The sequence below is a fragment of the Buchnera aphidicola (Mindarus japonicus) genome (assembly GCF_039393905.1).
GTDB lineage: Bacteria > Pseudomonadota > Gammaproteobacteria > Enterobacterales > Enterobacteriaceae > Buchnera_A > Buchnera_A aphidicola_B.
Window position 1 is genome coordinate 403,701 of sequence record NZ_CP135030.1, and the last position, 115,343, is coordinate 519,043.

112 protein-coding genes, 7 tRNA genes, 2 rRNA genes, 1 other RNA gene and 4 pseudogenes (2 of these 126 cut by a window edge) are annotated in these 115,343 nt (G+C 23.4%); 47 read left to right on the top strand and 79 right to left on the bottom strand.

Going from position 1 to position 115,343, the window contains the following annotated elements; genetic code table 11:
• Positions 1-818 carry the 3' portion of a hypothetical protein gene (locus RJT65_RS01845; protein ID WP_343152533.1) on the top strand. The gene continues 178 nt to the left of window position 1, outside the view, so the window shows 818 of its 996 coding nt (coding positions 179-996); its start codon lies beyond the left edge, outside the window; its stop codon occupies positions 816-818.
• A gap of 176 nt (positions 819-994) precedes the next feature.
• Complete coding sequence (gene tusA / locus RJT65_RS01850; protein ID WP_343152535.1) at positions 995-1,222, top strand: sulfurtransferase TusA; 228 nt, start codon at positions 995-997, stop codon at positions 1,220-1,222.
• A 19-nt stretch (positions 1,223-1,241) separates the two neighbouring features.
• Here the strand turns inward: tusA and asd are convergent, their stop codons facing one another.
• Positions 1,242-2,351, bottom strand: coding sequence for an aspartate-semialdehyde dehydrogenase (gene asd / locus RJT65_RS01855; RefSeq protein ID WP_343152536.1), 1,110 nt, complete (start codon positions 2,349-2,351; stop codon positions 1,242-1,244).
• Between the two features lie 451 nt (positions 2,352-2,802).
• Between asd and RJT65_RS01860 the strand changes: the two genes are divergently transcribed.
• The 7 genes from RJT65_RS01860 to recD all read left to right on the top strand — a co-directional run bounded on the left by RJT65_RS01860 (position 2,803) and on the right by recD (position 15,740).
• Positions 2,803-3,399, top strand: a complete 597-nt coding sequence (locus RJT65_RS01860) for a YhgN family NAAT transporter (RefSeq protein WP_343152537.1) — start codon at positions 2,803-2,805, stop codon at positions 3,397-3,399.
• A 169-nt stretch (positions 3,400-3,568) separates the two neighbouring features.
• Complete coding sequence (locus tag RJT65_RS01865; RefSeq protein ID WP_343152539.1) at positions 3,569-4,738, top strand: phosphoglycerate kinase; 1,170 nt, start codon at positions 3,569-3,571, stop codon at positions 4,736-4,738.
• 62 nt (positions 4,739-4,800) lie between these two features.
• Complete coding sequence (fbaA, locus tag RJT65_RS01870; RefSeq protein WP_343152540.1) at positions 4,801-5,883, top strand: class II fructose-bisphosphate aldolase; 1,083 nt, start codon at positions 4,801-4,803, stop codon at positions 5,881-5,883.
• 213 nt (positions 5,884-6,096) lie between these two features.
• Positions 6,097-6,942 carry a small-conductance mechanosensitive channel MscS gene (gene mscS, locus RJT65_RS01875; protein ID WP_343152541.1) on the top strand — a complete coding sequence of 282 codons (846 nt, stop codon included), beginning with the start codon at positions 6,097-6,099 and terminating at the stop codon, positions 6,940-6,942.
• Between the two features lie 16 nt (positions 6,943-6,958).
• Complete coding sequence (recC, locus tag RJT65_RS01880) at positions 6,959-10,189, top strand: exodeoxyribonuclease V subunit gamma (RefSeq protein ID WP_343152543.1); 3,231 nt, start codon at positions 6,959-6,961, stop codon at positions 10,187-10,189.
• A 16-nt stretch (positions 10,190-10,205) separates the two neighbouring features.
• Positions 10,206-13,712 carry an exodeoxyribonuclease V subunit beta gene (gene recB / locus RJT65_RS01885; protein ID WP_343152545.1) on the top strand — a complete coding sequence of 1,169 codons (3,507 nt, stop codon included), beginning with the start codon at positions 10,206-10,208 and terminating at the stop codon, positions 13,710-13,712.
• Positions 13,713-13,892: 180 nt separating this feature from the next.
• Positions 13,893-15,740, top strand: coding sequence for an exodeoxyribonuclease V subunit alpha (gene recD, locus RJT65_RS01890; RefSeq protein ID WP_343152546.1), 1,848 nt, complete (start codon positions 13,893-13,895; stop codon positions 15,738-15,740).
• Positions 15,741-15,775: 35 nt separating this feature from the next.
• Here recD and argA read toward each other — a convergent pair whose 3' ends face one another.
• Entirely contained in the window at positions 15,776-17,104 is a 1,329-nt protein-coding gene (argA, locus tag RJT65_RS01895) for an amino-acid N-acetyltransferase (protein WP_343152547.1), read from the bottom strand.
• 198 nt (positions 17,105-17,302) lie between these two features.
• Positions 17,303-17,379: transfer RNA gene (locus RJT65_RS01900), tRNA-Met, on the bottom strand.
• Positions 17,380-17,784: 405 nt separating this feature from the next.
• Between RJT65_RS01900 and ribH the strand changes: the two genes are divergently transcribed.
• From ribH to nusB, 4 genes are all read left to right on the top strand, one after another.
• Entirely contained in the window at positions 17,785-18,252 is a 468-nt protein-coding gene (ribH, locus tag RJT65_RS01905) for a 6,7-dimethyl-8-ribityllumazine synthase (RefSeq protein WP_343152548.1), read from the top strand.
• A 67-nt stretch (positions 18,253-18,319) separates the two neighbouring features.
• The gene (gene thiL / locus RJT65_RS01910; RefSeq protein WP_343152550.1) at positions 18,320-19,288 is read left to right on the top strand and encodes a thiamine-phosphate kinase; all 969 of its coding nucleotides are present in this window, start codon (positions 18,320-18,322) and stop codon (positions 19,286-19,288) included.
• Between the two features lie 35 nt (positions 19,289-19,323).
• Positions 19,324-20,442, top strand: coding sequence for a bifunctional diaminohydroxyphosphoribosylaminopyrimidine deaminase/5-amino-6-(5-phosphoribosylamino)uracil reductase RibD (gene ribD / locus RJT65_RS01915; protein ID WP_343152551.1), 1,119 nt, complete (start codon positions 19,324-19,326; stop codon positions 20,440-20,442).
• Positions 20,443-20,493: 51 nt separating this feature from the next.
• The gene (gene nusB, locus RJT65_RS01920) at positions 20,494-20,916 is read left to right on the top strand and encodes a transcription antitermination factor NusB (RefSeq protein WP_343152552.1); all 423 of its coding nucleotides are present in this window, start codon (positions 20,494-20,496) and stop codon (positions 20,914-20,916) included.
• Between the two features lie 111 nt (positions 20,917-21,027).
• Here the strand turns inward: nusB and dxs are convergent, their stop codons facing one another.
• Positions 21,028-22,803, bottom strand: a complete 1,776-nt coding sequence (gene dxs, locus RJT65_RS01925) for a 1-deoxy-D-xylulose-5-phosphate synthase (RefSeq protein ID WP_343152553.1) — start codon at positions 22,801-22,803, stop codon at positions 21,028-21,030.
• A 222-nt stretch (positions 22,804-23,025) separates the two neighbouring features.
• Here dxs and thiI point away from each other — a divergent pair, with 222 nt between their 5' ends.
• Positions 23,026-23,289: a thiazole biosynthesis protein gene (gene thiI / locus RJT65_RS01930; RefSeq protein WP_343152554.1), complete on the top strand. Its 264-nt coding sequence runs from the start codon at positions 23,026-23,028 to the stop codon at positions 23,287-23,289.
• Here the strand turns inward: thiI and RJT65_RS01935 are convergent.
• Positions 23,286-24,464 carry an MFS transporter gene (locus RJT65_RS01935; RefSeq protein ID WP_343152555.1) on the bottom strand — a complete coding sequence of 393 codons (1,179 nt, stop codon included), beginning with the start codon at positions 24,462-24,464 and terminating at the stop codon, positions 23,286-23,288. The two genes, thiI and RJT65_RS01935, sit on opposite strands and share 4 nt — an antisense overlap.
• A 190-nt stretch (positions 24,465-24,654) precedes the next feature.
• Between RJT65_RS01935 and RJT65_RS01940 the strand changes: the two genes are divergently transcribed.
• On the top strand, positions 24,655-24,978 hold the full coding sequence (locus RJT65_RS01940) for a TusE/DsrC/DsvC family sulfur relay protein (RefSeq protein ID WP_428994323.1): 324 nt from the start codon (positions 24,655-24,657) through the stop codon (positions 24,976-24,978).
• Between the two features lie 19 nt (positions 24,979-24,997).
• Here the strand turns inward: RJT65_RS01940 and cyoE are convergent, their stop codons facing one another.
• The 5 genes from cyoE to cyoA are packed head-to-tail and all read right to left on the bottom strand — an operon-like array spanning position 24,998 to position 29,704.
• Complete coding sequence (gene cyoE, locus RJT65_RS01945) at positions 24,998-25,864, bottom strand: heme o synthase (RefSeq protein ID WP_343152557.1); 867 nt, start codon at positions 25,862-25,864, stop codon at positions 24,998-25,000.
• 3 nt (positions 25,865-25,867) lie between these two features.
• Positions 25,868-26,200: a cytochrome o ubiquinol oxidase subunit IV gene (locus RJT65_RS01950; RefSeq protein WP_343152558.1), complete on the bottom strand. Its 333-nt coding sequence runs from the start codon at positions 26,198-26,200 to the stop codon at positions 25,868-25,870.
• The gene (locus RJT65_RS01955; RefSeq protein ID WP_343152559.1) at positions 26,197-26,814 is read right to left on the bottom strand and encodes a cytochrome c oxidase subunit 3; all 618 of its coding nucleotides are present in this window, start codon (positions 26,812-26,814) and stop codon (positions 26,197-26,199) included. The genes RJT65_RS01950 and RJT65_RS01955 overlap by 4 nt, the downstream gene beginning before the upstream one ends.
• A gap of 38 nt (positions 26,815-26,852) precedes the next feature.
• A complete protein-coding gene (gene cyoB, locus RJT65_RS01960; protein WP_343152560.1) occupies positions 26,853-28,784 on the bottom strand; it encodes a cytochrome o ubiquinol oxidase subunit I in 1,932 nt (643 codons plus the stop codon).
• 26 nt (positions 28,785-28,810) lie between these two features.
• Positions 28,811-29,704 (bottom strand): ubiquinol oxidase subunit II, encoded by an 894-nt coding sequence (gene cyoA / locus RJT65_RS01965; RefSeq protein WP_343152561.1) that lies wholly within the window; start codon positions 29,702-29,704, stop codon positions 28,811-28,813.
• A 655-nt stretch (positions 29,705-30,359) separates the two neighbouring features.
• Here cyoA and tig point away from each other — a divergent pair.
• The 4 genes from tig to lon all read left to right on the top strand — a co-directional run bounded on the left by tig (position 30,360) and on the right by lon (position 36,173).
• Positions 30,360-31,631, top strand: coding sequence for a trigger factor (tig, locus tag RJT65_RS01970; RefSeq protein ID WP_343152563.1), 1,272 nt, complete (start codon positions 30,360-30,362; stop codon positions 31,629-31,631).
• Positions 31,632-31,687: 56 nt separating this feature from the next.
• Entirely contained in the window at positions 31,688-32,323 is a 636-nt protein-coding gene (clpP, locus tag RJT65_RS01975) for an ATP-dependent Clp endopeptidase proteolytic subunit ClpP (RefSeq protein WP_343152564.1), read from the top strand.
• A gap of 69 nt (positions 32,324-32,392) precedes the next feature.
• Positions 32,393-33,649 carry an ATP-dependent Clp protease ATP-binding subunit ClpX gene (gene clpX / locus RJT65_RS01980; protein WP_343152565.1) on the top strand — a complete coding sequence of 419 codons (1,257 nt, stop codon included), beginning with the start codon at positions 32,393-32,395 and terminating at the stop codon, positions 33,647-33,649.
• Positions 33,650-33,827: 178 nt separating this feature from the next.
• Positions 33,828-36,173 carry an endopeptidase La gene (lon, locus tag RJT65_RS01985; protein ID WP_343152566.1) on the top strand — a complete coding sequence of 782 codons (2,346 nt, stop codon included), beginning with the start codon at positions 33,828-33,830 and terminating at the stop codon, positions 36,171-36,173.
• Positions 36,174-36,362: 189 nt separating this feature from the next.
• On the opposite strand, the pseudogene queC reads toward lon, so the two are convergent.
• Positions 36,363-37,066 (bottom strand): annotated as a pseudogene (queC, locus tag RJT65_RS01990) (7-cyano-7-deazaguanine synthase QueC).
• Between the two features lie 259 nt (positions 37,067-37,325).
• Between queC and RJT65_RS01995 the strand changes: the two are divergent.
• Together RJT65_RS01995 and RJT65_RS02000 are read left to right on the top strand one after the other, a co-directional pair.
• Positions 37,326-39,077, top strand: coding sequence for a SmdA family multidrug ABC transporter permease/ATP-binding protein (locus RJT65_RS01995; RefSeq protein WP_343152567.1), 1,752 nt, complete (start codon positions 37,326-37,328; stop codon positions 39,075-39,077).
• 12 nt (positions 39,078-39,089) lie between these two features.
• On the top strand, positions 39,090-40,826 hold the full coding sequence (locus RJT65_RS02000; RefSeq protein WP_343152568.1) for a SmdB family multidrug efflux ABC transporter permease/ATP-binding protein: 1,737 nt from the start codon (positions 39,090-39,092) through the stop codon (positions 40,824-40,826).
• A 13-nt stretch (positions 40,827-40,839) separates the two neighbouring features.
• On the opposite strand, the gene ffs is transcribed toward RJT65_RS02000, so the two are convergent.
• Positions 40,840-40,934: signal recognition particle sRNA small type (gene ffs / locus RJT65_RS02005), an RNA gene on the bottom strand.
• A 140-nt stretch (positions 40,935-41,074) separates the two neighbouring features.
• Here ffs and dnaX point away from each other — a divergent pair.
• The 5 genes and pseudogenes from dnaX to adk form a co-directional block, all read left to right on the top strand.
• Positions 41,075-42,151: pseudogene (gene dnaX / locus RJT65_RS02010) on the top strand (DNA polymerase III subunit gamma/tau); the annotation flags it as partial.
• A gap of 344 nt (positions 42,152-42,495) precedes the next feature.
• Positions 42,496-42,657 carry a hypothetical protein gene (locus RJT65_RS02015; RefSeq protein WP_343152569.1) on the top strand — a complete coding sequence of 54 codons (162 nt, stop codon included), beginning with the start codon at positions 42,496-42,498 and terminating at the stop codon, positions 42,655-42,657.
• A gap of 48 nt (positions 42,658-42,705) precedes the next feature.
• Positions 42,706-43,035: a YbaB/EbfC family nucleoid-associated protein gene (locus RJT65_RS02020; protein ID WP_343152572.1), complete on the top strand. Its 330-nt coding sequence runs from the start codon at positions 42,706-42,708 to the stop codon at positions 43,033-43,035.
• 111 nt (positions 43,036-43,146) lie between these two features.
• Positions 43,147-45,030, top strand: a complete 1,884-nt coding sequence (htpG, locus tag RJT65_RS02025; protein ID WP_428994324.1) for a molecular chaperone HtpG — start codon at positions 43,147-43,149, stop codon at positions 45,028-45,030.
• 22 nt (positions 45,031-45,052) lie between these two features.
• A complete protein-coding gene (gene adk / locus RJT65_RS02030) occupies positions 45,053-45,712 on the top strand; it encodes an adenylate kinase (RefSeq protein WP_343152575.1) in 660 nt (219 codons plus the stop codon).
• Positions 45,713-45,735: 23 nt separating this feature from the next.
• Here the strand turns inward: adk and RJT65_RS02035 are convergent.
• Positions 45,736-45,812: transfer RNA gene (locus tag RJT65_RS02035), tRNA-Arg, on the bottom strand.
• Between the two features lie 190 nt (positions 45,813-46,002).
• Here RJT65_RS02035 and folD point away from each other — a divergent pair.
• Complete coding sequence (folD, locus tag RJT65_RS02040) at positions 46,003-46,884, top strand: bifunctional methylenetetrahydrofolate dehydrogenase/methenyltetrahydrofolate cyclohydrolase FolD (RefSeq protein WP_343152577.1); 882 nt, start codon at positions 46,003-46,005, stop codon at positions 46,882-46,884.
• Here the strand turns inward: folD and cysS are convergent.
• On the bottom strand, positions 46,858-48,246 hold the full coding sequence (cysS, locus tag RJT65_RS02045) for a cysteine--tRNA ligase (protein ID WP_343152580.1): 1,389 nt from the start codon (positions 48,244-48,246) through the stop codon (positions 46,858-46,860). The two genes, folD and cysS, sit on opposite strands and share 27 nt — an antisense overlap.
• A gap of 199 nt (positions 48,247-48,445) precedes the next feature.
• Here cysS and ybeD point away from each other — a divergent pair, with 199 nt between their 5' ends.
• Positions 48,446-48,709, top strand: coding sequence for a DUF493 family protein YbeD (gene ybeD / locus RJT65_RS02050; RefSeq protein ID WP_343152582.1), 264 nt, complete (start codon positions 48,446-48,448; stop codon positions 48,707-48,709).
• A gap of 88 nt (positions 48,710-48,797) precedes the next feature.
• Here ybeD and cspE read toward each other — a convergent pair whose 3' ends face one another.
• From cspE to aroE, 5 genes are all read right to left on the bottom strand, one after another.
• Positions 48,798-49,007, bottom strand: a complete 210-nt coding sequence (gene cspE, locus RJT65_RS02055; protein ID WP_009874442.1) for a transcription antiterminator/RNA stability regulator CspE — start codon at positions 49,005-49,007, stop codon at positions 48,798-48,800.
• 137 nt (positions 49,008-49,144) lie between these two features.
• Positions 49,145-49,260: ribosomal RNA gene (gene rrf, locus RJT65_RS02060) — 5S ribosomal RNA — on the bottom strand.
• A gap of 99 nt (positions 49,261-49,359) precedes the next feature.
• Positions 49,360-52,282 (bottom strand): 23S ribosomal RNA (locus tag RJT65_RS02065).
• Between the two features lie 135 nt (positions 52,283-52,417).
• Positions 52,418-52,489 (bottom strand) — tRNA-Glu (locus RJT65_RS02070).
• A 147-nt stretch (positions 52,490-52,636) separates the two neighbouring features.
• A complete protein-coding gene (gene aroE / locus RJT65_RS02075) occupies positions 52,637-53,455 on the bottom strand; it encodes a shikimate dehydrogenase (protein WP_343152583.1) in 819 nt (272 codons plus the stop codon).
• 183 nt (positions 53,456-53,638) lie between these two features.
• Here aroE and def point away from each other — a divergent pair, with 183 nt between their 5' ends.
• Both def and fmt read left to right on the top strand, forming a co-directional pair.
• On the top strand, positions 53,639-54,073 hold the full coding sequence (gene def, locus RJT65_RS02080; RefSeq protein ID WP_343152586.1) for a peptide deformylase: 435 nt from the start codon (positions 53,639-53,641) through the stop codon (positions 54,071-54,073).
• Between the two features lie 31 nt (positions 54,074-54,104).
• Positions 54,105-55,061 (top strand): methionyl-tRNA formyltransferase, encoded by a 957-nt coding sequence (gene fmt / locus RJT65_RS02085; RefSeq protein WP_343152589.1) that lies wholly within the window; start codon positions 54,105-54,107, stop codon positions 55,059-55,061.
• 116 nt (positions 55,062-55,177) lie between these two features.
• Here the strand turns inward: fmt and rplQ are convergent, their stop codons facing one another.
• The 35 genes from rplQ to tusD form a co-directional block, all read right to left on the bottom strand.
• The gene (gene rplQ, locus RJT65_RS02090; RefSeq protein WP_343152592.1) at positions 55,178-55,576 is read right to left on the bottom strand and encodes a 50S ribosomal protein L17; all 399 of its coding nucleotides are present in this window, start codon (positions 55,574-55,576) and stop codon (positions 55,178-55,180) included.
• Between the two features lie 40 nt (positions 55,577-55,616).
• Complete coding sequence (locus RJT65_RS02095; protein WP_343152594.1) at positions 55,617-56,606, bottom strand: DNA-directed RNA polymerase subunit alpha; 990 nt, start codon at positions 56,604-56,606, stop codon at positions 55,617-55,619.
• A 25-nt stretch (positions 56,607-56,631) separates the two neighbouring features.
• A complete protein-coding gene (gene rpsD, locus RJT65_RS02100) occupies positions 56,632-57,252 on the bottom strand; it encodes a 30S ribosomal protein S4 (protein WP_343152596.1) in 621 nt (206 codons plus the stop codon).
• 20 nt (positions 57,253-57,272) lie between these two features.
• A complete protein-coding gene (gene rpsK / locus RJT65_RS02105) occupies positions 57,273-57,662 on the bottom strand; it encodes a 30S ribosomal protein S11 (RefSeq protein ID WP_343152599.1) in 390 nt (129 codons plus the stop codon).
• Between the two features lie 17 nt (positions 57,663-57,679).
• Complete coding sequence (gene rpsM, locus RJT65_RS02110) at positions 57,680-58,036, bottom strand: 30S ribosomal protein S13 (protein ID WP_343152601.1); 357 nt, start codon at positions 58,034-58,036, stop codon at positions 57,680-57,682.
• Positions 58,037-58,159: 123 nt separating this feature from the next.
• Positions 58,160-58,276 carry a 50S ribosomal protein L36 gene (gene rpmJ, locus RJT65_RS02115; protein WP_343152603.1) on the bottom strand — a complete coding sequence of 39 codons (117 nt, stop codon included), beginning with the start codon at positions 58,274-58,276 and terminating at the stop codon, positions 58,160-58,162.
• A gap of 33 nt (positions 58,277-58,309) precedes the next feature.
• A complete protein-coding gene (gene secY / locus RJT65_RS02120; RefSeq protein WP_343152605.1) occupies positions 58,310-59,641 on the bottom strand; it encodes a preprotein translocase subunit SecY in 1,332 nt (443 codons plus the stop codon).
• 10 nt (positions 59,642-59,651) lie between these two features.
• The gene (gene rplO, locus RJT65_RS02125) at positions 59,652-60,086 is read right to left on the bottom strand and encodes a 50S ribosomal protein L15 (protein WP_343152606.1); all 435 of its coding nucleotides are present in this window, start codon (positions 60,084-60,086) and stop codon (positions 59,652-59,654) included.
• A 3-nt stretch (positions 60,087-60,089) separates the two neighbouring features.
• Entirely contained in the window at positions 60,090-60,269 is a 180-nt protein-coding gene (gene rpmD, locus RJT65_RS02130) for a 50S ribosomal protein L30 (protein WP_343152608.1), read from the bottom strand.
• 5 nt (positions 60,270-60,274) lie between these two features.
• Positions 60,275-60,775: a 30S ribosomal protein S5 gene (gene rpsE / locus RJT65_RS02135; RefSeq protein WP_343152610.1), complete on the bottom strand. Its 501-nt coding sequence runs from the start codon at positions 60,773-60,775 to the stop codon at positions 60,275-60,277.
• A 14-nt stretch (positions 60,776-60,789) separates the two neighbouring features.
• Entirely contained in the window at positions 60,790-61,158 is a 369-nt protein-coding gene (rplR, locus tag RJT65_RS02140; RefSeq protein ID WP_343152613.1) for a 50S ribosomal protein L18, read from the bottom strand.
• A 1-nt stretch (position 61,159) separates the two neighbouring features.
• Entirely contained in the window at positions 61,160-61,705 is a 546-nt protein-coding gene (gene rplF, locus RJT65_RS02145) for a 50S ribosomal protein L6 (RefSeq protein ID WP_343152615.1), read from the bottom strand.
• 33 nt (positions 61,706-61,738) lie between these two features.
• The gene (gene rpsH / locus RJT65_RS02150; RefSeq protein WP_343152617.1) at positions 61,739-62,131 is read right to left on the bottom strand and encodes a 30S ribosomal protein S8; all 393 of its coding nucleotides are present in this window, start codon (positions 62,129-62,131) and stop codon (positions 61,739-61,741) included.
• A gap of 32 nt (positions 62,132-62,163) precedes the next feature.
• Positions 62,164-62,469 (bottom strand): 30S ribosomal protein S14, encoded by a 306-nt coding sequence (rpsN, locus tag RJT65_RS02155; protein ID WP_343152620.1) that lies wholly within the window; start codon positions 62,467-62,469, stop codon positions 62,164-62,166.
• Positions 62,470-62,486: 17 nt separating this feature from the next.
• Positions 62,487-63,026 carry a 50S ribosomal protein L5 gene (gene rplE, locus RJT65_RS02160; RefSeq protein WP_343152622.1) on the bottom strand — a complete coding sequence of 180 codons (540 nt, stop codon included), beginning with the start codon at positions 63,024-63,026 and terminating at the stop codon, positions 62,487-62,489.
• Positions 63,027-63,050: 24 nt separating this feature from the next.
• Positions 63,051-63,362, bottom strand: a complete 312-nt coding sequence (gene rplX, locus RJT65_RS02165; RefSeq protein ID WP_343152625.1) for a 50S ribosomal protein L24 — start codon at positions 63,360-63,362, stop codon at positions 63,051-63,053.
• Positions 63,363-63,375: 13 nt separating this feature from the next.
• On the bottom strand, positions 63,376-63,744 hold the full coding sequence (gene rplN / locus RJT65_RS02170) for a 50S ribosomal protein L14 (protein ID WP_343152627.1): 369 nt from the start codon (positions 63,742-63,744) through the stop codon (positions 63,376-63,378).
• A gap of 113 nt (positions 63,745-63,857) precedes the next feature.
• Positions 63,858-64,112: a 30S ribosomal protein S17 gene (gene rpsQ, locus RJT65_RS02175; protein WP_343152630.1), complete on the bottom strand. Its 255-nt coding sequence runs from the start codon at positions 64,110-64,112 to the stop codon at positions 63,858-63,860.
• Positions 64,109-64,306 (bottom strand): 50S ribosomal protein L29, encoded by a 198-nt coding sequence (gene rpmC / locus RJT65_RS02180; protein ID WP_343152631.1) that lies wholly within the window; start codon positions 64,304-64,306, stop codon positions 64,109-64,111. Before rpmC ends, rpsQ begins: the two co-directional genes overlap by 4 nt.
• Positions 64,306-64,716 carry a 50S ribosomal protein L16 gene (gene rplP, locus RJT65_RS02185; protein ID WP_343152632.1) on the bottom strand — a complete coding sequence of 137 codons (411 nt, stop codon included), beginning with the start codon at positions 64,714-64,716 and terminating at the stop codon, positions 64,306-64,308. Before rplP ends, rpmC begins: the two co-directional genes overlap by 1 nt.
• Positions 64,717-64,728: 12 nt before the next feature.
• Positions 64,729-65,439 carry a 30S ribosomal protein S3 gene (rpsC, locus tag RJT65_RS02190; protein ID WP_343152634.1) on the bottom strand — a complete coding sequence of 237 codons (711 nt, stop codon included), beginning with the start codon at positions 65,437-65,439 and terminating at the stop codon, positions 64,729-64,731.
• Positions 65,440-65,459: 20 nt separating this feature from the next.
• Positions 65,460-65,792: a 50S ribosomal protein L22 gene (rplV, locus tag RJT65_RS02195; RefSeq protein WP_343152636.1), complete on the bottom strand. Its 333-nt coding sequence runs from the start codon at positions 65,790-65,792 to the stop codon at positions 65,460-65,462.
• Between the two features lie 18 nt (positions 65,793-65,810).
• Positions 65,811-66,089: a 30S ribosomal protein S19 gene (rpsS, locus tag RJT65_RS02200; RefSeq protein WP_343152638.1), complete on the bottom strand. Its 279-nt coding sequence runs from the start codon at positions 66,087-66,089 to the stop codon at positions 65,811-65,813.
• 19 nt (positions 66,090-66,108) lie between these two features.
• Complete coding sequence (gene rplB / locus RJT65_RS02205; RefSeq protein ID WP_343152641.1) at positions 66,109-66,930, bottom strand: 50S ribosomal protein L2; 822 nt, start codon at positions 66,928-66,930, stop codon at positions 66,109-66,111.
• A 33-nt stretch (positions 66,931-66,963) separates the two neighbouring features.
• Positions 66,964-67,266 carry a 50S ribosomal protein L23 gene (gene rplW, locus RJT65_RS02210; protein ID WP_343152644.1) on the bottom strand — a complete coding sequence of 101 codons (303 nt, stop codon included), beginning with the start codon at positions 67,264-67,266 and terminating at the stop codon, positions 66,964-66,966.
• Positions 67,266-67,868 carry a 50S ribosomal protein L4 gene (gene rplD, locus RJT65_RS02215; protein ID WP_343152647.1) on the bottom strand — a complete coding sequence of 201 codons (603 nt, stop codon included), beginning with the start codon at positions 67,866-67,868 and terminating at the stop codon, positions 67,266-67,268. Before rplD ends, rplW begins: the two co-directional genes overlap by 1 nt.
• Before the next feature lie 3 nt (positions 67,869-67,871).
• Positions 67,872-68,513, bottom strand: a complete 642-nt coding sequence (rplC, locus tag RJT65_RS02220; protein WP_343152649.1) for a 50S ribosomal protein L3 — start codon at positions 68,511-68,513, stop codon at positions 67,872-67,874.
• Positions 68,514-68,548: 35 nt separating this feature from the next.
• Positions 68,549-68,860: a 30S ribosomal protein S10 gene (rpsJ, locus tag RJT65_RS02225; protein ID WP_343152651.1), complete on the bottom strand. Its 312-nt coding sequence runs from the start codon at positions 68,858-68,860 to the stop codon at positions 68,549-68,551.
• A gap of 420 nt (positions 68,861-69,280) precedes the next feature.
• A complete protein-coding gene (gene tuf / locus RJT65_RS02230) occupies positions 69,281-70,465 on the bottom strand; it encodes an elongation factor Tu (protein WP_343152654.1) in 1,185 nt (394 codons plus the stop codon).
• 55 nt (positions 70,466-70,520) lie between these two features.
• A complete protein-coding gene (gene fusA, locus RJT65_RS02235) occupies positions 70,521-72,626 on the bottom strand; it encodes an elongation factor G (RefSeq protein WP_343152656.1) in 2,106 nt (701 codons plus the stop codon).
• Positions 72,627-72,715: 89 nt separating this feature from the next.
• Complete coding sequence (gene rpsG, locus RJT65_RS02240; protein WP_343152659.1) at positions 72,716-73,186, bottom strand: 30S ribosomal protein S7; 471 nt, start codon at positions 73,184-73,186, stop codon at positions 72,716-72,718.
• 76 nt (positions 73,187-73,262) lie between these two features.
• The gene (rpsL, locus tag RJT65_RS02245; RefSeq protein WP_343152661.1) at positions 73,263-73,637 is read right to left on the bottom strand and encodes a 30S ribosomal protein S12; all 375 of its coding nucleotides are present in this window, start codon (positions 73,635-73,637) and stop codon (positions 73,263-73,265) included.
• Between the two features lie 128 nt (positions 73,638-73,765).
• A complete protein-coding gene (gene tusB / locus RJT65_RS02250) occupies positions 73,766-74,053 on the bottom strand; it encodes a sulfurtransferase complex subunit TusB (protein ID WP_343152664.1) in 288 nt (95 codons plus the stop codon).
• Positions 74,054-74,067: 14 nt separating this feature from the next.
• Positions 74,068-74,463: a sulfurtransferase complex subunit TusC gene (tusC, locus tag RJT65_RS02255; RefSeq protein ID WP_343152667.1), complete on the bottom strand. Its 396-nt coding sequence runs from the start codon at positions 74,461-74,463 to the stop codon at positions 74,068-74,070.
• A complete protein-coding gene (tusD, locus tag RJT65_RS02260) occupies positions 74,441-74,812 on the bottom strand; it encodes a sulfurtransferase complex subunit TusD (protein WP_343152668.1) in 372 nt (123 codons plus the stop codon). The genes tusC and tusD overlap by 23 nt, the downstream gene beginning before the upstream one ends.
• A gap of 622 nt (positions 74,813-75,434) precedes the next feature.
• On the opposite strand from tusD, the gene tsgA reads away from it, so the two are divergent.
• Positions 75,435-76,607, top strand: coding sequence for an MFS transporter TsgA (tsgA, locus tag RJT65_RS02265; RefSeq protein ID WP_343152669.1), 1,173 nt, complete (start codon positions 75,435-75,437; stop codon positions 76,605-76,607).
• A 30-nt stretch (positions 76,608-76,637) separates the two neighbouring features.
• On the opposite strand, the gene trpS is transcribed toward tsgA, so the two are convergent.
• The 4 genes from trpS to aroK all read right to left on the bottom strand — a co-directional run bounded on the left by trpS (position 76,638) and on the right by aroK (position 80,465).
• Positions 76,638-77,645 carry a tryptophan--tRNA ligase gene (gene trpS / locus RJT65_RS02270; RefSeq protein ID WP_343152670.1) on the bottom strand — a complete coding sequence of 336 codons (1,008 nt, stop codon included), beginning with the start codon at positions 77,643-77,645 and terminating at the stop codon, positions 76,638-76,640.
• A gap of 102 nt (positions 77,646-77,747) precedes the next feature.
• On the bottom strand, positions 77,748-78,434 hold the full coding sequence (rpe, locus tag RJT65_RS02275) for a ribulose-phosphate 3-epimerase (protein ID WP_343152671.1): 687 nt from the start codon (positions 78,432-78,434) through the stop codon (positions 77,748-77,750).
• 373 nt (positions 78,435-78,807) lie between these two features.
• Positions 78,808-79,890: a 3-dehydroquinate synthase gene (gene aroB, locus RJT65_RS02280; protein WP_343152672.1), complete on the bottom strand. Its 1,083-nt coding sequence runs from the start codon at positions 79,888-79,890 to the stop codon at positions 78,808-78,810.
• 50 nt (positions 79,891-79,940) lie between these two features.
• Positions 79,941-80,465, bottom strand: coding sequence for a shikimate kinase AroK (gene aroK, locus RJT65_RS02285; protein WP_343152673.1), 525 nt, complete (start codon positions 80,463-80,465; stop codon positions 79,941-79,943).
• Positions 80,466-80,839: 374 nt separating this feature from the next.
• On the opposite strand from aroK, the gene RJT65_RS02290 reads away from it, so the two are divergent.
• Positions 80,840-80,924: transfer RNA gene (locus RJT65_RS02290), tRNA-Ser, on the top strand.
• Positions 80,925-80,981: 57 nt separating this feature from the next.
• Here RJT65_RS02290 and deoD read toward each other — a convergent pair.
• Together deoD and RJT65_RS02300 are read right to left on the bottom strand one after the other, a co-directional pair.
• On the bottom strand, positions 80,982-81,707 hold the full coding sequence (gene deoD / locus RJT65_RS02295; RefSeq protein ID WP_343152674.1) for a purine-nucleoside phosphorylase: 726 nt from the start codon (positions 81,705-81,707) through the stop codon (positions 80,982-80,984).
• Between the two features lie 57 nt (positions 81,708-81,764).
• A complete protein-coding gene (locus RJT65_RS02300) occupies positions 81,765-82,988 on the bottom strand; it encodes a phosphopentomutase (RefSeq protein ID WP_343152676.1) in 1,224 nt (407 codons plus the stop codon).
• Between the two features lie 343 nt (positions 82,989-83,331).
• On the opposite strand from RJT65_RS02300, the gene ansA reads away from it, so the two are divergent.
• Complete coding sequence (gene ansA / locus RJT65_RS02305) at positions 83,332-84,351, top strand: asparaginase (RefSeq protein ID WP_343152677.1); 1,020 nt, start codon at positions 83,332-83,334, stop codon at positions 84,349-84,351.
• A 22-nt stretch (positions 84,352-84,373) separates the two neighbouring features.
• Here ansA and RJT65_RS02620 read toward each other — a convergent pair.
• Together RJT65_RS02620 and RJT65_RS02625 are read right to left on the bottom strand one after the other, a co-directional pair.
• A pseudogene (locus RJT65_RS02620) lies at positions 84,374-84,601 on the bottom strand (NifU family protein); the annotation flags it as partial.
• Positions 84,602-84,667: 66 nt separating this feature from the next.
• Positions 84,668-84,949, bottom strand: a pseudogene (locus RJT65_RS02625) (iron-sulfur cluster biosynthesis family protein); the annotation flags it as partial.
• A gap of 123 nt (positions 84,950-85,072) precedes the next feature.
• On the opposite strand from RJT65_RS02625, the gene bioH reads away from it, so the two are divergent.
• Positions 85,073-85,852 carry a pimeloyl-ACP methyl ester esterase BioH gene (gene bioH / locus RJT65_RS02315; protein WP_343152680.1) on the top strand — a complete coding sequence of 260 codons (780 nt, stop codon included), beginning with the start codon at positions 85,073-85,075 and terminating at the stop codon, positions 85,850-85,852.
• 105 nt (positions 85,853-85,957) lie between these two features.
• Here bioH and RJT65_RS02320 read toward each other — a convergent pair whose 3' ends face one another.
• The gene (locus RJT65_RS02320) at positions 85,958-86,473 is read right to left on the bottom strand and encodes a single-stranded DNA-binding protein (RefSeq protein WP_343152682.1); all 516 of its coding nucleotides are present in this window, start codon (positions 86,471-86,473) and stop codon (positions 85,958-85,960) included.
• Between the two features lie 257 nt (positions 86,474-86,730).
• Here RJT65_RS02320 and dusA point away from each other — a divergent pair, with 257 nt between their 5' ends.
• The 5 genes from dusA to hemW all read left to right on the top strand — a co-directional run bounded on the left by dusA (position 86,731) and on the right by hemW (position 92,343).
• Positions 86,731-87,714 (top strand): tRNA dihydrouridine(20/20a) synthase DusA, encoded by a 984-nt coding sequence (dusA, locus tag RJT65_RS02325; protein WP_343152683.1) that lies wholly within the window; start codon positions 86,731-86,733, stop codon positions 87,712-87,714.
• 303 nt (positions 87,715-88,017) lie between these two features.
• On the top strand, positions 88,018-89,406 hold the full coding sequence (gene dnaB, locus RJT65_RS02330; RefSeq protein WP_343152684.1) for a replicative DNA helicase: 1,389 nt from the start codon (positions 88,018-88,020) through the stop codon (positions 89,404-89,406).
• Between the two features lie 143 nt (positions 89,407-89,549).
• Positions 89,550-90,506 carry a glutathione synthase gene (gene gshB, locus RJT65_RS02335; protein WP_343152686.1) on the top strand — a complete coding sequence of 319 codons (957 nt, stop codon included), beginning with the start codon at positions 89,550-89,552 and terminating at the stop codon, positions 90,504-90,506.
• Between the two features lie 114 nt (positions 90,507-90,620).
• A complete protein-coding gene (gene ruvX / locus RJT65_RS02340; RefSeq protein WP_343152687.1) occupies positions 90,621-91,046 on the top strand; it encodes a Holliday junction resolvase RuvX in 426 nt (141 codons plus the stop codon).
• A gap of 166 nt (positions 91,047-91,212) precedes the next feature.
• A complete protein-coding gene (gene hemW, locus RJT65_RS02345) occupies positions 91,213-92,343 on the top strand; it encodes a radical SAM family heme chaperone HemW (protein ID WP_343152688.1) in 1,131 nt (376 codons plus the stop codon).
• Between the two features lie 45 nt (positions 92,344-92,388).
• Here the strand turns inward: hemW and trmB are convergent, their stop codons facing one another.
• Positions 92,389-93,108 carry a tRNA (guanosine(46)-N7)-methyltransferase TrmB gene (gene trmB / locus RJT65_RS02350; protein WP_343152690.1) on the bottom strand — a complete coding sequence of 240 codons (720 nt, stop codon included), beginning with the start codon at positions 93,106-93,108 and terminating at the stop codon, positions 92,389-92,391.
• A 97-nt stretch (positions 93,109-93,205) separates the two neighbouring features.
• Here trmB and mutY point away from each other — a divergent pair, with 97 nt between their 5' ends.
• Positions 93,206-94,237: an A/G-specific adenine glycosylase gene (gene mutY / locus RJT65_RS02355; protein ID WP_343152692.1), complete on the top strand. Its 1,032-nt coding sequence runs from the start codon at positions 93,206-93,208 to the stop codon at positions 94,235-94,237.
• Between the two features lie 25 nt (positions 94,238-94,262).
• Positions 94,263-94,502, top strand: a complete 240-nt coding sequence (locus tag RJT65_RS02360; RefSeq protein WP_343152693.1) for an oxidative damage protection protein — start codon at positions 94,263-94,265, stop codon at positions 94,500-94,502.
• A 20-nt stretch (positions 94,503-94,522) separates the two neighbouring features.
• On the opposite strand, the gene sbcB is transcribed toward RJT65_RS02360, so the two are convergent.
• Together sbcB and RJT65_RS02370 are read right to left on the bottom strand one after the other, a co-directional pair.
• On the bottom strand, positions 94,523-95,950 hold the full coding sequence (gene sbcB, locus RJT65_RS02365; protein ID WP_343152694.1) for an exodeoxyribonuclease I: 1,428 nt from the start codon (positions 95,948-95,950) through the stop codon (positions 94,523-94,525).
• Between the two features lie 70 nt (positions 95,951-96,020).
• Positions 96,021-96,093, bottom strand: a tRNA-Asn gene (locus tag RJT65_RS02370).
• A 146-nt stretch (positions 96,094-96,239) separates the two neighbouring features.
• On the opposite strand from RJT65_RS02370, the gene RJT65_RS02375 reads away from it, so the two are divergent.
• A tRNA-Ile gene (locus RJT65_RS02375) sits at positions 96,240-96,311 on the top strand.
• A 253-nt stretch (positions 96,312-96,564) separates the two neighbouring features.
• Here RJT65_RS02375 and dut read toward each other — a convergent pair.
• The 12 genes from dut to pgi all read right to left on the bottom strand — a co-directional run bounded on the left by dut (position 96,565) and on the right by pgi (position 110,637).
• A complete protein-coding gene (gene dut, locus RJT65_RS02380; RefSeq protein ID WP_343152696.1) occupies positions 96,565-97,023 on the bottom strand; it encodes a dUTP diphosphatase in 459 nt (152 codons plus the stop codon).
• A gap of 192 nt (positions 97,024-97,215) precedes the next feature.
• The gene (gene cysQ, locus RJT65_RS02385; RefSeq protein WP_343152697.1) at positions 97,216-97,977 is read right to left on the bottom strand and encodes a 3'(2'),5'-bisphosphate nucleotidase CysQ; all 762 of its coding nucleotides are present in this window, start codon (positions 97,975-97,977) and stop codon (positions 97,216-97,218) included.
• A gap of 63 nt (positions 97,978-98,040) precedes the next feature.
• Positions 98,041-98,511 (bottom strand): 50S ribosomal protein L9, encoded by a 471-nt coding sequence (rplI, locus tag RJT65_RS02390; RefSeq protein WP_343152699.1) that lies wholly within the window; start codon positions 98,509-98,511, stop codon positions 98,041-98,043.
• Positions 98,512-98,542: 31 nt separating this feature from the next.
• Positions 98,543-98,770, bottom strand: a complete 228-nt coding sequence (gene rpsR / locus RJT65_RS02395; protein ID WP_343152701.1) for a 30S ribosomal protein S18 — start codon at positions 98,768-98,770, stop codon at positions 98,543-98,545.
• Between the two features lie 102 nt (positions 98,771-98,872).
• Positions 98,873-99,274, bottom strand: a complete 402-nt coding sequence (gene rpsF / locus RJT65_RS02400; RefSeq protein ID WP_343152703.1) for a 30S ribosomal protein S6 — start codon at positions 99,272-99,274, stop codon at positions 98,873-98,875.
• 115 nt (positions 99,275-99,389) lie between these two features.
• The gene (rnr, locus tag RJT65_RS02405) at positions 99,390-101,570 is read right to left on the bottom strand and encodes a ribonuclease R (RefSeq protein WP_343152705.1); all 2,181 of its coding nucleotides are present in this window, start codon (positions 101,568-101,570) and stop codon (positions 99,390-99,392) included.
• Between the two features lie 150 nt (positions 101,571-101,720).
• A complete protein-coding gene (locus tag RJT65_RS02410; RefSeq protein WP_343152706.1) occupies positions 101,721-103,031 on the bottom strand; it encodes an adenylosuccinate synthase in 1,311 nt (436 codons plus the stop codon).
• 81 nt (positions 103,032-103,112) lie between these two features.
• Complete coding sequence (gene hflC / locus RJT65_RS02415; RefSeq protein ID WP_343152707.1) at positions 103,113-104,093, bottom strand: protease modulator HflC; 981 nt, start codon at positions 104,091-104,093, stop codon at positions 103,113-103,115.
• Positions 104,093-105,328, bottom strand: coding sequence for an FtsH protease activity modulator HflK (gene hflK, locus RJT65_RS02420; RefSeq protein ID WP_343152708.1), 1,236 nt, complete (start codon positions 105,326-105,328; stop codon positions 104,093-104,095). The genes hflC and hflK overlap by 1 nt, the downstream gene beginning before the upstream one ends.
• Before the next feature lie 106 nt (positions 105,329-105,434).
• Positions 105,435-106,391 carry a tRNA (adenosine(37)-N6)-dimethylallyltransferase MiaA gene (miaA, locus tag RJT65_RS02425; protein WP_343152709.1) on the bottom strand — a complete coding sequence of 319 codons (957 nt, stop codon included), beginning with the start codon at positions 106,389-106,391 and terminating at the stop codon, positions 105,435-105,437.
• Complete coding sequence (gene mutL / locus RJT65_RS02430) at positions 106,375-108,120, bottom strand: DNA mismatch repair endonuclease MutL (RefSeq protein ID WP_343152711.1); 1,746 nt, start codon at positions 108,118-108,120, stop codon at positions 106,375-106,377. Before mutL ends, miaA begins: the two co-directional genes overlap by 17 nt.
• Positions 108,121-108,996: 876 nt before the next feature.
• The gene (pgi, locus tag RJT65_RS02435) at positions 108,997-110,637 is read right to left on the bottom strand and encodes a glucose-6-phosphate isomerase (RefSeq protein WP_343152713.1); all 1,641 of its coding nucleotides are present in this window, start codon (positions 110,635-110,637) and stop codon (positions 108,997-108,999) included.
• A 209-nt stretch (positions 110,638-110,846) separates the two neighbouring features.
• Here pgi and orn point away from each other — a divergent pair, with 209 nt between their 5' ends.
• Both orn and RJT65_RS02445 read left to right on the top strand, forming a co-directional pair.
• Positions 110,847-111,395 carry an oligoribonuclease gene (gene orn, locus RJT65_RS02440; protein WP_343152715.1) on the top strand — a complete coding sequence of 183 codons (549 nt, stop codon included), beginning with the start codon at positions 110,847-110,849 and terminating at the stop codon, positions 111,393-111,395.
• Between the two features lie 102 nt (positions 111,396-111,497).
• Positions 111,498-111,572: transfer RNA gene (locus tag RJT65_RS02445), tRNA-Gly, on the top strand.
• A gap of 764 nt (positions 111,573-112,336) precedes the next feature.
• Here the strand turns inward: RJT65_RS02445 and rpmE are convergent.
• Entirely contained in the window at positions 112,337-112,546 is a 210-nt protein-coding gene (gene rpmE / locus RJT65_RS02450) for a 50S ribosomal protein L31 (protein WP_343152717.1), read from the bottom strand.
• A gap of 276 nt (positions 112,547-112,822) precedes the next feature.
• Here rpmE and hslV point away from each other — a divergent pair, with 276 nt between their 5' ends.
• The 3 genes from hslV to RJT65_RS02465 form a co-directional block, all read left to right on the top strand.
• Positions 112,823-113,377 carry an ATP-dependent protease subunit HslV gene (gene hslV, locus RJT65_RS02455; RefSeq protein ID WP_343152718.1) on the top strand — a complete coding sequence of 185 codons (555 nt, stop codon included), beginning with the start codon at positions 112,823-112,825 and terminating at the stop codon, positions 113,375-113,377.
• Positions 113,365-114,696, top strand: coding sequence for an HslU--HslV peptidase ATPase subunit (gene hslU / locus RJT65_RS02460; RefSeq protein ID WP_343152719.1), 1,332 nt, complete (start codon positions 113,365-113,367; stop codon positions 114,694-114,696). The genes hslV and hslU overlap by 13 nt, the downstream gene beginning before the upstream one ends.
• A gap of 267 nt (positions 114,697-114,963) precedes the next feature.
• Positions 114,964-115,343: the 5' portion of an FAD-binding oxidoreductase gene (locus tag RJT65_RS02465; protein WP_343152720.1), read on the top strand. Its footprint extends 364 nt past the window's final position; only the first 380 of its 744 coding nucleotides appear in the window; it begins with the start codon at positions 114,964-114,966; its stop codon lies off the right edge, out of view.

Genomic DNA, 115,343 nt, shown 5'->3' on the forward strand with positions numbered 1-115,343 from the left:
CAAATTTTAATTGGGATGAAATATTTCTTTTATTAAAAAATGAAAATGTCTTTAATATAAAAACTATTATTTTGATAATCATAAAAAATGAAAAAAAAATGTTTACATTAGAAAAAAATATTAAAAAAATGTTTGATTTATTAACTAAAAAAAATATTCTTATTATTCAATGTAAAAATTTTCCTATTAATAAAATTAATGAAATTTTAAAAAATAAAAAAAAATTAATTGGAATTTTAATATTCTGTTATTTTTTAAATGAATTAAATAAAAAATTATGGATTAAAGAAAAATTAAAAAATATTGATTTAAAATTTTCTAAAAATATAAACAAAAATTATCAAGATAACTTGCATTTATCAAAAAAAAAAATGGAAATCCTAAATTTTTTTAACTTAAAAAATAAGAAAATTTCACTTGAAAATATTGATAATTTACTAATTAATCAAAAAGAAATAAATCCTATACTTTGGAGTGATGCTATTCTTAATGGGGATCAAAAAAAATCTATAAAAATAATAAATATATTTTTATTCAAAGAATACAATCCCATCCCATTAATAAGATCTTTTCAAAAAGATTTACTAATTTTAATTAAATATTTTTTTCAAAATAAAAAACTTACTTTTTTTTTAAAAGAAGAAAAAATAAATAATAATCGTTTTATATATTTTTCTAATTTTTTAAAAAGAAATAATATTAAAAAATTATATTTTTCGATAAAATTACTTACAGAAATAGAAATAACTATTAAAAGCAATCAAAAATTTTTTTTTGTATGGAGTAAATTACAATATTTATCGATTTATTTATCTTAATTTTTTTTTTTAAAATTTATCTTTCATTAAAAATTAATCATTTTATTAATGAAAACATACTTTAAAAAAAAGTACGTTTTCATTAAATGATTTTTTTTAATTATTAAAAATTAATCTTTTTAACATTAAATTAATATTTTTTTAATTTTTTAATTACAATTAAATTAAGGATATTTATGAACATAACTAAAAAAAAACTAGATCTAAGAAATTTACGATGTCCAGAAACTGTTATGCTATTAAGAAAAAAAGCTAGAAATATGAATTTTGGAGAATATTTATTAGTAATTTCTAATGATTTTTCTTCTAAAAGAGACATTCCAAAATTTTGTCAATTTATGAAATATAAATTAATAAAAATAGAACATAAAAATTGTGTAGATTATCATCTTTTAAAAAAATAAAAAGTTGTAGATTATAAATTTACTTAATTAAAAAACTTAACATTCTTCTTATAGGTTCCGCTGCACCCCACAAAAGCTGATCTCCTACTGTAAAAGCTGATAAATATTTAGAACCGATTATTGATTTGCGTAATCTTCCTATTGGAATATTTAATGTGCCTGTAACAGCAATTGGATTCAAATACGACAACGTATCTTTTATAGTATTAGGTATAACTTTAACCCAAGGATTATGAGATGATAAAATGTTTTCTACTTCAGGAATTGAAATATCTTTTTTTAATTTAATTAAAAAAGATTGACTATGACAACGTAAAGAACTTACGCGAACACAAGTTGCATCTAAACGTATAGGATTGTTACACCTATATAAAATTTTATTAGTTTCAGCTTGAACTTTCCATTCTTCTTTACTTTGTCCATTTTTCATTTTTTTATCTATCCAAGGGATTAAACTGTATGCTAATGGAGCTTTAAAATTTTCAATAGGAAAATCATTGGACTGAATAATTGCATTAACTTTTTTTTCTATTTCTAAAACATGTGAATTCATAATTAAATTAGAAATTTTATTAAAAACTATTCCTGTTTGTTGCAACAGTTCTAACATACTTTTTGCTCCACTTCCAGAAGCAGCTTGATATGTATGAATTGATATCCATTCAATTAAATCTTTTACAAATAACCCACCTAATGCTAATAACATTAAACTAACTGTACAGTTGGAACCTACAAATGTTTTAAATCCTTTTTTTATAGATTTTTCTATAAGAGAATTATTTACTGGGTCTAGTATGATAATACTATCTTTATTCATTCTAAGACTAGATGCTGCATCAATCCAATATCCTTTCCAATTTTGTTTTCTTAATTCAAAATAAACTTTTTCAGTATATTCTGTTCCTTGACAAGTAATTATAATATCCATTTTTTTTAAATCAAAAATGTTGTAAGCATCTTTGATATAATCAGGATATATATCTTGGATTAATGAATTTTTTCTCCCAATCAGAGAGGTAGAAAAAAAAACAGGATTAATATTTTTAAAATCTTTTTCTTCTAACATTCTTTTTATTAATACAGTTCCTACTGTTCCTCTCCAACCAACGAATCCAACAGATTTTTTCATAATTTTATTTTCAGTAATTTTACTTTTCTAAAAAATATAAAAATATTTTTACTTTTTTTTTAAAATAAAATTTTTCCGAACTCCTAATAAAAGAAATTAAAAATTTTTTTATATTATATAAAATATAAAAATGTAAAAATATTTAATGGTTTAATTATACAAAATTTTTTAATAATTTTTTTTTATTAAAAATCTTAATCAAATATTTTTTTTAAAAAAAATTATCAAAAATTAATTTTTTTGATAGTTTATATTTTAATTTTTTATTAATTTATTAACGTCAATTAATAAAAATTAAGCTCTATTATAGTATCATGTATAAATAATAATATTAAAAATTATTACTAATAATTAATTATTAGTAGCAGATTACATTTTATTTAATTTTCAAAAAAGTTACAATAAACAATATACTATTCTAAATAAACTAAATTAAAAACAGGAAATAAATATGAAAGAAATTTTTTCGACTATAATATTACTAATTTTAATTATGGATCCTTTAGGAAACCTTCCTATTTTTATGTCCGTACTAAAAGATTTAGATCCTAATAGACGTCGAATCGTTTTATTAAGAGAGATGATAATTGCTTTATTAGTTATGTTATTATTTTTATTTTTAGGAGAAAAAATTCTTACTTTTCTTAATTTAAGAACAGAAGTTGTTTCAATATCAGGAGGAATTATTTTATTTTTAATAGCAATAAAAATGATTTTTCCAGAACAGCAAAATATAACGAATGCTAAACCCATTACTCAAGAAGAACCATTTATAGTTCCTTTAGCTATCCCTTTAGTTGCAGGACCATCTTTACTAGCGACTCTTATGTTAATGTCTCATCAATACCCTGAAAAAATTTTTTTATTAACAACATCTTTACTTTTTTCTTGGTGTTTTACCTTAATAATTTTATTACTTTCAGGATTTTTTTTACGAATATTAGGTTTAAAAGGGGTAAACGCTTTAGAACGCCTAATGGGTTTAATTTTAATTATGTTATCTGCTCAAATGTTTCTTGATGGAATAAGTATTTGGTTTAAAATATAAAATATTTTTTAAAAAAATTACTAAAAAAATAATGTTTAATTATAAAATTAGTGATTTTTTTATTTTTTTAAAAAAATTTGTCTTTTTTATGAAAAAATTAATTTTTTTAAAAAATTTATTTAACCAATAACTTTTTTAATTATTTTTATAATCTTAAGGAAATATTTAGATGCAAATTGTTAAAATGAATGAATTAAATTTATATAATAAAAAAGTATTGATTAGATTAGATTTAAACGTACCTATTAACGAATATGGAGAAATTACTTCGTATGCTAGAATTATTGCAGCCATCCCAACAATAGAATTAGCCATTAAAAAAGAAGCGAAAGTAATTATTTTTTCTCACTTAGGAAGACCCATAGAAGGTGTTTATAATAAAAAATTTTCTTTATTTCCAATATTTCAATATTTAAAAAAATATTTTAATACGGTAAATGTTACTTTTAGTAAAACTCTTATATTTGAAAAAATAAAAAAAAGAGAAATTGTAATATTAGAAAATACTCGATTCAATATAGGAGAAAAAAAAAACGATCCTAATTTAGCAAAAAAATATGCTTCTTTATGCGATATATTTGTTATGGATGCTTTTGGAACAGCACATAGATCTGAAGCTTCAACATGTGGCGTAGGATATTTTTCTAAAATAGCTTGTGCAGGACCATTATTTTTATCTGAACTTGAATCACTCAAAAAAGCATTAAAAAATCCTGCTCAACCTGTAGTTTCTATTATAGGTGGTTCTAAAGTATCCACTAAATTTAGAATTTTAAAATCTTTAGGAAAAATATCAAACACTGTAATTGTAGGTGGAGGAATTGCTAACACATTCATAGCAATTGATAATGAAGTCGGAAAATCTCTTTTTGAACGCGAATATTTGATGCATGCTAAAGAACTAAAAGAAAAGTACAATATACTTATTCCAAAAGACTCAAGAGTCGGAAAAGAATTTTCTAAACATACTGATGCTATTGTAAAAAAAACTTCTGATATTCAAGAAAATGAAGAAATTATGGATCTTGGAGATGAAACATTATCAAAAGTTTTAAAAATAATTCGATTAGCGAAAACAATTATTTGGAATGGCCCTGTAGGTGTATATGAATTTAAAAATTTTCAAAAAGGAACAAAATTAATAGCTCGTGAAATTGCAAAAAGTAATGCATTTTCTCTTGCAGGTGGTGGAGATACTTTGGCAGTTATAGATATGTTCAAAATAAGAGAAAAAATTTCTTATATATCAACTGGAGGAGGTTCATTTTTATCATTTATAGAAGGTGACAAACTTCCAACTATTAAAATGTTGGAAGAAACTTTTCTAACGAATAAATAAAAAATAAGATTTTTAATCATATTAGTAGAAAATTTTATTTTTTTATAAATAGAGAATTTTAAATGAAAAAAAAATTAAATTTTAAAAAAATTGGTGTTTTATCTGGAAAAGAAGCAAAAGATTTATTTTTTTTTGCTAAAAATAATAATTTTGCAATTCCAGCAATTAACTGTATAGGAATAGATTCTATAAATACTGTTTTAAACACAGCAGAAAAAATAAATTCTCCAGTTATTATACAACTTTCACATGGAGGATCTGAATTTATTGCAGATATTCAATCAAAAAAAATTAATAATGAAGCTAACAGAGCTGTTTTAGGTTCTATTTCTGCTGCAAAACATGTACATTTGATAGCTCCTTACTATAACATTCCTATTATTTTACATACTGATCATTGTCATAAATCATGGTTATATTGGATTGATCAATTATTAGATGAAGGAAAAAATTTTTTTAAAAAAAACAGTCGTCCGTTATTTACATCTCATATGATTGACTTATCTAAAGAAAGAATTGAAGAAAATATAAGAATTTGTTCTAAATATTTAAAATATATACATGATTTAAACATGTTATTAGAAATAGAATTAGGTTGTACTGGAGGAGAAGAAGATGGAGTAGACAATTCTTCTATAAATAAAGAATTACTTTATACACAACCTAATGATGTTTTATATGCTTATGAAAAATTATCAACTATTAGCCCGAATTTTACAATTGCTGCATCCTTTGGAAACGTTCATGGTGTTTATAAACCAGGAAATGTTTCCTTGAAACCAAAAATTCTTAAAAAATCTCAAGAGAAAATTAAAGAAAAATATAGTCTATCTGGAAATCCATTAAATTTTGTATTTCATGGAGGGTCTGGGTCTTCTGAAAAAGAAATAAAACAAGCTATTAAATATGGAGTTGTAAAAATTAATATAGATACAGATATTCAATGGGCAAATTGGAATGGTATTTTAAATTTTTATAAAAAAAATAAAAAATATTTACAATCTCAATTAGGTAACCCAAAGGGAAAAGACATTCCTAATAAAAAATACTATGATCCTCGTATCTGGCTTAATTTTGGGAAATGTTCAATGCAAAAATATTTAGAAGAAATTTTTAAAAAATTAAATGCATATAATGTATTATAACTTTTTTTAAATATTTTACTTATTTTTTATCGAAAAAACATTCAAGATACACGAAGAATAAACATTAATTTATTCTTCGTGATAAATATATCGGATTACTTACAATTTTATTTATAAATTGTTTATAAAATATAATTAAATATTTAAAAACTATTTTATTAGATAACAAGTAAAATATTTAACTTATTTAAACCTCTCTATATGGAAATAAAAATGGAAGAATTAAATGTCGTAAATGATATTAATCATGCAGGAAATTGGCTAATACGAAATCAAGAACTTCTATTCGATTATATAATAAATCTAATGTTATCCATTACAGTTTTAGTAATAGGTTTATTTGTAGGTAGAATTATTTCCAATGGAGTAAATAAAATTTTAATCAACAGACATATTGATGCTACTATAGCTGGATTTTTATCTACTTTAGTAAGATATGTCATCATTACCTTTACAATAATAGCTGCTTTAGGATGCATTGGAGTTCAAACAACTTCAGTAATTGCTATATTAGGAGCTGCTGGGATGGCCATAGGGCTAGCTCTTCAAGGATCTTTATCCAATTTTGCTGCTGGAGTATTGTTAGTAACTTTAAGACCACTTAGAACTAGTGAATACGTAGATTTAGGAAACGTTGCAGGAACTGTATTAAACGTTCATATATTTTATACTACATTAAGAACATTAGATGGAAAAATAGTAGTGGTTCCAAATGGAAAAATTATTGCTGGAAATATTATTAATTATTCTAGAGAACCTGCTCGAAGAAATGAATTTATTATTAGTGTTGCCTATGATTCTGATATTGATAAAGTTATAAAAATTTTAAGAGGAGTTGCAAAAAATGAAAAAAGGGTTCTGCAAGAAAGAGGAATCATTGTAGGTTTAAGTGAGCTAGCTCCTTCTTCTTTAAATTTTATTGTTAGATGTTGGAGTAAAATTGATGATTTAAACTTAGTTTATTGGGATTTAATGGCTAAATTTAAAAAAGCTTTAGATGCTAATAAAATTAATATTCCTTATCCAAAAATAGACATACATATCTGTAAAAAAAAATAAATAAAAAAAGGTTAATATGATTTATTTATATACATCTAATAATCTAACTTCAATTATTGAAACGTGTTTAAAATTAATTAAAAAAAACCCTTTAAAAAATCCATTTGAGAAAGAATATTTTTTAATAGAAAATAAAAATATGGAACAATGGATAAATATTTTTATTGCCGAAAAAGAAAAAATTAGTGCGAATATTAAATTTGAAACTATATATAACTTTATATGGAAAACATTCGAAAAAAACTTAAATATTAGAATAAAAAAAAATGAGTTTGAAAAAGACTCCTTAACTTGGAAAATAATGAATATTATATCAAAAAAAAATATTTATTCTGGTATAAATAAAACTGACACCGAAACAAAAAAAATTTATTTTTGTACTTTCATGGCTAATTTATTTATAAATTATTCATTACACAGATGTGAAATAATTAATAGTTGGGAAAGAGATATAAATTTTTATAAAAATGATTCTTCTGAAAAATGGCAAAAAAATTTATGGAAAATATTAACTAAAAAAGAAAAAAACTGGAACTTTTCTAAATTATTAAATATTTACGTTAAGAAAATAAAATTTGAAAAATCTAATTATATCTTTTTTACTAAAAGAATTTTTGTGATAGGAATACATCATTTATGCAGTAGTTACTTAAATTTTTTTAATCAAATTAGTCCTTTTTTAGATATTTATATTTTTATAATTTCTCCTTACCAAACAAAAAAATTACATTTTTTAAAAAAAAATAAATCTTTCGATTTAAATATAAAAAATAAAATTGAAAAAAATATTTTATTGAATCCTTTATTTCAATTTTTTAAATATGCATATGAACGTTTTTTTTTGTTAAAAAATATAAAAATAAAAAAACATTTATTTATATATAAAAAAGTAAACAATCCTAAAAAAAAATTATTACCCTACTTACAAAATAAATTATTTTTTTTTAATAAAAAGAAAATATTTGATCAAAAATTAAAAAAAAAAATATTACAAACAGATTTTTCTTTATCCATCCATTGTTGTCATAATATTAGAAGAGAAATAGAAATTTTACATGATAACTTATTAAGAATTTTAAACGAAAACAAAAAAATTTTTCCGAAAGATATTTTAATTCTTTGTTCTAATACAGAAGACTACTCAACAACAATAAAATCTGTTTTTAACAGAGAAGAAAAAGAAAAATTTATTCCTTTTACCATTTTAAATGAAATATCTAAGAAAAATAAAATTATTATCTACCTGCTAGAAAAATTACTTAAATTTCATTATTGTAAATTTTACAATACAGATATAATCGAATTGTTACAATATGAATTAATATCAAGAAAATTTAATTTTTCAAAAAAAGAAGTAGAAATCTTAAAAATTTGGATAAAAAATTCTAATATTAGATGGGGACTAGATAATCTACATATCAAAAAATTAAACTTACCTCCAACTAATAAAAATACTTGGGAATTTGGAATTAAAAGATTTCTGCTGGGATACGCAATGAACAATAGTGAAAAATCATGGATGAATACCATTTCTTTCTCTATAACAGAAGAAAATGAAATAAATATTCTAGAAAAATTAATTCAATTTATAACTATTTTAAAAAAATGGAGGAAGATAATTTCAAAATCAAAACTATTTAATGATTGGATACCCATTTTTAAAAAAATGATATTTTATTTTTTTTTAGAAAAAGACTTTTTTTTAAAAAAAAAATATGATTTATATAAAAAAATATGGAAAAAAACTATTTTTTTTTCTATTAAAGAAAATTATCAAGAAAAAATATCTATTGATATTTTTAGTAAAAAATTTTTAATTAATATAAAAAAATTTTTTAGAAAAAAAAATTTTTCAAAAAATAAAGTAAACTTCTCAAACTTATATAATTTTAGTATTATTCCATTTAAAGTAATATACTTAATTGGTTTTAATGAAGATATTTATCCCCGTGTTGAAAATATTAAATACTTTGATTTAATTAAAAAAAACAAAAATATTGGAGATCCTGATTTAAAAGAAAAAGATTATTATACTTTTTTAGAAATTTTGATATCCGCTAAAGATTATTTAATCTTAAGCTATATTAATTATAGATTAGAAAACGATCTGAAAGTTAATCCTTCTATTTTAATAAATAAATTATTAAATTATATTAAAACAAGTTATTTTATTAATGATGAACAATCAGAAAAAGAAATATTACAACATATTCATTTATTTCATTCAGAAAATTCATTTGATGCTATAAATTTTAATAATGTTTATAATTACCAAAGCTTCGATGATAATTGGTTTAATATATTATTAAATAATAACAATAATAATCGTGAATTTAAATTTTTTAAAAAAATAGATTTCTATTTTGAAAAAGAGATTAAATTAAAAAAATTTATTTTATTTTGGAAAAATCCTATCCGATTTTTTTTAAAAAAAAGAATTGGAATAACATTTCCAGAAAAAAACGAAAATCTTATAAAAATGGAACCTTTTTCATTAAACTCATTAGAAAATTATAAACTTAATGAAAAAATATTAAATGAAATGATTAATAAAAAAAATGAAAGAAAAATTTTAAAAAAACTTGAATCTTCTGGAGAACTTCCTTACAATTTTAACTATTTTTATATAAATAAAAATACTTATAAAGAATTATTATGCTTAACAAAAAAAATTTTAATTAATAAAACAACCCTTAAAACTAAAGAAATATATATTCGCTTATCTAAAAATATAATATATGGAAAACTAGAAAATATTCAAAAAACAGGTATTTTAAAGTGGAAACCTACTTTGTTAAACTATAATGATATGATTTCTCTATGGTTAGAACACCTTATTTATTGTATTTCCGAAAAAAAAGGGAATTCTGTAATATACGGATTAAAAAATAAAAAATATTTTTTTTCACCTATAAAAAAAAAAGAAGCTTTATTTTATTTAGAAAATTATATTAAAGGATATTTAGAAGGATTAAATCATCCTTTGTTATTAATAAAATCTAGTTTTTCTTGGATAGAAAAAATATATGATAAAATTAAAAAAGATATAATTTCTGAAAAAAAAATTGCAATAAAAGCTAGAAAAAGTTTTCTAGATACTTGGAATGGAAATACAATTATTCCAGGAGAAAAAGAAGACTTATACATTAAAAAAATTATACCTGAAATAACAGAAGAATTGCTTGAGGAAATATATAAAACATGTAAAAAATGGATTATTCCTATTTTAAATCACATTAATGATTAATTTTTTTATAAAAAATATGAAAAAAAATGTAAAAAAAATAAAAGAAATATTTAATTTTTTGTTAGAAGGAAAACATGTAATCGAAGCATCAGCTGGAACAGGGAAAACTTTTTTTATAGTTTTAACTTATATAAGATTAATATTAGGTATTAATATAAAAAAAGAAAAAAATCCTTTATCAGTTAAAAAAATTCTTGTTCTAACTTTTAATAAGTCAGCAAAAGAAGAAATCTTTAAACGAATAAAAAAAACTATTCAAGAATTAAAACTCGCTATTTTAAAAAAGAAAATTAATAATAATAATATAATTGTTTTTATAAATAAAATTAAAAATTTTGAATTAGCAAAAGCCCTGCTTTTAAAAGCAGAGTTTGATTTAGATCAAGCTAAAATTTTTACTATAGATAGTTTTTTTTTTAAAACATTAAACTATTATACTTTTCATTTAAGTTCACAAAATAATATTAAAAATGAAAGAAATATGTACTTAGAAACTACTATAGATTTTTGGAGGAAACAATGTTTTTTGCTTCCAAAAAATTTACTAAACATTATTTATAAAAAATGGAAAAATCCTTTAAATTTATTTAAAGAAATCGAACCTTGGATAAATTATCAGAAAAACAATCCTTATTTAAAAATAAAAAAAAAATATTGTGTAATTAATTTGCATAAAAAAAATATTAAAAAAATTAATTTCTTTAAAAAATCTTGGTTAGGAGTTAGTAAAAAAATATTTAATTCGATAGATGAATTCATTATAAATAAAAGAATTTTTAATAAAAGAAACAAAAAAAGATGGATAAATATAATAAATAAATGGGCAATAGAAAAAACAGTTGATTATTTTATTCCAAAAGAGTTATCTTACTTTAAAAAAAAAATAAATAAAACAAAAAATAAAAAAAATAAAACACTATATAATTTTTTTATTTTTACAGAGTTTTTCTTAAAAGAAAATTTTTCAATAAAAAAAGAGTTTATTCTTTTATCTATTAAAAATGTTATACATTATACCAACTTAAGAAAAAAAAATATTGGGTATTTAGAATATTCTGATGTTTCAAACTTACTGTTTAAGGAATTAAAAAAGAAAAAAAATAATTTTTTAAGAAAAATAAGTAAAGATTTTAGTGCTGTACTAATAGATGAATTTCAGGATATTAATTTTCAACAACATAAAATTATAAAAAAAATATTTTATGAAAGAAAAAATATATTTTTATTGTTAATCGGAGATCCAAAACAATCTATTTATAATTTTAGGGGGGCTAACATATTTTCTTACTTTCAATCAAAATCCGAAATTAAATCACATTTTTTTCTTGAAAAAAATTGGAGATCCACACCCAGCATAATAAATAACATAAATTTATTGTTTTCTAGAATTAAAAATCCATTTTTAAATTCCAAAATAAAATTTATTCCTTCTACTTTCTTTAAAAAAAACAAATACAATTATTTTAAAATTAATAATATTATTCAACCTTCTTTCTCTATATTTATTAACTCAAATGAAATTATTTCTAAAAGAAATTACGAAGAATGGATTTCTAAAGAATGTGCAAAAAGTATTTCTTATTGGTTAGAAAGAGGAAGGTCTGGAAATGCTACTATTTCTATTAAAAATAAAATTAAGTCTATTTCAGAAAAAGATATTGTTGTAATAGTTAAAAATAAAATAGAAGCTATTTGTATACAGGATGCTTTAAAAAAAAATAATGTTCCATCTATTTATTTATCGAACAAAAAAAACATATTTGATACTTTAGAAGCAAAGGAATTATTTTGGATACTTACCGCCATTTTAGACTCAAAAAATGAAAAGAAACTTAAAAGAGCACTATGCACAAATTTACTGGAAAATGATTCTAATCAAATAAATAAAATATTTTTAAATTTAGAATACTGGTCTTCTACGATAAATAAATTTTATCATTTTTATAAAATTTGGGAAAAATTAGGAATTTTCTCCCTAATAAAACACTTGATAAAAATTAAGAAAAAAAAAATTAACTTAAATGAAAAAAAAGAAAATATATTTAACGTAAACAATTTTTTACATTTAGGAAAAATAATAGATGAAAAATATTTTTTATTAAATGAAAAAAAAATATTAGTTTATTGGTTAGAAGGAAAAATTAATAATATAGATTATTTACCAAAAAATAATTTCGTCCAGAATCCAGATTCTAATAATTCCGTAAAAATTATTTCTATACATAAATCGAAAGGATTAGAATTTCCACTAGTTTGGATTCCTTTTATTATGAATTATAAAAAAAGAAAAATAGGATTATACCCTAATAAAAAAAATCAATTTAGAATAAATTTAGAGGAAAATTCAAAAAAATCTAAATTAGTAGATAAAGAAAGACTTTCAGAAGATATGCGATTATTATATGTTGCTTTAACAAGAACCATTATACATTGCAGCTTAGGAATAGCCAGAGTTCAAACTATACGAAAAAAAAAATACAATATTTTTTCTAACGTACATCATAGTGCTTTTGGATATCTTCTTCAACGTGGAAAAAAATGCAATCTTTCTATTTTTAAAAAAAATTTAAAAGAAATACAAAAATATGAAGATATTAAATTTTTTTCAAATTTCAAAGAAAAAATTTTTCAAAAAAAAATTAATGTCAATATTCCAATAAATGTTAAAAAATTTAATAGAAAGATTCTGAATTATTGGGATATAACAAGTTTTTCTAAATTACAAAAGGAAAATTTAGTTTTAACTAATAAAAAAAAGAAAAATTCAAATGCAAAAATTATTAATGTTTCCAACGATACTTTAAGTCCTTACTATTTTCCAAGAGGAGTTGAATTTGGTTCCTTGCTTCATAATATATTAAAAAAATGTAAATTTAATGATAAAATTAACGATTACCATATTCTAAAAGAAATTAGCAAAGTAAAACTAAATAAAGAATGGATACCTATAATAAAAAATTGGATGTATCAAATTTTTCAAAAAAAAATTAATAATTATGGTCTAAAATTATCAAATTTAAAAGAAAATGAATATCTAAAAGAATTAAAATTCTTTTATCCTATTAAAAAAATAATAAATGATTATAAATTTAATAAAATAATTAAATTATTTAGGTTAAAAAATCAAGAAATTCCTTTATTTAACTTTGAGAAAAAAAAAGGAATGTTAACAGGATTTATTGATCTTATTTTTTTTTCAAATAAAAAATACTATATTTTAGAATATAAATCTAATTGGCTCGGTTACGATAATAGTTTTTATTCAAAAAAAAACATAAAATCGGAAATAATTAAACATAGATATGATATACAATCTTTACTGTATATAATCGCTCTTAATAGATATCTAAAAAACAAAATTAAAAAATATAATTTTAATCAAAATTTTGGAGGTTTTTATTTTTTATTTATTAGAGGAATGTATTTAGAAAAAAACAAAACTAATGAAAATAATGGAATTTATCATTTTCTCCCTAAAGAAAATTGTATAAATAAACTAGATAATTTTTTTAAAGGAAAATAATTTCTTAATTCTATATTTTATAAATAAAAATAATTTTAAAAATTAAATCTAATATTTAATTTTTTTAATTTAAAGATCAAAAAAATAATATTTAATTTTTTTTAAAATCTTTAAATTGATATGATTTATATTGCAAAAATCAAAAATTAATATACCAATTTGTCAGAATAGTAAATTAAAATGAAAAAATTATTACAAGAAGCAGTAAAAAAAAAATTAATTCGATCTATAGATTTCGAATTTTCTAATTTTATTTCTAGAAAAAATGAACCTGCTATTATGTTAGCAGTAGCTTGCATAAGCAATTTTTATGGAAAAGGAAATATTTGCTTACCTATTGCGTTTTTATTAAAAAAATATTTCAATAATCCTCAAAAAAAAATTGTAAAAAAAATGTGGAAAGTTATTAAAAAAATAAATTCTCTTCAAGATTGGATTCAAGTTTTCAAAAAAAGTGAAGTTATTGGATCAGAAAATAGTAAAAAACCAATAATTTTTTCAAAAAATAATTTATATCTTTATCAAGCGTGGTTTACAGAAAAAAAAATTTTTAATTTTATTAAGAAAGAAAATAACTTTATAGAAATAAATAAATCAATTTTTGAAAGATTAAATAAAAAAATTAAATTTAATAAAGAAGACTCTTTCCAAAAAATAGCAATTCTTATGTCAATATTTAATAAAATTACCTTTATTATTGGAGGCCCGGGAACAGGAAAAACTACTCTAATATCCAAATTAATTATTTCAATTATTCGATTTTCATACTCTACTCCCATCATTAAATTAACTGCAACGACTGGAAAAGCTGCTGCTAATTTACTGTTTTCTATTAAAAAAATTATTCCTACATTAAATTTAACAAAGTTAGAAAAACAATATTTTCCAAAATATTCTTCTACTTTGCATCATTTATTAAAAATAAAACCAAGTATCAATCATTCATTCAACGAAAAAAAAAATAATATTAATGCTGATATATTAATCATAGACGAATCTTCAATGATTGATTTTTTTATGATGTATAAATTAATAAATTCTTTATCCTCTCATACAAGATTAATATTTATAGGAGATTATAATCAGTTATCTCCTATTGGAAAAGGTTATTTATTAAAAGAAATTTCTTTTTTTTATGAATATGGATATACAAAAAGGTTTACAAAATTATTAAAAAAAATAAATTTTTTAGATGTTAACTCTAATTCAAAAACATCAAACTTAATTATTAATAATAATATTTGTATGTTAAAAAAAAATTATAGATTTTTACCGACATCAGGAATTCAACAATTCTCTTCAATGTTAAAACTAGGAAAAACAAAAATAATTAAAAAAATTATTAATAATAGTTTTACAGATATTAAATACATCCCTGTAACTAATAATAAAGAATATAAAAAAATGATACTTTTAGTTGTTTTAGAATATAAAGAATATTTTGAAAGTATTAAAAAACAACACTCTCCTAATAAAATTATTACTTTATTTAATAAATATCGCTTAATTTGTGCATTAAAAGAAGGATTGTTTGGAACAAAACGTGTTGGTAACAATATAGAAGAAAAAATGAAAGATCTTGGTTATATTCAACCGAAGATGATTAAAAAAGAAATTTGGTATGTAGGAAAACCTATATTAATAAAAAAAAACAATAAAAATTTAAAAATTTTTAATGGAGATATTGGAATAACTTTTCTAAATTCAAAGAAAAATTTTCTAGTATTTTTTTTATCATTAGACAACTCAATTAAAACTATTCCAATTAATTTATTACCTGAATATGAAACAGCATGGACAATCACGGTTCATAAATCACAGGGTTCAGAATTTTCTCATACAGGATTATTATTACCTTTAATCGATGTGAAAACTTTAAGTAAAGAATTACTATATACAGCTATTACAAGATCAAAAAAAAAATTAACTTTATATGCTAATAAAAAAATTCTTTATTTAACAGCAAATAAGAAAATTGTTAACTATAGCGGGATTAAAGAAAAATTAAAAAATTATCTAGAGAACTAATAAATCTATTAATTAAATAAAACTACAATTTTTCATTAAAGAATACTTAATTCTAATACTTTAGAACCTCTTTGATAGTTATACATTCTTTTTTTACTTTCAGGTAAAGAATTTATATCTGTTAACAAAAATCCTTTTTCTTGAAACCAATGAATACTATATGTAGTCAATACAAATATTTTTTTTAAATTTAATTTTTTTGCTTCTTTTTGTATTATTCGTAATAACATCTCCCCTCTAGAAGAATTTCTATAATTTGGATGAACTACTACGCAGGCCATTTCTCCTATTTTTTCATTTTTAAAAGGATATAAAGCAGCACATGCAATTGTTAAATTATCTCTAACAATAATAATAAATTTATCAATTTCGACTTCTAACTGTTCTCTTGATCTACGAACTAATATTTTTTTTTCTTCTAATGGTCTAATTAATTCTAATATACCTCCTATATCATTAATTGTTGCTTTTCTAATTTTTTCCGAAGATTCCATAACTATTTGTGTTCCAATTCCGTCCCTCGAAAATAGTTCTTGCAATAAAGCGCCATTCTTTTTATAACTAATTAAATGGCATCTTCGAACTCCTCCAGAACAAGCTTTGATGGAAGATTTTAAAAATCTAATCATGGAAGTTGAAAAAAAATACTTTTTTTTCATTAAAATCATTTCTTTTACTTTACTGGGAAATAATTCAGAAAAAAACTTTCCAGCTTTATTAATAACTCCTTGAGAATCAAAAAATCCTATTATTTTTTCAGCTTTTAATTTTATTGAAACTTCAGCCGCTATTTCTTCAGAAATTAAATTAAAACTTTCCCCTGTAATAGAAACTGATATAGGGCCTATTAAAACAATAGATCTATTTTTAAGTTGTTTTTTAATAAATTCTTGATCTATTTTTCTAATTCTACCGCTATGACAGTAATCAACTCCATTATCAACACCTAACGGTTGAGAAATAATAAAATTTCCACTAACAACATTAATGTTAGCTCCTTGAGAAGGAGTATTAGTTAAACTCATTGAAAGTAATGCTGTTATGTCTAATTGTAGTTTTCCGATTTCTTCTTTAACTAACTCTAATATTTCTGTATTTGTTACTAATACTTCTTTATGATAATAAAAATTTATTTTTTTGTTAATTAAACGTTTTTTAATTTGAGGACTTGCATCATAAATTACAACTAAATGAATTCCTAAACTATGCAGCAATCCTATATCATTTATTATATGAATAAAATTTTTATGTTTAATTGTTTCTCCAGATAATATAATTATAAATATTTTTCCTCTATGAGCATTAATATACGGAACACTATGTCTAAACTCTTCCACTAAGTTAGTAATAGGATTTTTATACATAATTAAATCTCTTAATATATTTATATTTTGAATATTAATAAATTGAATAAAATGAATTTATTAAGAATATTTTTTTAATTTTAGTTTAAATTAATAACATTAACCTTGCGATTAATTATGTTAAAACTAATTATTGTAAAAGAGGAGTTTAAAATATTTAAAAAAGAAGAAAAAACATTAATAATATTTTATTTATTTTGGTTGCGGGAGTTGGATTTGAACCAACGACCTTCGGGTTATGAGCCCGACGAGCTACCAAACTGCTCCATCCCGCGATATATTTATATATTACATTAAAAAAATTAAAAAAACAATATATTTGATCTAAAAAAATTAATAAATAAAATATTTTTAGTAAAAAAATTTAAAAAAAATTTTAAATATATATAAAAAATTACACAGATACTTAGTAATTTTTTTAAATTTAAATTTTTTTAAAAAAAATAGAAAAAAATGATCATTTTTAATATAATAATTATTATTAACAAATTTTAAAATCATTAAGATTATTATTTTTTTAAAAAAGATTATATATATTAATATTATCTTTTTTTAGATAAAAAATTAAAAAATTAATTATTTTCTTTTAAAATTAATAATGTAAAAAATTTAACATTTTTATATTATAAAAAAAATTTTTATAAATTAAACAACATTTTTTAATAAAAAAAGGTTTTTAAATGAACATTTTCAAGTCGAATATCATTTCTAATGATGCATCAATTGCTATAATTATATCTAGATTCAATGATTTTATTAATAATCATTTATTAAATGGAGCTATTGATACATTAATTAGAATCGGACAAGTAAAAAAAGAAAAAATTTTTACATTTTATGTTCCTGGAACTTACGAGATACCAATTATTACAAAAATTTTATGTAAAAAAAAAAAATACGATTCTATTATCGCATTAGGAACAATTATTAAAGGAAATACTCCTCACTATAAATCTATAGCAAGTCCTATTTTTTCAAATTTATCCAATCTTAGTATTGAACATGAAATCCCAATTTTAATAGGAATATTAATAACAAAGACTATTGAACAAGCTATTGAACGAGCTGGAACTAAATTAGGAAACAAAGGCTCTGAAGCAGCTATTTCTGCTTTGGAAATGATAAATCTTATAAAAAAAATAAAATAATATTTTTTAAAACAAAAAATTTTACTTAAAAATTTAAAATTTTTTAAACAACTAGAAATTTAAAAAAATGCCTATCGACGAATTTAAAATTATAAACAAATATTTTAATTGTTTTAAAAAAAAAGATAAATATTTAATTAAAGGAATAGGAGATGATTGTGCAATAGTAAAAATACCAAAAAATCAAACTTTATCTATTAGTACTGATACTTTAGTAGAAGGTATACATTTTTTAAAAACAATAAGCCCTATTGATTTAAGCTATAAAGCACTTGCTGTAAATCTTAGTGATTTAGCAGCTGTTGGGGCAGAACCAAAATGGTTAACATTATCTATAACAATGCCTAGCATAAACTTAAAATGGATAAAATTTTTTAGTAAAAATTTAATTAAATTAATTTATAAAAATAAAATGAAATTAATCGGAGGAGATACAACTAAAGGACCATTAAGTATCACAATTAGTGCTTATGGTTTAATTCCAAAGGGAAAAGCACTATTTAGAAAAGGAGCTAAAATTGGAGACTTAATCTATGTAACAGGAACTTTAGGGGATAGTGCAGCTGGATTTGATTTGTTAACAAATAAAATTACAATAAAAAATAATAAAGTTTATAATACTCTTGTACAAAAACATCTAAGACCTATCGCAAGAATTTTACAAGGAAAAATTTTAAGAAATATTGCTACTTCAGCAATTGACATTTCAGATGGATTAATTATGGACTTAAAACATATTTTAGATTCTAGTCGATGTGGAGCTGAATTACACTTAGAAAATTTTCCTATATCAAAAAAAATAAAAAATAACTTTAATAAAAAAAAATGGTTGAAATGGGTTTTATACTCAGGAGAAGACTATGAATTATGTTTTACTATACCAGAAAAGAAAAAGATATGTTTAGATAATTTAATGAAATTTTGTAATGTACGTTATACACATATTGGAAATATTACTCACTTAAAAGAAGGTTATAAATTATTAGAATTTCAAAAATCTATAAAATTTAATCAAACAGGTTTTAATCATTTTTAAAAAAAAATATTTGTTATATAAAATAGAGAAACCGAATGAAAGATATTTTTTATATGAAAAAAGCTATAAATTTAGCAAAATTAGGAATGTTTACTACTTTTCCTAATCCAAATGTAGGTTGTATTATTGTAAAAAAATCAAAAATTGTAGGTAAAGGATGGCATAAAAAATCAGGTGAAGAACATGCTGAAATATATGCTTTAAAACAAGCAAAAAAAAAAGCAAAAGGAGCTACAGCTTATATAACTTTAGAACCTTGTTGCCATTATGGAAAAACCCCACCTTGTTGTAAAGCACTTTTTTATGCTGGTATATCAAAAGTAGTAATAGCTTCTAAAGATCCAAATCCAAAAGTTAATGGATTAGGGTTACTCTGGTTAAAAAAAAGGGGAATTCTCATAAAAGAAGGTGTTTTAAAAGATGAAGCAAAATATATAAATCAAGGATTTTTTAAAAGGATGAAAACGGGTATTCCCTGGATTCAATTAAAATTAGCAATGTCTATCGATGGTAGATCTTCTCTTCAAAATGGTAAAAGTAAATGGATTACTTCAAAGAAATCTCGTATAGATGTTCAGTACTTTCGAGCAAAAAGCAACGCTATTCTAAGTACTAGTAAAACTATACTAAATGATAATCCTTCATTAAACATAAGATACCATGAATTTAATGATAAAAAATTGAAAAAATACGATATAAATAAAAAAAATCAACCTATTAGAATTATTATTGATAGTAAAAATAGATTAACTCCATCTAATAAATTTATATATACAAAAGGAAACATTATTTTAGTTCGATTAAAATATGATAATTTGACTTGGCCTAAAAATGTAAAACAATTACTAGTTCCTTCCTATAAAAAAAAAATAGATTTACATCATCTATTCAAAATATTAGGAAAGTCTAATATTAATACTATATGGATCGAATCTGGACCTTCTTTATCTGGTGCTTTACTAAAATATAAATTAATTGATGAACTCATTATTTATATAGCCCCTAAACTATTTGGTCATCACTCAAATCCTTTATGCTTATTAGATATGTATTCAGAAATTTCAGAAGTACCTAAATTATCTTTTTCTAGTATACAGAAAATTGATTCAGATATACGAATCATATTAAAACCCAACAATAATTTATATAATTAATTTTTTAAAAAAAATCTAATATTTATAAATATTTTTATAATAAGAAAAAAAATGAATCCCTTAACTAGAAGAAAAGCAAGAGAATGTGCTGTACAAGCTATTTATTCATGGCAATTATCAAAAAACAACATATTGGATATTAAAAATGAGTTTTTAAAAAAAATAACTGAACAAGAAATAGATATAATTTATTTTTCTCAATTAATTATAGGAATTACTGATCATTATAAATTTTTAGATGAATTCATAAAACCTTATTTATCTAGAAAAATAACTGAACTAGATCCTATTGAAAAAACAGTTCTTAGAATTTCTTTATATGAACTTATTAAAAGAAAAGATATTCCTTATAAAGTTGTAATCAATGAAGGAATAGAACTTGCTAAATTATTTGGAGCTAAAAAAAGTCATAAATTTATTAATGGAGTATTAGATAAAGTTGTTTCTAAACTAGAAATATCTTCTAACTCTTAATATACTTATTATTTTTAATAAATTTAAAAAATTAATTAACAATAAAATAAAAAATGATACAATTATCTATTACACTAATTAAATTAGTGTAATGATATTTTCATAAAAAAATTAATTTAACCATTCTACTATTCTTTTTTCAATTCCTTGAGAATTTAATTTCAAATCTTTTTTGATTTCTTTCTGATCTCCATGAGATATAAATTTATTTGGTAAACCTATATTTAAAACTGGAATATTAATTTTATGTAACATTAATAATTCATTAATACTACTACCTGCGCCTCCCGATATAATCCCTTCTTCAATAGTTACTAAAAATTCATAATTTTTTGCCAATAATAAAACTAAACTAGCATCTAAAGGTTTAATAAATCTCATATCTACTAAAGTATAGTTTAACTTTTTACTTACCTTTTTAGCTGAAAAAAATAATGATCCAAAATTTAAAATAGCAGCTTTTTTTCCTATTCTTTTAATTAGACCTTTTCCTATTGGTAAAGTTTTAAACGAATATAAAATATTATTTGTAAATTCTTTTTTAGGAAATCTTATTGCAATTGGACTATTTAAATTTAAATACGCTGTATTTAACATCTTTAATAATTCATTTCCACTGCTAGGAGCCATAATAATAAAATTTGGAATGCATCTGAGATATGCAATATCAAACATCCCTTGATGTGTTTTTCCGTCATGACCTACTATACCAGCCCTATCTATTACAAATAAAATTGGTAAGTTTTGTATTGAGACATCATGAATTACTTGATCATAAGCTCTTTGTAAAAAAGTAGAATAAATTGCTATTATTGGTTTGTATCTTTTAGATGCCAAGCCAGCAGCAAAAGTTACTGCATGTTGCTCTGCAATTCCTACGTCGAAATATTGTTTAGGAAATAATTTCGAGAATTTTGTTATTCCAGAACCTACAGACATTGCAGGAGTAATAGCTATAATTTTTTTATCTTTTTTTGCAATTTTACATAACCAATTTCCAAATATTTTTGAGTAAGTAATTTTTTTTTTAACTAAAAGAGAAGAACTTTTATTTTTTGAACTAACAAAATGCCATTTAATTGGATCTTTTTCAGCAGGAGTAAAACCTTTTCCTTTCTTAGTTTTTATATGGAATAATTTAATTCCATGAATAGAACGTAACTTCTTTAAAAATTTAATTAAGAATAATATATCATGTCCATCATGAGGACCATAATAATTTATTCCACATTGATTTATAACTCTATAAAAATCTTTTTTTTTAAATAAAAAACTTTTTTTTTCCTTAGTTAATATTGAAAAAAAATTTTTCAACATGCCTATACTATTAGAAATGGACATTTTATTATCGTTTAAAATGATTAAAAAATCAGAGAAAATATTTGCAGAATGATTGATAGCTTCTAATGACATTCCTCCTGCTATAGCCGAATCCCCAATAACAGATACCGTTTTTCTATTTTTTTTTTCTTTTTGAGCAGCTATAGACATTCCTAATCCTGCACTAATAACAGTAGAAGAATGCCCAGTGCCAAAACAATCATAGATACTTTCATTAAAAGATGGAAAAGGATGTAATCCTTTTTTCTTTCCAACACTAAATATACTTTTAAATCTTTCTGTTAATATTTTATGTGGATAAGATTGGTGTCCTATATCCCATAATAAATTATCAAATGGCGTGTTATAGACATAATGTATTGCTACAGTAATTTCAATTACACCTAAATTAGAAGAAAAATGGCCTCCGAATTTTTGAATACTATTTATTAAATAATGTCGTAATTCAAAACATAATTTTGGTAATGTTTTAATTGATAATAATCTTAATTTTTTAACAGAATTTGCTAATAACAAAGTTGGATACTTTCTTAGAAAATGATTCATATCATTACTCAATTTTAAGATAACTTATTTTTCATAAAAAAATATTTAGTATAATTTTATTATTTAATTATAAATTAATAAATTGATAAATTTATTATTTTTTTAAAATACACAAAGTTCTAAAAAAAAACTATAAAAATAAAAATTTAAAACTATTACTTTTTATTTTTATAATTTTATTATAATATTTGTATATTAACTAAATATTTTCATATTAAATAAATGAAAGAAAATAAAAAATTTTTTTATTGTCCAATTTATACTGCTATTTTAGATATACGTTCATATGAAGAACATATAGAAAAACCAATAAATATATCTAACATGAAAATATGTTGGATACCTTTTTATCGACTAGAAAATGAATTCAAAAATTTAGATCAAAAAATAACATGGCTATTATATTGTGAAAAAGGAATTATGAGTAAATTACAAAAGATTTATTTAATAAAACAAGGATTTAAAAATGTACAATTATTAATTTAACTTTTAAAATATTTAGTGTTATAAAAAAAATAAAGAATAAAAATTAACCAAAATATATTCATTATTATAGATATAAAAAAAGGTGAAATTGAATAATAAAATTGAAACCAACTAGATAAAATTCCACCTAATGATGATCCTAATGACTGATAAGTATAATAAATAGCTAAAATACTTCCTTTATAACTATAAAAAGAATTATTATTAATTAATGAAGGAATATAAGAAGAAAAAATAGAGAATGAAATAAAAAAAAGTTGAATACCTATTACTAATCCTCCTAAATTTTTTATAAAGTACAAAAAAATAAATTCTGAAATTATTAATAACATTGCAAATAAAATGAAAGTTTCTTTTAAAAATTTTTTTTTCTCAATAAAACGAATGATAAAGAAAGTAAAAAAAATAGAAATAAGTATGGTCAATCCATAAATTTTGCATTGCAAAGAAGGTGATATTTGTAATATCTTCATTTTTTTAGGCAATTCTATAAAATTAGAAGTTAATATAAAATAAAGAAAAAAGGTTCCAATATTTAAAAAAAATAATTTAAAATTAAATAAAATAGAAAAAAATTTTTTTTTTGTAATTCTTGTTTTCTTTTTTAAAATATTAACTTTCTTAAATAAATCGCAAATATTCCATAATGCTACTATGCATAACACTGAAAAAAATGATAATATCCAAAAAATTGAACTTATATTAAAATATAAAAATATTAAAGGGGAAAATATAATTGAAGCAAAAAAAGTAAAAGCAACAGTTAATCCTACAAACATCATAGACTGAGAAAAATTTTTAATTGAAATTACATCCGAAAGCCAAGCTATTAGAACAGAAGAAATTGCTGCTGATCCTTGTATAGCTCTTCCAATAATTATTCCCCAAATAGATTTATTTAAAGCCGAAATAATACAACCTATAAAAAATAACAACATTCCTAAAATTAAAATTAATTTTCTACCAAATTTATCTGAAAAAATTCCAAATATTATTTGAAAAAAAAATTGAAAAAATCCATAACTACCAATTGCTAATCCAATTAAAAAACTATTACTATCTTTAAATTTTAATCCATATTGACTAAATGAAGACACTACAATAGATAATGAAAACATTCTTAAAAAAAATAATAAACATACAAAAATAGTAATTTTAATTTCTTTAATATTCATTTTTTACATCTTTTTTTTTAATTTTTTTAATTTTTTTAATTTATTGAATACAAAAAATAAAGTATTTAACTTCAAAAAAAAATAAAAAAATTTTAAATAAATTAATTTTTATTAATATTTAAAACTTGACTAAAATATATTTTTTATAATATATAATAATTTACTTAATTAAAAAACAATTTTTTTGAAAATGGAAAAAGAACATTTGACCAATTTATTTGATAATAAAGGTTATTTATTAAATTATAAAAATTGGAATAAAAAAATAGCTATAAATATTGCCGTTAAAGAATCTATTGTAATGACTAAAAAACATTGGGAAATTGTTCATTTTATAAGAACATTTTATATTAAATTTAAAATTACACCTTCAATTAGATTATTAATAACAACTATAAATCATAAGAAAAAGAAAAAAATAACTAGTCAATGTTTATTCATTTTATTTCCTAAAGGAGCTGCTAAACAAGCTAGTAAAATTGCTGGTGTACCTAAGCCAAATAATTGTTTATAAACTTTATCATTATTAATTATTAACTAACATAACATACTGAAATTAAAAAACTAAAAAAAAATATTACCCCTATAGAAATAAAAAACATGATCTTCGACCATAAAGTATAACTAAAACAATTAATTGTTAAAATTCCTAAAATAAACCAACACGATCCTAATACAGAAATACTTAAAAAATATAAATAATTAGTAACATTTAAAATATATAGAAAAATAGAAAAAAAAATAAAGAATATAATATATAATAATATATTATATTGAGTTTTTCGAATACCATTGACAACAGAAAAAACAGGTATATCAGCTGATTTATAATCATGAAATCGAAAGATGGAAATTGAATAAAAATGAATAATTTGCCAACATAAAAAAATTAGAAATAGAAATAAAGTACATAAATTTATTTTGTTTTCCACAACAGAATAACCAATTATTGGAGGTAAAGAACCTGAAAAACCACCAATAATAGTTGAATAAACAAAATTAGGCTTCATATATTTACTATATAAAAAAACATAAATTAGAAATCCAATAAAATTTAAAAAAAAAACTAATATATTTGTAAAAAAAAATAAATACAAAAAGCCTAAAACTCCTAGAAAAGTTCCATAAGAAAAAGCGAAGTTAATCGACACTAGTTTTTTAGGCAATGCTCTATTTCTTGTTCTATGCATTTTTTTATCTATATCTTTATCTATAATATTATTAAATACACATCCAGAAGCAATAACTAGAAATGTTCCAATTAACACATTTAATAATAAAAAAAAATGAATATCTCCTTTAGCAGCTAAAAAAAAACCTCCTATTACAGGTATTAAATTCCCTAATATAATCTTTGGTTTGATAATTTCTAAATATTGTTTAAAAATTGTAAAATTCATTTTTTAATTATCCATTAAATGAAAACTTAAATTAAACATAATCCATACAGATCCAAAAAAAATAATAAAAATAATTATTAAAGAAAAAAATGTTGATATTAAATACCAAGGATTTTTTATAGAAAACTCTAATTTAAAAAAATACTTAAAATGCACTATTATTTGAATAATTGCAAATACAGAAATAAAAAGTAAAGAATGAAATTTTGAAAAAAAATTAAAAATTACTATAAAAAAAGGAAAAACTGTTAAAATAAACGATAAGAAAAAACCTATTCCATAAATATATATTTCTTTAAAAAAATTTTTTTTTTTACTAGAATTTAATTCTTTCATATTAATTTTCCAAATAAATAAACAAACGTAAATATACAAATCCATATAATATCAAGAAAATGCCAAAATAATCCTAAACACTTAATTTGAGTTTTAGTTTTTTTAACTAAACCTATTTTTTTTATATTAATAATCAATATTAAAAGCCAAACCAACCCAGAAAAAATATGTATTCCATGCATACCTACTAAAACAAAAAAAGAAGATAAGAAAGCATTATTGATTGGTGTATAACCTTTTAAAATTAATGAATATAATTCAAAAAATTCTAAACTAATAAAAGAAAATCCGAGCAAAAAAGTAATGATCAAAAAGATAAAAAAATATTTTTTTTTATTATAATCAATTAAAATACTAGCTATTCCATAAGTAATGGAGCTAGTTAATAAACAAATAGTTTCCAAAAAAACAGTTCTTAAATTAAAAAAATCTTTATTAATCCAATTATATGAAACACTATTAGTCATTACAGCAAATATTGAAAAAATTGTAGCAAATAATATACAATCACTAATTAAATATATCCAAAATCCAAAAACTATTTTTTCATTAATATCTTTTTTTTTAGAAATATCTTTTTTTTTAATAATATTATTTAAATTATTAATTAACATTTTTATAAACCCAATTTTTTTATTATTTTAATTTTTTTTTATTTTTTTACATTAATTATAGTTTTGCAACTTTTTTTACAACTATCACTAATCCATATTAAAATAATAGTTAAAAATGATAATGATCCCAACCACCAAATATGCCATACGAAAGAAAATCCTAATAAAATAGAGAAAAAAGAAATTATTACACCTATATTAGTATTGTTAGGGATAATTATATTTTTTTGATTAAATATACTATTTTTTTTAAAATGATTATTTTTTTTAATTCTCCAAAAATCGTCTCTTTCTTTAACTTCAGGACATAATAAAAAATTATATACCGGAGGTGGAGATAATGTCGACCATTCTAATGTTCTACCGTCCCATGGATCTCCAGTTAAATCAGCATATTTTTTTCTTAAAATAATCGATTTTATAACTTGAATAATTTGACAAATTATACCAATAGCAATAAAAAACGTACCTACAGCTGAAATTAATAAAAAAGAATGAAATTGATCTTCTATATTCTGACTTAAACGTCGAGTCATTCCCATTATTCCAAGATAATACAAAGGCATAAAAGCTAAAAAAAATCCTGTTATCCAAAAATAAAATGCTTTTTTTCCCCAATATTCATCTAAAGTAAACCCAAATAGTTTAGGAAACCAATAAGTTATCCCTGAAAAACAACCAAACACTACACCACCAATAATTACATTATGAAAATGAGCCACTAAAAATAAACTGTTATGCAAAACAAAATTTACACTTGGAACAGACAATAATACGCCGGTCATACCACCGATAGAAAACGTAATCAAAAATCCAATAGCCCATAACATAGCAGAATGTAACTCTATTCTTCCTCTATACATAGTAAATAACCAGTTAAAAATTTTAACTCCAGTTGGAATAGCTATAATCATTGTAGCAATACCAAAAAAACTGTTTATATTGGCCCCGGATCCCATAGTAAAAAAATGATGTAACCAAACAATGAAAGATAAAATTGTTATAGCAATAGTAGCCCAAACTAATGAAACATATCCAAATAATGTTTTTTTTGAAAAAGTTGGAACTACTTCAGAAAAAATTCCAAAAGCTGGAAGAATTAAAATATATACTTCTGGATGTCCCCAAATCCAAATTAAATTTATATACATCATAGGATTTCCACCAAAACTGTTGGTAAAAAAATGAAAACCTAAATATCTATCTAAAGTTAATAACATTAACACCACAGTTAATACAGGAAAAGCACATATTATTAATATATTAGTACAAAGAGATGTCCAAGTGAAAATTGGCATTTTAAACATACTCATCCCAATTGTTCTCATTTTTAAAATTGTTACTAAAAAGTTAATCCCAGTTAAAGTTGTACCTATTCCAGCAATTTGTAAACTCCAAATCCAATAATCTACACCCACTCCTGGATTATATTGTAATTCTGATAAAGGAGGGTATGCTAACCATCCAGTTTGTGCAAATTCTCCTATTCCTAAAGAAATATTTAAAATCATTGCTCCACTAAAAGTTAACCAAAAACTTATGTTATTCAGTGTTGGAAACGCTACATCTCTAGCTCCAATTTGCAAAGGAACAACAAAATTCATTAAACCTATTACTAACGGCATAGCGACAAAAAAAATCATAATAACACCGTGAGCAGTAAATATTTGATCATAATGATGAGAAGGTAAAAATCCCTGTTTTCCTGAAGAAGATATTACTTGTTGTAATCGCATCATAATAGCATCAGCAAATCCTCGGAATAGCATTACAAATGCCAAAATAATATACATTATTGCTATTTTTTTATGATCTACAGAACAACACCATTCTGTCCAAAAAATTTTCCATTTTTTAAAATACGTCATTAAAAAAAATATACAACAAACTGTTAATATGATTAAAAAACAAGTAAACATAATAATTGGTTCATTATATGGTATATCAGATAAAGTTAATTTTCCAAGCATTGTTATATCTCTTAAAATAAATTAGATTAATTTTTTTTATAATTATTGTTAATATTATTATTAGGTTTTAAATAGCAACTCTGAATTAATTTATTAAAAATAGTATCATCTATATCAAAAAAATACTGTACTTTATAATTTTCGTCTGGTTTAAAGATATGTTTTAGATATTTTTCTTTATTATATAAAGAAATTCCATTTTTTTTAACCTTATTTATCCAAGAAATAAAAGAAGAATTATCTTTTGTAATTAAAACAGAAAATTTCATATTGGAAAAATTCTTTCCACTATAATTAGAAGACATACCTTTGTATTTTCCTGAACTATTTGCTATTAAATTCAAAGTTGTTGACATACAAGGCATTGCATAGATCTGACTTCCAAGAGACGGAATAAAAAAAGAATTCATTACAGAATTAGAAGTAATTTTGAATTGAACAGGAACATTTTTAGGAAATGATATTTCATTAATAGTTGCTATTCGATATTTTGGATAAATAAATAACCACTTCCAATCTAAAGCAATTACATTTATTTTTATTGGTTTAATTTTGGAAATTAAAGGCTTACTAGGTTCTAATCTATGAGTAGTTGTATAAGCTACTATTGATAAACAAAAAATAATTAATATTGGTATTATCCATACTAATAATTCTATATTTCTAGAGTACGACCAATTTGGAGTATACTTAGATTTAATATTTGATTTTCTGTATTTGATAATAAACCAAAAAGTCATTATTATAACTGGAATAACTATTAACAACATCATTCCTAAAGAAAATAACATTATTTTTTTTTGATTAACTGCTATTTCTCCTTTAGGTTCTAATAAAGAAGCATGACAAGAATTAATAAATAATATTATTGTTACTAACACTATTATTATAATATTTTTTTTTTTTATCGGAAATTTCATTTTTACAAACCTTAAAAATAATATTTTTTTAATAAAGAATATATTTCTTATATATACAGCATATTTTTTTTAATTTTTTACTAGTATTTAATTTATTTTTTTTAAAAAACTGATCATTAAGTATAAAAAATATAATAACTTATTTTTTAATTTTTTTAAAAAAAAATAAATAAATTTTATGTTAAATATGACTAACTATTTTTTTTAAAAAAAAAGATAAAAAACAATATTCTTGTTTTATAAAATTTTAAATATTATAATAATTTCGAATAATTTTCTATTTACTAAAAATATTTATTCAAAAAATATGTATTTATACAAACATTTTTTATTTTTTTTAAAAAAATTTTATAAATTGATTATTTTTTAATTTTATATTTCTAACATTTAGAATAATTAAAAGTAATAAAAGAATTAAATTATTTTAATACATTATAAAAAATAAATATATAATCATTTTTTTATAATAATATTATTATATCAAAGTATTACTTTAAGCATATTTATTTTTGAAAATTTTGAATATTAAAATATATTTTTTAAAAAAAAATTTATTTTATTAAAATAGATTTTTTTATTAAACTTAAAAAATACTTTTCATATTTTTTCTAAAATCAATAGCATAAATTATTATTTATAAGGGTAGTAAAATACTATGAAAACTAGTAAAGATTCTAAAAAATATATAAAAATAACAATTCCACATGATGATATAAATACAGCAATAAAAAAAGAACTATTATCTTTTAGCAAAAAAATAAAAATAAATGGTTTTCGAGCCGGTAAAGTTCCTATTCAAATAATTCAAAAAAACTACCAAACTACAATAGAAAAAAAAATTATTTTAAAAAAAATGAAGGAAAAATTTTTAGATTTTATTTTAGAAAAAAAAATAGTACCTATCAAAGAACCAAAATATTATCCTTCTAAATATATAACAGGAAAAGATTTTATTTACTTTGTAGATATTGAAAAATACCCATCCGTTAAAATAAGAAAAAAAAAGTTTAATAACATTAAGAAATTAATTGTTAATTTCGATGATCAAGACACTCAATTTTTTATAGATAACTTTATTTATAATAATAATTGGATCGAAAAGAAAGATAATATTAATATTGGGGATGAAGTTACAATAAGATATAAAATCTTTTTACTGGATAAAAAAATAAATTTAGATAATTCAATCTATTCTTTTTTTATGGGAAAAAATGAAATTTTAAAAGAAATAGAAGAAAAAATATTTTTTTCATCTAAAAATGAAAAATTTTCTGTATTTATTAATATTGATCAATATTATCCAGAAGAAAAAATTCAAGGGAAAGAAATTAAAATAGAAATAAAAGTTTTAACCATTAAAGAAAAAGAAAAGCAATTAATAAATGAAGAAAGTTTAAAATTAATGAATTGGAAAAATTCAATTGAAAAATTTTTTGAAAAAATTAATCAACAAATGAAATCAGAAATTAAAAATATAAATTTTATTTATTTAAAAAAACAAATTATTAGCAACTTAATTTCTGAAAATCCTATAAAGTTACCATTTACATGGATTAAAAGAGAATCAAAATTATTAAAAATTTATAATGATTATATTTTTAAAAAAAATAAAAAAAATCTTTTAATACCATTACCTTATAATAATATTATTCTTCAATCTAAGAATAGAATAAAAAGTAAGTTGCTATTAAATAAAATTATTGAAGAAAACAATCTACAAATAAATGATGAAAAGCTAAGAATATATAATAAAAAAATAATAAAAGAATATAAAAATTTTTCTCAAAAAAATATAGAAACAAAAAAAGAAGAAATAAAAAATCTTTTATTAGAAAATAAAGCGATTAAATTTTTAATAAAAAAAACAGAAAAAATCAAAAAAAAATGTTCTTTTAAGAAAGCTATTTACTATGCCTTGAACACATAAAAAAATATATTTTTTATATATATTGACTTGCAATTTTAAAATACAGGGAAATATTTATGTTTAATAATAATTTTTTATTATCTAAAGAAGATAAAAAAATAAATTTTTTACCTATGGTTATAGAACAAACGCCTAGAGGCGAACGATCTTATGATATATATTCTCGATTATTACAAGAAAGAATTATTTTTATAACGGGTGTAATAGAAGATTACTTAGCTAATTCTGTTATTGCACAACTTTTATTTTTAGAAGCGGAAAATCCAAATAAAGATATTTCACTGTATATCAACTCTCCAGGAGGTGTAATTTCTTCAGGAATATCTATTTATGATACGATGCAATTTATTACACCAGAAATTAATACTATTTGTATAGGACAGGCATGTTCTATGGGTGCTTTTTTACTATCTTCAGGAACAAAAGGCAAAAGATTTTCTCTTCCTAATTCTAGAATCATGATACATCAACCATTAGGAGGTTGCAAAGGACAAGTTTCTGACATAGAAATTCATGCTAATGAAATTATTAAAGTTAAAAAAAAATTAAATCGTATCTTTTCTATGCAAACAGGAAAATCAATAAAAAAAATAGAAAAAGATACCGAAAGAGATTGCTTTCTTTCAGCTAAAGAAGCCTTAAAATATGGATTGATAGATTCAATTTTAAATAATCGAAAAAATATTACTTAACATTAACTAAACTTTAATTATTTTAAATTTTTTAAAAGATAACGAATTGAATTTATAGGATTGTAATTAATGATAGATAACAAAAATATTGAATCTAATAAAAATATAAACTGTTCTTTTTGTGGAAAAAATCAAAAAGAAGCAAAAAAAATAATAGCTGGACCTTTAGTCTTTATCTGTTTTGAATGTACAAAATTGTTTTATAATTTTTTTTTAGAAGAGAAAAAAAAATATAACTTAAACTATAAACTAGAAAAATTACCCACTCCTAAAGAAATTAATTCTTTACTTAATCAATATGTTATAGGTCAAGAAAAAACTAAAAAAGTACTATCAGTAGCTGTATATAATCATTATAAACGTAAGGTACATACTAATAATAAAAACAATATAGAATTTGGAAAAAGCAACATTTTATTAATTGGACCAACTGGAAGTGGAAAAACCTTGTTAGCTGAAACATTAGCTAGATTACTAAACGTTCCCTTTGCTATAGCAGATGCCACTACTTTAACTGAAGCTGGTTATGTTGGAGAAGATGTTGAAAATATTATTCAAAAACTTTTACAAAACAGTAATTTTAATGTTAGTCAAGCGGAATTTGGTATAATTTACATAGATGAAATTGATAAAATTTCTAAAAAGTCGGATAATCCTTCTATTACTAGAGATGTATCTGGAGAAGGTGTACAACAAGCTTTATTAAAATTAATAGAAGGAACAATAGCTTCAATTCCTCCTAAAGGTGGAAGGAAACATCCTCAAGAAGAATTTATAAAAATAGATACTTCTAAAATTTTATTTATCTGTGGAGGAACATTTTTAGGGTTAGAAAAAATTATTTCTAAAAGAATTAAAACTGGGAAAAGTATAGGTTTTAATGCAACCTTAAAAACTGAATCAAAAAAAAACACATATTATAAATTATTAAAAAAAGTTGAACCAGAAGATCTAATTAAATTTGGCTTAATTCCTGAATTTGTAGGTCGATTACCTATATTAACAACATTAAATGAATTAGATAAAGAATCATTAATTAAAGTTTTAGAAGAACCTAAAAATTCTTTAATAAAACAATATAAAGCTTTATTTCAAATAGAAAACATAACCTTAGAATTTGAAAAAAAAGCTATTCAAGAAATTGCAAAACAAGGAATACAAAGGAAAACTGGTGCTAGAGGTTTAAGATCAATTCTTGAAAATATTTTATTAGAAACTATGTACAATTTACCTTCAATGAAAAATGTGACTAAAGTATTAATTGATAAAAAAGTAGTTAAAGGAATAAATACTCCTAAAATAATTTATAAAAATAATAACAAATAAAAAAATAGTTTAATTAGCTATTAAGCAATTTATTTATATTAATTTAAACAATCTTAATTACTTTTAATTGAATGTTAACTCTACATAAAGATATACTAAATTAAAATTTTTTACCTCTATGTATATTCTAAATTATAGTTTTTAATACTTATCGGAAATTAAACTAAGAGAGAGCTCTATGAATATTGAGCGTTCTGAACGCATTGAAATTCCTGTATTACCATTGCGTGACGTCGTAGTTTATCCGCATATGGTAATTCCGTTATTTATAGGTCGAAAAAAATCGATTAAATGTATTGAAAAATCTATGAATAATGACAAAAAAATTTTATTAGTAGCTCAAAAAAAAGCTTCTATGGAAGAACCTAAATCTAATGATTTATTTTCGGTAGGAACAATAGCTTCTATTTTACAAATGCTAAAATTACCTGATGGAACAGTAAAAGTATTAGTTGAAGGTTTACAAAGAGCAAAGATTATTTCTTTTAATGAAAATAATAAATATTTTTTTGCTGAAATTGAGAAAATAAAAGATAGTGCTATTGAAAAAAAAGAAGAAGAAGTATTAATTCGCGCAACAATATCTCAATTTGATTTATATATCAAATTAAATAAAAAAATACCTTCTGAAATATTGACTTCAATTAGTAACATCAAAAAAGCTACTAAACTTGCTGATACTATATCAGCTTATATACCTTTAAAGTTAAAGGACAAACAATCGATATTAGAAATAACATCAATAAATAACCGACTTGAGTATTTAATGGCTTTAATGGAATCAGAAATAGAATTATTAAAAATAGAAAAAAATATTAGAAATAGAATAAAAAAACAAATGGAAAAAAGTCAAAGAGAATATTATTTAAATGAACAGATTAAAGCTATTCAAAAAGAATTAGGAGAAATTGATAATGTTCCTGATGAACATGAACATTTAAAAAAGAAAATTATTTCTGCTAAAATGCCAAAAGAAGCCAAAAAAAAGACTTTACTAGAATTACAAAAGTTAAAAATGATGTCTCCTATGTCAGCTGAAGCGACTGTAGTAAGAAGTTATATTGACTGGATGATACAAGTTCCTTGGCATTCTAGAAGTAAGGTTAAAAAAGATATAAAAGTAGCTAAAAAAAAATTAGATTTAGATCATTATGGATTAAAAGAAGTAAAAGAAAGAATTCTAGAATATTTAGCAGTACAGTGTAGAATTTCAAAAATGAAAGGTCCAATTTTATGTTTAGTTGGTCCTCCTGGGGTAGGTAAAACTTCTTTAGGAAAATCTATCGCAAAAGCAACTGGAAGAAAATATGTACGAATGGCTTTAGGTGGGATGAGGGATGAAGCTGAAATTAGGGGTCATAGAAGAACATATATAGGTTCAATGCCAGGTAAATTAATACAAAAAATGGCTAAAGTAGGAGTTAAAAATCCTCTTTTTTTATTAGACGAAATTGATAAAATATCCTGTGATATGCGAGTTGATCCAGTTTCTGCTTTATTAGAAGTGCTTGATCCAGAACAAAATGTATCTTTCAATGACCATTATTTAGAAGTAGATTATGATTTATCCGACGTTATGTTTGTAGCTACATCTAACTCTATGAATATACCTTCTCCTTTATTAGATCGTATGGAAGTCATACGAATTTCTGGATATACTGAAGATGAAAAATTAAATATCGCAAAAACACATTTAAAACCAAAACAAATTCAAAGAAATGCATTAAAGAAAGAAGAATTATATATAACAGATAGCGTTATATTAGATATAATTAGATATTATACTAGGGAAGCAGGAGTTCGAAACTTAGAAAGAGAATTGTCTAAAATATGTAGAAAATCTGTAAAATTATTACTACTCGACAAAAAAGTAACATCAATTTTAATAACTGAAAAAAACTTAAAAGAATATTTAGGAATAAAAAAATATATATATGGGAAAGCTAACAAAAAAAATTGTGTTGGGCAAGTAGTTGGATTAGCTTGGACTGAAGTTGGAGGAGACTTACTTACTATAGAAACAGAATGTGTAACCGGAAAAGGGAAGTTAACTTATACTGGATCTTTAGGTAAAGTTATGCAAGAATCTATTCAAGCTGCTTTAACAGTTGTTCGCTCAAATGCTAACAAGTTAGGAATTGATCAAAATTTTTATGAAAAACATGATATACATGTTCATGTACCAGAAGGAGCTACACCAAAAGATGGGCCCAGCGCAGGAGTCGCAATGTGCACAGCTATTGTGTCTAGCTTGACCAATAACCCCGTCAAATCAACTATAGCTATGACTGGAGAAATTACTTTGCACGGTCATATACTAGTTATAGGTGGATTAAAGGAAAAACTGTTAGCTGCTCACCGTGGGGGAATTACAAAAGTATTGATTCCTTATGAAAATAAAAGAGATTTAGAAGAAATTCCTAAAAATATCTTATTAGGTTTAAAAATATATCCAGTTAAAAAAATCGAAGAAGTATTAAATTTAGCATTAGAAAATAATCCATATATTTTTCAAAGTATTTAATTTATCTTAAATTAATTTACTTTTTTTAAAAACGGCTGGCGAAATTTAAACTTTATGCCAGCCATTTTTTTAAATTTATATCCTAATAAAATATAATTTTTTTAAAAAAATTATATTATTTTAAACGTTAAAAACATATATTTTATAAAACTTTAGAAGCAATAAATGAAATTATTCCATAAATAAAAATTAATTTAATTTAATTTTTGATCTTAATGATTGCATAAAAAATTTTTTATTTAATTTCCATTTTTTATAACCGATATTTCTAATTTGACATGCTTTACATTTATGACAACCTATTCCTTTAACTCCAAAATAACATGTTAAAGTATGGTGAATAATTAAAGAAGTTTGATTATAAAAATCTGATAAAGCCCATATTTCACTTTTATTTAAATTTATTAATGGTGTTTTTAATAAAAATGGATAACCTATACCTAATCTTATTGAATTATTTATACTTTTAATAAAGTTGCTTCTGCAATCTGGATATCCTGAAAAATCTATTTGATTAACTCCTAAAATAATATCTTGAATATCATTATTATAAGCGTAAATAGAAGATAATATTAAAAATAAAATATTTCTTCCAGGCACAAAAGTATTAGGCAAATTTAAAAAACTATTTTTTTTTTTACAGAAGATATATTTTGTTTAGTTAAGCTACTTAAAAACAATTCATTCAAATTAGAAATATCAATTATTTTGTGCTTACAAATATTAATAATTTTAATTAAATCAATAGCTGCTTTTATTTCTTGTTTATGACGTTGTCCATAATTAAAAGTAATAGCATGTACTTCTTTATATTTATTTTTTGCTTGAATTAAACAAGTAGTAGAATCTTGCCCTCCACTAAAAATTACTAACGCTTTACTTTTTTTTTTCATTTTTTTATTAAAAAATTTAAAATTTAAACTGATAATTATATCACTGATATTATATAAATATTTTTTTCTTTAGAAATTTAAAAAAATTAATTTTATATAGAAAATATATTTTGTGATAGTATCGTACTTTCAACAAAAACATGTTTGGTTTAAAATAAAAACATTAAAGATAAAATTTTTATATCTTTTATACATATCAATATGATTACTAATAACCAAATTTTTTTAAATATTTACTTTAAAATTTTAGGAATTTTTTGTGATTTTTTTTAAACAATTAAGTTGGTATTTTTTACGAGAATGGAAAAGATATCTAGGAGCTGTTTTTCTTCTTATTATTATAGCATTTTTACAATTATTACCTCCTAAACTTGTTGGCATGTTAGTAGACTTAATAATCCAAAAAAAAATAGAAAATAAAACTATTTTTCCTTGGATAGGAATCATATTAATAGCCGCTATTGTTGTATATATATTAAGATATATTTGGAGAGTATTACTATTTGGTGCTGCTTATAAATTAGCTATTGAACTTAGAGAAAGGTTATTTTCTTATTTTAGCAAACAAAATCAAGAATTTTTTTTAAAATATCGAACTGGAGATTTAATTGCACGTGCAACAAATGACGTAGATCGAATAGTATTCGCCTCCGGAGAAGGAGTATTAACACTTGTTGATTCATTAGTAATGGGTTGTTTAGTTATTGTCGTTATGACTTCTCAAATTAGCTGGATATTAACTTTAGTTTCTCTTTTACCAATGCCTGTTATGGCAGTAATTATAAAAAGATATGGTGAAAGATTGCATAAATCATTTTATCAAGCACAGACTTCTTTTTCTTTATTAAATAATCAAACTCAAGAAAGTTTAACTAGTATTAGAATGATAAAATCATTTGGACTAGAAAAAAAACAATCTGAAAAATTTAATTTAATAGCAAAAAATGCTGGTGAAAAAAATATGCAAGTAGCTAAAATAGATGCTTTATTTGATCCAACTATACATTTGACTATTGCTTGCTCAAATTTATTAGCTATTACTGAAGGAGGATGGTTAGTATGGAACAATAAAATTACATTAGGTGAATTAACAACTTTTATTATGTATCTTGGTTTAATGGTTTGGCCTATGTTAGCCTTAGCATGGATGTTTAACATAGTAGAAAGAGGAAGTGCAGCTTGGGAAAGAATAGAAAAAATTATCAAATTTAACAATAAAAAAAAACCAAATAAAAAAAAACATATACCATCATTTCCCGGTACTTTAAATGTTAAAATAAAAAATTATAATTATCCTAATAGCAAAAAATCATCAATCAAAAATTTATTTTTTTCTCTCGAACCAGGGAAAAAATTAGGATTATGTGGTCCTACGGGATGTGGAAAAAGTACTCTTTTAAATTTAATTCAATATAATTTTACTCATTTAGAAGGAGATATATCTTTTCATAATATTTCTTTATCAAAAATAAATTTAAATGAATGGAGATCTAGATTAGCAGTTGTTAACCAAACAACCTTTTTGTTTTCAGATACTATAGAAAATAACATTTCCTTAGGAACTACTCGCTTAAATTTTAAAGACATTGAACGCGTTTCCTCTATTGCTTGCATACATAAAGACATTATTCGATTACCTCAAGGTTACAAAACTCAAGTAGGTGAAAAAGGAATTATGCTTTCCGGAGGTCAAAAACAAAGAATTGCAATTGCTAGAGCATTACTAACAAATCGAGAAATATTAATTTTAGATGATGCCTTATCTGCAATTGATGGATATACTGCTAAAAAAATTTTAAATAACTTAAATATATGGAATAGAAAAAATAAAACCATGATAATTAGTAGTCATAAACTATCTGTTATTTCTAATTCCGATGAAATCATAGTAATAAATAAAGGTTCCGAAATACAAAAAGGTACTCATCTTGAATTAATAAAAAACAATAAATGGTATAGTAAAACTTACTATGATCAAAAATTATTAGAAGAATTAGATAAAAAATATTAGGAAAATATTATTATGGTTAATCTAATCTCATTTTGGTCCGTATTAAAACGTTTACTATTGTACGGAATAATCTGGAAAAACTTTTTTATCATAGCACTATTTTTATTATTATTTGCATCTATTACAGAAGTGATAGGACCAATACTAATTAGTTATTTTATTAATAATATTATTTTGCAACATTCTGAATCAATAAAAGAAGTACTTTTTTTTATATTGGTATTTATTATACTGCAAATAATTTCTGCTTACTTATATTATCTTCAAAGTGTAGTTTTTAATAAAACAGCATTAAAAATAGTGCAAAAATTAAGATGTGATGTTATGAAAGCAGCATTATTCCAACCAATTAGTGTTTTTGATACTCAACCAATAGGGCAAATTATTTCTAAAATTACAAATGATACGGAGCTAATAAAAGAGTTATATGATACTGTTATAGCGACTACTATGAGAAGTATAGTATTAATTGCAATAACTATTATTGCAATGTTTAGTCTAGAATGGCATATGGCAATAATTTCTATTATTATTTTTCCATTAGTAATAATAATAATGGTAACTTACCAACATTATAGTACTCCTATTTTAAGAAAAGTTAGATATTACGTAGCAAATTTAAATAATAAGTTTAATGAATATATTAATGGAATGAATGTTATCCAACAATTTAACCAAGAAAAAAAATTTAAACTCTTAATAAAAAAAGTTAGTAATTTGCATTATTTAGAAAGAATGAAAATTTTAAAATTAGATGGATTTTTATTAAGACCATTATTAAGTTTAATTTCTTCCTGCATTTTATGTAGTTTAATATTGCTTATAAGTATTATTCCTAATGAAATTTTTGAAGTGGGAACACTATATGCTTTTATGAGTTATTTAGGTAGACTTAGCGAACCTTTAATTACCATTAGCAGTCAACAATCTATACTTCAACAAGCAATAGTAGCTGGGGAAAGAATTTTTGAACTCATAGATTCTCCAAAAGAAAAATTTGGAAAAAAAATAATTCCAATACAAAAAGGGGAAATTGAAATAAAAAATTTAGATTTTAAATATGAAAGTAATAATATGCATGTTTTAAAAAATATTAATCTTCATGTTCCTGAAAAAAATTTCATTGCATTTGTTGGTCATACAGGAAGTGGGAAAAGTACTTTGGCTAATCTATTAATGGGTTATTATCCAATTAAAAAAGGAAAAATTTTTATAGATGGAAATAATATAAACTCTCTAAGTTATCAAACTATCAAGGAAGGAATTTTAATGGTTCAACAAGACCCTATTATATTAGCAGATACTTTTTTTGAAAATATAACCTTAGGAAAAAAAATTTCTGAAAATAAACTTTGGGAAATTTTAGATATTGTACATTTATCTAGTTTAATTAATTCTTTTCCAAATGGAATTTATTCTTTTTTAGGAGAACAAGGAAATAACTTATCTGTTGGACAAAAGCAACTCATAGCTTTAGCTAGAGTCTTAGTAAGAAAACCTAAAATATTAATACTTGATGAAGCTACTGCAAATATAGATTCTGAAACAGAAAAATCCATACAAAAAGCTTTATTATCTATAAAGAAAAAAACTACATTAATAATAATTGCTCATCGTTTATCTACAATTGTTAATGCTGATTATATTATAGTTTTAGAAAATGGAAAAATAATAGAAGAAGGATCGCATAAAACCTTACTAGAAAAAAAGGGAAATTACTGGAAAATGAAAAAATTTCAATCTTTATAAAATTTAAAAAACTTCATTAACATTATTAATATGCCTGTATCATTTAAATTGGCTGCTTTCTTCCAAACCTGACCAGTTGTTTAAATTAACATCACAAAACAATGCTAATGAAGTTAAGCTAACTATACTATTTTTTTAAAAAAATTCAAGAAAAATTTAATCTTTATCAACTGATAATATAAAAAATTGAAGATTATATCTTCTATAATTATATTATTATTTACTCCATAATTTAATTATATAATAATATGAATTATCAAATTCTTGCTAGAAAATATAGACCTCAATTATTAACTGAAGTTATTGGTCAAAAAACTGCTGTTACTGCTTTATCTAATAGTTTATCTTTAAATAAAATACATCAAACTTGGATTTTTTCCGGTATGAGAGGAATAGGAAAAACAAGTATAGCTCGTTTACTTTCTAAATGCTTGAATTGTTCTTCAGGAATTACTAGTAATCCTTGTAGAACATGTCAAAATTGTAAAAATATAGAAAAAGGTTGTTCTTTAGACTTATTAGAAATAGACGCCGCTTCGAGAACAAAAGTTGAAGATATGCGGGAATTACTTGAAGGTGTACAATATTCTCCAACTCAAAGTCGATTTAAAATATATTTAATTGATGAAGTACATATGCTTTCTAAACATAGCTTTAATGCTTTGCTAAAAATTTTAGAAGAGCCTCCTAAACATATAAAATTTATTTTAGCTACGACTAATATTGAAAAAATACCAGATACTATTCTTTCAAGATGTTTTAAACTACATTTGGAAAAAATATCATCTATCGACATTAATAATCATATTCAACATGTTTTAAAAAAAGAAAATATTCAATTTGAACCTAGAGCTATAGAATTATTAGCTATTACAGCAGAGGGAAGTATCAGGGATGCTCTAAACTTAACTGAACAAGCAATTTCTATTGATTTTAAAAAAATAAAAACAAAAAATGTATTAAAAATAATAGGAGGAATAAATGATTATTATGCATTCTTTTTAACAAATTCTTTAATTACACAAAATATCAAAGAATTTAAATCTTTACTTAAACAAATAAATTCTTTATCCATTAAATGGGAAGAAATATTAATAACTATATTAAAAATTTTACATTATATTGCTATGAATCAATTTTTTCCTTCTTTTTGCAAACAACATGATATAGGGGAATATAAGGAAAACATATTAGAGTTGTCAAAGAATATTGATTCAAGGATCATTCAATTATATTATAAATTAATATTAATTGGAAGAAAAGAACTAAAATATTCACCTACAGAAAAAATGGGTGTAGAAATTATTTTTCTACGATTATTATCAATAGATCAAGAAACATACATTTCCTCAAATAATTTAAGATATAAAAATATGTTTAATTACGATGAAGTTAACTTAATTAACTCATTATCCAAAAAAGAATTTGAATTAAAAAAAAATTTAAATGAAAATTTAAATGACTTTCATGAAAGAGAAACATTAACTTATAAAATAATAAAAAAAAAAAAAAAATAATTAATATAAAAAAAAAAATTAACTTTGAATTACCAATAAAATCTTCTATTACTGTTAATAATAAAAACGAAAAAATAGAAAAAAAACAATTTTTTAATAAAAAAAACAACATTTTTTTAAAAAAAAATATTAATAATAATGATAAAACAAAATTGAAAAATTTAAAAAATTTAGATATTATAAAAAATAAAAATGAAAAAACAAAAAATTTTAAAAAAAATGAAATAAATATTATTAATGAAAAAATAAAAAAAATAGAAAAAATTTTTCAAACAAATTTTAAAGAGATAGATGATTCTATTTTTAAAAAATAAATTTTACTATATATGCTATATTTTTATCAAATAAATAAAGAGAAAAAAATGTTTAATAAAAATGGTTTAAATAACCTTATGAAACAAGCTCAACAAATGCAAGAAAAAATGAATAAAGTTCAATTAGAGATGGCTAATGTAGAAGTAACTGGAGAATCAGGAGCTGGTCTAATTAAAATTACTATTAATGGAGCACATAATTGCAGAAAAATAGAAATAGATCCAACTTTATTGCTTGATGATAAGGAAATGCTAGAGGATTTAATTGTTGCTGCTTTTAATGATGCATCAAGAAGAATTTCTGAAATTCAAAAACAAAAAATGTCAGATATGTCAAATAACATGCAATTACCTTCTGGTTTTTCTTTACCTTTTTAATAAAAAAATTTTAATTTAAATTAAAATTATCTAATTTTAAAAAGATTAAATTAATTTAATTTTATTTAACTATATGTACGTTATATTATTTACTTATAATTTGGAAAATATATGGAAAAAATTAAAAAAGAAACTCATTCATTTCAATCAGAAGCTAAAGAACTTCTTCATTTAATGATTCATTCATTATATTCAAATAAAGAAATTTTTATAAGAGAAATTATTTCTAATGCATCTGATGCTATTGATAAATTAAGATTTTATTTTTTATCTCACCCCGAGTTAAATAAAAATAATACTGATTTTCATATTTATATATCTATAGATAAAAAAAATAATACTCTAAGTATTTCAGACAATGGAATAGGAATGAGTAAAAATGAAATTATCGAAAATCTAGGTACTATTGCAAAATCTGGAACAAAAAAATTTATAAATGAATTAAAAAAAAATACTGAAGAAAAAAATAAATTAATTGGTCAATTTGGAGTAGGGTTTTATTCAACATTTATAGTATCAAGAAAAGTAATAGTTAAAACTAAATCAATTAAATGTTCTGAAAATGAAGGTGTACTATGGGAGTCTTTTGGAAAAGGAGAATACTCTATTCAAAAGATTAAAAAGAAAGAAACAGGAACAGAAGTAATTTTGTTTTTAAACGATTCGGAAAAAATTTTTCTTGAAGAATGGAAAATTAATAATATTATAAAAAAATATTCTGATCATATTTCCATCCCAGTAAAAATAAATTCTTATAATGAAAAAGAAAAAACTTTTTCTATAAAACAAATTAATAAAGCAAAAGCACTATGGAATTTAAAAAAAACCGAAATAAAAGATGAAGAATATCAAAATTTTTATAAATATATAAGTAATGATATCAATAACGCTCTTATTTGGACACATAACACCGTAGAAGGAACACAAGAATATACTATTCTACTTTATATTCCTTCAAAAGCACCATGGGACATGTGGAATAGAGATAACAAACACGGACTAAAGTTATATGTAAAAAAAGTTTATATAATGGATGATGTACAACAATTTTTACCTAATTATCTTCGATTTGTACGAGGAATTATAGATTCTTATGATATGCCATTAAATGTTTCTAGAGAAATTTTGCAAGAAAATAAGATTGTTAGTAGTTTAAAAAAAACTTTAACAAAAAGAATATTAAAGCTTTTAGAAAAATTATCAATTGATAAACCGGAAAAATATCAAAAATTTTGGAATGAATTCGGATTAGTTTTAAAAGAAGGTATAGCTGAAGATTTATACAATAAAGAAACGATTGCAAATCTTTTACGGTTTACATCTGTTTTCAATAAAAAATCTGAACAAACACTTTCATTGGAAAGTTATATAAAAAATATGCAGGAAAAACAAGAAAAAATTTTTTTTATTACTTCAGATAGCTATTTATCTGCTAAAAATAGTCCACACTTAGAATTTTTTAAAAAAAATAATATTGATGTACTTTTATTGTCAGATAAAATTGATGAATGGATGATGAATCATTTAACTGAATTTAAAGAAAAAAAATTTCAATCAATAAGTAAAAATGACGAATCATTAAATAATCTAATACAAGAAGAAAATATAAATCAAAAAATTTTCGAAAAAAATAAGTTCATAGAAAAAGTAAAAGACATATTAAAAGAAAAAATAAAAGAAGCTAAATTTACTAATAAATTAACTGAAACTCCTGTTGTATTAGTAACAGACTCATCCGATATGAGTACACAAATGGCAAAACTATTTTCTGCAGCAGGACAAAAAACATCTCCTATAAAATATATATTTGAAATTAATCCTAACCATCTTTTAATTAAACATATAAATAATATTTCTGATAAAAAACAGTTGAAAGAATGGGTATATCTATTATTTGAACAAGCATTGTTTGTTGAAACTGGATCATTAGAAGATCCAAATAAATTTGTTTTTCGATTAAATAAATTATTAACTCAAAAAATTTTTACTATATAAAAAACATTAAAATTAAAAAAATATGAAAATAATCTTATTAGGCGCACCGGGAAGCGGGAAGGGAACTCAAGCTGATTATATTAGTAATAACTTTAATATTCCGCATATCTCTACAGGAGATATGCTGAGAAAAGAAATTAACAAAAAAACAAAATTAGGAGAGGAAATTAAATTTTTAATTTCACAAGGAAAATTAGTTCCTGATAAAGTTTTATTTTTATTAATCAAATCTAGAATAAAAAAAAAAGATTGTAAAAATAGTTTTTTATTAGATGGTTTTCCTAGAACACTATCTCAAGGAATGTATTTAAAAAACAATAATATAAAAATAAATATTGTTATAAATTTTTATGTTCCAACAAAAGTTTTAATTGAAAGAGTTATAGGAAGAATGGTACATCCTTCTTCTGGAAGACTATACCATAGTCAATTTAAACCTCCAAAAAAAGAAGGGATAGATGATATAACTGGAGAACCATTAATTTATCGAAAAGATGACAATATTTCTTCTTTAAAATATAGATTTTTAGAATATAAAAAAAAAACTGTTCCTTTGATTAAATTTTATATTAAAGAAAATAAGTTAGGAAATTTAGGTTATTACAAAATTGAAGGTTCGGATAATATTACAAAAATTAATTATTTAATTAAAAATATTCTTCAAAAAAATAAAAAAAATTAAAAATTTGGAAAAATAAATTTTATTGGTGCGCTTTACAGGATTTGAACCTGTGACCTACAGCTTAGAAGGCTGCTGCTCTATCCAACTGAGCTAAAAGCGCTTTATTTTTTAATTTTATTAAAAATAACATTCTATATCTCAAAATACATAAAATCAATTATTTTTTTAAAAAAATTTAATATTAAATTTTAATTAATTTTAAAATTAATTAAAATTTAATTTTTTTAAAAAAAATATTTATAATAATATGCTAATATAATGCTATTATTAGTTAAAAAAAATATTAAAAAATGTTAGCTAAAATAATTAATGGAAAAAAATTTTCTCAAGAAATAGAATTGGGAATTTCAAATAAAATAAAAATGTATACCAAATCTGGAAGAAATCCACCTGGATTATCAATAATTTCAATAGGAGAAAATCCTGCATCTATAGTCTATATTCAAAGAAAAAAAGAAGCTTGCCAAAGAGTAGGCATTATTTTTAACCATTGGAACTTTTCTACAAAAACAAATGAAAATCAAATTTTAAATTTAATTAAAAAATTGAATACTGATTCTCTTACTAATGGAATATTAGTACAATTTCCAATAGATCAAAAGTTTAATTCATTAAAAATTATTAGTCATATAAACCCTGAAAAAGATGTAGATGGCCTTCATCCATTTAATATCGGTTGTTTAGTTCAAAAAAAACCAATTTTTAGGCCTTGTACTCCAAAGGGAATAATTACATTGTTAAAAAAAGAAAAAATAAATTTAAGAAGTTTGCATAGCGTAATTGTAGGAGCTTCAAATATAGTTGGTAGGCCTATGAGTATGGAAATGCTACTTGAAGGATGCACGACTACTATTACTCATAGATTTACAAAAGAACTGAAAAGATATACTAAACAAGCTGACATTCTAATCATCGCAGTCGGAAAACCTTTTTTTATTAATAAAAGTTGGATTAAAAAAGGATCTATTGTTATAGATGTAGGAATTAATAAATTAAAAAATAATAAAATTGTTGGAGATGTTGATTTTATATCAGTTTCTTCTAAAGCTTCGTATGTTACACCTGTTCCTGGTGGAGTAGGTCCAATGACTATTGTTAGTCTATTAGAAAATACTATGATTGCTTATGAAAAAACAAAAAACTATTTATTTTTTTCTCCAAGTTGTGGATAATTTATCGTCTTCTAAAATTATTCCTAACTCAAATAATTTCTTTCTAATATTATCTGATACAGACCACATTTTTAATTTTCTTGCTATATTTCTTTTTTTAATTAAAGAATTTATTTCTTTTTCTTCTTTTATTTTTATATTTTTTTGTAAAAATAACTCTGGATCAGAATAAAAAAGTCCTAAAACTTTTCCTAATTTTCTTAATAAATTAGAAAATTTTTCTACTTTTTCTAATTTATTTTCTTTTTTTAATATATTTATTTTCTTAGAAAGAGAATGTAGTGTTAACAAAGCTTTTGGAGTATTAAAATCGTCTTGCATTGCTTTTTCAAAAGCAACCTGATATTTATTAGGAAAAAAAGAAAAATTTTTATCTATCAGAGTATTTCTTAAGGAAACGTATAAACGACGTAAAGAAATACTAGATTTCTTTATATTTTCTTCACAGTAATTTAAAGGTCTTCTATAATGTGTTGAAATTAAAAAATATCGAATACTTTCACCGTCATATTTAGATAATAAATCTTTTAACAAAATGAAATTCTCTAATGACTTAGACATTTTTTTATTATTTAATACCACCATACCGGAATGCATCCAATAATTTATTCTTGATTCTTTTTTAAAACAACTAAATTGTGCTCTTTCATTTTCATGATGTGGAAATAATAAATCTATTCCTCCACCATGAATATCTAATAAATTTCCTATTTTCACTGAAGACATAGCTGTACATTCTATATGCCAACCTGGTCTACCTTTCCCCCATGGAGAGTTCCAGTAAAATTTTTCAGAAAGTGGTACTTTTTTCCATAAAACAAAATCTAAAGGATTTCTCTTATTTTTATCAATTTTTACTCTTTTTCCTAATTTTAATTTTTTTAAAAATTGGTTAGATAATTTTCCATAGTGAACATCTTTATCTACAGAAAACATAACATCTCCATTATTTTGAACATATGCATAATTTTTTTTTAATAAATTATCGATTACTTTAATTATTGCATCAATATTTTCAGTTACTTTTGGTTCTTCATCAGGAGGTAATATGTTCAATAAAGAAAAGTCACGATGCATACTTTTTATCATTCGGTTAGTAAAAACTGTAATGCTTTCATTATTTTTAATGGATAAACTAATAATTTTATCATCAATATCTGTAATATTTCTTACATAATTTGTTTTATAACCTATATGACGAAAATAACGAGAAACAATATCAAATATTACAAATGTTCTTCCATGTCCTATATGACAACAATTATATACTGTTACTCCACATACATATATATTAACTCTATTGTTTTTGATAGGTATAAATTTCTCTTTAGAATGAGAAATAGTATTAAAAATTTTTAGCATAATAAAATCTATAAAATGTAAATTTTAAGTTAAAACATACGTATTATAATATTAAATATTAAGTATGTTAATATGTATAAATTATAACTTATAACTAAATTAGTGCCAATTATAAATAATTTTTATTAAATTATTAAATATTTAATAATTTAATTTAAAAAATATTATATTAATAATATACTATATGATAGGTGTTTATATGAAAACTAAATTGGAAGAATTATTACGATTTCCTTGTTCTTTTACTTATAAAGTCATAGGAATAGCAAGACCTGAGCTAATTGATCAGTTAGTAAAAGTCATACAATTAAAAATTCCCGGGGATTACATTCCTCAAATAAAATCGAGTAATAAAGGGACTTATATTTCTGTTTCAATTACTGTATTTGCCAAAAATTTTGAACAAATTGAAAGTTTGTATTATGATATTAGTAAAATAAATATGGTAAGAATGGTATTATAAATTTACAAAATATAAAAATATATCACGATACAGTATATATACCGTATCGTGATATTAGTTGAATTTTTTGTAAATTTTTGATTAAAAATTACAAACTGATAACGTTAGCAGCAGATGGTCCTTTTGCTCCTTCAGTGATTTCAAATTCAACACTTTGGCCTTCTGCCAATGTTTTAAACCCATTGCTTTGAATCGCTGAAAAATGAACAAAAACATCTTTACTTCCATCTTCAGGAGTAATAAAACCAAAGCCTTTAGACTCATTAAACCACTTAACATTACCTTTAATCTTGGACATCTATATTACCTTTACGTGAAAAAAATAAATAAACTGTTCTTGTACTAAGAAAATAATACATTTTAATTTTTATTAAAAAATTAAAATAATAATATATTTTCTTGTATTTTCATTTTTTAATTTATTAATATTTTTATACCTGGCAATTTCCTACTCTCACACGGGGAGACCCCGTACTACCATCGGCGTTATAGTATTTCACTTCTGAGTTCGGAATGGGTTCAGGTGGTACCACTACACTATTTTTGCCAGGTATTTAAAATATTTACTCAAATATAAATTCAGTAAATTTTAAAAATATAAAAATTTTAAAAAAATTTTTATTTTTTAAAAAAAACAACTTTGGTGTTACAAGATTAAGCCTATCGGGTCATTAGTACTAGTTAGCTCAACATATCACTATGCTTACACATCTAGCCTATCAACGTCGTAGTCTCCAACGTCCCTTCAGTAAACTACATTAATACAGTTTACAGGGAAAACTAATCTTGGGGCAAGTTTCGTGTTTAGATGCTTTCAGCACTTATCTTTTCCGTATTTAGCTACCGGGCAATGCCATTGGCATGACAACCCGAACACCAGTGATACGTCCACTTCGGTCCTCTCGTACTAGAAGCAGCCCCCCTCAATTTTCCAACGCCCACGGCAGATAGGGACCGAACTGTCTCACGACGTTCTAAACCCAGCTCGCGTACCACTTTAAATGGCGAACAGCCATACCCTTGGGACCTGCTTCAGCCCCAGGATGTGATGAGCCGACATCGAGGTGCCAAACACCGCCGTCGATATGAACTCTTGGGCGGTATCAGCCTGTTATCCCCGGAGTACCTTTTATTTGTTGAGCGATGGCCCTTCCATACAGAACCACCGGATCACTAAGGCCTGCTTTCGCATCTGCTCGCGTTATCACGCTCACAGTCAAACTGGCTTATGCCTTTGCACTAACCTTACGATTTCCAACCGTAATTAGCCAATCTTCGCGCTCCTCCGTTACTCTTTAGGAGGAGACCGCCCCAGTCAAACTACCCACCAGACACTGTCTCTATATCGGATAACGATATTAGGTTAGAATTTTAAAATGGAAAGGGTGGTATTTCAAGGTTGACTCCATTCAGACTAGCGTCTAAACTTCTAAGTCTCCCACCTATCCTACACATTACATATCAAAAATCAGTGTCAAGCTATAGTAAAGGTTCACGGGGTCTTTCCGTCTTGCCGCGGGTATACTGCATCTTCACAGCAATTTCAATTTCACTGAGTCCCAGGTGGAGACAGCCTGGCCATCATTACGCCATTCGTGCAGGTCGGAACTTACCCGACAAGGAATTTCGCTACCTTAGGACCGTTATAGTTACGGCCGCCGTTTACCGGGGCTTCAGTCTAGAGCTTCAAATTTTACTTTTTACTCCTTCGATTAACCTTCCGGCACCGGGCAGGCGTCACACCGTATACGTCCACTTTCATGTTTGCACAGTGCTGTGTTTTTAATAAACAGTTGCAGCCAGCTGCTTTCTTCGACTAATTTCAGCTTTAAACGTAAAGCTTATTACCTAATATTAGCATGCCTTCTCCCGAAGTTACGGCATCATTTTGCCTAGTTCCTTCACCTGGGTTCTCTCAAGCGCCTTAGTATTCTCTACCTAACTACCTGTGTCGGTTTGTGGTACGATTTGATATTACCTGATGCTTAGAGAATTTTCTTGGAAACATGGTATCAGTTACTTCGTTAAATAAATAACTCGTATTCATGCCTTGAAATAGAGAAAACCGGATTTTCCAAGTTTTCATTTCTACACATTTAAACCAGGACAACCATCGCCTGGATAACCTAACCTTTTTCGTCCTCCCTTCGCAGTAATATCAAGTACAGGAATATTAACCTGTTGTCCATCGACTACGCCTTTCGGCCTCGCCTTAGGGGTCGACTAACCCTGCCTCGATTACCGTTGGACAGGAAACCTTAGTTTTTCGGCGAGCAGGTTTTTTACCTGCTTTATCGTTACTCATGTCAGCATTCGCACTTCTGATACCTCCAATGGACTTTACAATCCATCTTCTACAGCTTACAGAACGCTCCCCTACCCAATAAAAATAATAAATAGATTTATTGCCGCAGCTTCGGTGCATAGTTTAGCCCCGTTAAATCTTCCGCGCAGAAAGACTCGACCAGTGAGCTATTACGCTTTCTTTAAATGATGGCTGCTTCTAAGCCAACATCCTGGCTGTTTATGCCTTTCCACCTCGTTTCCCACTTAACTATGACTTTGGGACCTTAGCTGGCGGTCTGGGTTGTTTCCCTTTCCACAACGAACGTTAGCACCCGCTGTGTGTCTCCCGTGATAGCATTCTTCGGTATTCGGAGTTTGCATCGGATTAGTAAGCCAGTATGGCCCCCTAGCCGAAACAGTGCTCTACCCCCGAAGATGAATTCACGAGGCGCTACCTAAATAGCTTTCGGGGAGAACCAGCTATCTCCCGGTTTGATTGGCCTTTCACCCCTAGCCACAAGTCATCCGCTGATTTTTCAACATCAGTCGGTTCGGTCCTCCAGTTGGTTTTACCCAACCTTCAACCTGCTCATGGCTAGCTCACCGGGTTTCGGGTCTGTATCCTGCAACTAAAACGCCTATTTAGGACTCGGTTTCCCTTCGGCTCCCTTATACAGTTAACCTTGCTACAGAATACAAGTCGCTGACCCATTATACAAAAGGTACGCAGTCACTCTAAAAAAAAGCTCCTACTGCTTGTACGTATATGGTTTCAGGATCTATTTCACTCCCCTAACCGGGGTTCTTTTCGCCTTTCCCTTACGGTACTAGTTCACTATCGGTCAATCAGGAGTATTTAGCCTTGGAGGATGGTCCCCCCATCTTCAAACAGGATTTCTCGTGTCCCGCTCTACTTCTCGAGTTAATAAACTAACTATTTTCATATACGGGGCTATCACCTTGTATCGCTGTTTTTTTCCAAAAACATTCTATTAATAATTAATTTATTATTTTACTCTAGGCTGTTCCCATTTCGCTCGCCACTACTAAGGGAATCTCGGTTGATTTCTTTTCCTCAAGGTACTTAGATGTTTCAGTTCCCTTGGTTTGCTTTATCAACCTATGAATTTAGTTAATAATAACATCTAGAAGATGTTGGGTTTCCCCATTCGGATATCGCCGGCTATAACGCCTCATATCAACTTACCGACGCTTTTCGCAGATTAGCACGTCCTTCTTCGCCTCTGATTGCCAAGGCATCCACCATATACGCTTAATTACTTAATCTTGCAACACCAAAGATGTTTTTTATTTTACCGAATTGTAAAAGAGCTGAAGTATTGAATAAACTACTGAATCGATTTTATCATACACTAATTATATAAATTATACAAACTAATTTTAAATAATTTTAATTTTATATGTCTCCTAGGGGATTTGAACCCCTGTTGCCGCCGTGAAAGGGCGATGTCCTAACCACTAGACGAAAGAGACAAAAGAAAAAATTTTTTTTTATTTAATTAAAAAATTTAATAATTAAAATTATTTAGTTAGTTATCTTACCGCAGTAAAAAAAAGAGTCAAGTTTTTTTATATTTTTAGTTTAAAAATAAAATTAAGAAATCTATAAAATTATAATAATTATATTTTTAATAAAACAGAATCAATATCTGGTAATACATCATTCCAAAGTAAAAAAGAATAAGCTGCTTGACTAACTAACATACCTTTTCCATCAGAAAAATGAATTACTCCCAATTCTTTACACCAATTTAAAAAAGGAGTAATTGTACTATTTTTTGTATAAGACATATCATAACAATAAATATCTTTATGAATTAATAAAGAAGGTAAAATTAACTTTTCTCCTTTCATAAAAGATGAAGTGGCATTGATAATTAAATCAACTTTAACATGTAATAAATCTTTGAACGAAATAGCATTTATATTTCCTAAATAATTAAATTCATTTTCTAATTTTTTAGCTCGAATAAAAGTTCGATTGAAAATAAAAATTTTTCTATTCTTAGAAGAAATAAAAGGTAATACTCCTTTTGCAGCTCCTCCAGCCCCTATTAATAATATAACACTGTTATTTTTCAAAAAATTTAATCGATTCAAATCATATAATAATCCAATACCATCGGTATTATCACCTAAAATTTTTTTATTTTTTGTTTTTTTTAGTGTATTTACGGACTTAGCTAATTTAGCTCTATTGGTTAATAAATCTGATATATGATATGCTTGTTCTTTAAATGGCAAAGTAATATTTGCACCATCTCCAATAGTATTAAAAAAAAAATTAACTTTACTAGTAAATTTATTAATTGGTGTTTTAACACTTGTATAAATACAAGGAATATTAGTTTGTTTTGAAAACAAAGAATGTATTTTGGGAGATAATGTATGTTTAATAGGATTTCCAAAAATGGAAAAATGCTTAATTTTAGTTGACATATTATAAATTTCTAAAAAATATATAAGTGTATGAATACTAACATTTATATAAAAAATATTAAAAAAATTTTTTATTATTTTTTTAAAAAAATATTTTATAAATTAAAAAAAATTGATATAAATAAATATTCATTTAAAAAATATCTATTTATTAAAAAAATATATAACTTTAAATATAGAAAAATGAAAATATTACTTTATCCTGATAAAAGATTACGAAAAAGAGCAAAACCAGTTCAAAAAATTAATGAAAAAATAAAAATAATCATAAATGATATGTTTAAAATCATGGAATGTAATGAAGGAATAGGATTAGCTGCTACACAAGTTGATATTCATTTACAAATTATTGTTATAGGAAAAATAAATAATTTATGTAATCCATTTGCATTAATAAATCCAAAAATAATTAAGAAATCTGGTTCATCTGGTATTGAAGAAGGTTGCTTATCTATTCCTAAAAAAAAAATTTTTGTCCCAAGATATGAAAAAATAAAAATTAAAGGAATAAATGAAAAAGGAGAAAAAATAATTTTTACGGCTAAATCTCTACTTTCTATCTGCATACAACACGAAATCGATCATTTAATAGGAAAACTAATAATTGATTACTTTTAAAAAATTTTCTAACTATAAAAATATTTTATATATGTATAAAAAAAAAAATTTCTTGAATATAGTTTTTGCTGGAACTTCACAATTCTCAGCTATGCATTTACAAGCTTTACTAAATGCTAAATATAATATAGTTCTTGTTTTAACAAAACCTGATAATCTTTTAGGAAGAAGAAAAAAAATAATTTTTTCTTCAGTTAAAACAATAGCAATAAAAAACTCTATACCTATTTTACAACCAAAATCTCTATATGAAAAAGACATACAAAAAATAATAAATTCTTTTTATGCCAATATGATGATAATAGTTGCATATGGTTGTATTATTCCTAAAAAAATAATAAACCTATTTAAAATAGGATGTATAAATGTACATACATCATTATTACCACGTTGGAGAGGAGCTTCTCCTATTCAATCTTCTATTTTAAAAGGTGAAAAAAAAACAGGAATTAGTATTATTTTAATTAATGAAAAATTAGATGAGGGAGATATTTTGATTTCTCAATCTTGTTGTATTTCAAGAAATGAAACTTCATTTTCTTTATCTAATAAACTTCAATTTATTAGTATAAAGTTATTAAAATTAATTTTAAAAAAAATAATTTTCAAAACATTTTCTAAAAAACCTCAAAATAATAAGTATGCAACATATTCAAAAAAAATTAATAAAAAAGATGCTTTATTAAATTGGAATCTTCCTGCTATAGAATTAGAAAGAAAAATTAGAGCTTTTAATCCATGGCCAATAGCATATTTTGAATTCAATAGTATTTTTATAAAAGTATGGGAAGCAGAAAAAATAAATATTAGCTGTTCTCTTCCAATTGGAACTATAGTAAAAATTGATTCTAAAGGACTTCAAATAAATACAAAAAAAGAAATATTAAGTTTAAAAAAAATTCAATTTCCCGGAAAAAAAATTATTAATATTCAAGATTTAATAAACTCAAAAAAAAGTTTTTTTTCTGAAGGAAATAAAATTTTTTAATTTAATAAAATTATATTTTTTATAAAAACCCTACTAGTACAATATATAAATAGGGTTTATTTATTTTTTTTATGAATTAATAATTATTTATAAAAATTAATGCAAAAAATTTATATTTATTTTTTTATATTTAACTTTTTCTTATTTTCTTCATTTTTTAATCTATCAATTAATTCTACATAAGCCATTTTTGCATTATCTCCAGATCTAAAGCCACATTTTAGAATTCTAATGTATCCACCTAATCTGGAACTAAAATGAGGTCCTATCTTACTAAATAATTTTGCTACTATTTCACTATTTCTAATTTTAGAAAAAGCTAAACGCCGATTTGATACAGAATCAACTTTAGCTAAAGTAATAATTGGTTCTGCTACTCTTCTTAATTCCTTAGCTTTAGATAAAGTTGTTCTAATAAATTCATATCGAAATAAAGAACAAGCCATATTTTTAAGCATTAACTGAACATGACTTCTTTTTCGATTAAATTTACGACCAATTTTTCTATGTCTCATACCTTGTCCTTATAAAATAAAAAAAATATTTTATATAAATTTACTCTTCTGTAATATTTTTTGGTGGCCAATTTTCTAATCGCATACCTAAAGAAAAATGTCTAGAAGCCAAAACATCTTTTATTTCTGTTAATGATTTTTTACCTAAATTAGGAGTTTTTAATAATTCTACTTCAGTTTTTTGAACTAAATCTCCTATGTAATGAATTTTCTCTGCTTTAAGACAATTAGCTGATCTTACTGTTAATTCTAAATCATCTACCGGTCTAAGTAAAACGGGATCGAAATCAGGTTTTTCTTCCTTTACTTCTGCTTCGTGAACATTTTTTAAATCAATAAATGCTTCTAATTGTTCTGCTAAAATTGTAGATGCTTTCCTTATAGCTTCTTCAGGATCAATTGAGCCATTAGTTTCTAATTCAATTACTAATTTGTCTAAATCTGTTCGTTGCTCTACACGAGCTGATTCTACATTATAAACTATTCTTCTAATAGGACTATAACACGCATCTAATAACAATTTTCCTAATAAACGATTTTCAGAATCTAATTTCATTCTAGATACTGCAGGTACATAGCCTCTACCTCGTTCAACTTTCATTTTCATTTTTATAAATGAGCTTTCATACGTTAAATTACAAATTTTTTGATTAGGTTGAACTATTTCTACATCTTCTCCATGTATAATATCACTAGCAGTAACTAAACCTATTCCTGAAGAATTTAAATGAATAATTGCTTCTTCTTTACCATGAATTTTAATAGAAATTTCTTTTAAATTTAATAAAATTTCAAGTATATCTTCTTGTATACCTTCTTTAGTACTATATTCATGAAGTACACCATCAATTTCTACTTCCGTTATTGCACATCCAGGCATGGATGATAACAAAATTCTGCGAAGTGCATTTCCTAATGTATGTCCAAAACCTCTTTCTAAAGGTTCAAGAACAACTCTAGAACAGGTGGAACTAATTTGTTTAACTTCAACTAAACGTGGTTTTAAAAAGTTCGAAACTGTATTCTGCATGATAATCCTCTATTTTATTAGAATATTATTTAGAATATAGCTCAACAATTAAATGTTCATTGATCTCAGCTGATAAATCAGATCTGTCGGGAATTCTTTTAAAAATTCCTGTCATTTTCTTAATATCAACTTCTAACCAACTAGCTTTTTCTCTTTGTTCATATAATTCTAGAGCTGCTTTAATTCGAGATTGCTTTTTACATTTTAATCTAACACTTACTATATCATTAATTTTAACCTGATAAGATGGAATATTTAAAACATTATCATTAACTGTTATTGATTTATGTGAAATTAATTGACGTGCTTCAAATCTAGTAGCTGCAAATCCCATTCTATATACTACATTATCTAATCTATTTTCTAATAATTTTAATAAATTTTCTCCAGTATTTCCTTTTAATTTAGAAGCTATCGTGTAATACCTCTTAAATTGTCGCTCCAACATCCCATATAATCTTCTAACTTTTTGTTTTTCTCTTAACTGAATTCCATAATCAGATAAACGTTGTTTTCTATTTCCATGTTGTCCTGGAAGTTGATCTATTTTACACTTAGATTCTATAGAGCGACACCCTGATTTCAAAAATAAATCAGTTCCTTCTCTTCTACTTAATTTTAACTTAGGTCCTAAATACTTAGCCACTTTAATTTTTCTCCAAAAAATTATACTCTTCTTTTTTTAGGTGGGCGACAGCCATTGTGTGGAATAGGTGTAACATCGGTAATATTAGTAATTCTAAAACCAGCAGCATTTAGAGCACGAATAGTCGATTCTCTTCCTGGACCTGGTCCTTTTACCATTACCTCCAAATTTTTAATACCATAATCTTTTACTAATTCGGCACATTTTTCAGCTGCTACTTGAGCAGCAAAAGGAGTTGATTTTCTCGATCCTCTAAATCCTGATCCTCCTGATGTTGCCCAACCTAATGTATTTCCTTGTCTATCAGTTATAGTAACTATAGTATTATTAAATGAAGCATGAATATGTGCTATACCATCTAAAATTTGTTTTTTTACACGTTTTCTAGTTCGAACTGGTATTTTAGTCATATTTTTTTTTCCTTGTTTTATTTTCGTATTGGTTTTCTAGGTCCTTTTCTTGTTCTCGCATTAGTTTTAGTTCTTTGCCCTCTGACTGGTAAACTTTTTCTATGACGAAAACCTCTGTAACAACCTAGATCCATTAAACGTTTAATATTTAAAGTTACTTCTCTTCGTAAATCCCCTTCAACAACAAATTTAGATACAGATTCCCGTAATAATTCAATTTGTTTTTCAGATAAATTTTTAATTTTTAAATTTTCTGGTATTTTAGATTCAGTACAAATTTTAGATGCACGTGTTTTTCCTATTCCATAAATTTTACTTAAAGCAATAACCGTATGTTTATTATCAGGAATATTAATACCTGCTATACGAGCCATTATTCTCTCCCTTAAATTATTTAATTTTATATTTTATATTTAATAAAAATATATTTTTAGTAAAAAAATTAACGAAAAATAAAAAAATTATTTATTTTTATTAAATAATTCCTTAAACCTCAATTATCCTTGTCGTTGTTTATGTTTTGGATCATCATTACAAATTACTTTAATAACATTTTTTCGACGAACTATCTTACAGTTTCTACATAATTTTTGAACAGATGCTCTTACTTTCATAACTAAACTCCAAGTTACTTTTTAATAAAAAAATTATTTTTTAAAATAAAAATTAGCTTTTTTTAATGCTAAATCATATTGCGTAGACATAATAAAAGTTTGAATTTGAGAAATAAAATCCATAATAACTAATACTACAATTAACAATGAAGTGCCTCCAAAATTAAAAGGAATTTTAGTTAAACTTCTCATAAATTCAGGAATCAAACAAATAAAAGTAATATACACAGAACCGATTAAAGTTAAACGAATAGTAATTTTATCTATATACTTTGCAGTTTGTTCACCTGGTCTAATTCCTGATATAAAAGCACCAGATTTCTTTAAATTATTTGCTGTTTCTCTTGAATTAAAAACAAGTCCTGTGTAAAAAAAACAGAAAAAAATAATAGCTATGGCATATAAAATTATATAAAGAAAGTGATTAGGTTGTAGATAAAATATTATTTTTTTAAACCAAGTATATTTTAAATTATATAATCCAAACCAAGATACAATTGTCGTAGGAAACAGAACGATGCTCGATGCAAATATTGCTGGTATTACTCCTGCCATATTAATTTTTAGTGGAAGATGAGTGCTCTGAGCAATATACATTCTACGTCCCTTTTGACGACGGGGATAATGTACAATTATTTTTCTTTGACTTCTTTCTATAAAAACTACTATAAAAGTAATTAAAAAAGATAAAAAAATAATTAAAAATGCTAAAAATTCATGTAAATAATCTTGTTTTATTTCTTTTAAAAATACAACTAAAGTTGCAGGAAAACTAGAAATAATTCCTGTAAAAATGATCAAAGAGATTCCATTTCCAATACCTTTATTTGTAATTAACTCTCCTAACCACATTAAAAATATAGTTCCTGTTACTAAGCTTAATATTGTTGTGATATAAAAAAAACAATTCAAATGAACAATTAATTGTCGCATTTCAGGAATATTCGGAATAGTAACTGCTATGCTAACAGCTTGTGCTATAGCTATTAATAACGTCATATACCTAGTATATCGATTAATTTTTCTTCTTCCTATTTCACCATCTTTTTTTATTTCAGCTAATTTTGTATTAACTAAAGTTAATAACTGAATAATAATAGACGCTGAAATATAAGGCATTATTCCTAAAGAAAAAACAGAAGCTCGACTTAAGGAACCACCTGAAAATGTATTAAACATATCAATGATAGTACCTTTTTGTTCTATTAACATCCTTGATAAAACAACAGTATTAATACCTGGAATTGAAATAAAAGAGCCAATTCTAAAAATAATTAAAGAAAAAACAACAAATAAAATTCTTTTTTTTAATTCCCAAATTCCATTATTAATTTTGTTAGAACTTAATTCTATTTTTTTTGCCATTATTTACTAACTATTCCTCTACTTGACCACCAGAAGATTTAATCATAGAAAGAGCACCCTTTGTAACTCGCAATCCTTTTATTTTTAAAGCACTATTTAATGTTCCTGAAGAAATAATTTTTACATATTTTATATTTTTTTTGATAATTTTTTGATTTTTTAATAAATTTAAATCAATAATATTATTAGATAAATATTCTATATCTGATAAACGTACTTCTTTCATTAATAATTTTTTTTGTGATGTAAAGCCAAATTTAGGCAGTCTTCTATATAATGGCATCTGTCCACCTTCAAATCCTCTTCGTATACTAGAACCTGATCTAGATTTTTGTCCTTTATGTCCTCTTCCTGCAGTTTTTCCAAATCCAGATCCAATTCCTCTTCCTAACCTTTTTTTATTTTTTCGGGACCCAAATTTAGGTGATAAAGTATTTAATCGCATTAATTAAATCTCCTCTATACGCAATAAATAAGATATTTTTCTAATCATTCCTTGAATAGAAGAAGTATTTTCTCTAAAAACTACATCTCTGATATGTCTAAGTCCTAATCCTTTTAATGTAGCTCTATGAACGGGTAATCTACCTATACTACTTTTTATTTGAGTAATTTTTATTTTTTTCATATTATTTAAATAATATCTTTAACAGACTTATTTCTTTTTTCTGCAATCATTAAAGGAGATTTCATATTTTTTAAAGCATTTATTGTTGCACGAACAACATTAATAGGGTTAGTTGATCCGTATGTTTTAGCTAATACATTATGTATTCCAGCTACTTCCAATACTGCTCTCATAGCACCTCCAGCTATAATTCCTGTTCCTTCTGATGCCGGTTTCATAAATATTATAGATCCTGTATGTGTACCTTTTACAGAATACTGTAAAGTTTTTTTGTTAAGCACAACATTTATCATATTTCTTCTTGCTTTTTCCATTGCTTTCTGAATCGCTGAAGGTACCTCTCTTGCTTTTCCATATCCAAATCCAACTCTACCTTTTCCATTTCCTACCACAGTTAATGCCGTAAAAGAAAATATACGACCACCCTTTACTGTTTTAGATACTCTATTTACCGAAATTAATTTTTCCTGTAAATCTTGATTTATTTGTCTTTCAATGTTTATCATTTTATTATTTTACCTTAAAACTGAAGTCCAAATTTTCGAGCTGATTCAGCCAGAGATTTTATTCGACCGTGATATTTGAAACCTGAACGATCAAACGATACTTTTTTAATTCCTTTATTCAATGCTCTTTCAGCAATCTTTTTTCCTATTAAATCAGCAGCTATTTTATTTCCAGTATTTCCTTTTAAATTAATAGAAACATTTTTTTCAAGAGTAGATGCTGCTGCTAAAGTAGTAGAATCAATTTTTGAAATTATTTGTGCATAAATATGACGAGAAGTACGGTGCACTACCAAACAAATCGCTCCTAATGATTTAAGCTTAGAACGAGTTTTAGCCGCACGGCGAATTCTTGCAATCTTTTTTCTTTTAAAACAAATCATTTTACTTTTTTTTAGCCTCTTTAATACGTACTACTTCGTCAAAATATCTTATTCCTTTTCCTTTATAAGGTTCAGGAGGGCGAAATGACCTTAAATTAGCTGCTACCTGCCCTATCAATTGCTTATTAGAACTTTTTAATATAATTTCTGTTTGAGATGGAAGTGTAACCGTTATTCCATCAGGTAATACATATTCAATAGGATGAGAATATCCTAAAAACATTTTAATAACATTTGTATTAACTATCGATGCTCGATAACCTACTCCTATTAATTGTAGTTTTTTTTCATATCCCTCTGTAACTCCTATAATCATTGAATAAATTAAGGATCTTGCCGTTCCAGCTTGAATCCATGCTTCTTTATTCGTATAATTTTCTTTTTTTATTTTAAATAATATCATATTATTTTCATAATTTACTGTAATAGAATTATGTATATTATGACTTAAACTTCCATATTTTCCTTTAACTGAAAATTTTTTCTTTTTAAAAATAATTTCTACTCCCAAAGGAACTGAAATTGCACGTTTAGCTACTCGAGACATTTTACTTTTCTCCTACTATAGATTTGTAATCTATTAAGTTACATAACAAATAACTTCACCACCCAATCCTTTAATTCGAGCTGTTTTATCTGTTAAAACACCCTTTGAAGTTGAAATAATCGCTATACCTAAACCGCCCATAACTTTAGGAAGATCGTGCTTTTTTTTATAAATCCGTAAACTTGGTTTACTAACTCTTTTTATCTTCTCTATAACCGATTTTCCCTTAAAATATTTTAAAAAAATTTTCAAATTTGGTTTAATATTTGATTCAATAATATATTCTTTAATATAACCTTCTTTTTTTAAAACAAGACTAATTGCTACTTTTAATTTAGAAGCTGGTATTTTTACAGATACCTTATTAGCCAATTGAGCATTTCTAATTCGAGTTAACATATCTGATATGGGATCTTGCATACTCATAATTTTCTCCAAAAAATATAACTTTTTAAAATTTACCAACTAGCTTTTTTAAGACCTGGAATTTCTCCACGCATAGCCGCTTCTCTTAACTTAATACGACTTAATCCAAATTTTCTTAAAAAACCATGAGGCCGACCAGTTTGTCTGCACCGATTTCTTTGACGAGAAATACTAGAATCTCTAGGTAATTTTTGTAATTCTAATACAGATTTCCAACGAATTTCAGAAGAAAGACTCATATTAACAATTTTTTTCTTTAATTCAGTTCTTTTTTTAAAAAATTTATTAGCTAACTTTACTCTTTTTTTTTCTCTTGCTTTCATAGATTGTTTAGCCATTTATCTGCCTTATTTTTTTATTGTTTAAAGGGAAAATTAAAAGCGCTGAGTAGTAAAAATCCGTGTTTATCAGAACTTGCAGTTGTTGTTATAGTTATATCTAATCCTCGAACACGATCTATTTTATCATAATTAATTTCTGGAAAAATAATTTGTTCACGAATTCCTATGCTATAATTTCCCTTACCATCAAATGATTTTTTTGAAAATCCACGAAAATCTCGTATCCGAGGTATGGCAATAGTAATTAACCTATCTAAAAAATCCCATTTTCTTTTTCCTCTTAAAGTAACTTTGCAGCCTATTGGATATCCTTTTCTAATTTTAAAAGTAGATATTGATTTCTTAGCTTTTGTAACTAATGGTTTTTGACCTGAAATAACTGTTAAATCTGAAATTGCAAAATCTAATAATTTTTTATCATTTACAGCAGATCCAACTCCCATATTTAAAGTTATTTTAACAATTTTTGGGACTTGCATAACAGAATGGAATTTTAATTCCCCCATCATTTTTTCTATTACTCTAGTTTTATAAAAATTATAAAGTTTTATCATATTTTTACCCCTTAAACTTATATACTATATAGTATGTTTATTAGATTTTAAAAATCTAACTTTTTTTCCTTGTTCAAATTTAAATCCTATTCGATCAGGTTTATTTGTTAATGGATTTAAAAAAGCTATATTAGAGATATGAATCGGAGATTCTTTTTTTATAATTCCACCATTTATATTTTGAGAAGGAACGGGTTTTTGATGTTTTTTTACAATATTAATTCCAGCAACAATTACTTTGTTTTTTTTAATTATTTTTTTTATAACTCCAATTTTTCCTTTATCTTTTCCGCAAATAACAATTACTTTATCGTTACAATGAATTTTTAATGCCATAATTAAATTTCTCCTATAATACTTCTGGTGCTAATGAAATAATTTTCATGAATTTATCATTTCTCAATTCTCTTGTAACTGGACCAAATATTCTTGTTCCTATAGGTTGTTCATTATTATTTAATATAACACAAGCATTATTATCAAATCTAATAACTGATCCATCTGAACGACGAATTCCTTTTTTAGTTCTTACTATAACTGCTTTTAAAACTTCTCCTTTTTTCACTTTTCCTCTAGGAATTGCCTCTTTAATACTAACTTTGATTATATCTCCAATGCAAGCATATCTTCTATTAGATCCTCCAAGAACTTTTATACACATCGCTGATCTTGCTCCAGAATTATCTGCTACATTAAGAACACTTTGTTCTTGAATCATATTAACCTCATTTTTTTACCGTATTAAAATGTATTTTTTCTAAAAAAATAATTTTAGAAAACATGAACAATAATATATATTTTTTTCATGTTTTCTTATTATTAGATAATATTTTATATATTCGATTTTTTAAAAATACTTACTACTTTCCAACTCTTAGTTTTAGAAATAGGCCTACATTCTTGAATTTCTACCATATCTCCTATCAAACATTTATTTTCATCATCATGCACATGAAGTTTAGTAGTTTTTTTTACAAACTTCTTATATAAAGGATGTTTAACAATTCGCTCTATAGAAACTACCGCTGATTTATTCATTTTATTGCTAATTACATATCCTTTTAAATTTCTTGATTTAGAGCTCATAATTTTCCTCGTATTTTTTCATGTAAAAATGTTTTAACACGAGCTATTTTTCTTCTACTTTCTTTTAATAAATGAACTTTTTTTAATTTTTTTCCGGAAAATTGAATTCGCAAATTAAATTGTTCTCTTAACAACTCCGATAATTCTAATTTTAGTTCTTTAACACTTCTTACATTTAATTCTTTTGCTTTCATTACATCTCCATCTTAGTTACAAAAGTAGTTTTAACAGATAATTTTGCTCCTGCTAATTTAAATGCTTCTTTTGAAATTTCTTCAGAAATACCTTCTATTTCGTATAAAATTTTTCCTGGTTGAACTAAAGCAACCCAATACTCTACATTTCCCTTTCCTTTTCCCATTCTAACTTCTAATGGTTTTTGAGTAATTGGTTTATCTGGAAAAACTCTAATCCAAATTTTCCCTTGTCTTTTAATAAATCGAGTTATTACTCTTCTTGCAGCTTCAATTTGTCTTGCTGTTAAACGACCTCTTTCTATTGCTCTTAAACCAAATGTTCCAAAATGGACATTATCATTAATAGTTAAACCTCTATTTCTTCCTTTGTGCATTTTTCTAAATTTAGTACGTTTAGGCTGCAACATAAAAATTTTTCCTTATTTTCTATTTTTTCTATTTTGTTTTTTTACTCTAGAAAAATTTTTTTTGTTTTTTTCTATAGGGATGCTTAATGGCATACGCCCTAAAATTTCTCCTTTAAAAATCCATACTTTAACACCAATAACTCCGTATGTTGTATGTGCTTCTGCAGTATTATATTCAATATCCGCACGAAGAGTATGTAATGGAACCCTTCCTTCTCGATACCATTCTTTCCTAGCAATTTCTGCTCCACCTAATCGACCACTAATTTCTACTTTAATTCCTTTAGCACCCTGACGAATAGAATTTTGAACAGCTCTTTTCATAACTCTTCTAAACATTATCCTTCTTTCTAACTGAGAACTGATATTATCAGCAACTAATTTTGCATCTAATTCAGGCTTTCTAATTTCTGAAATATTAATTTGCGCGGGCACTCCAGAAATTTTTGAAATCATAATACGCAATTTTTCTACATCTTCCCCTTTTTTTCCAATAACAATTCCAGGACGGGCTGTATGAATAGTTACGCGAATACTTTTTGATGGTCTCTCAATAATAATTCTTGATATTGAAGCTTTTATTAGATTTTTAACTAAAAATTTTCTAACTTTAAAATCACTCTCCAAATTATTAGCAAAGTTTTTACTGTCAGAAAACCAAACTGAATTCCAAGATTTAACTATTCCTAAACGCATTCCATTAGGATGAACTTTTTGACCCATTATTTATTATCTCCGTATTTTTAAAGGCTAGAAACAACTACTACTATATGACTAGTACGTTTTAAAATTCGATCCGCACGACCTTTTGCACGAGGCATCATCCTTTTTGTAGTTGGACCTGCATCAACTAATATCTTTTTTATTTTTAGATTCTCTATTTCTTCACCATTATTATGTTCTGCATTAGATATAGCTGATGAAAGAACCTTTTTTATTAAATTTGCTGCTTTTTTTTTACTATACATAAGAATTTCTAATGCTTTTACGACTTTTTTTCCTCTTATCAAATCAGCAACTAATCTTACTTTTTGTGCAGAAGAGTTCGCTTTATAATGCTTAGCTATAATTTCCATTTAAAACCTCATGTACGTTTATTTTTTCTTTACCTTTTTATCAGCAGTATGTCCTTTATAAGTTCTTGTTAAAGAAAATTCTCCTAATTTATGACCAACCATCTCTTCAGTAATAAATATTGGTAAATGTTTTCTACCATTATGCACAGAAATAGTTAAACCTATCATATTTGGAAAAATTGTTGATCTACGAGACCATGTACGAATAGGTTTTTTATCTTTATTTTTTAAAGAAAATTCTATTTTTTTTAATAAACTTGAATCTATAAAAGGACCCTTTTTAAGGGAACGTGGCATTAGAAACACTCCAATATTTTTATTTTTTTCTATTGTGAAGAATAAATTTGTTAGTTCGTTTATTTTTTCTAGTTTTTTTACCCTTTGTCTGTAAACCCCATGGACTTACCGGATGTTTCCCAAAATTTCTTCCCTCTCCTCCCCCGTGAGGATGATCTACTGGATTCATGGCAGTACCTCTAACAGTTGGTCTAATCCCCCTCCATCTAGACGCTCCTGCTTTTCCTAATACTTTTAACATATTTTCAGAATTTCCTACTTCTCCAATAGTAGCTCTACATTTAGAAAATATCTTTCTAATTTCTCCTGATTTTAATCTAAGAGTTACATAAGATTCATCTCTAGCTATTAATTGAGCATAATTTCCAGCAGAACGAGCAATTTGCCCTCCTTTTCCTGGCTTCATTTCTACATTATGAATTGTCGTTCCTATTGGAATATTACTCATAGGTAAAGCATTTCCAATTTTTATATCTGATTTTGAACCAGAATTTATAATATCTCCAACTTTTATACCTTTAGGTGCTAAAATGTAACTTCGAAAACCATCCAAATAAAGAACTAACGCTATATTTGCTGAACGATTAGGATCATATTCTAATCGTTCTATTTTACCTGATACATTATCTTTTTTTCTTTTAAAATCAATTATTCGATATAATTTTTTATGCCCCCCTCCAATATGACGTGTTGTAATTCGGCCATCACTATTTCTGCCTCCTGTTTTTTTTTTCCTTTTTAATAAAGAAGAATATGGTTTTCCTTTATATAAATTTGAATTAACAACTTTAATAACATGTCTACGTCCAGGAGATGTTGGTTTGCATTTAACAATCGACATCGTATTTTATTCCTCTACCTATATATATTCTATTTACTCAATATTACCCATAAAATTTAAATTTTGCCCTTTTTCTAAAGTAATATATGCTTTTTTCCAAGTGGAAGAACGACTAATTTTATTTCCATGACGTTTCTTCTTCCCTTTAATTAATAAAGTTTTAATTGAATTTATATTAATATCAAATATTTTTTTAATAGCTGTTTTGATTTCATATTTAGTTGCATTTCTCAAAACTTTAATAATAATAGTATTTTTTTTTTCAGTAAGTATTGTTGACTTTTCAGAAATAAGGGGACCAATTAATATTTTAAATAATCTACTTTCATTTATCATTAAAATAATTCCTCTACTAACTTCAAAGCTTTTTCAGTGATTATAATTTTTTTAAACCGAATTAAATCAACTGGATTGATATCTTTAACGTGAAGAACACAAACTTTATATAAATTTCTTGAAGCAAGTAAAATTTTTTCATCTAATTTATCTAAAATTATTAATACTTTTTCTATTTTTAATTCATTTAACTTTTTTAACAATAAATTAGTTTTTGCTGATTCTATAAAAAAATTTTTAAATGCAATTAATTTATTTTTTCTTATTAATTCAGAAAAAATACTTTTTAATGCTCCTTTATACATTTTTTTATTAACTTTCTTAAAATACTCTTTTGGCTTAGCAGCAAAAGTGACTCCTCCTGATCGCCAAATAGGACTTCTTAAAGAACCTGCTCTTGCTCTACCTGTTCCTTTTTGTCTCCAAGGTTTTTTTCCGGAACCGGAAACTTCAGATCTACTTTTTTGCGATTTTGAACCTTTTCTCTTCATTGTATTGTATGAAGTAATAATTTGATGTATTAAAGGTTCATTATAAGGAGCGTTAAAAACTTTATCTGAAATTAATAATGATTCTCTGCTATCTTGTAATAATAATTCCATCGATTATACTCTTCTTTTTTCCTTAACTGCTGGTTTTATAATAAGATCACTTCCTATTGCGCCTGGAACAGAACCTTTGATTAAAATTAAATCTTCTTTTACATCAATCTTAATAACTTTTAATGATTGTATAGTTACTCGATGATTTCCTAAATGACCCGCCATTTTTTTTCCTTTAAAAACCCTTCCTGGAGTTTGATTTTGTCCAATAGAACCAGGGACCCTATGCGATAAAGAATTTCCATGCGAAGCATCTTGCATATGAAAGTTCCATCTTTTTACAGTTCCTGAAAAACCTTTTCCCTTCGAAAATCCTGTTATATCTACTTTTGAGATATTTTTTAATACCTCTACAGTAAAAAAATCACCTACTTTAAAAGAAATGTTTTCTTTTATTTTAAATTCCCATAAACCCCGTCCAGCTTTAACTCCAGAAGAAATAAAATGACCTATTTCTGTTTTTTTTAACTTACTATTTTTTTTTGTTCCAGTAGTAACTTGAATAGAATTATAAAAATCTTTTTTTTCATATTTTATTTGAGTTATAAAATTTTTTTTAACTTCTATTGCTGTAACTGGAATAGATTGACCATCTACATTAAAGATACGGGTCATTCCTATTTTTTTTCCAATCAAACCTATCATTTATTTTAATTCCTCTTAATAATTTAAGAAGTTTATTAGCCTAAACTAATCTGCACATCTACTCCTGCTGCTAAATCTAAACGCATTAATGCATCAACTGTTTTTTCAGTAGGCTCAACAATGTCTATTAATCTTTTATGTGTTCTAATTTCATATTGATCACGAGCATCTTTATTAACATGAGGAGAAACTAAAATAGTAAATCGTTCTTTATGAGTAGGTAATGGAATAGGACCTCGGACTTGTGCCCCTGTTCTCTTAGCGGTTTCAACGATTTCAGCAGTTGACTGATCAATTAAACGATGATCAAAAGCTTTAAGACGAATACGAATTCTTTGGTTCTCCATTAGAACAGAACTCCAATAATATACCACTTTAAAAAAATGCTATTCTCAACTTATTAAAATAAGTGAGTTTAACGGTTTATTAAAAATAATTTTTTTTGTAAAATTTAAAAAAATAATTAAAATTGAAATAAAATATTTTTTTAAAAAAAACGTATTTCTATTTTTACAAGAAAATTATTATTTTTTTAAATATAAAAAACTAAAAAATATTTAAATTAAAACTAAAATATTTAATAAAAAACACTCATAAATATTCCTCTAAAAACAATATTTTAGTATTATAAATATAAATTGAAACTATTAAAATATTTAATACATATATTTATAAAAATTCTTAATAAAATATATCAAGAAAAGACTATAAGTTAACATCTTTTCTTGATTTTTATCATATAAAAAATTAAAAATAATAATAAATTATTAACTAATTACTTTAGTTACTACTCCTGCTCCAACAGTTTTTCCACCTTCTCGTATAGCAAATCGTAATCCATCAGCCATAGCAATAGGATGAATTAAAGTAACAACAATTTTTATATTATCTCCCGGCATAACCATTTCTACACCTTCTGGTAATTCAATAAAACCAGTTACGTCCGTTGTACGGAAATAAAATTGAGGTCGATAGCCTTTAAAAAAAGGTGTATGTCTACCACCTTCTTCTTTTGATAAAACATATACTTCTGATTCAAATTTAGTATGAGGATGAATAGTATTAGGTTTTGCTAATACTTGTCCTCGCTCTATTTCATCTCGTTTAGTTCCACGAAGTAAAATACCTACATTTTCTCCTGCTCTTCCTTCATCTAAAAGCTTTCTAAACATTTCAACACCAGTACAAATTGTTTTAGTAGTCGGTTTAATACCAACAATTTCTACTTCTTCCCCAACTTTGATTATTCCTGTTTCTACTCTTCCAGTAACTACCGTACCACGACCAGAAATGGAAAAAACATCTTCAATTGGTAGTAAAAAAGGTTGTTCAATTGCTCTTTTTGGTTCAGGAATATAGGTATCTAATGAATTTGCTAAATCTATAATTTTTGATTCCCATTCAGGATCACCTTCTAGTGCTTTTAATGCTGAGCCTCTTATAAAAGGAGTATCGTCTCCTGGAAATTCATATTGTGTTAAAAGATCTCTAACTTCCATTTCAACTAATTCTAACAATTCCTCATCGTCAACCATATCACATTTATTAAGAAATACAATTATATATGGAACACCTACTTGGCGTCCTAATAAAATATGCTCTCTAGTTTGCGGCATCGGTCCATCAGTAGCTGCTACAACAAGTATAGCTCCGTCCATTTGAGCAGCTCCTGTAATCATATTTTTAATATAATCAGCATGTCCAGGGCAGTCTACATGCGCATAATGCCTAATTTGAGTGTCGTATTCAACATGAGAAGTATTAATAGTAATACCTCTTTCTTTCTCTTCAGGTGCATTATCTATTTGGTCAAAAGCTCTAGCGGAACCTCCATATTTTTTAGCTAATACTGTAGTAATTGCTGCTGTTAAAGTTGTTTTACCGTGATCAACATGTCCTATTGTTCCGACATTAATATGTGGTTTAGAACGTTCAAATTTTTTTTTAGACATAAAAAAACTCCTTGTTAAATTTTTAATACTTTGTTAATCAAAAAATAAAAAAAAATTATTTTGCTCTAGATTCAATTATTGAAGTAGAAATCGATAATGGAGTTTCTACATATTTAAAAAATTCCATAGAATAAGAAGCCCTTCCTTGAGTTTGAGAACGCAAATCAGTTGCATAACCAAACATTTCAGACAATGGAACTCTTGCTTGAATAATTTTTCCCATTGACGTATCTTCCATACCTTCAATAATTCCTCTTCTTCGATTTAAATCTCCTATAACATCTCCCATATAATTTTCAGGGCTTTCTACTTCAACTTGCATTACTGGCTCTAGTAAAACTGGATTTGCTTTTTTAAAAGCTGCTTTAAAAGCAATAGATGCTGCTAATTTAAAAGCCAATTCAGAGGAATCCACATCATGATAAGAACCATAATATAAACGAACGCCAACGTTTACCACTGGATATCCTGAAAAAGGTCCTGATTTTAATTGTTCCTGTATTCCTTTATCAATAGCTGAGATATATTCTCCAGGAATCACTCCTCCTTTAATATCATTAATAAACTTATAATTTAACTTTTCCTTAGGATCTAATGGAAATAATTCAATAACTACATGTCCATATTGTCCTCTTCCTCCAGACTGTTTAATATGTTTTCCTTCTATATCTTTCACAGAATTTCGAATTGTTTCTCGATAAGCGACTTGTGGTTTGCCTACATTTGCATCAACATTGAATTCTCTTTTCATTCTATCAACGATAATTTCTAAATGTAATTCTCCCATTCCTGCAATAATAGTTTGATTTGTTTCTTCATCAGTCCAAACTCTAAATGAAGGATCTTCTTTTGCTAATCTACTTAATGAAATACCCATTTTTTCTTGATCGACTTTTGTTTTAGGTTCAACCGCTATTGATATAACCGGATCTGGAAACTCCATTTTTTCTAAAATAATTGGTTTTTTTAAATCACATAAAGTATCGCCTGTAGTAACGTTTTTTAAACCAATTGCCGCTGCTATATCGCCAGCATAAACATCTCTAATTTCCTCTCTTTTATTAGCATGCATTTGAACTATTCGACCAAATCTTTCTTTTTGAGATTTTGCAGAATTTAGCACTGTATCTCCCGATGAAACAACTCCGGAATATACTCTAAAAAAAGTTAAATTTCCAACAAAAGGATCATTTGCTATCTTAAATGCTAAAGCAGAAAATGGCTCTTTATCATCAGATAATCTAACAATTTCATCACTTTTATTTTTAATACCTTTAATACATTTTATATCACTAGGTGCTGGTAAGTATTCAATAATCGCATCTAATAATGTTTGAATTCCTTTATTTTTAAAAGCAGAACCACATGTTACTAACACTATCTCATCATTTAAACTTCTTTTTCTTAACCCGTATTTAATTTCTTCTTCAGATAAAGGTTCATTATTTAAATATTTATTCATTAAATCTTCATCTGCTTCGACTGCTGTCTCTATTAAAATATGATTCCATTTTTTCGAAATTTTTTTTAAATTATTTGGAATATCTCCATATTTAAAAGTTAAACCTTGATCTTGTTCGTTCCAGCTAATAGTCTTCATTTTAATTAAATCTATAATACCTAAAAAATTATCTTCTGATCCAATTGGAATTTGTATAGGTATAGGATTAACTCTCAAGCGACTTTTCATTTGCTGCAATACATTAAAAAAATTTGCACCCATTCGATCCATTTTATTAATGAATGCAATTCTAGGAACTCGATATTTATTAGCTTGTTTCCACACTGTTTCCGATTGTGGTTGAACACCTCCTACTGCGCAATAAACCATTACGGCTCCGTCTAAAACTCTCATAGAACGTTCAACTTCTATAGTAAAATCAACATGTCCAGGAGTATCTATGATATTTATACGATGTAATTTGAATTGATTAGCCATTCCAGCCCAGAAAGTAGTAGTAGCTGCTGATGTTATAGTTATTCCTCTTTCTTGTTCTTGAGCCATCCAATCCATTGTTGCAGCTCCATCATGAACCTCCCCTATCTTATGATTTATTCCTGTATAAAAAAGAATACGTTCTGTAGTAGTAGTCTTTCCTGCATCTATATGCGCACTAATTCCGATATTTCGATACTGTGTAATAGGGGTTTTACGAGCCATTAACTTCCTCTACTGTTACATTTAATACTATTTAAATAAATTTCATTTTTTAAAATATATAATAGGTAATTAAACTAAATATAAAATGTTTACCACCGATAATGGGCAAACGCTTTATTTGCTTCTGCCATTTTGTGCACTTCTTCTCGTTTCTTTACTGCATTGCCTTTATTATATATTGCGTCAAATAATTCATTTGATAAGCGTATTGCCATGGACTTATCATTTCTTTTTCTTGCAAATTCTACTATCCATCTCATTGCTAAAGCACTTCTTCTAACAGAACGAACTTCTACGGGAACTTGATAAGTAGATCCCCCTACTCTACGAGATTTTACTTCAACTGTAGGTTTTACATTTTCCAATGCTGTATCAAATGCTTCTAACTCAGATTTTTTTACTCTTTTAGATAAATTTTTTAAAGCAGTATATACAATTGTTTCTGCTATAGATTTCTTTCCATCAACCATTAGAATATTAATAAATTTTGCTAAAATTTCCGAAGCAAACTTAGGATCAGGTAAAATTTTTCGCTGCCCAACAACTCGTCGACGTGGCATAAAAACTCCTTTGTTTTACAAAAACGTTTTTTATTAAAAAAATTAAATACATAAATTTTATTTAAATAAACAAAAATTAAGTTTTATTTTTTTTAACTCCATACTTAGAGCGACCTTTTTTTCTATCTTTTACACCAGAACAATCCAATGCTCCACGTACAACGTGATAACGAACACCAGGTAAATCTTTAACTCTTCCTCCTCTAATTAAAATAACAGAATGTTCTTGTAAATTATGACCTTCCCCACCTATATATGCTGTTACTTCAAAATTATTAGTTAATCGAACTCTACATACTTTACGTAATGCAGAATTTGGTTTTTTAGGTGTGGTTGTATAAACTTTAGTACATACCCCTCTTTTTTGAGGACTAGCTCCTAAAGCTGGAACATTACTTTTTATATTTTTCCGTAAACGAGGTTTGCGTACCAACTGGTTTACTGTAGCCATTAGGGCTCCTTATAAATATTTAAAGATTTGAAATATTAAATATGATTTAACTCTATTTCAAAAAAATCATAAAATAAAATTTTTTAACTAAGTTAAAAAAAAATAAAAAAAATTTTTAAGAAAAATTATCACCAATTCATTTGTATTTTATTAATTTTTGTTAAATAGATAAAATCTTTGTAAGTAACTTTTAAAAAAGAACTAGAAACTTTATTTATTAAACCTCTAGCTTTTAAATCTGCATCTAAAACATATAAATTAGCATTAGATGCTAACAATAACTTTAAAAAAAAATTTTTTTTTAAAGAAACCAAGACCCCGTCCTGTAATGCCAGAAAATCATCTACGGGTTTTAAAAAATGGAGTAATGATGTCATATCTGTTTTAAAAGGAGATTGCATCAAAGTATGAAGCATTTTTTACATTCCTTCTAAAAATTTAAAATAATACTAAATTTATTTATTTTTTTTCTAATATGATTTTTATTTAATAGACGTACTTTTAATAAAAAATTAGATTTTTTTATAATACCTCTTTCAAATAAAGATTCTGAACAAACAAAAAAATTTGAAAAATTATAAGTAGGTAGAATACAAAATGCGGAAATATAATTTTTTGAAAAAATTTTTTTAGGTTGTTGATTTTTAAATATTTGAAAAATTCCATCTCCAATAAAAAATAATCCAATTTTTTGAAAAAATAACGACGAAGCTAAAACATAATCTAAACCTTCTCTACTACAATGATCGCCATGGGGAGCGTTAGAAAAAATAAATGCTACAGAAGACAACATATCTATTTTTTCAAAATTGAATAATTCGGTCACAATTTTTCATTTCCTGAACAATTTCTATTAATCCAATGAACTGAAAATTAACTAATATTTTATCAACATTTTTTTTCGTATTAAAAATAACCCCTCTTCTTAAAGCAGCACTAACACAAATTTTTAATTTAACTCTAAATTTTTTATTCAAGTCAATCCATGCTTGTAATAAATTAAACTCATTATGATCAGGAGAATAATTAACATTAGCATTAGTAACTCCATTGCAATAAAAAAAAATACTACTAATATTATTTCCTGAAGAGAACAAATTTCTGGCAAATAACAAACCTGTTAAAGCATTTTGATTTCCATAAATCGGACCTGTAATAACTAACATGTATTTCATATATAAACTTAAATATCTTGTTAATAAAAATGCTATTTCTTTTAATTTTTTTATAAAAAAATACTAAAAATAACTAGTAAAAAATAAAACTTTATAATGAAATTATTCTTATTAACTTCTGAATTGACTTATATCAATATAATTATAAACAAAAAATATTTTTTATCCAACAAAATATATTTTTATATAATTTAATTAAAAAATATTTAGAATATATTATTTATATATATTATGTAATAAGTACTATTTTTTTAATTTTTTAATTGATTTGATCATATGAAATAATTACTCTATATTTTTATATATTTTTAAATACTATTTTTTTTCATTTTTTAAAAATAACTATATTTTAAAAAAAATACATAAATTTAAAAAAAAAATATTAATTAAATCTTTTATCAAGTTTATTTAAACTAATCCTATTTAGAAATAAAACAACATTTTTATTTAAATAGATAATATTTAAGAAAATATTAATTAATAATTAATTTTTTATTGTAAATATAATATATTAAAAAATATATTTCGTTAATGAAAAATATTTAAACAAAAGTTACTTATAAATTTTTTTTTAACTTATATAAAGAATTTAAAAAAATAAAAAAAAGGAAAAAATTTATAAATGAAAAATAAAATAATACTTACAATAATTAGTTTTTTTTCGTATTCTATAACCGGTGCTCTAATTGTAACAACCGGAATGATATTAGGAAAAATATCAAAATATTTCAACCTTCCTATCACCGACATGAGTAGTATATTTACATTTTTAAATGCTGGAATTTTAATCTCTATTTTTTTAAACGCATGGATAATTGAGTTTATTTCAATTAAAAAACAACTTATTTTAGGATTTTTATTAATGTTGTTAACAATTCTTGGATTAATAAAAAGTTTAAATTTAATAATTTTTAGTATTAGTATTTTTATGTTTGGATTGGTTAGCGGTATTACAATGTCAATAGGCACTTTTTTGATAACTATGTTATACAAAGGCAATGAAAGAGGAAAATTTTTACTATTAACTGATTCTTTTTTTAGTATGTCAGGAATGATTTTTCCTTTTATTATAACTAAAGTATTTAATCTTCATTTAACCTGGTATTGGATATACATCTTAATTTTTATTATATATATAATAATTTTTTTACTAGCGATTAATGCAAAATTTCCAATTTTAACAAAAAATATTAAAGAAAAAAAAATAAAAATAGAAAAAGGATCTTTTACTAATACTGCGATATTATCAATCACAGCATTATTATATATTCTAGGGCAATTAAGTTTTATTTCTTGGATTCCAGAATATGCTATTAGATCATTAAAATTCAATATAAAAGAAGCCGGAAAATTAGTAAGCTTTTTTTGGATGTCTTATATGATAGGAATGTGGATATTTAGTTTCATACTAAAATTTTTTGATTTACAAAAAATTTTAGTCGTATTAACAGGTATTTCAAGTTTTATTATGTTTTTATTTATTATTACAACTAACATGAAATTATTATCATTAATAATTATTGTTTTAGGTTTTTTCTCAAGTGCTATTTATACTATAATAATAACATTATCTTCTTTACAAACAAAAAAGCCTTCTCCTAAACAAATAAGTTTCGTTTTAACCTCAGGAACCATCGGAACTTTATTAACCTTTATAATCACAAAACCGATTATTTTAAAAAAAGGATTAATTTCTGCTTTAATCACTTCAAATTTTTTATATATAACAGTTTTCTTTCTTTCTATAATTTTAGGTTTTTTTACTAATCACAGAAAACATATAATGCCTAAATAATAAAAAAATTTTAAATAATATTTATTATTATTAATATTTTAATACAGTAAATAAATCATAAATTTTTTTCATTGTTTTTTTTGCGAAAAAGTTAGCTTTCTTAGCACCATCATTGATAACTTTTTTTAAAAATAATTCATTTTTTCTAAAAAAATAAAAATTTTTTTTAATTTTTTCAATTACTATAGTAATTTCATTAATTAATGTTTCCTTTAAATCATTATACTTTTTTTCAGAAAACTCTTTTTCTAATGAAAATATTGAAACTTCTCTGATACTAGATAAAATATTTAAAAAATTAGATATTCCTGGTTTTTCTTTTAAATCATAACGTATTTTACAATTTATATCTGAATCAGTTATAGCTTTTTTTATTTTTTTAACAATAATTTTTTTTTCATCTAATAAAAAAATTGTACCATTATGATTCTTATCAGATTTAGACATTTTTTGAGTAGGATTACATAACGACATTATTTTTTTGCTATATTTTGGAATTACTATTTCTGGAACTACAAACGTATTTTTTTGTAAATTATTAATTTTTTTTGCTAAATTTCTTGTTAGCTCTAAATGTTGTTTTTGATCGTCTCCAACTATAACTTTTTTAGATTGATATAATAATATATCTGCAGCCATTAAGATAGGGTAGTTTAATAAACCAGCAGTGGAAAAGGAAGAGTTATTTTTTTGTTTTGTTTTAAATTGTGTCATACGTTTTAATTCACTATAATTTGAACGACAATTTAGAAACCAATATAGTGCTGTATGCTCTAAAACATGAGATTGTACAAAAATAATACTTTTTTCAGGATCTATTCCACAAGCTAGATATAATGCTACTGCATCTAATGTATTTTTCTTTAAATTACTATTAATATTTAATGTAGTAATAGCATGTAAATCAGCTATACAAAAAAAACATTGAAATTTATTTTGCATTTCAGACCAATATTTAAGAGAACCTAAATAATTTCCTAAAGTAAAAGAACCAGAAGGTTGCATTGCACTAAATACAATAGATTTAAAATTGCTCATTTATTTTCCAAAAATTTCAATTAAATAAAAAATTCTTTAAAATAAATTCTAACCATCAAAAAATTCTAAAAATAAATATTTTTTTTAAAAATTTTAAAATGATTAATGAATCAAATTAAAATGTACTTTTTCTAATTCCTGTCTTAATTTGTTAATAACAATTTTATAATTTGAGGAATGAAATAAAGTTGAGCCAATAACGAAAACATTAGCGCCAGCCAATGCTATATCTGAAATATTTTTTATATTAATTCCACCATCTACCTGTAATAAAATATTACTCGAACTTTCGTTAATTCTTTTTCTAACTTCTCTAATTTTATTTATACTTTCTGGTATAAATGCTTGTCCTCCAAATCCAGGATTTACTGACATTACAGTTATCATATCTAACTGATCTATAACATAATCAAGATAATTAATAGGAGTACCAGGATTCAAACCTAATCCTGCTTTGCATCCATGATCCTTAATCATTCGTAAAGTTCTATCTATATGATTTGTTGTTTCAGGATGCACAGTTATGAAATCGGCTCCAGATTTTGCAAATTTCGGAATTAAAGAATCGACAGGATTTGTCATTAAATGAACATCAATTGTAGTAGAAATTTTATAGTCTCGTAATGATTTTAAAACCATTGGACCAATAGTTAAATTATCTACATAGTGATTATCCATAACATCAAAATGTATCATATCTCCTCCAGCATCAATTGATTTTTGAATATCTTCTCCTAATTTTGAAAAATCAGCTGATAAAATAGAGGGTGCTAAAAGAAAACTTTTCATTTTTAATTCCTATATTTAATTGCTTAAATATTATTTTTTTTACATTTAAATTTTTGTAAAATATATTTATTAATTTTAAAAAAATATTTTTTATACATTTGCTTATTTTATTAAATAATAATTTGTAGTAATTTTATTTTTTTAAATAAAAATTATCTCTTTATTAAAGAACTTAGTTTAAGAAATTTTTTAAAAAATTTAAAAAGTTACTAAAACATATTTTTATCTATAATTTTTTTTATTTAATAATTTTATTATCAAAATTTTAATTTTAGTTAACTTTTATAATTATTAATTTATAATAACATTATATTTAAAAAAAATAACTAACCAAAATTTAATAAAAATATTTATTAACATTATTTAATAATAATTATTGACTATTTCTAATAGCTGATAAAAGAACATTTTTATCTACATTAGTAAAAATTTTAACTTGTCCAATTTTAACTGGTAAAATAAAACGTATTAATCCTGAAAGTACTTTCTTATCTTTTATAATATAAGGAAGATAAGCATGAGCAGTCATATTTTTTGGTGCTTTTGTTGGTAAACCAGCTTTTTTTAACAAATTAATAATTCGATTAACTTCTATTTTATTTATTTTTTCTAATAATTGAGCTACTCTTGCCGCAATGACAATACCAACTGAAACAGCTTCTCCATGCAACCAACTTCCATAACCTAAATGCGCTTCAATAGCATGTCCAAAAGTATGTCCTAAATTTAAAAGAGCACGAACATTATTTTCTCTTTCATCAATGGAAATAACATATGATTTTAATTGACAACATTTGGAGATACAATAAGAAATTTCTGGTTCATGTAAGGATAAAACTAAATGAATATTTTTTTCTAACCAAATAAAAAATTTTTCATCGAAAGCAATTGCATATTTAATAACTTCGGCTATTCCTGAAATCATTTCACTAGTTGGTAATGTTGATAAACAATCAATATCAACAATAACAGAAGAAGGCTGCCAAAAAGCACCTATCATATTTTTTCCTAAAATATGATTAACTCCTGTTTTTCCTCCAACAGAGGAATCTACCTGAGATAGTAAAGTTGTAGGAATCTGGATAAATTTAACGCCTCTTTGATAAATAGCTGCTGCAAAACCAGTAAGATCTCCAATCACTCCACCACCTAAAGCAATCAATGTTGTATCTCTATTATGAGATTTTTCTAATAATGCTGAAATAATTAATTCCATTTCATTTAATGTTTTATACTGTTCGCCGTCAGATAAAATTACTTGGTCTAATTTAATGCCTGCCTGTCTTAATTGATAAAATACTTTATCTTTCCAAATGTTTGCTAACGTTTTATTGGTTACTAACATAGCATGATCACCTGGATTTAAAGGCCAAAAAATATTATCTAATTCTAACACTTTAGAACCAATAGTAATTGGGTAACTTCTACTGCCAAGATTAACCTGTAATTTCTCCATTATTTGATAAACCTCATTATAAATTTTACTGAATTTATTTAATTTTAATTTTATTTTTTGTCTAGTAAATCTATAATTTGATGCGAAACAACTTTTGCACTCTGTTCGTCTGTACAAACAGTAATATCTGCAATTTCTTCATACAATGGATTTCTATAATTAGCCAATTCTTGTAAAATTACTTTATTAGAAATTGCATTTTTTTTTAATAATGGTCTTTTTTTGTCTCTATTAGTTCGCATTAATTGCTTTTCAATTGTAGTTTTTAAATATATTACTATACCCCTTGATGAAAGTTGATTTCTAGTCTCTTTTACAATTATAGAACCTCCTCCCGTAGCTAATACTATCCCTTGTTTCATAGTTAATTCATTAATTATTTTTTTTTCTCTATTTCGAAATCCTGTTTCTCCTTCTACATCAAAAACCCAATTAATATCTGCTCCTGTTCTTTTTTCAATTTCTTGATCAGAATCATAAAAATCCATATGAAGTTGTTGAGCTAATTGTCTGCCAATAGTGCTCTTTCCTGCTCCCATTGGACCAATTAAGAAAATATTTCGTTTTTCTGCCATTTTTTTATTTTACTAAAATATTTGTTAATATAACCCAGCATAAATACTTTAATTGCTGGAAGCAATATAAATAGAATTTAAATCTATTAAATAAATAACTCTAAATTAATAATAAAAAATTTATCAGTATAAAAAACATTTTTTTTATTTATAAAAAATTTATCTAAATATTGATTAACTTTTGTTATTGTTTATAATACTTAAATAATAAGGTATTAAAAAAAATATTTTGATTACTTTAAACGTCTTACAAAAAATATACAAGAATGTTTTATAAAAAATTCTAAAATAATTAAATCTAGATATTTTTTTACAGAATAATGCACTTATTTTTAAATATTTATTTAATAAAAAGATATTATTTTTTTTAAAATGGTGAAGTGTCCGAGAGGCTTAAGGAGCACGCCTGGAAAGTGTGTATACGGAAACGTATCAAGGGTTCGAATCCCTTCTTCACCAAAATAAATTTAATTTAAATTTATTTACTTTTTTTAAAAATAATATTGATTACAAAAACTAATTAACAATTCCTTTTATAAATACAGATTCTAAAGCAATATGAATCATTTTATTAAAACTTGCTTCTCTTTCTTCAATTGTTAATCTTTCGCCTGTAATAATATTATCTGAAACTGTACAAATAGATACTGATTTAGCATTTAACTCAGCCGATATACTATATAATCCAGCTGTTTCCATATCAATTCCAGAAATACTATATTTTTTTAGCAAAGAAATATATTTCTTTTTTTGAGGAAAATAAAACGAATCAGTACTAAAAAAATTTCCAACTTTAATAAGGGTTTTGTTGTTTTTAGCAGATACTACTAATTTGTAAACCATATTAAAATCGGGTATAGCAGAAAAATCATGTCCTAAAAATCTTATTCTATTAATTTTCGAATCCGTGCACGCACCTGTAGAAATAATTAAATCATTTAGTTGTATATCTTCTCTAACTGATCCACAACTTCCTAGACGAATTATTTTTTTTACTTTATAAAATTTAATTAATTCACTTACATATAAACAGCAAGAAGGCATTCCTATTCCATGCGACATGAGAGATATGATTCTGCCTTTATATTTTCCAGTATAGCCTACCATAGAACGAACTGTATTAATTTGAAAAACATTTACTAAATAATTTTTAGCTATATATTGTACTCTTAATGGATCTCCAGAAATAAGCACTAAATCAGAAAAATCATTTTTTTTAGAATTAATATGAGGAGTAATCATAAATAAATAGTCTCTACAAGTGATTTGCTATCTTTTAATTTTTTAAATTAGGTTGTTTTATAACATACTTTTTCCATACATCATTTTAGAAAGTGAAAAAAAATGAGCTATTGTTTGAGAAATATCTGAAAATGTTTTTCTATGTCCTAAAAAAATAGATTTTTTATTTTTTCTATATAAAAGAATAGGCACATTTTCTCTAGTATGATCATTTCCTTTCCAAGTAGGATCACAACCATGATCTGCTGTAATAATTAAAAGGTCTTTATTAGTAATTATTTTTAATATTCTCGGTAAATTTTGGTCAAATAATTCTAAACCTTTTGCATAACCAGAAACATCTCTTCTATGCCCCCAAAGAGAATCAAAATCTATAAAATTTACAAAAACTATTGTATTATCTTTTGCATTTTTTATTTCTTTAATGGTTGCATTAAATAGATTAATTAATCCGTATGCTTTTATTGAAGAAGTTATTCCTACATTTGAAAATATATCATTTATTTTTCCAATTGAAACAACTTTTCCTAACTTTTCCTTTATTAATTTAAGCATTACAGTATCACCAATTGGTTTTACCGAAAAATCTTTTCTGTTATTTGTTCTAAAAAAATATCCTTTTTTTTCTCCAATAAATGGTCTAGCTATAACTCTTGCAACTTTATATTTATTATCATTCAAAATTTTTTGTATTATTAAACATAAATTGTATAATTTTTCTAATCCAAAAAAAATTTCGTGACATGCTACTTGTAATACAGAATCTGCAGATGTATATATTATTGGTTGTTTAGTATTAATATGTTCTTCTCCATAAATATTTAAAATATCTACTCCAGAAGCATGACAATTACCAATTAATCCAGAAATATTTGCGTCTACAACAATTCTTTTTATTAAATTTATTGGAATACTATTAGTTTTTTTTTTAAAATAATCCCAATTGAATAAAACAGGTAGACCTGAAATTTCCCAATGTCCAGAAATAGTATCTTTTCCTGAAGAAATTTGACTTGCATAAGCATAACTTCCTACAATATCCGTTATTTTATTTAATCCTAAAGGAAATCTACCCATAGAATGATAAGCTGCTTCAGCTATTCCTAACTTAGTTAAATTAGGTATTTTTAAAGTTCCAACCCTTTCTTTGTTAGCTTTATTTAAAAAACATTGTTCTGCAATATGACCTAAAGTATTAGCACCTTTATCTCCAAAATTTTTCGCATCTAAACTTGACCCTATTCCTAAAGAATCTAATACCAGAATAAATACTCGTTTCATACTTTCTTCCAATTTTTTTAAAAAATATTTTTTTCATTGTATTTTTAATATACACTTTCTTTATTACTATATATATTATTCTGTATGCTTATACTACTTAAATTAATAATTAAATATATTTAACTACACTAAATGATTTTAACATATTTAAAATTTTTATAGATACAAAAAAATTATTAAATAATTAAGTTAATTAAAATGTATTAATTCAAAAATAAGTTTTTTATTAATAAAAATTATTCTTAAAATAAGAAAGTTTAGTAAAAAAATATTTTTTTATTAATAAAATTAATTAATTCATGTTCATTAACCAATTTTAAATTATTCTAAAAAGAGTAAAAAAATGAAAAGAAAAAATATATATATTGCTTATACGGGTGGGACAATTGGAATGAAAAAATCTAATTTCGGTTATATACCTGTATCTGGATATCTTCAAAAAAAAATAATGAAAATTCCAGATTTTCAAAAAAAAGAAATTCCTTTTTTTAGAATAAATGAATACAAACCATTAATTGACTCTTCTAATATGACTCCTAACGAATGGAATATTATTGCTAATGATATTTACAAAAATTATAAAAAATACGATGGTTTTATTATTTTACATGGAACTGATACAATGGCATATACTGCTTCAGCTCTTTCATTTATGCTTCAAAATTTAGAAAAACCTATTATTATTACTGGTTCTCAAATTCCTCTTTCAGAAATTCGATCAGATGGTAGACAAAATTTGTTAAATGCTTTATTAATTGCTGCAAACTATCCAATTAATGAAGTTACATTATTTTTTAATCATAAATTGTTTAGAGGTAATCGTTCTACAAAATCTAATGCTAATGGATTTAATGCTTTTACTTCTCCTAATTTTCCTTGCTTATTAAAAGTAGGAATTAATATTTCTTGTAATTATAAAGTTTCAAAAAAAAAATTTAATCAAAAACTTAAGTTGAATTCTATTACTCCTCAACCAATTGGAATTATTACTATTTATCCTGGTATTTCAGAAAAAATAATTCATAATTTTATTTTTCAACCATTAAAGGCATTAATATTATGCTCTTATGGTATTGGAAATGCTCCTCAAAATAAAAATTTTTTAAATGAATTACATTCTGCCTCCAAACGAAACATTATTTTAGTTAATCTAACACAATGTATATCTGGAACAGTAAATATGTCTGGTTATGCAACTGGAAATGCTCTTTCTAATGTAGGCGTAATTAGTGGTTATGACTTAACAATAGAAGCAGCATTAACTAAGTTACATTTTTTATTTAGTTGTTATAAATCTACAAAAGCAATTAAAAAAATTATGAAATCTAATCTTTGTGGAGAATTAACTCTTGAAAAAAAATAATATTTTTTATTTTTAAAAAAAATTAATAAAATGAATGTTTTCCTTTTTTATGTTCTGTTACATCTATAACTTTTTTAAGTTCAGGAAAATGTTTTAATAATTCTTTTTCAACTCCTGATTTTAATGTTATATGTGCCATTGAACATCCATTACAACCTCCTTTAAACTCTAATACAGCATGTTTTTCTTCTGTAATATCTACTAAAGAAATTGAACCTCCATGCAAATTAAGTTTTGGATTAATTTTTTCATTTAAAAAAACAATTATTTTATCTTTTAATGATGCCGAACGATTGAATAATGATTTTCTAACATACGGAGCATTTAAAACTAATCGAGAATTTTCATTTTCTTTTACAATATCTATTGTTGCATCTTTAAAATATAAAAATATAGAACTATTAATATAAATATTAAAATTTGAATATTTGATCTTTTTATCTAAAGAAGATATATCGTTTTCGAAGCAATAGGTTAAACCACATTCCGCGGATTTAGTTCCTGGATTTTTTAAAAATATTCGAATATTTGTATTTTTTTTTTCTTTTGATAAAAGATTAACAAAATAATCTTGAGCCGATTTTGAAATGTTGATCATTTTTTATATAAAAATTAAACTAGTTAAAATTATTAATTATTATTACTTATATATTTCTACTAAACAAGTACATCTTTTATTTTATATCATTAATCAATTAAATTATTTAATAACAATGAAATTATGAAAAAATTTTACTTATATAGTATTGGAACTGGATTACAAAATTTAGTTTTAGTTCACGGATATGGATTTGACTCAAAAATTTGGTTTTATCTTATTAAAAAACTAAAAAAATATTTTAAAATTTATGTTTTAGATTTACCTGGGTTTGGGAAAAATTATTTTTTTCCTGTATTAAAATTTGATCAATTAATTGAGTTAATTTCTATTTATATGCCTCCTAAGGCAATTTGGATAGGTTGGTCTTTGGGGGGAATTATAGTTAATAAACTAGCTTTAATTTATCCTGAAAGAATTTTGTCAGTTATTAATGTTTCTTCTACTCCTTATTTTTTAGAAGAAAAAAACTGGCCTGGGATAAAATTTAGTCAACTGTTAAAATTATCTTCTCTATTAAAAGAAAATTATAAGTTTTGTGTGAAAGATTTTTTTCAACAACAAATTTATATTAATAAAAAAAATATAAATTTAATTTATTTAAAAAAACTTGAAAAAATTATGTTATCTTCACTAATTCCTTCTAAATTAGCTCTAAAAGAAGGATTAAATGTTCTATGTTCTATAGATTTAAGAAAAAAAATGATAGAGTTCAAAGTTCCTTTACTTAGAATATATGGTTCATTAGATACTATGGTACCTAAAAAAATTTCGAATATAGTAGATTCACTCTGTTCTCAATCAAAGTCTATTATTATTGAAAAAGCTGCTCATGCTCCCTTTTTAACTCATTTACAATATTTTTGTAAAATAATTATGCTATTTCAAAAATCGTTAAATTAAAAAAGTTATTGTAATCCTACTTATTTTAAAAAAAGCGTAAAAAAATATTTTTTAGATAGTTTATATAAATAAAACATTTATTTAAACTATCTAAATACAAACTTTCTAAAACGGAATATCTTCATCATCGAAGTCAATATCAGATATAGTATTTACTGTGGATAATTTACTTTTATTATTTAAATTATTTTTAGTAGATTTCTTACTAAAAGATAATGATTTTGAATCCGAAGAAATGTGATTTTCATCTTTTATATTATTTGAATGCGAATGTCTATTACCTAACATTTGCATTGTTCCACCTATGTTAACAACAACCTCAGTTGTATATCGTTCTATACTATTTTTATCTTGCCATTTTCTTGTTTGTAATGAACCTTCTATATATATTTGAGAACCTTTACGTAAATATTCTCCAGCAATTTCTGCTAATTTTCCAAATAAAACAACTCTATGCCATTCTGTTTTTTCTTTATTTTCTCCGGTATTTTTATCTTTCCAAACATCCGATGTAGCTAAAGTTATATTAGATACTGCTGTTCCATTTGGCATGTATCTTACTTCTGGATCTTGACCTAAATTTCCTATTAATATTACTTTATTAATACCTCTACTTGCCATTATTTATAATCCTCAAATGTATAATTTAATTATATTAATTTAATTGCTTATAATAATATACACTATTATTGCTACTAAAATTAGTAAGTTAGTTTTTTTTAAATCTTTAACTTTTTAAAACTTATTTACTAATATTTTATACATATATATAAATAAAAATTCATTATTTTTCTATAAAAATATATATATCATATATAATATATTTTAAAGAAAATTACTTGGTTGTTTTTCTAACGTTAATAAGTGTAAAAATAAAAATGAAAATTTTAACAAAAAATTGTTATCATAAATTTTCTGTAGCTCCAATGCTTAATTATACTAACAAACATTGCCGTTATTTTTTTAGAAAACTAACAAAAAGAGCACTTTTATATACAGAAATGATAGTTGCTAATGATTCTTTTAAAAAAATAGAAAAAAAAATGCTTTATAATTCTCAAATTGAAAATCCCACTTCTATTCAACTAGCTGGGAGGATTCCAAAAAAAATAGCAAAATGCGCTAAATTAGCTTATTTAAAAGGATTTAATGAAATTAACTTAAACGTTGGCTGTCCTTCAACTAAAGTTAATCAGGCCTGTTTTGGCGTTTCATTAATGAACGAAACGAATACAGTAAACCATATTATCCATTCCATTGCTGAATATGTTCCCATTCCTATTACAATTAAAACAAGAATTGGAATAGATAACCAAGATGACTACAATTTTCTTAGTAATTTTATATATGAAATTTCTAAAAATAATATTTGTAATACTTTCATAATTCATGCTAGAAAAGCAATATTGTTTAATATAAGTACAAAAAAAAATCTTCGAATTCCTAAGATAAATTACGAATTCGTATATAAATTAAAACATGATTTTCCAGATTTAAAATTTGTTATTAATGGAAATATTAAATCAATTAATTCAGCTAAACAACATTTAAACAAAACAGATGGTGTAATGTTAGGTAGAGCAATATATAATAATCCATCTATTTTACAAAATGTAGACAATTTAATTTTTAATGAAAATTACAAACCTATTAAAATGTTAAATATAATAGAAGAAATGTATCCTTATATTAAAAAAGAACTTTCTCTTGGAACACCATTACATCATATAACTAGACATTTTTTGAATGCATTTTATGGAAAAAAGGGATCTTCTTTATGGAAAAAATATTTAAATAAAAACGCTATTAAGCATAATTCCGATTTAAAAGTTTTAGATAACGCTTTAAAATTTATAACTTAATAAAAAAAAATATCTAAATTTATTTATTTGATCAATGTTTATAAACAAAAAAAAATTAATTAAGAAAATTATTTGATATAAGTATTTTTTTAAAAATATAATTAGGTTTTTAATAAAAAATCTTTTAAATAAATTTGTTTTCTAACAACTTTTAAATCATTAATATTTTCTGCTCATAAAATAAAATTTTTTATAAATGAAATTTTTATAAAAATAAAAAAATCAATTTTTTAAATAAAAAAATGTATTTTTTTTAAAAAAAAACTATTAACTACAAAATTAAATTTTGGTATTGTACTAAATATGATTAAAAATAAATTTTATCAAAAATTACAAACGAAAGAAGAATTTTTAAAAATTCCACCTCATTCTCTAGAAGCTGAACAATCAGTTTTAGGAGGCTTAATGTTAGATAACGAATTGTGGGATATTATTTCTGATAAAATCGTTGTTAATGATTTTTTTAGTCAAGCACATAGAATAATTTTTTTAGAAATGCAACACTTGTTTAATCATGGTCATCCTATTGATCTAATTACTTTATCTGAATCCTTAGAACAAAAAGGAATATTAGATAATGCTGGAAGATTTTCCTATCTTGCTGAATTATCTAAAAATACTCCTAGTACAGCTAATATTTCTGCCTATGCAGATATAATTAAAGAAAGAGCAGTTATTAGAGATATAATATTAGTTGCTAATAAAATTGCAAATGCTGGATATAACCCTAAAGGAAAAAAAAGTGAAGAACTATTGGATTATGCTGAATCTAGCGTATTTAAAATTTCAGAAAATAGAAACAAAAATTATTCAGGTCCTAAAAATATTGAAGAAATTTTAGACATTACAGTTACAAAAATAGAAAAACTATTTAATACTCCGCAAGATGGTATAACTGGATTAAATACAGGATATTCAGATCTTAATAAAAAAACTTCTGGTCTACAAAACTCTGAATTTATTATTATAGCGGCTAGACCATCTATGGGAAAAACTACTTTTGCTATGAATATTTGTGAAAATGCAGCAATGATATATGAAAAACCTGTTTTAATATTTAGTCTAGAAATGCCGGGAGAACAAATTATGATACGAATGCTATCTTCTTTATCTAGAGTAAATCAAACAAATATTAGGACTGGGCAGTTAAGTGATGAAGATTGGTCAAGAATTTATGGAACTATTAATATATTATTAAAAAAAAAGAATATTTATATTGATGACTCCTCTGCTTTAACTCCTACAGATATTAGATCTAGAGCAAGAAGAGTTTATAGAGAAAACAATGGATTAAGCTTAATCATGATAGATTATCTCCAACTTATGCGTGTACCATCTTTGTCAGAAAATAGAACTTTAGAAATTGCAGAAGTATCAAGAAGTTTAAAAGCTTTAGCAAAAGAATTAAAAATTCCTATTATTGCTTTATCTCAATTAAATCGTTCTTTAGAACAAAGAGCTGATAAACGTCCTTTAAATTCGGACTTAAGAGAATCCGGCTCTCTAGAACAAGATGCTGATTTAATTATGTTTATTTATAGAGATGAAATTTATCATCAGAATAGCGATTTAAAAGGAATTGCTGAAATTATTATTGGAAAACAAAGAAATGGTCCAATTGGAACTGTTAAATTAACATTTAACGGAAATTGGTCTAGATTTGATAATTATGCTAATCAGCATTATAAATGATTATTTGCTAATGCTTTTTTTAAAAAAAAAATTTAAAAACATAAAATTTATACTTTATGGAAATAATTATTTTTAATTTATTTCCATAAAATATACATTTTTACTTTATTAAATTAAAATCATAAAAATATTAGGGTAAAATTATGAAAATTCATCTTGGAATAATTATGGATCCAATTTCTTTAATTAATATTAAAAAAGACTCTACTTTTGCAATGTTATTAACAGCTCAAGAAAGAAATTATATTATTTACTATATGGAATCAAAAGATATTTTTCTAAAAAAAAATAAAATTTATGGAAAAACAAAATATTTAACAGTTATTAATAATCAAAAAAAATGGTTCTCTTTTTCTAATAAAAAAATAACTTTGTTATCAACACTAAACGTTATTTTAGTAAGAAAAGATCCTCCTGTAAACATAGAATTTATTTATTTAACCTATTTACTAGATAAATTAAAAAAAGAAAATGTACTTATTATCAATAATCCTACTAGCCTCCGAAATTATAATGAAAAATTATTAGCCACTAATTTTCCTGAAATCATACCAAAAACTTTAATGAGTAAAAAAATTTCTGAAATAAAAAAATTTTTACACAAATATAAAGATATAATCATTAAACCATTAGATGCAATGGGAGGAAAGTCTATTTTTAGAATAAAATATAACGATGAAAATAAACAAGTTATTTTAGAAACTATGACTAATAATGGAAAAAAATTTTGTTTATCTCAAGAATATGTTTCAGATATCAAACATGGAGATAAAAGGATACTGATAATAGATAATTATATTGTTCCATTTTGCCTTACACGAATACCTCAAGAAGGGGAAAATAGAGCAAATCTAGCAGTTGGAGGTATCGGAATAGTAAACAAATTAAGCTCTCAAGATTATATGATTGCTAATCAAGTATTACCTTTTTTAAAGAAAAAAGAAATAATATTTGTTGGATTAGATGTTATTGGTAATAAACTAATTGAAGTAAACATTACTAGCCCAACTGGAATCTGTCAGATTGAACATTTTTCTAATATTTCTATTACTAAAAAATTATTCTTTTTTATTGAAAATAAAATAGTAGATCAAAATTAACCAATTATTTTTATAAATATAAATTTTTAATTTTTCTACTTTCATTTATATCAAATATCAAATTTAAAAAATTATATGTTAATATTAATTTTTAAAATAAGGATAATTATTCGATTGATAGTACTATCTTTTGATTTTGGCACTAAAATTATAGGAGTTGCTGTTGGAGAAACATCGTTTTCTACAATAAAAGTTTTAAAACACTTAAAATGTATTAAAAATCGTCCAAATTGGATTTCTATTAATGAATTAATTAATTATTGGAAACCTAATATAATTGTTGTTGGTCTGCCTGTATATAAAAATAAAAAAAAACAAAATATAAATAAAAAAATAAAAAAATTTGCTGAAAATCTGAAGGAAAAATTTCAATTAAAAATAAAATTACATAATGAATATCTTACTACTGTAGAGGCTAAAAATTATTTATTTAATAATGGAGGATTTAAAGCCCTAAAAAAAGGGAAGATTGATTCTTTATCAGCTGCTTTAATTTTAGAAAGTTGGTATTTTTCCTTGAAAAGTATTAAAAAAAAATAGTTTTTTATTTAATTTACTTTTTTATTATGTTTTTATATAAAAAAATAATTTAAAACTGTTGAATTAAAACATTTTTTTATAACTTAACTGAATTCAGTTAAGTTAATATTTTAAAAAAAATTCCTAATAAAAAATTTGTATAAATATAAATTTAAATATTATCAAAATGAAAAAACTACCTTTTATTAGTTTATATATTCATATTCCATGGTGTATTAAAAAATGTCCTTATTGTGATTTTCATTCATTTAAAAGAAAAAAAACAATACTTCCGGAAAAAAAATATATACATCATCTTTTGAAAGATTTAAAAAAAAATGCAGCATTAATAAATCATAGAAAAATAAATACTATTTTTATAGGAGGAGGTACTCCCAGTTTATTTAGTGGTAAAAGCATTAATTTTTTAATAAAAGAAATCAAAAAAATCGTTAATGTTATAAAAAATGCTGAAATTACTATAGAAGCAAATCCAACTACTTTTGAAAGTGAAAAATTTTTAGAATATAAAAATTCCGGTATAAACAGATTATCTATTGGAATACAATCTTTTAAAAAAAATAGTTTAACTTATTTAAATCGTAATTACTCTATAAAAAATATTGAAAATTCTATAGAAATTGCTAAATTAGCTAATTTTGATCACATAAATTTTGATTTAATGCATAGCTTACCAAATCAAACTTTAACTATGGCTTTATTTGACCTAAAAAAAGCAATTTCATTGAATCCATCACATATTTCTTGGTATCAATTAATGATAGAACCAAATACAAATTTTTTCCATATTAAACATAATTTTCCTAGTGAAAACACAATAAATAAAATTTTTGAAAAAGGTGAGGAAATTCTTATATCTTCAGGATATAAAAAATATGAAATATCTTCGTACTTTAAAAAAAGTCCTTGTCTACATAATTTAAATTATTGGGAATTTGGAGATTATTTAGGAATAGGTTGTGGCGCACATAGTAAAATTACTCAACCTGATGGAAAAATTATTAGAATTTATAAACAAAAAAAAATACTAGATTTTATGAACGGTTTGTATATTTATAAAATAAAAAAACTTTCTAAAAAAGATATTATTCTTGAATATTTTATGAATATACTACGTCTAGTAAAACCTATTAATCAAAAAGAATTTTACAAAAAAACAGGATTAAGTAAAAAAAATATTTCTTTGTTCATCAAAAAAGCAATAAAGAAAAAATATTTGTTAAATAATCCAAATTATTGGATAACCACAAAAAAAGGAAAAGATTTTCTAAATGATTTATTAGAAGAATTTTGTTAATTAAACAATACTTGTTTAATAATAATTAAACATTATAAAAAATAATTATTTAAAACATTTGAACATCAATTCAAAAATATTATTTCCTAAAGCAATGCCTTTTCTTTCGAATTTTGTTATAGGTCTATTTTTTAATCTTTTGATATATTTTTTATTTTTTGATAGATTTATATATCCAGAAAAATTATTAAATATATCTAAAATTCCTTCAGCATATGTTTTAATATCAGTTGTTATATGAACAATTCCGTTGTTGATTAATTTTTCATAAATAATGTTGCAAAAATTTTTATTAACTATTCTTCTTTTTTTATGTCTTTGTTTTTCCCAAGGATCGGGAAAAAAAATTTGAATTTTTGATAACGTATTTTTTCTTATCATATTAATTAAAACTTCAATTGCGTCATAGAAAATAATTTTTATATTTTTTATATTTTTTTTATTAATATAATTTAAACATTTTCCTATTCCTGATTCATATACTTCTATTCCTAAAAAATTTTTTTCTGGATTTTGTATTGCCATTTCAACTAAAGATGTGCCAGTTCCAAACCCAATTTCTAACACAATAGGATTATCATTAAAAAATATTTGTTTCATATCTAAAAATTCTTTTTTAAATGTTATACCTAGTTTAGGCCATAAACTATTTATTGCTTTTATTTGAGATTTAGTAGTTCTTCCTCTTCTTATTACAAAACTTTGAATTTTTCGTAAAAAAATTTTTTTTTCACTATATTCTGTTATAGATAGATTATTTTTCATATTTCACCAAAATTTTTTTATTTGTGTAAAAAAATATTTAATTTTAAATTCAATTAAATTATCATAAAGATATATTAATCTGAATAAGGAAAAAAAGTTGATATTTTCTCAATTAATACTAAATTGGTATCATTTAAACGGAAGAAAAAATTTACCTTGGCAAAAAAAAAGCACTCCATATAGAATATGGATTTCAGAAATTATGTTACAACAAACTAAAGTAAAAACTGTAATTCCTTATTTTAAAAAATTTATAAAAGCATTTCCGACTGTTAATAAACTAGCTACAGCTAACTTGAATCAAATATTATATTTCTGGAGTGGATTAGGATACTATACACGAGCAAAAAATTTATATAGATCTGCTAAATTAATAAAAAAACAACACAATGGAATTTTTCCAGATAACTTTCCAAGTATAATAAAATTACCAGGAATAGGAAGAACTACTGCTGGCGCTATTTTATCTCTATCTTTTGGATTTAATTTTTCTATATTAGATGGAAATGTTAAACGAATTCTTCTTAGATACTTCTATTTTAATTCAATGATTTCAAATAGAAAAATAGAAATAAAATTATGGTTTTTAATACAAAAAATCACCCCCTTATATCATACTCGTCAATTTAACCAAGGTTTAATGGATATTGGATCCATTATATGTAAACCTAAAAAACCAAAATGTTATATTTGTCCTCTATCATTAGAATGCTATTCATATAAAAATAATAGTTTTTTTGAAAAAAAAATCAAAAAAAAATTAATTGTTAACCCAAAAAAATATTTTTTTTTAATTATTAAATTCAATATATTTACAATTTTAAAAAAAATAAATTCTAAAAAAATTTGGGGAGATTTATTTTCTTTTCCAATTTTTAAAACAGAAATAGAAATAGAAAAATGGATAGAAAAAAATAATATAAAAATAATAAAAAAAGAAAAAAAAAGTAATTTTGTCCATACTTTTACACATTTTAAAATTAAAATTTTTCCAATATTTTTTTTTATTTCAAAAAAATTTGATTTATTGGATACACAAAATTATATTTGGTATAATACAGAACAACCAATACATGTAGGAACTCCTAAACCTGTTGAAAAAATATTAAAAAAATATTTTTTAAATTAACTTAAAAATAAAAAAAAGAAATTATATGTCAAAAAAAATATTCTGTTATTACTATAAACAAAACAAAAAAAAACAAAACTCTCAAATATATCCAGGAAAATTAGGAAAAAAAATTTTCAATGAAATTTCCCAATGTGCATGGGAAAAATGGATTAATCAACAAACTAAAATAATTAATGAAAAAAAACTAAATATGTTCGACATAAATCATCGAAAAAAAATCGAAACTTATATGATCAATTTCTTATTTAAAAACAAAAAATAATTTATTATTTATTTTCTAATTTACATAGCTATTAAAAACTTAATTATACTATTCGTATGTTGTAAAAGACTATTTAATAAAAAAACTTTTTTTTGATTCTTTTTTTCTAATTTAATTAAATAATTTATTTTTTCTATATATAGCTTTATATTTTTTTCTTTAAAAAATTGATTGCAATATAATTTCCATTTATTTTTTTCATTGCTAGTTAACATATGCGGAAAATTTCTAGCTTTACATCGAAAGATGATCTCTTTAATTCTAAGGTCTTGAAAAAAATTATAATTAATATTAGGCATTTTAAAAAAATTTTTTCGATATTTTTTAATTAAAAATTTATCCTTGTTACTAAAAAAAGAATCATAAATTTTTAAATCAACATTTTTAGAAGGAAAAAATTGTATTTTTGAAAATAATTTTTCAATTTCTTCTTTTAAAAAATTATTTTTTTTTAATATAATTAAATTATTAATATATAATTTATAATCTATTTTTAATCTAATAATATCTGTAGACAATAAAACATTAATAGGAATTAAAATAGGACATTTATTTACATAAATAGAAACTATTCCTTGAGAAAAAAAATTTTGTAAATTATTTTCTTCTAAATTTTTCTGTTTAACAAAAGAAATTAATTTTTTAATATCACTCATTAAATTAATAGCAATAAAAGAATTTAAGTTATTTTTATTCCAAAAGATAGGAACTATTATACTAAAATTATTCTCTTTAGCTCCAAAAAAACTAGAAATATAAACAATGGGTATATTTTCTTTCATATTTACTATTTTTTTTAAATTTTCTTTAAATCTGTTTTTAAATAAAAAAGAAAACAATTTTCTTTTTTTATTTTTTATTAATTTAGTTAGTTCAAAAGTAGCCATAACGTCAGATAATGCTTGATGAGCATGTTCATGTTTAATTTGATTGCTTTTCGTTAAATCAGATAATTTAAAAACATTTAATCCTTCAGAATTTTTCGGCCAAATCACTCCTTCGGGACGCAATGCACAACACGTTCTCATAACGTTAATAACGTCCCATCTGGAATTTCCATTTTTCCAACTCCATTCATAAGGATCTAATAAATTTCTATAAAATATGTTTCTTGTAACTTCATCATCAAAAGCTATATTATTAAAACCCACTATACAAGTATTAGGTTTATTAAAAATATCAAAAATTTTTTTAGAAAAATAAAATTCATTCATTCCTTGAAAATATGTATCTTTTGGCGTAATACCAGTCACTAATAATGCATTTGGATCTGGAAGATAGTCCATGGGAGGATAACAATAAAAAGTTTCTGATTCATATATATAATTTAGATTAAAATCTGTTCGAATATAAGCAAATTGACATGGTTTATCTAATGCAGGATTTGTCCCAAATGTTTCGTAATCATAAAATAAAAAAGAACTTGGATAATTTTTTTTTTTATACATATTTTTTTGTTAAAAATTAAAAATGTATTTCTTTTAACTTTATTTATTAAATAATAATTAGTATATTTTTCTCCTCCGACTGGGCTCGAACCAGTGACATACGGATTAACAGTCCGCCGTTCTACCAACTGAACTACAGAGGAATTAATTTATTATCGCAGTATTTTTTTTTTTTGTCAAAAAAATTATACAAAAATATTTTTTAAATTCATTCAAAAAAACTTTGAACAATTATAAATACTGTACTATACTATTTCTTGTAAAAACGTTAAAAATTCAAAACAAAAATGGCCCTTTAGCTCAGTGGTAGAGCACGCGACTCATAATCGCTTGGTCGCTGGTTCAAACCCAGCAAGGGCCAATAATTCTTATACTGAAGATATAAAAATTATTCAATAAGAGCGATTATCAGTTTTTTAATAAAAAATTGATATTAACTACTAAATTAGCAAAAATAATAAAATTTAATATTTTTTAAGTAAAGTTAAATAAAAAATAAATACTTTTTATATGAATATTATTCCGATATTTTTAATAAAAATTTTTTATTAAAAATTAAATATATACATTATATTTTCTCTAATATTTTTTTATAAAATTTATTTTATAAAACTTTATTTTTTTCCAGTATGACCAAACCCTTTTTTTCCTCGTTTTGTACTACTATCAAATTTATTTACTATTTCAAATTCTACTCTAATTACCGGTAAAAATACTAATTGAGCTATTCTCATCCCAGGAATAATAGAAAAGGGTTTTTTACTTCTATTCCATAATGAAATCATTAATTCTCCCTGATAATCCGAATCTAATAAACCAATAGAATTTCCTAATACTAAACCGTTTTTATGTCCCAATCCAGATCGAGGAAGAATAATTGCTGTTGTTGTACTTTCCTTAATATATATTGCTATTCCTGTAGGAGATAAAACAGTTTTATTAGGTAATAAAACAACTTTTTCTTTAAAAGAAGATCTTAAATCTAATCCTGCTGAACCTTTTGTTTCATATTTTGGAATAGGAATTATATTTCCAATTCTAGAATCTAATATGACAATATTAATTTTTTTCATAAAAATTTTTTTTTAAATTTAACTCAAAATTATAAATTTTTAACTATATATATTAAAAAAAATACAATCCTTAAAAAAGATTATTTGTATATAATGAATTTATTTGAACTCTTACTAATTTAAATTAAATAAACTTTATTTATTTAGATGATTTAACTAGTTAATAAATATTTTTTTTAAAAATATATTCTTTTAAAAAAGTAAACTAGAAACTATAAATCCAGGATTATATAAAAAATTATTCTTTAATGAATATCGAAGTTCTTTTCCACTCCATTTCATAACTTTAGCACCAGAAAAAAGTGAAATAGCATGACCTGCTGCTGTATCCCAAATACCTGTCCTTCCAAATCGAGGATAAATTTGAGCTTTTCCTTCTGCAATTAAACAAAATTTTAAAGAAGAGCCTACTTTTTTTATTTTAAAATTTTTTATAGTTTTTAAATATTCTTTCAGCTCTTTATCAGGATGTGATCTACTTACTACAATTGTTTTTAATTGAATTTCATCCATATGTTTAGACTTAATAACTTTTTTACAACCATTTTTTTCTTTCCAGGAAATATTTTTATAACCACAATATAAAGTTTTATTAAAAGGCAAATAAATCATTCCTAATACTGGAACTTTATTTTCGATTAACGCTACATTAATAGTGAATTCTTTTTTTTTATTTAAAAATTCTTTAGTTCCATCTAATGGATCAATTAACCAATATTTTTCCCAATTTTCCTGGATATTATTATTCTTTAATAATGTTTCTTCAGATAAACAAGGTATTTCTGGTGTTATTTTTTTTAATTGTTGTAATAATAAATCATTAACTCGCATATCTACATTTGTAACTGGAGATTGATCATTTTTATACTCAGTTAGAATTTTTTCTTTCTGATTATAAAAATTCATTACAACATCTCCAGAATAAACTAATATTTTAGAAATTTTAGAAAGCATATTTTTTCCAAACAAAATTTTTCTGGTTTTAAAAAATTTATTTTTAAATAAATATAAAAATATTTATTTACTTTTTTTAGAATCTTTAAGTGAAAAAACGTTTACTTTTAAACTTATAGATATTTCTTTATGAGGCTTAAAAATTACTAAATGTTTTCCGATTGTTTTAATGGAATTATTAGGTAATTGAATTTCTTTTTTATTTACGTCAATTCCTAAAGAAATTAATTTATTTGAAATATCTCTAGCAGTAACAGAACCAAACACTTTTCCTTCTGAACTAACTTTACAAAAAATAGTTATTGTTTTAAGATTATGTACTTTTTGTCCTCTTAATTTAGCTAATTCCAACTTCTTAGCTATTTTATTTTTTAACTCCATTTTAGAAACCTGAAATTTTTTAATATTTTTTTTAGTAGCTAATATTACTTTTTCATTTGGAATTAAAAAATTTCTTGCATATCCTGGTTTAACTTTAACAATTTCCCCAATGTTTCCTAAATTATCTAATTTTGATAAAATAATAACTTTCATGAAAAAAAGTCCTTTCTACTTTTTATAATTGTTATTGATGATGATCAGTGTACGGTAACAATGCTAGATATCTAGCTATTTTAATTGCTTTTGATAATTTTCTTTGATATTTTGCTTTAGTACCCGTAATTCTACTAGGAACTATTTTTCCACTTTCTGTAATATAATTTTTTAATAAAGAAACATCTTTATAATCAATTTCTTTAATCCCTTCTGCTGTAAATCTACAAAATTTTCGACGACGAAAATAACGAGCCATACTTTTCTCCAAAAAAATTTTTTTATTTAAAATGATTTAAATTATACCTTAACCAAACAATTAATTATACTTAAAATAAACTTTAATTTATTTTTTTTAAAACTAAATAATTTTTTTATTTTTTAAAGCATTAGTAGATAACATTCCTGTTTTTCTATTATTTTCATTTTTTTCTTTTGTTTCGTCATGTAATTTAATCATAGGAGATGGAGTAGTGATGATATCTTTGATAGATATAATTATATTACGTATGATTGAATCACTAAATCTAAAACTAGATTCAATTTTAGAAATAATTTTAGGTTTTACTTCTATATTCATTAACACATAATGTGCTTTCTGTAATTTATTTACAGTATATGCCAATTGTTTTCTTCCCCAATCCTCTAATCGATGAACTTTTCCTTTATTATTTTTAATTAACATAACGTAATCATTAATAATGCTTTTAGCTTTTTCGCTATGATCAGGATGAATCATAAATACAACTTCATAATATCTCATTAAACAATCCTTATTGATAATTGCTATTAATAATTTATTTAAATTAATTGTAATTTAAAACTATTTTTTAAAATCATATTTATTTTTTTAAAAAAATAAAATATAACGGTAATTATCATACTATATCGAATTGAATTCGTCTATCTTCTGAATGAATTGCTGATATTTTTACCAATAATTTACCACCTAAACTATAAACTTTATTTGTATGTTTTCTTATTATTTCTTTTTTCTTATTATTAAAAATATAGTTATCAGTAGATAATTTTTTTATTTTTATAAAACCATCAATGAATAAATTCTTTAAACGAACTATAATTTCATCCTTTAAAATATTAAATATAATAGCAACAAAAGTATTTTTCATTTTATTTTTTATAAATTCGTATTTCATCCATTCTAATACTTCCTTAGATGCAAGTTCAGCTCTTCTTTCTGTCATAGAGCAATGATTCGCGATATTTTCTAAATTATTTTTATTAAAAAAAACAAATTTTTTTTTTGATATCAAATTTTTAATAATTCGATGTATCAACAAATCAGGATACCTCCTGATAGGAGAAGTAAAATGCACATATCCTGGTAAAGATAATCCAAAATGTCCTGCATTAATAGAACTATATTTTGCTTGCTTCATTGCACGCAAAAAAAATATTTGAATAACTTCTCTGTCAGAACGAAATCTAATTTCCTTTAAAAAATTTAAATAATCATTGTATGTAGGAGAATTATTTTTTATGATATTTAATCCTAGTGATTGCAATATTTTTCTAAACCGAAATATATTTTCTTTACTGGGTTTTTCATGAACCCTAAATAACGCTTTAGATTTATTTTTTAAGATAAAATATGTCGAAACAACATTTGCTGTTAACATGCATAATTCAATTAATTTATGGGCTTTATTTCTTATAAACAAATTAACTTTTTTTATTTTTAAATATTTATCTAAAATAAATTTAGGTTCTACTCTATTTAAAAATAAACTATTTTTAAATAATATTAAACGTTTTAAACTACTATAAAATAGTAGTAAATTTAAAAGATGTTCAATAATATCATTATATTTCTTAGATAAAATTTTATTTCCATTCCAAATACTATTCAATTCGGTATAGGTTAATCTTGCAAAAGAATTAATTTTAGCCTTATAGTGTTTATACTTAATTAACTTACCACTTTCAGTTATTGTTACCTCACAAATTAGAGCAAGTTTTTTTTTGTGTGGAATCAAAGAACATAGATCTTCAGAAATTTTTTCAGGAAGCATTGGTATAACTTCATTGGTTGGAAAATAAATAGAATTTCCTCGGTTTAATGCTTCCCTATCTAAAACACTATTTTCTTCAATGTAATGACTTACATCTGCTATTGCCACGTATAAAACCCATTCAGAATTTTTATTTTTTTTACAAAAAACAGCATCATCAAAATCTTTTGCATTTTCATCATCAACTGTAATTAGAGGCAAATGTGTCATATCTATATAATCATTATTTCTTTTTAATAAATCATTTTTTTCTAATAAAAATAACTCTTTTTTTAATTTTTTAGACCATAAAATAGGTATGTTATATGTTTGTAATACTATCTTTTTAATCAAAAAAATATTTATATTTTGCCCCAATATTTCTACTACTTCACCTACAGCATTTTTATTTTTTTGAGGTCTTTGAATCAACTTAGTTGATACCATTGAATTGGATAAATTATTATTTTTTTTTTCTAAAGGAATGGAAATTTTAAAATTAAATTTTTTATTATATGGATGTACAAAAACAGAATTTTTTCTTATACAATACTTTCCAATAATATTTTGATAATTAGGTTTTAATAATTTTATTATTTTAATTTTATTATTTTTACTCCAACTAATTTTTACTAAACGTACTAGAACAATATCTCCATGTATATATGGATTCATTTGTTGTTGCGAAATCCAAAAATCTTTATCAAACAAAGAAGTTTTTAAAAATCCATATCCATCTTTATGTCCTATTATTTCTCCTTTAATTGGTTTTAATAAACTTATTAAATTTTTTTTTTTACAAAAAAAAAGAAATACTTTATTATTGTTTTTTATAAATGTAATTGGTGAAGTTAAAAATTCTTTCTTCAATTTTATATTTAAGTTTAAGACAAATAATAATTTATTAAAATCAATTATTTTTTGATAAAAAACAATCCAGTTTAAAATTTTTTTTTTGTTAATCATTGTATTTCCATTTAATAAAATTACTTTTTTAAAAAAATCTTTAATTTGAACCTTAATTAAATAACATTGTTTATTTTTCAAATTAAATTTATATATAAAATATATATACTTAAGATTTTATAGTTATAAAAATATTTATTTTTTAAATAAAAAAGTATTTTTCTTAACAAGAATAATTTTTAAAAAAAAATTACTCTTATTAAATATATATTTTTATAAAAACTATAACTTTTATATTTTAAACGGATTCCTTAAAACAATTGTTTCATTTCGAGAAGGCCCTGTAGAAATAATGTCTATAGGAATTTTAACTAATTCTTGTATTCGATTAATATATTTTTTTGCTAAAAGAGGAAGGGAATCAAAATTTGTCAAACCTGCCGTTGATGAGTTCCAACCAGGAAGAGTTTCATAAACAGGAATTACATTTTCTAATGTATTAGGTAAAAAAAGAAGAGTATTATTATTTTTAATAGAAGAATTAATATTAGAAATTTTATAATCTATACAAATTTTAATTTCTTTTAATTCATCTAAAACATCTAATTTAGTCAAACATAACGCTGTTAGTGAATTTATTTTTATAGCTTTTTTTAATAAAACAATATCTAACCAACCAGTTCTTCTTCTTCTTCCTGTAGTTGAGCCAGACTCATTTCCTTTTAAAAAGAAATAATTATCAGTCTCATCAAAAACTTCTGTTAAAAATGGACCTAAACCGACTCTAGTCATATAAACTTTACTAACTCCTAAAATATAATCTAAAGATTTAGGTCCAACTCCTGTTCCTGTACAAACCCCACCAACTGTACTATTTGAAGATGTTACATATGGATATGTTCCATGATCTATATCTAATAATGTCCCTTGTGCTCCTTCAAATATTACAGAATTTTTATTTCTTATAGCTTGATAAAGAATTTCTGGAACATCTTTAACCATTGAAAGCATCAAATCTGCTGATTCAGCTAATTCATTAAAGGTAGTTTTATAATCAACTGGTTTCTGTTTATAAAAATTAACTAATTGATAATTATAATAGTTTAATGCTCTTTTAATTTTTATTTTTAATAAATTTAAATTATTTAAATCATAAACTTTTATACCCATACGAGATACTTTATCTTCATAAGCCGGACCAATTCCTTTTCCTGTTGTTCCTATTGCTGCTGAATTTAATTTTTTTTCTCGTGCTATATCCATAGCTATATGATAATTAAGTATTAATGAAGCAAAAGGAGAAATATATACTTTATCTTTAGGAAATATATTATTTTTTTCTAGCATGTGTATTTCTTTTATCAACGCAACAGGAGATATTACTGTTCCATTCCCTATAATAGAAATAACATCGTCGTGTATAACACCAGAAGGTATTTGATGTAATATTATTTTTTTTCCATTTACTATTAAAGTATGTCCTGCATTATTTCCTCCCTGATACCGAACAACAAAATCTGCGTTTTTAGTTAAAAAATCAACGATTTTTCCTTTTCCTTCGTCTCCCCATTGTGTTCCTAAAATTACTATTGTTTTATTCATAAATTCTCTCATGTATAATACATTTATTTTATAAACAAACTATGTACTTTAAATTTTTAGTATTAAGAAAATTTTTAAATTTTATTTATTAAATTTACTTAAAATATTTTGTATATTTTTAAAAAAATTATTTTCTGTATTAATAATTATAACATTTTTATTGTTTTTCACACTATTTTCATAGGCTTTTAAACCACAAATAAAACCATAAAAATCAATATCTTGATCAAAAATTTTAGAAAATAATTTTTCTGATTTTAATTCGGCATCTTTTTTAATAATTAATGCCTTTTTTTTAGCATTAGCAACAATATTATTTGATAAATAGTTTGCTAGTAATTTGATTTTCTTTGATTTTTTTTTTGCTTTTAGTTGTTTATCTATTAATATTCTCTGTTCTTTTTTTAAAAAAAGGTCATACACCAAAGTTAAAGAATCTTTAGGAAATTCTATTTTTTTTATATAAATACCAACAATCTTTATTCCTAACTGATTTAAACTTTTATTTATTTTTTCTGTTTTTAAAAAAAAATTTAGTTTACTATCTTTTTTTCCATATTCATAAAAAGAAGTAGAAAAAAAATCTTTATCTGTATTTTTATTAAGTTGTTCTCCTAATACTCTGGGTAAACTAGAATTAATATTTTTGATACTTAACAAATTTATTTTAGAATATAATTTATCTTCAATTTTCTTTTTCAAGAAATATTCTGCCTGAAATTTATTTCCATTTCTTGTAGATAAATAATATTTACTAAAATTATTTATTTTCCATTTGATAAAAGAAGTAACTAAAATTTTCTTTTTTTCTTTAGTAAAAAAACAATTTTTATAGTTACTTAAAGTTTGAATACGAGAGTCAAAAATTTGAATAGATTCTAAAAATGGTATTATTACATGCAATCCTGGTTTATAAATTATTGGTTTATTTAAGTTGTTTCTTATTATTTTTCCATATCTAAAAATTATTCCTTTTTCTCCTTCATGTATAATAAAAAAAGAAAAAGAAAAAAAAATTAGAAAAAAAGAAAGTAAAAAAAATAATATTTTATATATTCTCATTATTTTTCTCTTAAATTTTCAAAAATATTTTTTCGTAAAGCATTCATTTTACGTTGTTCTAATATATTATCTTTTAATATGTTTAAATTTTTACCATTTTTTTTTATTTTCTTTTCTTTATTTAAAGAAAAAATTTTATTTTTTAACAATCTATTTTTTTCATTCTCAATTATTTTTTTAAAAAAATTATTATTATTAGAATAAAAATTATTTAATAATAGTAAAAAATTACTATTCTTTGTATCTATAAAAATTTTTTTTGAATGAGCAAATATTTCTTCCATAGATTTCATATATAAATGAAGTTTAGTTATTTCTTTTGATTTTTTATACATTGAAAAAATTTCAGAAAAATAATTTATTTCTCCTTTAGCTTTTGAAAGAACATTTTTTTTATATTCTTTTGCTTCTTCCAAAATTTTTTTTTCTTTAATATTGGCATAAAACTGTTTTTTTATAAAATATTCTTTTGCTTGACTAATGTATTTTTCTGCTTCTTGATCTGCTTTAAATACTTTTGATGTAATATTTTTTATTTTATTAGAGGATTCAACAGTATGAAAATTTATATTTAATATTTTAATTCCTAACTTATGATTTTTAATTATTTTTCTAATTTTATTTTTTATTTTTTTATATATTAATATTTTTTGTTTAAATAAAATTTGATGAGTGTTACAATTTCTAATTGTATCGAATACAACGCTATTTGCAATCTGTTTAAAAGTATTTTCAGGAAACGAAACAGAGAATAAATAATTTTTAGGGTTGACAATTTTATACTGTACATCCATTTTTATATTTAATATATTTTCATCTATAGTAGAAACTAATCTCGTAGAAGAAAAAGCTTTTACTTCTTTTATATTAATAGGAAAAACTTTACTAATAAATCTTGGACTCCAATTTAAACCAGGTCTAGCAATATATGTAAATCTCCCAAAATTTGTAACTACACTTTGCTCAGATTCTTTAACAATGTAAAAACTAGACATTACCCAAAAAAAAATAAAAAAAATTAAAGAAAAAAATAAAAAATTATTTTTTTTGTTTGCAACTTTTTCTGAATTTAAATTTAAATTAGAATTTTTCTCTACAAATTTATTTTGAAAAAATAAACATTTAAAAAAATTATTTTTTTTTACATATATATAATTTACATCACTTTTCTTATTTTTCTTTTCTACTGACAGATCCTTATCAAAAATTTTATTGATTGGCTGTTTCCAGACCATATTTATACTCCATTAAAATCATTAAATATTTTTATATTATTAAAAAATTAACTATATTAAAATTAATTAATATTAAATTTATTTATCAAAAAAAAAATAATTTTTATTAAAAAAAATTTTTAATATGAAAAACATCTAAAATTTTATTAATTGATAAATTTTGATCAAAATTATCAATCCAATGTAAATTTTTCCATTTTTTTAACCAAGTAATCTGATGTTTTGCTAATTGATATGTTGCAAACATTATCTTTTCTATCATATCTTTATACGTAATTTTTCCTTCTATATAACTCCACATTTGATAGTATCCTATACGTCGAATAGCTGGAGAATTTATATTTAAATTTTTTCTTAAAAATAAATTTCTAACTTCATTCTCAAACCCTAATTCCATCATATGATTTAAACGAAGTTTAATTCTTTGTTTTAATTCTTTTTTTTTAGAAAAAAAAATAGAAAACTGTATAACTTCATATGGGAAATTAGAAATAGTAGATTTTTGTAATTCAGAAATTTTTCTCCCTGTTAATAAAAAAACTTCTAATCCTCTTAATATTCTTTGTATATCATTTGGATGCAAACGAAAAGATAAATCAGGATCTACTAATTTTAAAAAGTTATGTAAATATTTGTAACCAAAACGTTTTGTTTTTTTTAATAAAAAATTTCTTACTTCATTATTTGCTGAAGGTAAAACTGCTATGCCTTTATTTAACACATTAAAATATAGCATTGTTCCTCCAACTAAAACAGGAACTTTCCCTACTTCTAAAATTTCTTTTATTTTTTTTAAAGCGTCGCGTCTAAATTCTCCAGCTGAATAATATTCATTAGGATCTTTTATATTTATTAAGTGATGTGGAACCTGAGATAATTCTTTTATAGTTGGTTTTGCTGTTCCGATATTTATTTCTTTATAAATTAATCCGGAATCTACACTAATGATTTCCATTGGAAAATGTCTTGATAAATCAATAGCCAATTTAGTTTTTCCTGAACAAGTTGGACCCATTAAAAAAATTAATATAGGTTTTTTTAGAAAACTAATGTTTTTTTTCATTTTCAAAAATAGACATAGCTGTATTTATATTGATACTTTGTAAAAACTTTTTAGATGAAACATTTGAAATTATTAAATTATACTTTTCTATTTCTTGCAAAATTCTATACATTTTTTCTTTTCCCCAATTTTTAACTTCTAATTGTATTAACCATATAAAATAATTAATTACTTTAATATCTGTAATATTTTTTTTATTTTCTAAAAATAAGAAAAAACTAATTATTAAATTTAACAAATTACTCTCTTGCAATAATTTAGGAACAGATTGTACCTGAATAAAATTCAAATGTACTGAATAAGTAAATCCTAGTTTAAATAATAAATTTTTATAATCTATAATTAAATTTTTTATTTTTATAAGAAAAAATATTTTTTTAGGAGATATTAAATATAATTTCTTAAAATCATAAAAATTTCCATGATTTATTTTTTTTTTAAGAATTATTGATTGAATATTAGGCAAAGAAATTAAAAAAAACTTTTCATTTTTTTCAATAAGAACATAATAATTTTTGATAAATGCTATTATTTTTCCAAAAGAAAAATTTATCTTTTTTTTAAACTTTTCTTTTTGAAAATTAAACAAACAAAAATTTTTATAATTAGCAAATTTTTTATTACCTATATTTTTTTTATTCTTAAGATTTTCTTTACATAAAAATTTTTCTTTAGTTTTCTTTTTTTTATTTAAATTTAAAAAAGAAAGAAAACTATTTTTTTGTTTTTTAAAAAAAGAAACTATTGCATTATAAAAAAAATTATAAATTTTAAATGAATTATTAAATAAAACTTCATTTTTAGTTGGGTGGTAATTTACATCTACTAAATTAAAAGGTATCTGTAAATACAACACATACGATATATTTATATAATTATGTCCTGTAATTCTTTTAATAATCTCTTTTAGTAAAAAAGTAATTTTTCGAGAATCTACAAAACGTTTATTAACGTATAAATATCGATTTTTCGTATCGTAATTTATATTTTTATATATTGGATTTTGAATCCAGCCAAACAATTTATTTTTTTTATCTCTAAATTCAATTTTTAGTAAAGTTTTAAAAAATTTTTCCCCTAGAACAGATTTTACCCTTTCTTCTATTATATTTTTTTTATTATTAACCAAATATTCTTTTATTAATTTTTTATTATGTTTTAAAATAAAAGTAGTATTACTTTGAGATAAAGCTATGAGTTTTACTATTTTAACAATTTTTGAAAATTCTACTTTTTCTTTTTTTATAAAGTTTCTTCGAATGGGGAAATTATAAAAAAGATCAAATATGCTTATAGTCGTACCTATTAAATGTGCTATAGGTTTCATAAAAAAACTACTTTTTTTATTTGCATCTAAATATATTTTCCAACCTTCTTTTTGAATACTAGTTTTAGATATTAATTCTAATCGAGATACTAAAGATATGTTAAATAAAGCTTCTCCTCTAAATCCAAAAGTATTCACGTTATGTAAGTCATTTATAGAAATAATTTTACTAGTTGAATATGAAGAAATGGAATTAATTAACTCTTTTTTATTAATTCCATAACCATTATCATTTACACAAATCGAACTAATTCCGCCTTTTTTTATTTCGATATAAATTCGATCTGCTTTTGCGTCTAAACTGTTTTCTAACAATTCTTTGACTATAGAAGCAGGTCCTCTTATTATTTCTCCTACTGCTATTTGATTTATTACTTTTGAAGACAATTTTCGAATGAACATATGAAAAAACTCTATCAATTTAAATTAAAATTAATATGGATAATCTGCTATTTAAATCTAACTTTTTATAAGATAATTATTTTTATTTTTTTTGTTATGAACTTATATTCTAAATCTTTTTATTCTTTCTACAAAAAAAATTTAAAAAAAATATTTTTTTTACAAAGTAAAATTTATATAAATAAAAAAAATTTATTAATCAAATAAAAATATTTTTATTTAATAGTTAAAATTAAATTTTTTAATTTTAAAAAATAAAAATAAATTTAATAAATTTTAAAAAAATTTTCTTACTATAAATCAATTAAAAAAATTAAATTAATTCAACATTATTATATAAATAATTTATTATTTAATCTTTTTAAAACAATAATTATTTTTTATGAATTTTTATTTAGAAATTTCATTAAGAAATTTTATAAAATAAATAAATTTAACGTATTTATAAAACATTGATAAAATATAACTATTTTTTTACTGCAAGTTAATTAAATAAATATTTTTATGTTAATTTTTATAATATTTTTTTTGTTTTTATTATAAAAAAATTCGTGTAGAAAATTATTAATTAATATATGTTATTTTAAATAATATCATATTAATTTTATTTGATTAGACTTATATAGATTATATGTTTATATATTCATATTATATGATTATAGTTTTAATTTAATGTTTTAAATATCAAATAAATATATTTTTTTTAAAAAAATAACAATTTTTTTACTAAAAGTTTTTTATTTAAATAAATCAAAATATTTTTTATTTAAAATATATAAATGAATTTATAAAATATTTTTTCATTCAAAAAAATTAAATTATCTTTTTAATGAATTGATAAATTAATAAATATATTTACATCAAATAAATAAATTTTTATTTATTACTTTTTTTAAAAAATTCATAAAATTTAATTAGTCCCGATGTTGAAGAATCAAAAGAATTTTTTCTTTTTATATCTAATAATTGTTGTAATATTTTTTTTGAAGAATCCTTTCCTAATTCAACCCCCCATTGATCAAAACTAAAAATGTTTAATATAATTCCTTGAACAAATATCTTATGTTCATATAAAGCAATTAAACTACCCAAAGTAGAAGGGGTAATTTTTTTTATTAAAATAGAATTTGTTGGTTTGTTTCCTACACAATTTTTAAATATATGAAAGGAATCATTTAGATTTGTCCCTTTTTTTGAAAAATTGTTACTATCATCGCCAAAAGCTAAAGCATATGTTTGGCCCAAAAAATGAGATATTAATTTTATATGATGATCATTTATAGAATTATGACTTATTGCAGGAATAATAAAATCACAAGGAATAAGTCTAGTTCCTTGATGTATTAATTGATAAAAAGAATGTTGTCCATTTGTACCTGATTCTCCCCATACAATAGGTCCGGTTTTCCATTTTACAAGTTTTTTATTTCTATCTATAGATTTTCCATTAGACTCCATATTTCCTTGTTGAAAATATAATGAAAATTTATGCATATATTGATCATAAGGAAAAATAGCTTCTGTTTCTGATTTAAAAAAATTATTATACCAAATTCCTATAAGTGCTAATAATACTGGAATATTTTTATTAAATTTTGTTTTTAAAAAATGTTGATCCATGTCATAAGCACCTTTTAATAAATTTACAAAATTTTTATACCCAATAGATAGCATAATAGGTAAACCCACCGAAGACCATAATGAATACCTTCCTCCGACCCAACTCCAAACTGGAAAAATATTATTTTTATGAATACCAAAATCAACTGCTAATTTGATATTCATAGACACTGCAATGAAATGTTTTTGAAAATTAATTTTTTTTGGTGTACTAGTCATAAACCATTTTTTTATAGTATTTGCATTCGTCATAGTTTCTTGAGTAAGAAATGTTTTAGAAGAAATTATGAACAAAGTTTGTTCTAAATTAATTTTTTTAAAAACTTCAGTAACATGAGTACCATCTATATTGGATATAAAATGAATATTTAATTTGTTTTTATATGGTTTTAATGCTTCTGTAACCATTTCCGGACCTAAATGAGATCCTCCGATACCAATATTTACAATATCAGTAATAATTTTTCCTGTATAACCTTTCCATTCTCCAGAAATAACTTTTTTCGAAAATATTTTCATTTTTTCTAAATTTTTATTTATTTCCAACATAATATTTTTTTGATTAATATAGATAGGTTTACTAGAACGATTTCTTAAAGCTGTATGAAGCACTGCTCTATTTTCTGTTAAATTTATTATTTTTCCTGAAAACATTTCTTCAATTGCATTACTTACAAAAGTTTCTTTTGCCAAATTTAATAATAATTTTATTGTATAATTAGTAATTAAATTTTTTGAAAAATCAACAACCATTTTATTATTAAAAATAGTAGAAAAATTGTTAAATCGATTTTTATCATCAAAAAATAATTCCTTAATATGAACTTTTTTCATATCTTTAAAATGTTCCTGTAACTTTTTCCAAGATTTTGTTTCGGTCGGATTAATATTTTTCATATATTTCATTTACTCTTATAATTATTTTTTATTTAAAATTATTAATTTTTAAATTAGAATTAAATTAATAACCAAAAACTTTGTTTTTAAAAATATTAACATTTAAAAAAAAAAAATAAACAAAAAATAAATATATATTATTAAGAATAAAATGATTTAAATTTTTTTAAAAAAATGTTATTTTATAGAAAAATTTTTTATTTTAGAAAATGAAAATAAATAACTCTCATTTAATTTGGATTGACTTAGAAATGACAGGTTTAAATCCAAAAAAAAATAAAATTATAGAAATCGCAACTTTAATAACTGATAAAAATTTAAAAATTTTATCAGAAGGTCCTGTAATACCCATTTATCAACCTGAAAAAGAAATATCTTTAATGAACAATTGGAATAAACGTGTTCATACTGATAATGGATTAATTGATCGTATTAAAAAAAGTTGTTTTAATGAAGAAAAAGCAGAAGAAGAAACAATAAAATTTTTAAAACAATGGGTTCCTAAAAATACATCCCCAATTTGTGGAAATAGTATTGGTCAAGATCGAAGATTTTTATATGAATATATGCCAAAATTAGAAAAATTTTTTCATTATAGATCCATAGATGTTAGCACTATTAAAGAATTAGCCATTCGATGGAAACCAACTATATTTTTTAATAAAAAAAAAATAGAGAAAAAACATATGGCCTTACAGGATATTTATTTATCGATTAACGAACTAAATTATTATCGAAAAAATTTTATTCAAATCTAAATAAATTAGATTGCTTTTTTTAGAAAAAAAAATTATGATTATCTTGATTTTAAAAAATTAAACCATCTAAAATAAGTAGAAATATTTTATATACCTAAATATGCGGGAATAGCTCAGTGGTAGAGCACAACCTTGCCAAGGTTGGGGTCGCGAGTTCAAACCTCGTTTCCCGCTCCAAAATCTTAAAAATTAAATTTTATTTATTTTTTCATATTAATTAATTAAAAATTTAATTAAAAAGCAGCTATAATTTTTTATACCTTTCGTATAAATAAAAAATCTTATTTATTCTATATTTTTACTTAAATTTCTTATTTAAAGAAATAATTTTTAATTAAATCAAAAAATTTTTTTATTTGGTTATTCACATGTAAAAAATATATGCTTTTTAAAAATTTTCCGAGTGAATTACTATAATTAATAATTATATCAATTAATAAATTACATAGAACATCACCCGGAAATTATTAAAAATAATAAAACTTTTAAAAGTATAAATTTTTATAAAAAAAATAATTTAACTATTTTTTATAAAATATAATATATATATTAACTTTTTATATAAATTTAACTATTAATTAAAACTATTAACTATAAAAAAATGTATTTTCTATTTAGTAAAAATAAAAAATATATATTAAATAATAGTTTTTATTTTCTTTTTTTTAAATCCTAAAGATAAAAAAATATTTAAAATACTAATTTTTAATTATTTTCATTACTATAATTTTATAATTTTTAAAATATATTGATTAAAGTAAAAAAAAATAACTTATCTAAATTTAGAATATTTAAAAGAAAATTATTTTTATAAAAAAAATTTGGAAATTTCATAAAAAAAATGTTTTTAATTGTTTTTATTTACTAAAAAATTATTTTTTTATGCCAGTATAATAATTAAAAATTTTTTCTTAAAAAAAATTATTTAAAAAAAATATTTTTTAATTTTTTGTGAAACTAAACCTTTTTTTAAATTTTTCAATTCGACCACCAGTATTAATTGTTCTTTGTTTTCCAGTATAAAATGGATGACATTCTGAACATATATCTAATTGAATATTATTTTTTATTGTCGAAAAAAAAATATGAATTTTATTGCATGAACATACAGCTTGTATTTGATGATAGTTAGGATGAATTTTCTTTTTCATGTTAGAATTATGCGCTAAAATAAAATTTGTATGTAATTATTATGAATAATTTTTTTTTTTCTAGCAAACTATTTTTAATAAATAATTTTTAAATAAAAAATTTAATTTTTAAAATTTATTCTATAAAAAATATTTAATATTTTTATATTCTAAAAAAAATAAGCTAAAAAATAAGATTTTTTTTGATAAAGAAACTGTATTCTATGTTTTATTTACTAAAAATAAAAAATATTTTTTTTTAAATAAAAAATTTTATTTTTTATAAAGGACTAATCTGTGACTACAATATTAAGTATTAGAGTTAAAAATCAAGTTGTTATCGGTGGAGATGGGCAAGCGACATTAGGTAATACTATTATGAAAAGTAATGTCAAAAAAGTAAGAAGCCTTTATAAAGAAAAAATAATTGCCGGATTTGCTGGAAGTACAGCAGATGCTTTTACTTTATTTGAATTATTTGAAAAAAAATTATCCATGTACCAAGGGCAACTACAAAGAGCAGCAATAGAACTTGCTAAAGATTGGAGAACAGATCGAATTTTAAGAAAATTAGAAGCATTACTTGCAGTTGCAAATGAAGAATGTTCATTAATTATTAGTGGCAATGGAGACGTTATCCAACCTGAAGATGATTTAATTGCAATTGGTTCTGGAGGCCCTTATGCTCAAGCAGCAGCTAAAGCCTTAATAGAAAATACTGACCTTGACGCAAAAGAAATTGTTAAAAAATCGTTAAATATCGCTGCTAATATATGTATATATACTAATCATACTTTCACTATAAAAACTTTATATTCAAAAAAAGTAGGATCCTCTATATGTCAGAAATGACTCCCCTAGATATTGTTCTAGAATTAAATAAATTTATTATTGGACAAAAAAAAGCAAAACGAGCAGTTGCTATTGCTCTTCGAAATCGATGGAGAAGAATGCAGCTAAATGATGAATTACGTCATGAAATTACTCCTAAAAATATTTTAATGATAGGACCTACCGGTGTAGGAAAAACTGAAATTGCTAGAAGACTAGCTAAATTAGCTAACGCTCCTTTCATAAAAGTAGAGGCAACAAAATTTACTGAAGTAGGGTATGTTGGAAAAGAAGTCGATTCTATCATCCGAGACTTAACTGATACAGCAATTAAATTAATCAAAACAAAAGTTATTGAAATTAATAAACATAAAGTAAAAGAAAGAGCTGAAGAAAGAATTTTAGAAGTATTAGTACCAACACCAAAGAGCAACTGGGAAAAACCAGGAGATACTCTTAGACCTACTGGCACTATTGAACTTTTCAGAAAAAGACTTAGAGAAGGAAAATTAGATGATAAAGAAATAGAAATTAATATTTCAAACAATCCTATTGGGGTAGAAATTATGGCACCCCCTGGAATGGAAGAGTTAACCAGTCAATTACAATCTCTCTTTCATAATATTAGCGGAAAAAAAATAAGCGCAAAAAAATTAAAAATTAAAGATGCCCTTAAATTATTAACAGAAGAAGAAGCTACAAAATTAGTGAATCCAGAAGAAATTAAAAAAGAAGCTATTAGTTCAGTTGAACAAAATGGAATAGTTTTTATCGACGAAATAGATAAAATTTGCAAACGAAGCAATGCTTCTGGATTGGATATTTCTAGAGAAGGAGTGCAAAGAGACTTATTACCTCTTATTGAAGGATGTACAGTTTCAACTAAATATGGAATGGTAAAAACAGATCATATTTTATTTATAGCTTCTGGAGCTTTTCAAACCTGCACCCCTTCGGATCTTATACCTGAATTACAAGGGCGTTTACCTATTCGAGTAGAACTAAATGCTTTAACTATCAATGATTTTGAAAGTATTTTAACAAAGCCTAAAGCATCAATTACTATGCAATATATTGCTTTGATGAAAACAGAAGGTGTAAATATAACTTTTACTAAAGAAGGAATTAAAAAAATAGCTGAAGCTGCATGGAAAGTAAATGAATCTATGGAAAATATTGGAGCTCGTAGATTACATACTGTTATGGAACGCTTAATGGAAGAAATTTCTTTTTTTGCTAATGAAAAAAATGGAGAATCAATTATCATTGATGTTAATTATGTTAGTAAATATTTAGACAAACTGATAGGTAATGAAGATCTTAGTAGATTTATTTTATAAAAGATAAAAAATTAATTCTTACTAATTAATTTATTTAAAAAATAAAATTTTATTTTTTTATATAAATCCATCTTTTTTGTTCAATTAAGATGGATTTTTTAAATTGTTTTTAATAAAAATTATTATCTAATTATTTTGTTCACTAAAATTTTTTTATATAATAAAAATATTAAATTTTATGTTATAATTAAAAATACAAATATTAAAAATATATATTTTTTAAAAAAATATAAAAAAAGTATTTTTATACTACGTTAGGTAAATAAAATGACCACATGGATTAAAGCAAAAGTTTTAAAAATAAAAAAATGGAATCATAATTTATTTAGCTTAATATTAAACGCTCCTATATGTCCATTCATACCTGGACAATATACTAAACTACTTTTAAATCGAAATAATAAAGTTCAACGCGCATATTCTTATGTAAACTCACCAAATAATACGAATATAGAATTCTATATTGTTTTAGTACCAAAAGGAAAAATTACTCCTTTTTTGTATAATTTAAAAGTTAATGAAGAAATTAACATTTCAAAAGAATCTTTTGGATTTTTTACTACTAGAGAAATTCCTAATAAAGAAATTTTATGGATGTTTTCTACTGGAACAGCAATTGGTCCTTATCTCTCTATTTTACAAAATAA

Bases quoted from the DNA above. Each gene is read 5' to 3' on its own strand.
- recB (WP_343152545.1), top strand. From the start codon at position 10,206: ATGAAAAAAAATGTAAAAAAAATAAAAGAAATATTTAATTTTTTGTTA.
- rpmJ (WP_343152603.1), bottom strand. From the start codon at position 58,276: ATGAAAGTAAGAGCATCTGTTCAAAAATTATGTAGAAACTGTAAGATA.
- rpsM (WP_343152601.1), bottom strand. From the start codon at position 58,036: ATGGCTCGTATAGCAGGTATTAATATTCCTGATAATAAACATACGGTT.
- cysS (WP_343152580.1), bottom strand. From the start codon at position 48,246: ATGCTAAAAATTTTTAATACTATTTCTCATTCTAAAGAGAAATTTATA.
- rplD (WP_343152647.1), bottom strand. From the start codon at position 67,868: ATGGAATTATTATTACAAGATAGCAGAGAATCATTATTAATTTCAGAT.
- rpsJ (WP_343152651.1), bottom strand. From the start codon at position 68,860: ATGGAGAACCAAAGAATTCGTATTCGTCTTAAAGCTTTTGATCATCGT.
- tusA (WP_343152535.1), top strand. From the start codon at position 995: ATGAACATAACTAAAAAAAAACTAGATCTAAGAAATTTACGATGTCCA.
- rplC (WP_343152649.1), bottom strand. From the start codon at position 68,513: ATGATAGGTTTGATTGGAAAAAAAATAGGAATGACCCGTATCTTTAAT.
- tusD (WP_343152668.1), bottom strand. From the start codon at position 74,812: ATGAAATACATGTTAGTTATTACAGGTCCGATTTATGGAAATCAAAAT.
- rplX (WP_343152625.1), bottom strand. From the start codon at position 63,362: ATGGCATTAAAAATTCATTGTAACGATAAAGTAATTGTTATTTGCGGA.
- ybeD (WP_343152582.1), top strand. From the start codon at position 48,446: ATGAAAACTAAATTGGAAGAATTATTACGATTTCCTTGTTCTTTTACT.
- tsgA (WP_343152669.1), top strand. From the start codon at position 75,435: ATGAAAAATAAAATAATACTTACAATAATTAGTTTTTTTTCGTATTCT.
- deoD (WP_343152674.1), bottom strand. From the start codon at position 81,707: ATGATTACTCCTCATATTAATTCTAAAAAAAATGATTTTTCTGATTTA.
- hslU (WP_343152719.1), top strand. From the start codon at position 113,365: ATGTCAGAAATGACTCCCCTAGATATTGTTCTAGAATTAAATAAATTT.
- folD (WP_343152577.1), top strand. From the start codon at position 46,003: ATGTTAGCTAAAATAATTAATGGAAAAAAATTTTCTCAAGAAATAGAA.
- nusB (WP_343152552.1), top strand. From the start codon at position 20,494: ATGAATCCCTTAACTAGAAGAAAAGCAAGAGAATGTGCTGTACAAGCT.
- rpsS (WP_343152638.1), bottom strand. From the start codon at position 66,089: ATGCCACGTTCCCTTAAAAAGGGTCCTTTTATAGATTCAAGTTTATTA.
- rplB (WP_343152641.1), bottom strand. From the start codon at position 66,930: ATGTCGATTGTTAAATGCAAACCAACATCTCCTGGACGTAGACATGTT.
- RJT65_RS01950 (WP_343152558.1), bottom strand. From the start codon at position 26,200: ATGAAAGAATTAAATTCTAGTAAAAAAAAAAATTTTTTTAAAGAAATA.
- rpsH (WP_343152617.1), bottom strand. From the start codon at position 62,131: ATGAGTATGCAAGATCCCATATCAGATATGTTAACTCGAATTAGAAAT.
- thiI (WP_343152554.1), top strand. From the start codon at position 23,026: ATGAAAGAAAATAAAAAATTTTTTTATTGTCCAATTTATACTGCTATT.
- fmt (WP_343152589.1), top strand. From the start codon at position 54,105: ATGTATAAAAAAAAAAATTTCTTGAATATAGTTTTTGCTGGAACTTCA.
- rplR (WP_343152613.1), bottom strand. From the start codon at position 61,158: ATGATTTGTTTTAAAAGAAAAAAGATTGCAAGAATTCGCCGTGCGGCT.
- RJT65_RS02000 (WP_343152568.1), top strand. From the start codon at position 39,090: ATGGTTAATCTAATCTCATTTTGGTCCGTATTAAAACGTTTACTATTG.
- rpmE (WP_343152717.1), bottom strand. From the start codon at position 112,546: ATGAAAAAGAAAATTCATCCTAACTATCATCAAATACAAGCTGTATGT.
- cysQ (WP_343152697.1), bottom strand. From the start codon at position 97,977: ATGCTTTCTAAAATTTCTAAAATATTAGTTTATTCTGGAGATGTTGTA.
- ansA (WP_343152677.1), top strand. From the start codon at position 83,332: ATGAAAAGAAAAAATATATATATTGCTTATACGGGTGGGACAATTGGA.
- trpS (WP_343152670.1), bottom strand. From the start codon at position 77,645: ATGAGCAATTTTAAATCTATTGTATTTAGTGCAATGCAACCTTCTGGT.
- rpsG (WP_343152659.1), bottom strand. From the start codon at position 73,186: ATGCCACGTCGACGAGTTGTTGGGCAGCGAAAAATTTTACCTGATCCT.
- bioH (WP_343152680.1), top strand. From the start codon at position 85,073: ATGAAAAAATTTTACTTATATAGTATTGGAACTGGATTACAAAATTTA.
- rpsC (WP_343152634.1), bottom strand. From the start codon at position 65,439: ATGGGTCAAAAAGTTCATCCTAATGGAATGCGTTTAGGAATAGTTAAA.
- rpsN (WP_343152620.1), bottom strand. From the start codon at position 62,469: ATGGCTAAACAATCTATGAAAGCAAGAGAAAAAAAAAGAGTAAAGTTA.
- RJT65_RS01935 (WP_343152555.1), bottom strand. From the start codon at position 24,464: ATGAATATTAAAGAAATTAAAATTACTATTTTTGTATGTTTATTATTT.
- trmB (WP_343152690.1), bottom strand. From the start codon at position 93,108: ATGAAAAATAATCTATCTATAACAGAATATAGTGAAAAAAAAATTTTT.
- dxs (WP_343152553.1), bottom strand. From the start codon at position 22,803: ATGAATCATTTTCTAAGAAAGTATCCAACTTTGTTATTAGCAAATTCT.
- hflC (WP_343152707.1), bottom strand. From the start codon at position 104,093: ATGAGAATATATAAAATATTATTTTTTTTACTTTCTTTTTTTCTAATT.
- aroE (WP_343152583.1), bottom strand. From the start codon at position 53,455: ATGTCAACTAAAATTAAGCATTTTTCCATTTTTGGAAATCCTATTAAA.
- RJT65_RS01860 (WP_343152537.1), top strand. From the start codon at position 2,803: ATGAAAGAAATTTTTTCGACTATAATATTACTAATTTTAATTATGGAT.
- rplE (WP_343152622.1), bottom strand. From the start codon at position 63,026: ATGATAAAACTTTATAATTTTTATAAAACTAGAGTAATAGAAAAAATG.
- tuf (WP_343152654.1), bottom strand. From the start codon at position 70,465: ATGTCTAAAAAAAAATTTGAACGTTCTAAACCACATATTAATGTCGGA.
- dusA (WP_343152683.1), top strand. From the start codon at position 86,731: ATGAAAATTTTAACAAAAAATTGTTATCATAAATTTTCTGTAGCTCCA.
- RJT65_RS02360 (WP_343152693.1), top strand. From the start codon at position 94,263: ATGTCAAAAAAAATATTCTGTTATTACTATAAACAAAACAAAAAAAAA.
- rpe (WP_343152671.1), bottom strand. From the start codon at position 78,434: ATGAAAAGTTTTCTTTTAGCACCCTCTATTTTATCAGCTGATTTTTCA.
- RJT65_RS02320 (WP_343152682.1), bottom strand. From the start codon at position 86,473: ATGGCAAGTAGAGGTATTAATAAAGTAATATTAATAGGAAATTTAGGT.
- def (WP_343152586.1), top strand. From the start codon at position 53,639: ATGAAAATATTACTTTATCCTGATAAAAGATTACGAAAAAGAGCAAAA.
- asd (WP_343152536.1), bottom strand. From the start codon at position 2,351: ATGAAAAAATCTGTTGGATTCGTTGGTTGGAGAGGAACAGTAGGAACT.
- mutL (WP_343152711.1), bottom strand. From the start codon at position 108,120: ATGTTCATTCGAAAATTGTCTTCAAAAGTAATAAATCAAATAGCAGTA.
- aroK (WP_343152673.1), bottom strand. From the start codon at position 80,465: ATGGCAGAAAAACGAAATATTTTCTTAATTGGTCCAATGGGAGCAGGA.
- cyoB (WP_343152560.1), bottom strand. From the start codon at position 28,784: ATGCTTGGAAAATTAACTTTATCTGATATACCATATAATGAACCAATT.
- rplI (WP_343152699.1), bottom strand. From the start codon at position 98,511: ATGAAAGTTATTATTTTATCAAAATTAGATAATTTAGGAAACATTGGG.
- rpsK (WP_343152599.1), bottom strand. From the start codon at position 57,662: ATGACTAAAATACCAGTTCGAACTAGAAAACGTGTAAAAAAACAAATT.
- rplP (WP_343152632.1), bottom strand. From the start codon at position 64,716: ATGTTGCAGCCTAAACGTACTAAATTTAGAAAAATGCACAAAGGAAGA.
- RJT65_RS02095 (WP_343152594.1), bottom strand. From the start codon at position 56,606: ATGCAGAATACAGTTTCGAACTTTTTAAAACCACGTTTAGTTGAAGTT.
- RJT65_RS01955 (WP_343152559.1), bottom strand. From the start codon at position 26,814: ATGTTAATTAATAATTTAAATAATATTATTAAAAAAAAAGATATTTCT.
- rpsR (WP_343152701.1), bottom strand. From the start codon at position 98,770: ATGGCTCGTTATTTTCGTCGTCGAAAATTTTGTAGATTTACAGCAGAA.
- argA (WP_343152547.1), bottom strand. From the start codon at position 17,104: ATGTATAAAAATCCTATTACTAACTTAGTGGAAGAGTTTAGACATAGT.
- secY (WP_343152605.1), bottom strand. From the start codon at position 59,641: ATGGCAAAAAAAATAGAATTAAGTTCTAACAAAATTAATAATGGAATT.
- adk (WP_343152575.1), top strand. From the start codon at position 45,053: ATGAAAATAATCTTATTAGGCGCACCGGGAAGCGGGAAGGGAACTCAA.
- dnaB (WP_343152684.1), top strand. From the start codon at position 88,018: ATGATTAAAAATAAATTTTATCAAAAATTACAAACGAAAGAAGAATTT.
- htpG (WP_428994324.1), top strand. From the start codon at position 43,147: ATGGAAAAAATTAAAAAAGAAACTCATTCATTTCAATCAGAAGCTAAA.
- RJT65_RS02300 (WP_343152676.1), bottom strand. From the start codon at position 82,988: ATGAAACGAGTATTTATTCTGGTATTAGATTCTTTAGGAATAGGGTCA.
- RJT65_RS02020 (WP_343152572.1), top strand. From the start codon at position 42,706: ATGTTTAATAAAAATGGTTTAAATAACCTTATGAAACAAGCTCAACAA.
- RJT65_RS01940 (WP_428994323.1), top strand. From the start codon at position 24,655: ATGGAAAAAGAACATTTGACCAATTTATTTGATAATAAAGGTTATTTA.
- recC (WP_343152543.1), top strand. From the start codon at position 6,959: ATGATTTATTTATATACATCTAATAATCTAACTTCAATTATTGAAACG.
- rpmC (WP_343152631.1), bottom strand. From the start codon at position 64,306: ATGAAAGCAAAAGAATTAAATGTAAGAAGTGTTAAAGAACTAAAATTA.
- orn (WP_343152715.1), top strand. From the start codon at position 110,847: ATGAAAATAAATAACTCTCATTTAATTTGGATTGACTTAGAAATGACA.
- gshB (WP_343152686.1), top strand. From the start codon at position 89,550: ATGAAAATTCATCTTGGAATAATTATGGATCCAATTTCTTTAATTAAT.
- rplW (WP_343152644.1), bottom strand. From the start codon at position 67,266: ATGATAAATGAAAGTAGATTATTTAAAATATTAATTGGTCCCCTTATT.
- hflK (WP_343152708.1), bottom strand. From the start codon at position 105,328: ATGGTCTGGAAACAGCCAATCAATAAAATTTTTGATAAGGATCTGTCA.
- pgi (WP_343152713.1), bottom strand. From the start codon at position 110,637: ATGAAAAATATTAATCCGACCGAAACAAAATCTTGGAAAAAGTTACAG.
- RJT65_RS01865 (WP_343152539.1), top strand. From the start codon at position 3,569: ATGCAAATTGTTAAAATGAATGAATTAAATTTATATAATAAAAAAGTA.
- fbaA (WP_343152540.1), top strand. From the start codon at position 4,801: ATGAAAAAAAAATTAAATTTTAAAAAAATTGGTGTTTTATCTGGAAAA.
- sbcB (WP_343152694.1), bottom strand. From the start codon at position 95,950: ATGTATAAAAAAAAAAATTATCCAAGTTCTTTTTTATTTTATGATTAC.
- rpsF (WP_343152703.1), bottom strand. From the start codon at position 99,274: ATGAGATATTATGAAGTTGTATTTATGATTCATCCTGATCATAGCGAA.
- rpmD (WP_343152608.1), bottom strand. From the start codon at position 60,269: ATGAAAAAAATAAAAATTACTCAAATAAAAAGTAGTATAGGTAGATTA.
- thiL (WP_343152550.1), top strand. From the start codon at position 18,320: ATGCCTATCGACGAATTTAAAATTATAAACAAATATTTTAATTGTTTT.
- rplQ (WP_343152592.1), bottom strand. From the start codon at position 55,576: ATGAGACATAGAAAAATTGGTCGTAAATTTAATCGAAAAAGAAGTCAT.
- tig (WP_343152563.1), top strand. From the start codon at position 30,360: ATGAAAACTAGTAAAGATTCTAAAAAATATATAAAAATAACAATTCCA.
- rpsE (WP_343152610.1), bottom strand. From the start codon at position 60,775: ATGATAAACATTGAAAGACAAATAAATCAAGATTTACAGGAAAAATTA.
- rplO (WP_343152606.1), bottom strand. From the start codon at position 60,086: ATGCGATTAAATACTTTATCACCTAAATTTGGGTCCCGAAAAAATAAA.
- RJT65_RS02410 (WP_343152706.1), bottom strand. From the start codon at position 103,031: ATGAATAAAACAATAGTAATTTTAGGAACACAATGGGGAGACGAAGGA.
- rplF (WP_343152615.1), bottom strand. From the start codon at position 61,705: ATGTCTCGAGTAGCTAAACGTGCAATTTCAGTTCCTTTGGGAGTAGAA.
- mscS (WP_343152541.1), top strand. From the start codon at position 6,097: ATGGAAGAATTAAATGTCGTAAATGATATTAATCATGCAGGAAATTGG.
- cyoA (WP_343152561.1), bottom strand. From the start codon at position 29,704: ATGAAATTTCCGATAAAAAAAAAAAATATTATAATAATAGTGTTAGTA.
- miaA (WP_343152709.1), bottom strand. From the start codon at position 106,391: ATGAAAAAAAACATTAGTTTTCTAAAAAAACCTATATTAATTTTTTTA.
- rpsQ (WP_343152630.1), bottom strand. From the start codon at position 64,112: ATGAGCTCTAAATCAAGAAATTTAAAAGGATATGTAATTAGCAATAAA.
- dut (WP_343152696.1), bottom strand. From the start codon at position 97,023: ATGAAAAAAATTAATATTGTCATATTAGATTCTAGAATTGGAAATATA.
- rplV (WP_343152636.1), bottom strand. From the start codon at position 65,792: ATGGAAATTATAGCTAAGCATTATAAAGCGAACTCTTCTGCACAAAAA.
- aroB (WP_343152672.1), bottom strand. From the start codon at position 79,890: ATGGAGAAATTACAGGTTAATCTTGGCAGTAGAAGTTACCCAATTACT.
- rplN (WP_343152627.1), bottom strand. From the start codon at position 63,744: ATGATTCAAGAACAAAGTGTTCTTAATGTAGCAGATAATTCTGGAGCA.
- rpsL (WP_343152661.1), bottom strand. From the start codon at position 73,637: ATGGCTACAGTAAACCAGTTGGTACGCAAACCTCGTTTACGGAAAAAT.
- fusA (WP_343152656.1), bottom strand. From the start codon at position 72,626: ATGGCTCGTAAAACCCCTATTACACAGTATCGAAATATCGGAATTAGT.
- clpX (WP_343152565.1), top strand. From the start codon at position 32,393: ATGATAGATAACAAAAATATTGAATCTAATAAAAATATAAACTGTTCT.
- recD (WP_343152546.1), top strand. From the start codon at position 13,893: ATGAAAAAATTATTACAAGAAGCAGTAAAAAAAAAATTAATTCGATCT.
- cyoE (WP_343152557.1), bottom strand. From the start codon at position 25,864: ATGAATTTTACAATTTTTAAACAATATTTAGAAATTATCAAACCAAAG.
- cspE (WP_009874442.1), bottom strand. From the start codon at position 49,007: ATGTCCAAGATTAAAGGTAATGTTAAGTGGTTTAATGAGTCTAAAGGC.
- clpP (WP_343152564.1), top strand. From the start codon at position 31,688: ATGTTTAATAATAATTTTTTATTATCTAAAGAAGATAAAAAAATAAAT.
- ribD (WP_343152551.1), top strand. From the start codon at position 19,324: ATGAAAGATATTTTTTATATGAAAAAAGCTATAAATTTAGCAAAATTA.
- hemW (WP_343152688.1), top strand. From the start codon at position 91,213: ATGAAAAAACTACCTTTTATTAGTTTATATATTCATATTCCATGGTGT.
- ribH (WP_343152548.1), top strand. From the start codon at position 17,785: ATGAACATTTTCAAGTCGAATATCATTTCTAATGATGCATCAATTGCT.
- tusB (WP_343152664.1), bottom strand. From the start codon at position 74,053: ATGCTTCATACTTTGATGCAATCTCCTTTTAAAACAGATATGACATCA.
- lon (WP_343152566.1), top strand. From the start codon at position 33,828: ATGAATATTGAGCGTTCTGAACGCATTGAAATTCCTGTATTACCATTG.